This window comes from Companilactobacillus huachuanensis (assembly GCF_005404815.1).
GTDB lineage: Bacteria > Bacillota > Bacilli > Lactobacillales > Lactobacillaceae > Companilactobacillus > Companilactobacillus huachuanensis.
The window spans coordinates 57672-169199 of record NZ_BJDF01000004.1; the positions used below are offsets into that span (position 1 = coordinate 57672).

Consider the following 111528-nt stretch of genomic DNA (forward strand, 5'->3'; position numbering starts at 1 on the left):
CCGACTTCGAATACAGCACCAAACAAGTTGTGAATTACTTTGTTGGCCAAGGTATCAAGGACATTGGCCTGATTTATGGTGAAGAAACTTCAACCGACAACCTTCGAACAATTCCCGATTTGCGTTATAACAATTTCAAAAATGCCATGATGAGTCAAAATATTTTCCAACAACAACTGTGTTTCAAAGGTGATTTTACTAAAGGTGCTGGCTATAAGCAGATGAAAAAGGCCATTGAATCTTCAGAAGACTTACCACATGCATTCTTTATCACTAATGATCCAATGGCAGCTGGTGCTTTAAAAGCTCTGCAAGAAGCTAATATTGCAATTCCTGAACGTGTAAGCATTTTCAGTTTCAACAACACAACATTGGCAAGTTATGTCAATCCTGAACTCACCTCTGTTGACGTTGCCACAGTCCAAATGGGTGGCGCCGCAGTCGATTTGATGCAGGATATTTTGACCAATCCTAGACACGTTGCCAAGCGAATGGAATTAGCAACCAAAATGGTCTTTCGTCAAAGTACACTTTAATTGCGACCACTTCATGCCCCTTATATAATGTAAGCAAAAGCATTTAAGGAGATGGACATTATGATGCGATTCGGAAATTGCGGTTCTGGTTTTGGCGGTATGGGCTTCATGGGCGGTGGCTTCTGGTTATATAGCATTATTATTTTACTTATTATCATTGCTGCCGTTTATTTGATCAATAATAACCACAATCATCGTAATAAAGTTAGTGCCTTAGAAGTTTTGAATCAGGAATATGCTAAAGGTAATGTTTCTGATGATGATTATAAGAAACGTAAGGAAAACCTGAACAGTTAAAGGGTTTGCCGTCTCCAGGGCGGAGAATATTCACCTGCTATGCGGACCGATTCGAGCCTGAGAAACGGTCTCGAATCTCGGTTTGAAGCCTTGACATGGTTCGTCAAGTCTCCAAACACGCCCGGTGGTGTAACGGCTGAAGCCGTAACGCCACATCCACAGCGGGTAAATATTCTCCACCCTTCCGACTAATTTATTTTCTGTTAATCAGTATAATTTTATATGAGTTAAGATTTCTAATTAAAGTCAAATTATATAAAACTGAGTTGTATCACGCTTAATGAACCAAATAATTAGGTGTGATACAGCTCATTTTGTTAGTTTTAATATTTAACTAAAGGTTGAAAGGTGAAAAACTAATATAACCATTGTTATTACCGGCCTAGAGTTAATTTATTTAAATAATCAGGAGTTTTTGCTTTATTATTCCTGTCATTAAAAAAACAAACTAGTTGGAAGAGCTGAGAGTATTCATTTGCAGCGAAAGTGGCGTTAGGACTTTAGTCCTTACACCACCGGACGTGTTGGAGACTCGCGGTTTTTACGAGGCTTCAACCGAGGTCCGAGACCGCTCTTTGGCTCGGGCCGTTCCGCGCAGCAATTGAATACTCTCAGCTCTGGAAACGGCATACCTAACTAAACTTTCAACCTTTAGTATTTAAACAATTGACGCAAATACCTTAAAAATAAAGGGACTGAAAACAACTTTTAGTCTCTTTTTTGGTTTCCAATGTTATGATAGTCTCCATTGGAGGATTTTACTTATGGTTTGGTTATGGACACATTTGATTACTTGGCTGATTATGGCCGTTATGATTTTACTGGTATTATTTACAAATTCAAATACAAAAATTTATGAAATGATTACTCGTGTAGGATATATCGTCATTATCGCTACGGGTATCAAATTGGGATTACATGCTTGGTCGGTTGAACCAACGTTATTGATCGTAAAAGTTATCGTTGCTTTGATTTTCATTGGGTTAGTCGAAATTGCCTTTGCACGTAAAGAACAAAAGACGCTCAACAAAACTTTAGTTTGGGCTGTAATTGTTTTTTGTATCGTTACTGCCTTGATTGGTTTTGCTTTAGCTGGCTGGTATCCATTCGTTAAACATTAAAAAAAAGGTATATTCAGAGCAATCCGGAATTTGGATTACTTTGAATATACCTTTTTTTCCAATAATGAGATAATTCCTACTTTTTCCACAAAAAATTAATTAATAATTTATCAACTTGCTTATTTTCGTGCAATTTACTGTGTTGTCCCATCTTACCTTTAATTTTTTTCTCGCGATATGACTTGGCTCGTCCCGAAACTAGATATTTCAAGGATTTGGAAGATGCATTGCTAACTCGTCCATCAGAATTAGTTCCATCTTCTATATCGCCATAAATGTTCAAAACTTGTGTGTTAGTTGGATAATTTTTCCGTAATTTCAAGAGTTGTTTATATGACTTATCCATTTTGCTTGGCTTACCATTACTGGCCAATTTCATTTGATTGGCCTTATCATCCATTCCTAAAATACCGTTAAAATGACCAGCTATATCAACAACCTTGTTAACTTTAGGCATTCCCTTTTTGCCAGCATTTTCCATAATGTAATAATTGATAGCCATGTTTCCCATCGAATGACCGACTAAATTAACACTCTTAAACTTATATTCCTTCTGTAAAAGCGTGATTACACTCTTTGTCCATTTGGCAGCAGTATAATAATCGTCCATTTTATTATTATCAAAGTTAACTTCAACCAGCGGATTTTTGGCATTCTTTGGAATCGAACCAATCAACTTCGCATAACCATTTGGACTAACATTTACCCGCACGATTTTCTTAGTCACACCAGCATCTTTAATAGCTCCAGTCATCTGCGTTTCAGCGTTAAAACTACTGCCATAACCGTGGAAAAACAAAGTCGGAGTCGAACTCTGAACATATTTTTCAGTATTGACAGCCTGAGTGTGCCGACTAAATCCAAAAAAACCGCCAATCAAAATTAAAATAGCAAGTACAGTTGAAAGAATTAAACGCTTTTTCCCCATATTATTACCCTCTAAACTTTTTCTTTTCGTTCTTTAGTACATAGTATTATGTTAAATATGCCGTCTCCAGAGCCGAGAAATATTCACCGGCTGTGCGGACCGGACCGAGCCTGAGAAACGGTCTCAAGTCTCGGTTTGAAGCCTTACCAAAAACCGGTAAGTCTCCAAACACGCCCGGTGGTATAAGAGCTAAAGCTCTAACATCACTTCCACTGCCCACAAATATTTCTCAGCTCTTCCGACTAATGGTTCTTTAATAGTTCCTTAGTAGATAGATTCTATAATTTGTTGCAAAAGGATATTTAGTTATAAATTTCCTTTATCATACCTATAAAATTTACGCTATTTATTTACACCAATTTATCTTAAAACCTATTTGTTAAAAAAATCTATTAATAACTTTCATATATACACTCACGCATGGCGCTAGTTGATAATTAATTACAAATATTCGCATCAATTATATTTTCCAAATTAAAATTTAAAACAGGCTGGATATAAAACAATTGAGCTTTTTTTACTCAATTTGTGAACGATTAACTAGTCGGAAGAGCTGGAAAATATTTGTGTGCCGTGGGGTTCGAGACCGTATTTTGGCTCGAATCGTTCCGCACAGCTAGTGAATATTTTCCAGCTCTGTAGACGGCATATTTAACTAGCACCACAGGTATACACTCACATTAATTGGAATGTCAAAATAATTATTAAGTAAACATTTGTATTCCCAAAACTATAATCTAGCCTCCAAATTTCAGTGATGGAGACCACTGTGCAAGTTGAGTTAGGACTTTAGTCCTTACTCAACCGACGTATTTTGAGATTTGCGGTTCTTGCAAAGCTCAAAATCGAGGTTCGAGACCGTACTTTGGCTCGAGCCGGTCGCATAGTGGTCGGAATCACTGAAATTTGGAGGCGGCATTCCTTAATACACACCCCATTGTATAGATACAAAACACCTAATCCTAAGAAAAACCCTTACATTAGAAAAAATTAGCTTAATTCAAATTTGTCATTGACACTTCTCAATACATTAATTATGATAAATCTAATAAATTTAATTTTTCTTTAATATATTAGATTGGATTTAACAAAGGAGATCATAAGATATGGCAAAAGCAGATGCAACAAAAATTGATTGGAACAATTTAGGTTTCAATTATATGGATTTACCTTACCGTTTTACTGCTCATTGGAAAGACGGCGAATGGCAAGATGCTGGATTGACTGAGGATAGTACACTTCACATCAGTGAAGCATCACCTGTCCTACACTATGGACAAGCAGCTTTCGAAGGTATGAAAGCTTATCGAACACCTGATAATCACATCCAATTATTCCGTCCTGACCGTAATGCTAAACGTATGAAGGACTCATGTGAACGACTCTTAATGCCCGTTTTCCCAGAAGACAAATTCGTTGAAGCTGTAAAATCAGTTGTTAAAGCCAATGCTGATTTTGTTCCTCCTTATGGCAACGGAGCCACACTTTACCTTCGTCCATTGATCATTGGTACCGGTGAACAAATCGGAGTTCATGCCGCTCCAGAATACATCTTCACTGTTTTTGCCATGCCAGTTGGTAACTACTTCAAAGGTGGATTAACACCCGTTAACTTCACTACTTCACAATATGACCGTGCAGCTCATAAGGGAACTGGTCAAAGTAAGGTTGGTGGTAATTACGCTGCTAGTCTTTACCCTGGCGCACAAGCACACGAAAACGGCTTTGCGGACTGTGTTTACCTTGATCCTATCGAACACAAAAAGATTGAAGAAGTTGGTTCAGCTAACTTCTTTGGTATCACTAAAGACAACGTCTTCGTAACACCAAAATCACCTTCGATTCTACCAAGTATCACGAAATACTCTCTACTTTGGCTAGCTAAGAACCGTTTAGGTCTTGGAGCTGAGGAAGGTGACGTCTATATTGATAAACTGGACCGTTTTAAAGAAGCTGGTGCCTGTGGTACTGCGGCCGTTATCTCACCTATCGGTGGCCTAGAACATAATGGTGACCTTCATGTTTTCTATAGTGAAACTGAAGTTGGCCCAGTAACTAAGAAATTATATGAAACATTGACTGGCATCCAATTTGGAACGGTCGAAGCACCTGAAGGTTGGATTCAAGTAGTCGAATAATCTCTAACTAAAGGTTGAAAGTTTGATGCCGTTTCCAGAGCTGAAAGCATTCATATGCTGCGCGGTACAATCCGAGCCAAAAGGCGGTCTCGAATCTCGGTTGAAGCCTTACCAAAAACCGGTAAGTCTCCAACACGCCCGGTGGTGTAAGAGTAAAGTTCTAACGCCACTTTCGCGGCAAATGAATACTTTCAGCTCTTCCAACTAGTTTTTTAATAATAAAAATGTACAATTATTATCTTTTGCTATTTAAATAAATTTAATTTAGGACTATCACAGCAATTTTTATATCATTTTTTTCACTTTTTACTCTTTAGAAACATATAATAAATAAAAATAGTCTAACCCGGGGAGGTTAGACTATTTTTATTTATTATATTGTTGGGAAAATTAGTTGTACGTTGTTGCACACCTGTCGAAGGGGGATCCGGCAACAGCGCAACAACAAAATTAATGAGGTAGTAGGATCCACTGACAATGTCCTCAACACCCTAATTAACAAACTAGGATTCATTACCATTTGAACCTTACAAAAACATTATAACTGCTATGGTCACACTTTTTTTATCCCTATACGTAAAAAAAATTATCAAAAAATGGAATATTTTATCAAATAATAAATGTTATATTTCATATTCGTGTTTTTCCAATTTGATATAATATCGACCAAGTTTATATCAGCTAGGCTTTTCTTCATATTACTAAAGTTGAACAATTAATATAACCATTGTTGTTACAAGTCTAAAGCTAATTTATTTAAATATTCAGAGGTCTTCATTTTATTGTTCCCAGCATTAAAAAATAGACTAGTTGAAAGAGCTGAAGTATTCAGTTGCAGCGGAAGTGGTGTTAGTGCTTTAAATTATACCACTGAGGTTCGAGACCGCATTATGGCTCGGCCATTCCACACAGCATATGAATACTTTTAGCTCTGGAAACGGCATAATGCATCAAATTTTCAACCTTTAATTAACAACTGAAGGTTGAAAGGTGAAAAAGTGATATAAACGTTGTAGTTACAGACCTAGAGCTAATTTATTTAAAGCCCGATTTAAATAATCAAAAATCTTAATCTATTGTTCCTGCCATTAAAAGAATAAATTAGTTGGAAGAGCTGAGAGTATTCAATTGCTGCGCGGAACGGCATACTTAACTAAACTTTCAACCTTTAGTTAACAATACAAGCATGATAAACTATTACAGAATAGATAATAGAAAGAAGGATTTTTTAATGAAAATTTATTTTGCTAATGGTTTATTTGCTCTAGCAGACAGAATGTTCAATGAAGTTGTAGTTGATAAAATCAGAAAAATGGATGGTAGTATTGAAGTCTATCTTCCTCAAGAAAATGGCGATATTAACGATAAAATGAACTATGCCGATTCGATTAAAATTGCCCAAGAAGACAATAAAGAACTTCTTTCTTCCGATTTAGTCGTTGCAATTCTTGATGGTGACACAATGGATGATGGTGTGGCTTCAGAAATTGGTGTGGCTTTTGGAAAAGAAATCCCTGTAATTGGCGTTTATACTGACCTACGACAACATGGTTTCGAGAATCCTGAAAAGCTTGAGGCTGTAAAGGGAATTGGTGAAAATCCTTTTGCATATATCAATAATTACACAATCGGTTTGATCAAAATGAATGGTATTATGGTCAACAATATCGATGACATGCTAACTGCCATTAAAAATTATACTAAAAATTAATTTATATTTTTTGACTCATTTGCGTTTCAATTCCATTACGTAGTCTTTACAGTTAAGTTATAACTAATTTACAGTTGAGTTATAATCAACATTTCATGGTCTAGACGTTATATGATTACTTCCGTTGAGAAAAAAGATACAAAATCACGTTTTTTAATTCGGGGGAATCATTTTATAATGAAGATTAAAAATTTCGTAGCATCACTATTAACAGTTACATCACTTGCACTTGTAGGTGTGAGCGTTCAATCACAAACTGTCGATGCTGCAACAGTTTCAATGTCAGATACTAGTAGTGTTATTTATGTCTCAAATGCTAATGGAGCTACACTTTACACAACTCCAGATAGCCAAGGAAATATGAACTTCAATGGTGTTAGACTTCAAAACAAGTCTGCATGGCGTACAAACAAGATTGCTAACGTTAATGGTGTTACATACTACCAAGTTGCTAATAACGCTTGGGTAGCTTCTACTGACGTTTCAAACAATGCCCCTGCTGTTGCTTTGAACAAGGACATGTATGTTAAAGCTAATGGTGGCGTTAACCTTTATGATGCTCCAAACGGTAGCTTCAATGGTTACTCAGTATCAGGTGGAAATATGGTTCACGTCTACCAAAGCGAAACCGATGCTAGTGGTGCCACATGGTACGATGTTGGTATGAGTCGTTGGATCAAGGGAGAATATCTCTCAAATGACAACGTTAAACAAACACTTACAATGAACGCTACAGCCTATGACCCAGCCGTTTTAGGTTCAAGCATGGGTTACAGTGGTGTTGCCGCTAACCTATCAAAATTCCCTAAGGGTACACATCTAAGAATTACTGCCAGCAATGGTCAAACATTCGATCGTGTTGTTAATGATACTGGATTGTTTGCTTACAGCAATCCTAACCAATTAGACATCGCTATGCCTAATTCACAAGCATTACAATTTGGTCGCCAAAACGTTACTGTTCAAGTAATTGGCTAATAAAATATAATTGAATATTAAAAAGGATTGAATCTGTGAGGGATTCAATCCTTTTTTTGTTGACCGTCTCCAGGGCTGAGAACATTTACCTGCTATGCGGACCGGCTCGAGCCAAAATGCAGTCTCGAACCTCGATTTTGAGCTTCGCAAAGTACACGAATCTCAAAATTCGCCCGGTGGTGTAATGGCTAAAGCCATAACGCCACACCCACAGCAGGTAAATATTCTCAGCCCTTCCGACTAATTGATTTTATTAGTATGATTGCTTCTATAGACATATCAATACAACAAATATTTACTTCACAATATCAAACCAATCACCTGAATTTTCTATCATCTGCCAAAGCTTATCTGGCAATTTCATATCCGCTAATTTTGAGACATGCAGTTGCCGTTCAATACCGTTCGTATTCCCCTTCTTAACCATTTCCGCCCAATCTGGATTCATTATTAGTCCATGTGCAACCGCAGCAAGATCTAATCCCTCGTCTAAAGCTTTTTCTGCTTGATCTGGCGTATCTAAAGTTCCTGCTGAAATTAATGTAATACGGTGATTAATATGTTTAACTAACGTTTCCAGATAATTGGCATCTGTATCTGAGCTGCCGATTGGCTTCGAAGTTAATACATTATTCAATGTCACATGAACATAATCAACATCTCTTTTTATCAGTTCATCAATCAACGCTAATGAATCATGTAAACGTAAGCCACCGTCCAGATGTTCTTCAAGCGTAATACGATATCCTAAGATAAAAGGACCCTTTGCATAATGCTTAATGACTGATTGTATTTCATCAATTACAGCCAAGGCAAAACGCATTCGATTTTCCAGCGAACCACCCCATTGATCATGACGCTTGTTATAGTATGGTGAAAGAAAATTCTGGAACAAGAATCCAAAGGCGCCATGCAATTCTACACCATCAAATCCAGCAACGATTGCTCTTCTCGTAGTTTCACCAAATGCTTTAATAATACCCAAAATTTCCTCTTCAGTTAATGCTCTGGGACTAAAGGATTCAACGAAGGTACTTTCCTTGGTCAAAACATTACTAGCACTAACGATATCTTTTTGATCTACCAAATCCGTGTTAGTTTTATTGCCAGCGTGAAGTATTTGTAAAATTGCTTTGGATCCACCACTCTTAGCAGAATCCGCAAGTCGCGTAAGACTTGGAATAAATTTGTCATCGTAGCCGGCAAATTGATTACTGAACCCAATAGCATTTGCAGCAACTGAGGTTGAACCAGTAATTACCATCCCCATTCCTTTAACTCGACGACGATAATAATCAATTTCCTGATTAGAAACAGTCCCATCGTCATTAGCAGACCAAGTAGTCATAGGTGCCATGACCATACGATTTTCCAGAATAAGCCCATTCTTAAAACTAAAAGGAGCAAGGGTCTTGTTATATTGCTTTGTCATATATATCTTCCTTAATTATTGCGTAGTTTATTTAAAATCTATTTATTCTTGTTTAGGTATTTGAAACTTTGACATCTTCCAAAGTTCCTCAACATGGTCAACATCCATCTTAGCGGTGTGATCCTCAAAGGTGTCAATCTTATGCCGTAATAGTTTTCGAGTCCGTTTCATTTCAGCAAACTTTCTTTCCAGATCCACTAATTGTTCCTGTAAAATTGCCTTTTGAGCCGGCTCATTTTCTCCGAGTTGATTGAGCTTAGTAAACTCAATTAAAGCTTCCATAGATAATCCGGCATCCTTTAAACATTTCACCAAAAATAGCCAATCTATATCCAAGAGACGATAATATCGGTAACCATTTTTATCACGTTTGACTGGAGGAATCACGCCAATTCTTTCATAGTAACGTAACGTGTCAGCAGAAAATCCAATTAACTCTGAAACTTCTTTTCTATTCATAAAAATTTACCTGCTTTCTTAATCGATTAGCTTATAATAAACGCTGCACTTAACTCCCTTGCAAGAGAAAATTTTAAATATTTCAAAACTTTAGTCTCCGGTTTCCAGTGATTCCGGAGGCGGCATTAAAAAAGGCAATAAAAAAGAGCCCCCAAACATTGGGAGCTCCTAGTTAGATATGAGTGGTAAGATGAAATTTACTGCAGTTTCATCAACGTTAAAATGAATCTAAACTTTAAATGAATCTTACTACTGAAAAACATATCTTACTATAAATATGTAATACTTGTTCAACTAATGGATCCTAGCGCATCATGTATTGAGTTTGCGCGACTACTTTTTAGGTCGATCTTATGTTAACTTTTGGCACTAGTTCCAAAAATGTCGTTGAACTGTACAGACTCTAACTTTCCTTTGTTTCTTACTAATCCTACCATTCTCTAAAACGATAAAACTTTCTTAATCAAACTATTTTTAGGGCTACAGTTCCTGACATTTCATCTTTACCACGTCTATAATATAACATTTTCAGTAAACGTTTACAACATTTTTGTACTACTGTCATCACGTTTTAATGCGTTGGAAAGACTGTGAATATGAAGACACTAAAAAAGGACTCTACACTTGGAGAGTCCCTAGTTAGATATAAGTGGTAAGATGAAATTTTCTGCAGTTTCATCAACGTTAAAATGAATCTAAACTTTAAATGAGTCTTACTACTTAAAACATATCTTACTATATGAATTGTTCAACTAAAGGATCCTAACGAAATACGTAATGAGCTTTGTGCGACTAACATTAATTAGGTCGATCTTATATTAACTTTTATCGTTAGTTCCTAAAATGCCGTTGAACTGTACTACCTTAATTTTACTTTGTTTTCTACTAATCCTACCATCTCCTGGAAACGATAAAACTTTCTCAATCAAATTCTTTTAGGGCTACAGTTCCTGACATTCCATCCTTACCACGTCTATAATATAACATTCTATGTAAGCGATTACAATATTTAATTATTCTTTTTATAAATTCGTTCGTTCTCTTTAATTTCACTTAAGTAGAACTTGGCGTCAACACCCGCTGGATCAACGATTGTCCCATCATGATATTCAACTTCATACATTTTTTCATAATCAGAAATACTAATTTTTTGACGTTGTTCAAGCATCGTCTCTAAACTGGTTTTATCAATCACTTTTTCAAATCCTGGTTGAATTTCACCACTGTAAATTTCACCGACAGCACCTGATCCATAACTGAATAATAACAAGTTCTCATTGGCTTTAGCAGCATTTACCAAGTATGACAATAAACCTAAATAGAGTGAACCCGTGTAGAGATTCCCAACTTCACGGCTGAATTTAACACTGTCTTGATAATTTGCCATCAATTCGGCGTATTTTTCATCAGAAACTTTACCTTCTAAAGTACGCAGAGCCTTCGTTCCCATCTTCGTATAAGGAATATGGAACAGCATTGTTGAAAAATCATCGGCTGTTACGTCATACTTGGCCTGATATCTGTCCCAAAGTGTCGTGAAGAAATCAACGTAAACTTCATTTGAAAATTTTCCACGAGCAAAAGCTACTTTTGAAAAAGTAGGACGCCAGAAATCACCAACGTTACGTGTCATATAAACTGATTTGTGCTCGAGCTTCAAAACACGAGGACTTTCACTAATCAGCATAGCAACTGAGCCAGCCCCTTGAGTGACTTCACCTGGAGTTTTGATACCATAACGAGCAATATCACTGGCAATTACCAAAGCCTTTTTACCTGGATTGAGACTAACAAAATCATAAGCTGACTGCAAACCGGCCGTTGCGCCGAAACATGCTTGTTTAATTTCAAAAGAACGGATATCTTCTGGTAAATCCAACAAATCAACCAAAAAGGCTGCTGTAGACTTTGATTCATCAACACTACTTTCAGTTCCAACAATCAATAGACCAATATCTTTTTTATCATCGGCGCTCAGAATACTGTCAGCCGAACTAGCTGCTAATGTTACTGCATCTTGATAAGGCTGCGGAACAGCTTGCTTATCTTGACCAATACCAATTGTAAATTTATCAGGATCGATATCTCGAGCCTTTGCCAATTCCACAATATCAATGTAATCTTTTGGTACATAAAAGCCTATTTTATCAATACCTACATCCATTATTTTTTCCTCAACTCTAATAAAATATTCTCTGCATTCTGCAATGTATAATCTTTTGTTTGGTTCAACTTATGAGCAACTTGGTCAATTTCTGTTCCAACTGCACCAGCCGATATCGCTAGAGATTTACTCTGCAATCCCATATGTCCCGCTTGAATACCTGTCGTAACTAGCGCTCTCAAAGCTGACAAATTATTTGCTAAACCGACTGCTCCAACGACTGACTGCAGTTGCTTGCTGTTTTGAATCTTCATCATGGTCAAACTCAATTGTGCCATGGGTAAAGCTTTGATAGCTCCGCCGACACTTCCCAATTCGATTGGCATTTTTAAAGTTCCAACCAATTTATCATTAACTATTTGCCATTCGCTAAATGGTTGATACTGACCAGATTCAAAGGCAAAACTATGAGCTGCAGCTTCTTGAGCTCGAAAATCATTTCCAGTCGCTAACAATACTGCGTCAACACCATTCATAATGCCTTTATTGTGCGTAATTGCTCGTTTAACTGATTCTTTGGCAAAGGTTGATAGTTTGACCATTCGACTAGCAACTTCTTCTCCAGACAACGTTTTAGTGCTTAATTGTTCAAAATCAACAGTTGCCTCGACCGTAATAATTTGTCCCTGACCACTGTTGGATAAAATGCTGCATAAAACATCCCCCGAAATCATCGAAGTAATCTTTTGTGCCGTCTTTTCTAGAATTGTATTAACTAAATTTGCACCCATAGCATCAACGGTATCAATGCCTAACTCAATTTCTTCAAAATGTTCGTAATGATTGAATTTCAAAGATACGACCCCGCCCCCACGTTTAATTAAACTGGGGTGAGCTTGTTGAGCAAATTCAAAAATATCTGAATCATGTTGTTGTAGACTGATGATTTCAGCTGTAGTTGTGTTCTCCAAAACAATTTGTCCATAAACGATTCTTGAAGTTGGAAAAGTTCTAAAGCCGCCACTATTTTTAACTCGTTTGGCTGCATTTGAAGCTGCCGCAATGACTGAAGGTTCTTCAATCACCATCGGTACTATATATTTTGTCCCATCAACCAAAAAATCTGTTGCAAAACCATATGGCAAACTAAAACTGCCAATTTGATTTTCACTGAGACTATCAGCTAAATCAGTTGAAATAGTCTGGCGCTCGCGTAATAATTTGGCCTGTGACTCATCAATATAATTACCATCAAGTAAAAACTTAATCCGCTGCTCGTCTGTCATTTCGTAAATTTTCATCGTAATTTAATTCCCATTGCCATCGCCATACCACCACCGATACAAAGTGATGCTAAACCGCTTGTCTTACCTTCTTGTTGCAATGAATTGATTAAAGTAGCAATCATTCTCGTACCAGTTGCACCTAGTGGATGTCCTAAAGCAATCGCACCCCCATAAATGTTCAAACGGTCCTCAGGTAACTTCAGATCACGACTAACTGCAACAGCCTGCGCAGCAAATGCTTCGTTTACTTCGAACAAATCATAATCATCAACTGCTGTCTTATAACGATCAAAGTATTTATTGATGGCATAATATGGAGCATAGCCCATATAGTCAGGATCAATCCCAATTTCAGTATAACCAGTGACTTCAGCAACATATTTGAGATTGAGTTCTTTAGCACGACTTTCCCGCATCAAAATTACCGCAGCAGCGCCATCATTGATTGGTGATGAATTTCCAGCAGTAACTGTGCCCTTTTTGTCAAAAACAGTACGTAATTGACCCATTTGTTCCAAAGTAGTTGCGGGACGAACCGATTGATCCGTAATAATTTCTTCACCGTTAACTTCAATCGGAATAATCTCTTTGGCCAATTTTAATTGTGCCTTATGTGCTTTTTGATGTGAATCAAAAGCAAATTTATCTTGTTGTTCACGTGTAACATGATATTTGCGGGCAACATTTTCAGCTGTGATACCCATTGGTAAATGATTAAAAGCATCATTCAAGCCATCATTGAATAAACTGTCTGATAACTTGGGACTAACTTCCATCTTACCTGTTCTGGGTGCATAAAATGGTGCATTTGACATACTTTCAACACCACCAGCAACTACGATTTCAGCATTTCCCATCGTAATAGCCGAGATACCTTCATAGATAGCCTTCATCCCGGAACCACAGACTTGATTGACAGTCATTGCGGTTGCATCAACACGTCCATCTACATTTAACTCAATTTGACGAGCCGTATTTTGACCCATACCAGTTTGATAAACATTTCCAAAAATAAACTGATCAACAATTTTAGGGTTGACCTTATTTTGATCAAGTAGTTTTTTAACAAGTTGACTACCCAACTCAACTGCTGTCATATCAGCAAATTGTCCGCGAAATTTGCCGATAGCAGTTCTCTTTGCATCTATAATTACAATCGGATCCATAATCTTTTCCCTTCAAACTTGGTAGAATATCCTTAAGCCTTAATGATAATTTAATTAACCAATAAAAACAAATAAAAGTGATGGAAATTTCTTATGCGTACTATTGATTTAATCTTATTACTAAATGATTTCAAAAAAAATAACCGTATTTTCGTCGAGACTGACGAGAAACGATTAGCTGTAGTTAACCTTGAAGTTGTCGATGATGAAATAATCCTCAAGACTTCAACAAAAATGCATGGTTTAAAAAATTGGGAATTTCTAATTCTACTCAATAAAAAAGAATATTATGAAATGCCGGTTTTTTATAAAGATGACGCTGGGCAGAAGCAGCTGTTTGGATTTCGTGTGTCGAATGATAGTTTGTTATTGGGGTAGTATTACTGCCGCCGTATCCAGGGACAAGCGGTTTGCCCGCTAGTGAGACCGGTGCGAGCCAAGGTCTCGCACCTCGATTTTGAGCTTCGCATGGCCCGCGAATCTCAAAATACGTCTGTGCTGTAAGAACGACCTTGTCGTCCTAACACCACTGTCACTGCTGGCAAACCACTTGTCTCCGGATTCTAAATATTTCTCATGTTTTTGTTTTTTTAATATGCTCAAGTATATTAAAAAAGAAGCCATTTTACCTCAGGACCACGTTTTAGACGCAGTTCCAAGGGAAAAATAACTTCTTTTTATTTTAATTAATAATTAAACTGCAACATCCGTCAAAACATTCCGTTAATAAAGAATATTAGGCGGAAGAGCTGAGAGTACTAACCGGCTGTGGGTGTGGCGTTACGGCTTCAGCCGTTACACCACCGGGCGAGTTTGGAGACTTGACGAACCATGTCAAGGCTTCAAACCGAGGGACGAGACCTTGGCTCGGCCCGGTCCGCATAGCAGGTTAATACTCTAAGCTCTGGAGCCGGCAGCAGGCAACCTATTTAGTTGTTTTTTTATTCTTATCTTCAGCTTGAATTTGCTTAGCCAAATCAAGAATATATGGCTTCAATTCATCCTTAACTTCTGGGTGAGTCAATCCATATTCAATATTTGTCTTTACATAACCAAACTTGTTACCAACATCAAATCTTTGACCTTTGAACTCGTGGGCAAAGACGCGTTGTGTTTTATTCATACGATCGATAGCATCTGTCAATTGAATTTCGTTACCAGCACCTGGTTTTTGAGTTGCTAACAAATCAAAAATTTCTGGTGTTAACAAGTAACGACCGATAATTGCCAAATTACTTGGAGCATCCTCAACTTTTGGTTTTTCAACGAATTTCTTAACGTTGTACAAACCAGGGGCATTTTCACCTTCAGGATCAATCACACCGTATTTAGAAACGTCTTTTTCAGGAACCTTCATAACAGCAATTGTTGAAGCATGAGTCTTCTCATAATCATCAATCAATTGTTTTGTCAAAGGAACTTTATCCTTCATCAAATCATCACCAAGCATAACGATAAATGGCTCATCACCAATAAATGATCTAGCTTGGGAAACTGCATCTCCTAAACCATTTGGATGAGCTTGACGACTGTAGTACAAGTTAACACCCAAATCAGTTGTAGCTTGAACAACTTTTAGTAGCTCAGTCTTGTTCTTTGAAGCCAAATTTTGTTCCAATTCTGGTACGGAATCAAAGTGGTCTTCAATAGAACGCTTATTTTTACCGGTAATAATCAAGATATCTTCAATACCAGAAGCTTTGGCTTCCTCAACGATAAATTGAATAGTTGGCTTATCAACGATAGGCAACATTTCCTTTGCCAAAGCCTTTGTAGCTGGCAAAAATCTCGTTCCCAATCCTGCTGCTGGTATAATTGCTTTTCTGACTTTCATTAATTACTCTCCTTTTCATGCGACTGCAAATAACTAGTTAATCTACCAGTACTTATCCTTAAATATGGACCGCCAAGTGATTCGGCAAAAGCAACATTAATAGCATTTCCAAATAAAAAGATTGTCACTGACATATTCACCCAAAGCAAAAACACAATAATCGCTCCGATAGCTCCATAGTTATCCCAAGCAGCCCCAAAATATTTCAAATAATATGAAAACAATTGTGACAATCCTAAGATTCCTACACTGGCGATCACAGTTCCGGTTAAAATGTAATAAACTTTCAAATGGATATTAGGCAAAAAATAAAATAAAGCAAACATGATCAAAAACATTATAACAATTGCAAAGGGCCATTTCCAACGAGTAAATTCGTCTATCCAGCGAGAATTCACTCGTAGCAAGGGAATCAGCCAATTCAAAAAAAGTTGACCAAATGTAAACGTTATAATAGCTGCCACGGCAATGACGATTAACATCAGTGTAGTGACAAATGCTAGACCACGACGAATGATATAATTTAAAAAAGTTTTTTCTACAAATAAACTGTTTACATCCAAACCATATGCTTCATTCATCGTAGTTTGCGCAATATTTAATCCACGGGAGATTGCCCAAAGAGACACCAGAATACCAACTGACAAGATTCCTTTATTGGAACTAGATAAAACCTTAATAATTGTTGGTAACAAATAGTGATGCAGATCATCAGGCAATATAAATTCAATATAACTGATGACTGTCGGCTTATCTAAGTGTAATAGTGGAATCATATTTCCAATTACAATGACAGCTGGAAACAGTGACAACAGGATATAATATGTGATTGCTTTTGAAGCCATGGGTACATTTGATTCGCTCATTGCTTGAGTTACATACTTAACAAAACCGGCCAATTTTTCATGCTTAGATATTGGTTGTTTAAATAACGGCACCTGTTGTGTATTTTCTTCCATTATTCACACCAATTATTAAAGTAGATATTTAGCATCATATTCAGGATCTTGTGATGTTAGAATTTTAGGACCGTCTTTGGTAATTGCAATTGTATGTTCATATTGAGCGGAATCAGTACCATCAGCAGAAACAAAGTATTCCCAACCGTCAGCTTTGACAAACTTATCTTTGATTTCCCATGTACCTAAATTAACCATTGGTTCAATTGTAATCGTCATACCTTCACGTAATCTTAAACCTTGTCCAGCTTCTCCATAATGAGGCACATTTGGGGCTTCATGCATCGTTGGTTGAATACCGTGTCCAATCAAATCACGGACATCCCCCATATGATTTTCATCTTCAACGAAGTGTTGAATGGCGTAACCGATATCGCCTAAACGATTGCCGACAATGGCTTGATCAATACCCAAGTAGAGAGCTTTTTTAGTAACGTCCATTAATTTTTGATCTTCAGCTGAAAGTTCTCCAACTGCATAAGTCCAACATGAATCACTTTCATAACCGTCTAAATTGACCGTCATATCAACCTTTAGCACGTCACCATTCTTCAAAATCAAATTTTTCCGTGGAATACCATGGGCCACTTCATCGTTAACACAGACACAAGTAGCGTATTTGTAGCCTTCAAAACCCTTTTCTGATGGGCGACCGCCATGTGAGACGATATAGTCGTTGGCAAAATTTTCAATTTCCATTGATGAAATTCCTGGTTTGATAATGTCACGCAAACCGATGTGTGTGTTAGCAAGCAGTTCTCCGGACTTTCTCATTCCTTCTATTTCTCTTGCAGATTTTAATGTAATCAATTTATAACATGTCCCTTCAAAAAAATATTAATCTCATTATAACATTGTAGTAGTTTTTGAAATGCCTTGTTATAGGATATATTGAAGTATGACACCACACCTCAAGCTCGAACCAATCCCACAGCAGGATTAAATGCCTCACACCCGGAGGCGGCCATATATAAAATAATTTCAAACTTTTAACCTTTCGATTATTGATTTTTGCTATAATTATTCAAGATATGCATTTATAAATGAGGCGCTAATATAATATGACAAAAGTAAAAATTGTCTTTGCCAGCATTACTGGTAATGACGAAGATATCGCATACGTTTTAACAGAAAAATTTGAAGAACTTGGTTGCGACGTTGATATGAGTGAAGTTTCTCAGACCGATGCCGCTGATTTCGAAGATGCAGACATTTGTGTGATTGCCAGTTATACTTACGACCAAGGAATCGTACCCGATGAGGCATTAGATTTTTATGATGATATGCAAGATTTGAATCTCAGTGGGAAAATCTATGGAGTTTGTGGTTCCGGCGATACTTTCTATGAAGATTTTTGCCGAGCTGTTGACGAATTTGCCAAAGCTTTTGATAAAGTTGGAGCAACTAAAGGATCCGATGCCGTTAAAATTGAATTAGATCCCGAGCAAGATGATATCGATCACCTCGACAATTTCGCAGTTGAAATTTATAAAAAGGAACAAGAAATGGATCTGTAAAAATGGACTTTATTAAAAAATATCGTAATTTTTGGGTGTATTGTTTCTTTGGATTCTTAGCATCGCTGATAAATATCGGAATCTTTGACCTCTCACACAATTATTTCCACATCCCTTTGTGGATAGCCAATACGGTTGCTTGGTTTATTTCCAACTTCTTTTCATTCTTTGTCACCAAGCTCTATGTTTTTAAATCCGAAATGGAAGGCTTCAAAAAACTCTTCCACGAAGGTCTGGTTTTCTTAGTTTCACGAATTTTCTCTTTGATCTTTGATGATATTTTTATGATTGTGGCTGTTCTGATTTTTCCTTGGAACAATTTGATTATTAAGGCTATTGACCAATTAATTGTTGGACTATTCAATTACTTCTCTTCTAAACTGATTTTCAATTACAATAATCGTCAGTTGATTGAGAGATTTAAAAATTTAAAATCAAAAAGAAGTCGAAATGAGTATTAATTCATTTCGGCTTCTTTTTTACTGCCGTCTCCAGAGCTGAGAGTATTCATTTGCAGCGAAAGTGGCGTTATTGCTTCAGCAATTACACCACCGGGCGCGTTGAAGACTCGCTGGTTTTGCGAGGCTTCAACCGAGGTTCGAAACCGCTTCCCAGGCTCGGGTCGTTCCGCGCAGCAAATGAATACTCTCAGCTCTGGAAACGGCATACTTAACTAAACTTTCAACCTTTAGTTACAAAATTGTTTACCTATGAACCATATTGTTTCATTTTCCAGCTACCAAAAAAGGCATCACACCATAAGCTCGTGTTTTGCCTTTAATTTAGAATACTTATTCAAATTCATTTGGACGATCAGTTGTTTGTTTGAAGTAATAGCTTAATGAATCAAGAATTCTGTCTGACGCTTTTCCGTCACCATATGGATTCTTGGCATTTGCCATGCGATCATACTCAGCCTTATCTTCGATTAAACGTGTCATTTCTTTCTCAACTACTTTGGCATCTGTTCCAACTAGTTTCAAGGTTCCAGCCTTGACACCCTCTGGACGTTCAGTCGTATCACGTAATACCAACACTGGTTTACCAAGTGATGGAGCTTCTTCTTGGACACCACCGGAATCGGTCATGATGAAGTAACTTCTTGATGCAAGATTGTGAAAATCAACTACATCCAATGGTTCAATCAAATGTACGCGATCGACGTCTCCTAAAATATCTTTGGCTGTCTTTTGCACAACTGGATTCAAGTGAACTGGATAAACTAGTTCGATATCGTCATGCTTTTCCACAACTTTCTTCATAGCACGGAAGACTTGTTTCATTGGTTCGCCTTGGTTTTCACGACGGTGCATTGTGATTAAAATCATCTTCTTATCAGGATCGATGACATCCATAACGTCGTGATGATAATCTTTGTGAACAGTTCCTCTCAAAGCATCGATTGCTGTATTACCAGTTACAAAGACATGATTTTCTTTGTGATTTTCTTTCAACAAATTAGCTTTACTCTCTGAAGTTGGTGCAAAATAAACGTCAGTTAAATCATCAGTCATTTGACGGTTCATTTCTTCTGGCCATGGTGAATACTTGTCCCAAGTTCTCAAGCCGGCTTCAACGTGTCCGATAGCTGTCTGATGATAGAAAGCTGATAATGCAGCACTAAACGTTGTCGTTGTGTCACCGTGAACTAATACAATATCTGGCTTTTCCTTTTCAATAATACTGTCTAGTTCCTTAAGTACTAAACCAGTAATCCCACTGAGAGTCTGACGTTCTTTCATAATGTTCAGATCATAGTCTGGTTTAATATTGAAAATTTCCAAAACAGAATCAAGCATCTCACGATGTTGAGCAGTAACAACAGTCACAGTCTCAAAACGATCACTATTTTGCTTCAATTTCAAAACTAGCGGTGCCATTTTAATTGCTTCTGGTCTTGTACCAAAAACAGTCATAACTTTAATTTTATCCAAAATTATCACCTCAATAAATTAATTCCAGTATATCAAAGTTGCACTTATTAATATAGGTAGATACGTCCTTCCGTCTCCAGAGCAGAGAGCATTCTATAACTGAGAACTTATTTAAGGACTGTAACAGCAATATTTATATCACCTTTTCACCTTTCAACCTTTCAACCTTCAAGTTTAACTTTAATCGGCAAACCAAACTATGATACAGCACAGCAATATATTCATACCATTTGTATACTTATAAATTACGTACAAGAAATACCAAAGCAGCGAAAAATACATTAGCCTCAGGTTGTGAGGGATTGAGCCCGCAGTGGCAGTGGTGTTAGGCCGGCGAACTTCCGGTCTTACAGCACAGGACGACTTTTGAGACACGCTTTTCGGCTCAAAATCGAGGTTCGAGACCGCACTTTGGCTCGAACCGGTCCACACAGCAGGCTCAATCCCTCACAACCTGAGGCGGCACCCCCAAACATTTTCTACTATTTTATGAAAATCTATGTTTATAATAAATCATTATGATAAATCTAACTCTTTTAGTTATTCTTAGTATCCTAACAACATTGGTGGCTTTTTTCGCCGTAATGGCGATTTATAATACCCTGACAAAATCCACGTATCAAAAATATTGGTGGTATATTCTAATCGTTTTAATAATCCTGTACCTATTAGCCTTTTACATGTATTTTCATTTTAAGTAAAGCGCTTACTGAAATACTTTTGTTAAAAGATGTATTAATTTTATTCAGTTTGAGTTAAAATTACTAATGTATTCAAATAAATGAATGGAATTTTTGGAGGATTATCGATGGTTTTAACAAACGGTAACGAAATTTTCAACAACGCCCGTAAAGGCAAATATGCTGTTGGTGCTTTTAACATCAACGACTTGGAATGGACTCGTGGCATTTTAGCTGCTGCCCAAGAGACAAATACACCTATCTTGGTTCAAACATCAATGGGTGCTGCTAAGTATATGGGTGGTTACGAACTATGTCTACACCTTGTACAAGACACAATCAAAGCTATGGGTATTACAGTTCCAGTTGTAATGCACTTGGATCACGGTAACTACGAAGCTGCCAAAGAATGTATCGAAGTTGGTTACAACTCAGTTATGTTCGATGGTCATGACTTACCTTTCGACGAAAACCTTGAAAAGACAAAGGAAATCGTTAAATTAGCTCATGCTAAGGGTATTTCTGTTGAAGCTGAAGTTGGTTCAATTGGTGGTACTGAAGATGGTATTACTGGTCTTGGTGAATTAGCTGATGTTGAAGAAGCTAAAACACTTGACGCTACTGGTGTTGACTACCTTGCTGTTGGTATTGGTAACATCCATGGTGTTTACCCTGACAACTGGAAGGGTCTAAGTTTTGACCGTCTAGAAGAATTAGCTGCTGAAATCAAGACACCACTTGTTCTTCATGGTGGTTCAGGTATCCCTAAGGAACAAATCGTTAAGGCTATCTCAATGGGTATTTCAAAAGTTAACGTTAATACTGAATTACAATTGTCATTCGCTAAAGCTACACGTGAATATATCGAAGCTGGTCATGACCAAGATATCGATGCTAAGGGTTACGATCCTCGTAAGTTACTTGCACCTGGTACAAAGGCTATTACTGACACAACTAAAGAACGTATCGAATGGTTCGGTACACCTGCAATTAAATAATTTATGATATTTCAAAAGACAGAAACTTCGGTTTCTGCCTTTTTTTATACCCTTTTTATCCCAATCGAATATTACTAAAAAATTTGTTTTGATTGTGAAATATTTTTAAATAAATAAAATACAAATCTAAAAAGACATATACCCTTATGACAGCATCCATCTGGCTTTTTACACAAAAAAAATAAAAAATTTCACAATTATTTATATTGTGAAATTTACAAAAAGTTGCTATACTATGTTTGTACCAATAAAGAAAGCGCTAACATAGAGAAAGGAGGGGCTAAAATAGCAACTTTGTTAACATCTGGAATAAGTTATCAAAGCCTATCTGCCTCCCGTATAGAAAAGAATCACTTTATATAATTCTATGACTAGATGCTTATTCTAGATACTTAGTTGATTTTTGTAACTCCCAATTACAATGCGATAGAGGCAAAAACTCATTTCTTAAAGTTTGCCCAAAATACAACAGACCATAATAATCTCCCCGATTCATTGAATACCCCATCATTCAATGACGAAAAATTAATTATGCCTCTATCAAAAATCAACCATATAAAATAGATCAGTGGGTTCCCCGCCTACTGGTCTTTTTGATTGCTCTTTTTTCACTTCCGCCAGACGATTTCAGATATTTAAATCTGCTAAGCGACCAGTTCGAGCCAAAGTCTTAAGTCAGCTTGCACAGATGACTTACTCTCTGAGATCACCTGGTTCATTGTTCAAAAATATAATTAAATGTTTTATTTTAATTGCAAATTACATTTTAAAAATTACCAATACTAAATGTTATGTATCACAACATATTAACTAATAATCTAGCCGGAGGTCGACGGTGATTTTCACCAGCAGTGAATGTGGAGTTAGGACTTTAGTCCTTACTCCACAGGACGACTTTTGAGACGCGCTTTTCGGCTCAAAATCGAGGTTTGAGACCGTACCTTGGCTCGAACCGGTCCTCACGCAGGCGAAAAATCACCGTCGACCGGAGGCGGAATATTTAAACCACAAAAAAAACCACCGATTGCCCGATGGCCTTATTATTTCATTAATTTTCATCGTCTTCTTTATCAATTGCTTGTTGAGCAACTAAGTTTAGATAATTGAATGGATTATCATAATTTGGTTGGAACAACATATCAACAAAAGCTAAATCGTCGATGGTATTTTCATTTTGAATACAGATTGAAATGGCATTAGCAGACTGAGCTATTTCATGTTTACTGAATAGCTGAGCCCCAAGTACCTTTCTAGTATCCTTATCATAGATAAGATAAATCGTAAGCATGTCAGTTGTTGGCATGTATATTGGACGATAGTAATCATGAAAAATCACACAATCAGCATTCATCCCATTTGCCAAAGCTTTTTTCAATGTTAAACCAGTCTCAGCCAAGGTATAACCAAAAATTTCCATACCAGTCGTCGCTTGAGTTCCCATATATTTACGAATATCGCCAAAAACATTGATTCCGGCTAGGGTTCCTTGTCTAACGGCTTGTGTAGCTAATGGAATATATTTCAATTCACCAGTTGGATTAAATTTAACAACGCAGGAATCACCTGCACCATAAATATCAGGGTTCGATGTCTGCATGTAGTCGTTCACGATGATAGCACCATAACCGTCCATTTGAACTTGACCGCGAAGCAAATCAGTATTGGCGAAGAAACCGGTACAAACAATAACTAAATCAGCCTTATAAGTATTACCTGCCTTTGTTCTAATCGTCAATTGATCGCCATCTTCAATTTCAGAGACTCTCTCACCCAGACGAACTTTAACATCATGTTCCTTGAGCTTTTCAATAATTGTCTCTGATAAACCGTCGTCAACATAGTTATTTAGAATCTGGTCACGTGATTGAATCAAAGTAACCTCATGTACTGTATTGGCATAGCTTTCTGCTAATTCCACGCCAACATAACCAGCACCAACGATTGCAATGCTAGGATAATTTAGAGCTGATTCATAGATTCTCTTAGCCTCATCGTAGCTCTTACATAAGAGAACTCTTGGGTTGTCCATCCCGCCAATTGGTGGAATTCCAACTTCTGAACCAGTCGACATAATCAATTTATCGTAAGTATCCTCAATAATTTCTTGCGTCTCTAAATTTTGAACAATAATTTTTTTATTCTTGGAGTCTATTTTAAGAACATTATGTTTCATATGGACTTTAGCTCCATAGCCTTCAAGTGTGGTAGGGTCAGCATAGAACATGTCTTCAAGATGGTTAACGATTCTTCCTAAATACAACGCAATTCCACATGATAAAAACGCAATATTATCTTCACGTTCGTATACAGTTACATCTGTTTCAGGATGTTTCTTTAATATCTGTTCAACTGCAGCTGTTCCAGCATGTGTACATCCGACAACAATAACTTTCACCAGTCGGTTCCTCCTCTTAAGTACCTTTTTATACTAGCTTCATTCTTTACAGCATACCACAACACATACCTAAATTATATCAATGAAGGGTTTATTTCATTTCCAAGAAATCGTAAATTTTTATATCAAAAATCGAGCATTCATGGACGTATTTTTGTAATATAATTAGTGAGTATTGACTTTTTTAAATTGGAGATTGCTATGAAAGAAATTAAACACAGTCGTGGCGCTGATTCGGACGTCTATCAAGATAGTCTCAAGATTAGAAAGGCCGTCTTTGTAAAAGAACAAGGTGTACCACAAAATTTAGAAATTGATGATTCAGAAAATAAATGTACTTATTTTAATATTTATCTCAATCATCAAGCGGTTGCTACTGCCCGCTTCTCTCCTACCGAGGATAACGGTGTCCATATTCAACGAGTAGCGGTTCTAAAAGACTTTCGTCAACAACAACTTGGTTCAGAATTAATCGAAATAATTATTAAATATGCTCGTGAAAATAATTACTCTTATGCAATTTTAGGAGCACAAAATCATGCACAGGAGTTTTATAAAAAATTAGGTTTTGATGTCGTTGGTGAACAATATACCGAAGTAGGAATTCAGCATCATGACATGAAACTTAACTTGTAGTAGTATTACACGTAGTGTTTAATTAACCGCTTAGAAATATTATAGGGAATGTTACAAAGGAGGTTGAGCATGTATAGATTTTTTATTCAGCCCCAACTAGATAAAGTCAATAATTCGTTAATTGGCTATGAACTATTAATGAAGAAAAAGACTCCAGAAGGCTGGCGACCACCAGCTAATTTTTCAGATGTACCTTCACATACGATGGCTTCACTTTTGATTGCAACGACTAAATTGTTGTCATTAAAAATTGGTTCGGTCTCGGTCAATATCAACCGTAATCAATTGATGGACAAGGAAGTCCGTGATGCTATTATCGAAGCTCAAAGCATTTTGCGTCCATTGCGTTTGGTAGTTGAATTAACTGAGGATACTCCGGATAAAGACTGGCCAAATTCCGAATTAGTTCCATTAATTAAAGAATTTATCAATTACGGTATGGACTTCAGTCTTGATGATTGTGGAACCGGTGTTAATCAGTTGGATCAAATTCAAGAATTAGTACCTCTAGCTTCGGAAATTAAATTTGCCATTCAAAATTTTGGTGAAAAATTACGTGATCCTGATATCGAAAAGAAAGTAATCTTCTGGCGTGATTTCAGCCGAAAAAATAATCTACGTTTTATTTTGGAAGGTATCGAAGATGACCACGATGATGTATTGGCCGATTCTTTAAAAATCGATCTCAGACAAGGCTACTATTATGGAAAACCTCGCCTACTCAAATTAAAACCAGATGATAATAAGTTCTAAATAATTGTAGATAAAGCTATCTGCAATTTTTTTGTTTGTTCACTAAAAGGGCTTAGGTAAGTATGCCGTTTCCAGAGCTGAGAGTATTCAATTGCTGCGCGGAACGGCCCGAGCCAAAGAACGGTCTCGGAACCTCGGTTGAAGCCTCGCAAAATCCGCGAGTCTTCAACACGTCCGGTGGTGTAATTGCTGAAGCAATAACGCCACTTTCGCTGCAAATGAATACTCTCGGCTCTTCCAACTAGTTTATTTTTTATAGCGGAACAGTAAAATAAAGACTTTTACATATTTAAATAAATTTCTCACCTTTCAACCTTCAGCTGTTCATTTTTTATTAAATTAAAGTGTTTGTCGTCTCCAGATCTGTTTATTACCCTCATCTCTCCCGACTAATTTTATATAGATGAAATATCTCGGATGGCAAAGATTATGTAATAAACAATATAACTCATGGTGCTAGTTGATAATTTATTACAAATATTTGCATCATGATTTTATTTATCTTGGTACTTGGTGACAGTAAAAAAGCCATTTCACACTTAAGAAAATACCTTCTAAGTGTAAAATGACTTTTTTTAGTTTCTGAATAAATAATGATTATTTTTCAAATTCAGCTTTATTTACTCTCTTTAGCAACAGCTTGTTGAGCAACCAAGTTCAAATAATTGAAAGGATTATCATAATTTGGTTGGAATAGCATATCCATAAATGCTAGATCTTCAATCGTATTCTTGTTTTGGATGCAGACAGAAATAGTGTTAGCTGATTGAGCTACTTCATGTTTACTAAATAATTGTGCACCCAAAATTAAATGATTATCCTTATTGTATACTAATTTAATCGTCAACATTTCGGTACTTGGCATATAATTAGGACGATAATAATCATGATAAATTACAGCATCAGCATTGATTTCATTATCTAAGGCATGACGTAAAGTTAAACCAGTTGATGCTATTGTATTGCCAAACAACTCCATAGCTGATGTAGCTTGAGTTCCCATATATTTTTGAATATCTCCAAAAATATTTAGTCCGGCCAAAGCACCTTGACGAATCGCATTTGTTGCTAAAGGCATATAAGCTGGTTTTCCGGTGGGATTGAAATTAACAGTACAAGCGTCCCCAGCAGCATAAATATCTGGGTTGGATGTCTGTGTATAGTTATTGATAATAATGGCACCATGACGGTCCATATCGACTTGACCACGTAATAATTCAGTATTGGGGACAAAACCTGTACAGACAATAACTAAATCAGCATGATGATCATCTTGGTTAGTTTCAATAAGAACATTTTCATCGTCATCACGATCAAAACCAGTTACACGTTCATTCAAATAAACATGTACACCATGTTCCTTTAGAAGATCAATCACATTTTGAGACATATCTTGGTCGATATAATTGTTCAAAACTTGGTCACGTGACTGAATCAACGTTACATCGTGTTCGGTATTAGCATAACTTTCAGCCAATTCAACACCAATATAACCACCACCAACAATCGTAATATGCCTGTGCTTTTGGGCTGTTTCATAAATCGCTTGTGCTTGTGCATAACTCTTGCACATCAAAATACGAGTGTCGGAAATACCCATAATTGGTGGAACCGCGACAGTTGACCCTGTTGTCATAATTAATTTGTCATAGCTGTCATTAATAATTTCATGAGTACTCATATCTTCACACATTACAGTCTTGTTCTCAGAATCAATTTTCAAAACATCATACTTCATGTGAACCTTGGCACCCAATTTTTCTAGATCTTTAGGGGAAGCATAAAACATATCCTCAAGGTGTTTTACCTTTTTACCTAAATACAGTGCAATCCCGCATGATAAGAAAGAAATATTATCATCACGTTCATAAACTGTAATTTCAGTATCTGGATGATCTTGTAAAATCTGTTCAACTGCTGCTGTACCGGCGTGTGTGCAACCTACAACGATAACCTTCATAAAAAATACCCCATAATTAATAATTTGTTTAAACCATAATTTGATTTTTCAACAATAAATCAGAAAAATCTTTACCAACACTTTCAATTATAACCCTATATTTTTATAAATGAATAAGTGTATAGTATTTATGTGCAAGTTAAAAAATTATAATTATTTTTCACTATTTCGTTTATATAAATTTTGTTTAGATTTTATGATGCATTTTAAATATCAAGGCTGCCATCTCTCCCGACTATTTTTTTAAAGTATTTCAATAACTCTAGTATCCTGTACCAACTAATCTGTTTCTTTCGGATCTTAGTTTACAAAATCAGAATTTTAGTACCTCTAATTTAAAATAGTCCAATATAAAAGCTATTGAATATTTACACATTCAATTAATAACAATTAATTAGTCGAAAGAGCTGGGAAATTTAACTAGCACCACACGTATCTAATTTATTTAAACAGGACGTCGCTTTAACCAACTCTTTAAAAATAAAAAGCAATTGAGGTTTTAATTTGCCAGACAATACTTTAGAAAAAATTATTAATAATTATCTAAACATAAATTCAGCTATTATCACCCTAGTGACAATCGGCTTAATCACTATTATCACTATTGTCGCTTATTCACTGGAAAGACGTATCAGTAATTCTTCACCTCTATATCGAAGAGCCGCTATTCATATTGTTGAGGGTGTTATTTTAGCCTCAAGTATGATCATGCTTGAAAAAATATTCTTCATTTTGAACAAAGGTTCCATCAATAATGGTTGGCTCTATGCCAATGCTCAACTCACAATTCTACTTTATTGCATGTATCTCGTTCGTAACAAAGTCACACTCTTAATAAATTTATTCATGCCATTATTTTATTATCAATCGATGATTTTTAAACGTTTCGATGATAAAAATTTACCGCTATTCATTACTGCTTATCTATTCTTAATTGCTATTATCATCTTTATCTATATAAAAACCGAAAAATTACAGGACAACGAGTGGAAATATGTTGGTATGCAGGCACAGTTTGGATTAGCTTGGTGGGCCTTAATTTGGACCGATCACGACTTCCCAGCATATGAGATTTTCAATATGCTAGTCGTCTTCCTGATTTATATGTCAATCATTCGTTTCTGTGCTCGCAAGATGCAAGACACCATGATGAATTACAACGATTTAAAAGTTCAAGTCAATTACGATGAACTAACTGGTGTCAGAAATCGGGCTAACTTTGACAAGACATCTAAGGAACTTTTTGAAACTTATTCAAAGGAAGCTATTCCATTGACCGTTACGATGTTTGATATCGATCACTTCAAGGAATTTAATGACAAATATGGTCATTCTATTGGTGATGAAGTATTGAAACATGTCGCACATACAATGGAACGAGAAATGTTTTTGACTGATACCAAAGGACAATTATTCCGGTTCGGTGGTGAGGAATTTATCATCATTTTTCGTGGCAAAAACCCATCCGCTTGTATTCCAATCGTGTCCGATTTGCGTAACACTTTGATCAATACGCCTTTAGTTCTTAAGAATCAGAGATTAGATATAACAATTTCATTCGGTATTTCTGAATTAAAACTAACTGATAAAGACTTTGACAATCTATTCAATCGTGTTGACCAGTTCCTTTATGACTCAAAAAATTCAGGCCGTAATCATTTGACTGTTGAAGGAGTTACTTATAGCTTCGATGATCTAAACGAAAAACAATAAGACAAATAGACGCCTGTAATCCAAAATTGGATTGCAGGCGTCTATTTGTCTTAAGCTGGATGTTTGATGACGATGATAGTTTTATCTTAAACTACTTTTGTTTTTTTCCCCAAAAAAATAGTGAGAAATTAATCTCACCGTCGGGAAGGAATCAGTTGTTTTTGAATCTGGTAGTCCCTATTAGTCATAGTAAACCATACCGACTTCTATCGCAAGTGAATAAATGAATAATTTTAACTCTTTTCAGTATAAATTTATTAATATTTATGAATTTTTAACCGTTTTGTTACCAAATTTTAAAATGAGTAATGATGTTTTAACGATGGTAACACAATCTTATCAGAGAATCCGATGACGATTCCTTGGAAGAACATTGCCAATACTGTTCCGATTCCAACTGACAAAATGTGACCAGTTATGAAATAACAAATAATCATAATAATAACTGGCGGCGTGTAACTGATCAGTTGTCCCCAACCAGCTGATCCCCGCAAATATTTAAATCTTAGTAGATAAGCCAATTCATCATTAGGATGCTGAATCAAATTACAACGTTGATAAATCGAAGTTCCCACTGAGACACCAACCAATCCCAAGACGTCCACAGTCAGCCTTAAAATAAGTGGCAATGCATTTAAATGGAATGGATCAAGTATCATTGAAAAGAATCCCACCAAATAACTAAATGGCAGTGAAAACACCAAATTTGACAAGAAAATATGTCCATCAAATTTACCCAGTAAAAATTGATTAACAATCGTCACAATAACGGCATAAACAAACAAAGTTGTACCATAAGTAGAATGTAGCAAATTGGAAATATTAACCGCAGAGGCCGTCCAAACAGCGCTCCCCATGTTACTGTTGATCATTAGTGAATTGGCAAAGGCATCTAAGACAATAGCAAATGTCAGATAACCCAAACGTTTTTTAAAGTTCCCTTGTTTCACAATAAATTCTCTTTTCCCTCAAATAAAAAAGCTTATATCAGCATTATGGCATACTTTCCTATTTTTAACTCTAGTTTAATTATAGCTAAATTTGATAAAAAATGAGTTGCAACACACTTAAAGAACCAATAATTAGGTGTGATACAACTCATTTTTTTGTTTTAAATATTGATACAAAATCTTTAAAAACAATTACTAAGATACTTCTAAAATCATCGTCGTTACAGGCCCGGAACTAATTTATTTAAGTATTAGTTTTATCGTTCCCGCCATAAAAAATACATTAGTTGTAAGAGCTGAGAGTATTCATTTGCCGCGAAAGTGGCGTTATTGCTTTAGCAATTACACCACCGGACGAGTTGAAGACTCGCGGTCTTTGCGAGGCTTCAACCGAGGCTCGAGACCGTACTTTGGCTCGAGCCGTTCCGCGCAGCAATTGAATACTCTCAGCTCTGGAAACGGCATAGAAATATTACCTACAACTATTTACTAGGATGTTGCATTTCGTCCATACTGATTAAATGATATTCATGTTTCTCATTTGGATCATACGCTTCAATCTGAGCCATCATTCCAGTATCCTCGTGTTCAAGGATATGGCAATGATACATGTAAACACCAAATTTAGTAAACTGAACAGCAATTCTGACAGTCTCACCAGCATTGACACCAACGGTATCTTTCCAGCCGTGCTCATTAGGATATGGAGCTTTACCATTACGACTCAAAACTAGGAATTGGCAACCATGCATATGAAACGGATGGATCATACCAGAATCCATATCATTGGTATTAACAACGTCCCAAAGCACTGTGTCACCAATCTTTTGTTTGCGGTCGATACGTTGCATGTCGAAAAGTTTGCCATCTAGACGAACCTTATCATCCATACCAGACATAACGGTACGTGTAACAGGGAGTCCTGGGGTAACCTTTGGTGCAGCAATCGTTGTAAGATGTTCTGGCAATTCAATATCTTCACGCTTAAAATCACCAATCTTAAACTTCATAATTGGAATATTATCAGTCATCAGTGTTACTACATCACCAGGCTTTTTATCGCCAAAATCAAGAATAACTTCGGCACGCTCGGCACAAGTTAACATCAATTTAGTCATTCTAACTGGCTCTGGCAAGGTACCACCATCAGAAGCAATTTGTGTAAATTCATGTCCATCATCTAGATGCAATCTCCACTCTCGACGGTTAGCACCATTCAAAATTCTAAGACGAACTCTTTGAGTAGTAACATTGAAAACGCCATTGATCGTGCCATTAACAAGTGCATATTTCCCCAGGGCACCATCCATATCATAATCAGCTTTATAATCGAGTTGATTTTCATGATAATTTCTATCTTGTAAAATAATAGGAATATCATCAACACCGTAATTTCTTGGGAAAGGTAATTTGGCTTCCTCATCGTCAGTCACAACGACCGCTGCAGCTAAACCATTCCATACTTGACGGGCCGTATTTGGACATGGGTGTGGATGAATCCAATCTGTTTGAGCTGGTTGATCCAACGTAAAGTCAATGTCTCTAGTGCCACCAGGATAAACTGGAGCATGTGGACCGCCGTCAACAATTGGTCCAGTGACATTTAGACCATGCCAGTGAAATGTAGTAACTTCTGGTAATTCATTTACAAGGTGCACATGGTAGTGAACGCCTTTCTTTAAAACAACCGTGGTTCCAAGTATTGATTCATTGTATCCCCAAGTCTTAGTTTTAGCACCGGGCAAAATCTGAGTTTCACTTTCGTGTGCTGTAATTGTGTAATAGACATCGTTGCCATCAACCTTATCAGGCTTCAAAGCAGCAGGAATATGCAAAGGCTTTTCAGGAACTTCGGCCTTTTCTAGTGGAATATATCCGCCATCATGTAAATCAAATACTGGTTCATCAAAAAAGTAATCCGTGTAAACTTGTGATTCTGACATTTATAATCGCCACCCTATTTAGTTTTTGATCGAAACGTAAAAATACAATTTACTAAAGCCTCTCCAAACATGCCGATTCCCATCATATACATCGCTATCATGTTCTTGTCAGCGAATACAAAATACAATAAAATTGCATAAAAAATCAGCATGAAAACAGAAAATACTTTAGATCCACCTGCCATGTTATCACCACCAAATTTTATTACGACTCCATTTTAATACAGTTAAACCTATTTGTATGCGATTCCGGAAATATATTAGTATTCGTAAATAATTAATTGATTGTCAATATAATTTGCCATATATACTTCAGCAACATCCAAATTACGCTTTTTTAACTCCATTTCGAGCCAATCATTATCTTTATGAATATTGCCTAATTCATCAGCATCAATCTTGCCGTCCAAGATAATTGGATACTTAATACTATCCTCATTTTTCATAACTAGTGTTAATTGACCGTTACGTTCAAAAACTGCACGTTTAACATTTCGAACATCCATAACCCCAGCTTGACGCAGTTTAAAGGATAAATCATTTGCGGATAGACCATTACGTAACGCTAAATTGACATCAATTTTGCCATTTTTTATAATTAATTGCGGTGTTCCTTCAATCACTTTTTTGAACAAATTATTGTGATTGGTCAAAAACTTAGCGACAAATACAACCATTGTCCAAATCAATAAAACGAGGGAAAATTGCAAAATTGTAATACTGGAGTTGTAAATCATACCTCCGACGATCCCACCAAGAACATAATTTTGAAGCTGATCAATCGCACTAGTCGGCGCAATATTTCCGCGTCCAAATAGATTTATCTGCAAAACCATGAATAGGAATCCAATAATAAACTTTAACGTTAAATCTCCATACGAAAGAACCATTTTCTCACCTACTATCTACTTTAGGACAACGACCTTCAAACTTTAATTCTTAATTAACCAAAGGTTGAAAGGTGAAAAGTTAATATAACTATTGTTGTTACAGGCCTAGAGCTAATTTATTTAAATAACAGAAATCTTCATTTTACTGTTCCTGCTATAAAGATAAATTAGTTGGAAAAGCTGAGAGTATTCATTTACACCACCGGGCGTGTTGGAGACTCGCGGGTTTGCGAGGCTTCAACCGAGGCTCGAGACCGCTCTTTGGCTCGGGCCGTTCCGCGCAGCAATTGAATACTCTCAGCTCTGGAGACGGCATACTTAATTAAACTTTCAACCTTTAGTTAATTAATTTAATCTTTTGTGAACTGATAATGCTTGCCTTGGTCAGTGTATAACTACTCTGATTATTATCGAAACTGACCCGATAAATATTATCACCTGACTTAATCAACATACCTTCGTTCAAGCTAGAACTATTTGAATAAAGATTTTTCGTTGAAAGGTTCTTATCCTTAACTACAGAACGCATCAACTCCAAAGTCTGATTAGTTTTATTGTTAACATCAAGTTGTTGTTCATAATTATTGTAATTAATACCAATAAACAGAATTATTCCAAAAGCAAAAATTATCAACAGGTCCCGATACTTATTATTCGAGCGATTCTTAAAGTACAAAAGACTAGTTATGAAAATAGCAGCTGCCAAAATTATAATTCCTATAATAAATAAGAAATTAGGTTCATTATTATGATCAATCAAATATTGATAAGAATAAAAATTCATATAAGCCCCCTCATTCATTTTTATACGTCCAGTATAGCAAAGAAAGTATTCTCCATAACCTATGTTAACTTTCACATTACTTACCTTCTTTGCTTGCGCACACAACAGATAAGTTTCATAATACATAAAAGTTAATAATTTTTATAAGGGGTGATGATTTTGAATAATAATTCCAATCTTTGCACTTGGCTAAATATGAAACACTTCGAAAATGACATTCAAATTAAGTTAGAAAAATCTTTAATTAAATATGATTTATCACCTGTCGAATTCAGCTTTCTCCACTATCTATATAATCAATATGATTGCAAAGCAACTCTATTAGAAATCAAGGATTCATTAAAACTCAGTTCTGCTGCTGTCTCCCGTATGGCGGTTAGACTGGAAAAGAAAGATTGCAAACCTATCACTCGCTACCACAGTGACAATAATCAAAAAGAAATTTGTTTAAAAATCACCGATTCAGGTATTAAGCATTTCAAAGAAGCAGCTATTGTAGTTGATGCAGTTTTAAACGAATTCTTTACTAGTTCAGACTTCTTAGATTTGAGAGATATGATTTTAAGCACAAATATTCAAACTGAAAGTTAAATCAGCCGTCTCAGGAACTGGGGCTCGAGACCGCCCTTTGACTCGGGCCGTTTTGCGCATCTATTGAATGCACTCAGCTCTGGTAATGGCATACTTACCTAAATTTCAACCTTTAATTACTAACTGAGGGTTGAAAGGTGAAAAAGTGATATAAACATTGCTGTGACAGTCCTAAATTCAATTTATTTAAATGGCAAAAGAACGCAATCGGACATTCTTATTTTTAAAAAACTAGTTGGAAGAGCTGAGAGTATTCATTTGCAGCGAAAGTGGCGTTATTGCTTTAGCAATTACACCACCGGGCGTGTTGAAGACTCGCGGGTTTTGCGAGGCTTCAACCGAGGTTCGAGACCGCACTTTGGCTCGGGCCGTTCCGCGCAGCAATTGAATACTCTCAGCTCTGGAAACGGCATACTTAACTAAACTTTCAATCTTTAGTTACTAACTAAAAAAAGAGAAGTTACTTTACACTTAGAAAACTGGAATTTTCAAGTGTGAAATAACTTCTCTTTTTTTATCAATTACTGAAATAGACACCACTGTCATCTATTAATCCTGCCAAGGAAATTTCAGACTAATATTCTGATTAAATTTCTCTTGTTTCATCAACTTAGCCAATCTCTCAGCCTGTCTTTCATGATATCCGCTACAAACATACTCTGCTTCATCATTGTCTGGTAAAACTCCTGGTAAAACAACGTCTTTATCCGTTACAACGAAGGTTGAAAAACATGTTAAACCTAAAAATCTTTTACCAGTCTTCAAGTGTTCACCAATAATTTTAGTGAACACTTCGATTGAACGACTTCCCACACCTGAAACATATGATTCAGTACACATTGAATCCTGTAATCCAAATGGCAAGATGAAATTCACTTGATCAATTGACGCTGTGACTGTCTCGATTCTAGCCACACGTGACGCCGCTATGGATGAATTATCATCGATAGTCATTAATGTTCTACCACCGAAAACTGTATTATGTTCATTCAAATCAGATGAAAAAACTCGATGATTGCTTATTGAAAGTGTTTGACTACATTTAATTGTTTCCATTAGTTGACCGCCTTTATTTTAAAAAATAAGCCATAATCAATAATTGATTACGGCCTATTTTCTTATTTATCATTCGATAACTGATCCCTCCCGGAATCGAACCGGGGACCTACTGCTTAGGAGGCAGTTGCTCTATCCAACTGGGCCAAGGGACCATAAAGCACACTTATTATTCTAACTCAAAAAGTGTGCAGATACTAAACTAATCTTGTTTCTTATGGAAACTTCGTTTTCCTTTATTCTTTTGATCACGTAAACGTTTCTTAGGTTTAGCTACCTTAGCCTGTGGCTTTGTAGCGTTATGACGCTTAGTCTTATCAAAAACAGGCTTCTTTGAAAGCTTACCTTCATGATCAACGTAAGCCTTAGTAATGTCAGCTTCAACCATATCCTGCAAGTTTCTCATATCGTGACTGTTACCAAAGGTAATCACATTTCCGCTCTTACCCATTCTACCCGTACGTCCCGAACGATGAATATATTCACTGTCATCTCGAGGCATCATGTAATTGACAATCATATTAATATCATCAATATCCATACCACGGGCAGCTACGTCGGTCGTTAACATCAAATTAACTTTTTTCGTTGAAAATAATTGTAACGCCGTTTTACGTTGCTGTGAAGACATCTTACTATCAAGTGCCACAAAATTAGTCTTATTGTGATTCATGTCACTGATAGCCTTATGAAGTGAACGTGAATTGCTGAAGAAGACAATCCCCAAGAATTTCTTGTTGTGAGCCAGTTCTCTCAAAATAGCATTCTTGATGAATTCATTATTCGCATCAACAAAGTAATGTTTGATACCAGCTGTATAACTTGTATCTTGTCGCTGATCGATTACTAGAAATTCTTGTCCAAACCATTTATGCATATCTTGGAAAATATCATTCCCCGTAGCTGAGAAGAACGTCATTTGTACATCAGCAGGCATTTGTGAAATTGTACTTCGAACACTTTCAAGTTTGGATTCATTCAACATTTCATCAGCTTCATCGACTATTACTGTATTGATTTTACCCAACTTTACTTTACGCGATTCGACCAATTCGTTCAATCGTCCTAAGGTTGCAACGATAATTTCGGGTTTCTCTTTTAATTTCTTCAACTGACGTGTGGGATTGGCACCACCTGTTAATGCCTGAACCTTGCAATCAATCAACTTAGCAAGTGGTTGAATCACATCACGAACTTGCATGGCCAACTCTTGTGAAGGTTCCAAAATCAAAACTTGAAGTCCATCTTTAGGAACCAAAGTTTCTAACATTGGCATTACAAAACCTAGTGTTTTACCTGAACCAGTTGGTGCCATGGCTACTAAGTCTCTGCCTTCTTTAAAAGGCATATAGACTGCTTCTTGAATTTTCGTCAATGTTTCAAATTGATTTTCTTTAAAGTAGTCTTGATATAATTTTGGTATTTCCAATTTATTTTTCCTCATCTGCATCAAAAACAAGTCCGGCGCTTGTTCTTGCTTGTTCTAGAATTCTATTTACTGTTCTGGCGTATTTTAATAGTTTATCATAAGTTACTTGATCCTTTTGGATCATTATTCTAGCAAACTCATCTGCTTCAGAATCCATGGGGTTTTCAGCCTTCAATGCTGGCACATCAGTAATATTCTTATTGTCATCTGCCCAATCCAAGTGACTAATATCGCCACCGTTATCTAATAACAAGGTATCGCGACCAAAGTAAATTTCTGAAGACATATATGAATTCTTAGTCTTTCCGATAATAATGTTGACATCGAAGTTAGCATATTTCAAAGTCAAAGAGCCGCTACCATCAACTCCAGACGTCAAGAATTCAGCGTCATAATCAACTTTTTCAGGCTGTCCAAATAATACAACGGCGTCATAAACGGTATAAACTCCTAAGTCATACAAAGCCCCACCTGAGAACTTGGTTGTAAACACATTGGGATTCTTACCAGCTAAATAAGCGTCATAACGGCTCGAATACTTCATATAAGAGAAGCTTGCACCACTTAAATTAGTACGATTTTTGTCGACGATTTCTTCAATTTTCTTAAAAATTGGTTCATGAATATGTCTAGCCGCTTCAAACAAATACAGACCCTTTTCATGTGCTAAATTATCCAACGTACTAAACTCTTTAATAGTTGAAGTACTTGGCTTTTCAACGATAACATTTTTGCCATTCTCCAAAGCCTGCTGAGCTTGAATAAAATGTAATCCATTTGGTGAAGCAATGTAGACTGTATCGAAATCCTTCTTAAAGAAAGTATCTAAATCGGTACTAATTTCAATATCTTTCTTCTTCAAATCCTCAATAAAGCTCTCAGCTTTCGCTTCTGTACGTGAGTAAACACTTGTTAAAGCAAAGGTTTTTGTTTCATCCGCTGCCTTAACAAATTGTTCTGTGATCCAGTTTGTTCCTATTATTCCTAAACTAATCATAAAATCACCTCTATGTTTAATTTTACTGATATGTAAGCGTAATTACCAACAAAAAAATACTCGAATTTTAATAATATGGTATATAATTTTGTTTTATACCATTTGAGGGGGTACCTTTTTTCAATGAGCAATGAAAAAGATAAATTTAGTCTGAAAAGAGATCTTGGTTTCTTTCCAGCACTATCAACAGTAATGGGTCTTGTAATCGGAGGGGGAGTTTTCTTTAAAATCTCCAGCGTTACAGCCACTACTGGATCAGCCAGTTTAACTATTTTCGTATGGCTTTTAGCTGGTTTTATTACAATCAATGCCGGATTAACAGTGGCTGAATTAGCTTCTGCATTGCCTGTTGCCGGCGGAATTTACAAATATATCGAATATATTTATGGAAAAGTTCCTGCTTTCTTACTGGCTTGGGCTCAATCGGTTATTTACTATCCAGCTGGAATTTCCGCACTTTCGATTATCTTTGCCACCCAAGTGTTAAATTTATGCAATCTTCCTAAAGTTTGGCAAATACCCATTGCTATTACCTTGGCAGTCTTTTTATTTGCCGTCAATCTTTTAGGCGCTAAAGTCGGTGGACGAATTCAGTCAATTGCCTTGATTGCCAAATTAATTCCAATCATATTGATAATTATCGTAGGAATTTTCACACCAGCAACCCATCCTGTATCACTCTTCCCAGTTACATCAGGCAGTCATTCTGACTTTTGGTCATCAATGGGCGGTGGTCTTTTAGCAACAATGTTTGCTTTTGATGGCTGGATGAATGTTGGTAACCTAGCCGGAGAAATGAAGAAACCTGAGAAGGACTTGGCAAAATCAATTATTGTGGGATTATTTTTTATCACTTTGATTTATGTTCTAATCAGTTTTGTTTTCATCAAATCGTTGCCTTTTCACCTGATTCCTGGAAATCAAAATGCTGCCTCTGAGGCTGCAATTAAAATTTTTGGAGAAATTGGTGGGAAAATTGTTACGATCGGTATTTTGATTTCGGTATTTGGCTCTGTCAATGGCTATACAATGACCGGATCACGTGTAAGTTACGTCCTAGGTACTGATGATGAAATCGTCTTTTCAAAATTCTTTGGAACATTGACTAAAAAAACTCGCGTTCCTGCCAATGCTGGAATTATTCAAACTATTATTGCCATAATAATGATTTTCATGGGTAGTTTTGATTACCTCACTGACATGCTAGTTTTCGTAATGTGGATTTTTTCAATGATGATGTTCATTGGCGTATTTATCCTTCGACGCAATGAACCAGATTTAAAGCGTCCTTATAAAATTAGTTTTTATCCAATTCCACCAATTATTGCTTTATTAGGTGGTGGCTATATCATTATTTCTACCTTGATACGTCAACCTGGTTTGGCCTTTATGGGTATCGGAATTACACTACTCGGTTTACCAATTTATTATATTCATTATTTTTATAAAAAAAGGTCGCTTTGATGGCGGCTTTTTTTTTTGAAGGTTATAATTTTCTTGAATATCATTTGAAACGAATTGCAGGTGTTTTCATGAAAGTTCAATTCAACAACAAACTTGAAGAGCGTTTAGTTCGAGGGACTCTTAAAGTTCAAAAATTATTAATTTATCGAATTATTCAACGAACTTTATTATTAATCTTTCCCTTTGCTTTATTTGGAAGTTTTATAAAAATAATTCAGACGATTGTCCTGGGTAAAGAGGGCTTCCTGACTGATGTCTTTCCAACATTTAACAATGACTATATTTATCGTTTGATCGAAAATATTGCAAACGCCTTGTATAATCTTTCACTCGGCTGGGTATCTGTCATTGCTATTTTTGGAGCAGCCAAGTATACGGCCAAATATTATCATCGTGACGATCAGTTGGCTGGTATCACCGCTATAAGTTCCCTTTTAATTATGGATTATGCTTATTCTAAAGTGCAGCCTTTCTCGTTTCATCCAAATATCTTAGGCATGCGGGGACTTCTTTTTGCCATTGTATCTGGAATGATTATCGGATGGATTTTCAAAAAATTTAGTCGTCCAGCCCCAAATCTTGAAAAAGGCCAGCCAACGACAGGCATTCTAGAAAGAACTTTTATCTCTTTGAAACCAATTATTATTTCTTTAATTATCGCAATTATTTTCAGCACTTTGATTAACGTAACTTATTATTCAGAAGCGCCTGGAAACTTTATTAATGCTCTTTCTACGGAATATACTTCAAGTAATAATTGGACACAATTAGGAAAAACATTAATTTTCTCCATCTACACATTAATCATGTCATTCTTCGGTTGGTCGGGAACATACTCGGCTCTTGGTATGGAAAAAATGGACGTCTTATCAACTATTAACTTGAATTACGCCCTCCAAAAGCACACCGCTTGGAACGCTCCAAATCCATTCACCAGTTCAACACTTTATCATGCTTTTGCTACATTTGGTGGAACCGGTTCAATTCTGGGATTGATCATTGCTATTCTAATCGTTTCAAAAGATAAAGACTTTCAAACTGTTGCTCGTTGGGCAATGATACCTAGTGTTTTCAACATCAGTAGTGGCGTTATAACGGGTATACCGGTCCTCTTCAATGTTATTTTTCTGATTCCATTTCTCTTAGCGCCCTTGGCCAATATGCTGATGGCCGCTATCGCTATAACATTACACTTAATGCCACCGAGTGTTTATCCTGTTCCAGTTGGTACTCCAGGGCCCCTGATTGCCTTTATCGGTACTAATGGCAGCTGGCAAGCCCTGGGCTTCTCTATCTTGGCGATAATCATTTCGGTATACATCTATATACCTTTTGTTAAAATGGCCGCTAAGGTGAAATTATTAGACAATCCTGGTATTGAAGAAGGTGAAGTCTAATGCGGATGCAACTTCGTAATTTAAGACAAAACAAAAATTTCAAATATCTACTGAGTCTGTTTATCATCTTGATACTTCTTGGTGTCCCTTCATATATGTGGACCAAAAGTAACGTTTCGACCTTGGCTGGACGATACAATTCACCAATGTCACCCGTCATTATGATTCCCGGAAGTAGTGCTTCTGCCAACCGTTTTGATGATTTGGTTAAAACAATCAATCGTCAATACGGCGAGCATCACAGTCTTCTTAAGATGACTGTTCACACCAATGATTCGATCACATACACTGGTAGCATTCGTCCAAATGATACCCGGCCCTTTATCGTTGTTGGCTTCGAAAATAATAAGGATGGTTATGCCAATATCAAGAAACAGGCGGCTTGGTTTAATTCAGCTTTCAATAAACTCAAGTCGCGTTATCGTTTCAATAACTTCAATGCCTTTGGACACTCCAATGGTGGTCTAATTTGGACCTACTTCTTGGAACACTATTTTGACGACTCAACAATTACTGTCAATCATATGTTAACTGTTGGTACGCCTTACAATTTTGAAGAAAAGAACACTTCCAATCGGACACAGATGCTGAACGATTTAGTTAAAGATCGAAATAAGATTCCCACCAGTTTGACCTACTATTCAGTTGCCGGAACGCAGCTCTATACAGACGATGGTATCGTTCCGCTTGGTAGTGTTGACGCTGGTAAATATATTTACGAAGGTCATATCAAGCGTTATACATTGATCACTCTAACTGGTGACAAAGCACAGCATTCTGATATGATTGCCAACACTCAATTTATCGATATTTTCCATCAGTACATTGTTGGAAATGGTATAAACAATTCAGGCAATAGTCGAACAAGTAAGAAAGTCCCTGATCCTCAACCATAATTAACTTGTATTAAGTCTATTTTTTAAATACAATTAGCATATGGTATATATAGACTGGCAACTAAGCTTTGTAGCGAATTTCTTTATGCTATTTGCTATTTTACAAATGCATCGCTACTTTTTGAATTCATTTAATATAGGACATTTAATATCCGATGTAACCGTTTCTTTAATATTTGGTTATATCGGATTATTTGTTGATGATATCTTTATTTTATTATTCGTCTGCTTCATTCTGCTATGCAATTGGCTTTGGAATAAGGGTAAGAAATTAGATATGCAAAAGTCGATTTCACTAGTAATGGCGGCTAATTTCGAAACAGTCTTATTCAGTTTAGCGACATATACAGCTCGAATTATCTTCTTCGTTGCATTAAATGAATGGAAATTACAAATTTTAGAGGAGTTCCAACAAAATTTCATTCTCGTTTCCATACTGATAAATGCTATCTATATCATCTTGTTTTTATTATTGGCCAATTTTTATCGGGCCGCTACGGTAAAATTATGGATTCAAGTCGAACAATACCACCTCGGTAAAAGGGTCTTCACGATGTCTTTCAGCGTCTTTGTGGCATTCATGGTCATTCTACTGATTAGTGATCTACAATCCGTTACAGCGACATTACAGGCTATTATCCTAGTAGTTTTCACTGTAATCATCACATTGACATATCGCCAACTGATTTTTTTCGTAAAAACCATTGCCATTCAACGTCAAGCTCAAGCAAAAGTTATTTATAACAAACAACTAAACGATTATTTAACCAGTGTACGTCAACAATATACCGACTTGCGTAAGTTCAAACATGATTTTCAAAACATAATGTTATCAATGAAAACATTTGTTGACCAAAGTGACTCTAAAGAATTAAAACAATACTACCAAGATATCGTTCAGTCTCAGGCTAAGCTACTCCCAACTGACAGTGGCAATATTGCCCAAGCTCAAGTTATCGACAGCGATATGATCCGCGGAATATTAATTCAAAAATTTTTTCTTGCTCGGAATCAAGGCATTAATTTTCAACTAGAATTAACTAAAGACAATTATCATTTTACAAATGATATCTTAATTATCGTCAGAATTTTGGGAATTCTCTTAGACAATGCTTTTGAATATGTACAGACGATTGATGAAAAAAACGTCACTTGTGCCATCACTCAAGACGATAATATTACAGAGATCACTGTCGACAATCCTGTTAAAGGTAGCTTGAATTTCAAAGATTTTTTCCAAACTGGTTACACGACCAAAGAAAATCATACGGGATTTGGTCTATCAAATACTCGCCGTTTAATCTCAGAAACTGATAATCTATACTTAGAAACTAAAATTATTCATGGTCATCTGTTGATGACTTTAATTATTGTAGGGGGTGATTAAGTGTTTCCAGTTTATTTACTCGAAGACAACTCCATTCAACGCCAGAAATACGTGGAATTTATTCAGAATGGTATTTTGATAAATGATGCCAATCTCGAATTAAAGTCAACTTCTGATTCAGTTGAAAAATTCTACCAAGATTATGTACCTAAAGAACAAGGCCTATATTTCTTAGATATGGAAATTCGTGATGATAAATTTGCTGGCCTGAATATTGCCGAGAAAATTCGTAAGGATGATCCGATGGCCCAAATTGTTTTTATCACCACTCACGACGAACTGTCCTTAACCACATTGGAGCGCAAAATTGCCCCCATGGATTACATTTTGAAGAATAAAGGTCTAGATGAAATCAAGCACCGTATCACCGACGACATCGAAATGGCACAGAATAATCTTCAAAAATACAGTCACTCTTCCAAAAATCTATTGGATTATAAAATCGGCAGTCGTTATTTTTCAATCATGATGGACGATGTCATTATGTTGTACACCCAAAAGGACGTCCCCGGTCGAATATTCATTGTCACAAAAAATCAGTTAGCCGAATTCAGCGGCTCATTGAACACCTTTGAAACAGACTATCCTAGCCTATTTCGTTGTAATCGAAGTTATTTAGTTAATCTAGATAACGCAACGACATACGACAGTCACTCAAGAACATTATCATTTATTGATAATTCAACCTGTGAAGTTTCATTCCGTAAAAGTAAGGAGCTAACTCGATTACTTTCTAAAAAAAAGAATTAACTTCCACATAGAGGATCTTCAAATGCGTAAAAGCGTTTCAGGGTCCTTTTTATTTTGGACATATTTAACTATCTTCACACGTCATCTGAACTTACGAATCCCAAAAAAAGATACCCAACCACCAAAGGTCAAGTATCTATCTATTTTCGTCCAACTAATCTATCCAAACTAACTTCATAAACATCAGCAAACCGCATCATCATATAGATATCGGGAGTTCTCGTGTTGTGTTCGTATTTTGAAATCGTCGTAATATCGACATGCAACATTTTAGAAACTTCACGTTCCGATAAATTACATCTTTTTCGACAACTTCTCAAGTTATCACCTAAGAAAACTTTTTCATGATTCATGATATCCCTCAATTCTTACTTATGACAATATTATATTTCAGAAAGAATAGTAAAAGCATAGATTGTCTTTAAACGTATCGATTTTCCCGATTAACGTAAAGAAACAAGTGTTTGAACACCATAAATCAATAAAAATGCTGCAAAAGCCAAGCTTGCAATCGTCGCAATCAATGCAAAAATCAACGGACTAGATTGTTTTTTTAGATTATTAAAATATTGTTTTGAAACATAGATTTGCCAAATACCAATTAAAATAGCACCTATTCCAAAAATTAATTTCATAATAGTTATCTTTCTGCCACTTTAGGCTTATTTAATTATTAAAGGCTGAAGGTTAGATTAAGTATACCCTTCCAGAGATAAGCGTCTTACTCTCTTTTGGAAATAAATAAACTGACTTTGATAATATCACAGCAACATAGATATTAAAGTTAAAGTTTCATCATTCAGCCTTTATTAAATTCAATCTTTATCTAACATTCTTGTAATCACTATCATTGTTAACGGCATACTTTATAATACCTGAAGGTTGAAAGGTGAGAAATTAATCTAACCTTTATTATTACAGGCTTAGAGCTGATTTATTTAAATAAGCAGAAGTTTTTACTTTACTGTTCCACCATTAAAAAAAAATAAACTAGTTGGAAGAGCTGAAAGTATTCATTTGCCGCGAAAGTGGCGTTAGGACTTTAGTCCTTACACCACCGGGCGTGTTGGAGACTTACCGGTTTTTGGTAAGGCTTCAACCGAGATTCGAGACCGCCTTTTGGCTCGAATCGTACCGCGCAGCATATGAATACTTTCAGCTCTGGAAACGGCATAATGCATCAAACTTTCAACCTTCAGTTATTATTATAAAACCATAATACATTGGTCTCTGCGACGGAATTCTACTTCAATGTAAGTTTAGTAACACATTCAATATGGTTTGTCATTGGGAACATATCAACTGGAGTTACATCTCCAATTTCATATGTATCACTTAATAATTCCAAATCACGTGCCAAAGTGGCAGGGTTACAACTGATATAAACGATACGTTTTGGTTTGATATTCTTCAATGAATCAATCAATGAATTAGCCAAGCCTTTACGTGGAGGATCAACCATCAAGACATCAACTGAAACTTCATTCTTAGCCCAATCATTCAAGACATCTTCAGTCTTACCAACAATGAAATCAGTATTAGTAATATTGTTCAATTTAGCATTTTGGTCGGCATCTTTAACGGCATCTTCAATAATTTCGATACCAGTAACATGCTTAGCCTTATTTGCCAATGAAAGTCCAATTGTACCAATTCCTGAATAAGCGTCGACAACATTTTCCTTACCTGTCAATTCAGCCTTATCAATAGCTAATTTGTAAAGGTTTTGAGTTTGAACGGGATTAACTTGGTAGAAGGATTTTGGTGAAATACGATACTTGTGTCCCAAAATTTCATCATCAATATACTTCTTACCACCAAGTAATGTCATCTTTTGACCCAAAATAACGTTAGTATTCTTTGAATTGATGTTCAAGAAAACTGATTTGATTTCAGGATTGATTAAGATTTCTTTGGTGATGTCCTTATAGTGAGAAATATCAGGAGTTCTTGAAACTAGAACAACCATCATTTCACCTGTAAAGTAAGCGCGGCGAACCATAATTGTCTTGATTTGTCCCTTTTGATTTTGTTCATCAAAACCACGAACGTTATACTTACGCAAAATATCACGAACACGGATGATTTCAGCGTCAATTTTAGGATCTTGAATTAAGAAGTTTTCCATAGGTACTAAATCATGTGAACGACGACGATAGAAACCAGTTGTCAATTTACCATTGACTTGGCGAACTGGAACTTGTGCCTTATTACGATAATTGAATGGTGATTCCATTCCTAAAGTATCGTTAACAGTAATATCCTTCAAACCGATCTTATTAAAGTCTGTAACAACTTGGTTGTGTTTGAATTCTAGTTGCTTGTCATACTTCAAGTGGCTCAATGGAGCAATTCCTGTTTGAGCATAAACTGCATCGATATCATGAACTCGATCAGGTGACTCTACTAAAACTTTAAGCGTCTTGGCAAAGCCAAAGTTCTTATTCACACGTGTGATAACGGCTTTAACTTTTTCACCTGGCAATGCATTGTCGACAAAAAGTGTGAAATCATCAACTTTAGCAACACCTTTACCTTCATACGAGAGGTCTTGGATGTCTAATTCTATTTCTTGGTTCTTCTTCAAATTTGGTTTTTCCATTTTTCACCTATACATAGAAAAAAGAAGTGTCCAAAATCGATACACTTCCTAATTCTTATTTATTTATCTGTTTCTTTATCATTATCTGATTTATCTGAATCAAGGTTTTTTTCTTCTTCAATAATCTTCTCACCAGCATCTTTTTCGCTGAGAGTTGATGTATCAATTGCTTTGAGTGGTATTGAATCAACATTAGCGTAAATATTTAAATGGTTATGCAAGTTAGTAAATTCCATCGGAGCATCCCCACCATATTCACCATCAAGGTTGACCATGACCCGGTTTTCGTCGTTTGCTTTAACACTGATTTTTTTAGTCTTCGTGTAAATAACCTTGGGATTATAGACATGACGACCACCATTTAGAACTAAGGCAATCAAATGTACTAAATCACGCAAATTAGTTTCCTTCACGATAATCAATGAGAAAGTTCCATCACCAATGACTGAGTTGGGAGCAATTTGTTCCATTCCACCAATTGAATTAGTCAATCCAATTAGAAACATCGTTGCCTTCCCATCAAAAATACCGTCGTCATATTCGATGTGCATGTCAATAGGACTGATACGAGGTAACATTTCTGCACCTTTTACCAAGTAGGCCAAGTAACCCAAAATTGATTTATAAGCTGAAGGCACTTCATAAGTCAATTCGGTCATCGACCCACCGCCAGCGATATTAATAAAGTAACTCTTGCCAGCTTGTCCAATATCAACTGGTAACTTCTGACCTTTCAATATCACTTTGGCAGCCTCGACAACATCATCACGAGGAATCTTCAAAGCTCGGGCATAATCATTCGTTGTTCCGGCCGGAATAATTGCCATTTCAGGACGGTGCTCCAAATCGGCAATTCCGTTAACAACTTCATTGATTGTTCCATCACCACCAGCAGCAACTATTAAGTCAAAGCCCTCTTTAGCTACTCGTCTGGCTTCATCTTTAGCTGAGTTTTTTTTCGGTGTCGTTCGATAAGCACTAGCCTCATAACCAGCTTTTTCAATAATATTCAAAATGTCTCCAACATTACTGTTCATGGTCTCGTGACCTGAAGTTGGATTATATATAAGTCTAGCCCGCATATCTTTCCCTCACTAACGACTCTTTAACTCTGCCATCAAAATCTTATTAACAACCTTAGGATTAGCTTGACCATGAGTTTGTTTCATGATTTGACCAACCAAGAAACCAACGGCACGATCTTTACCATTCTTAAAGTCATCAATTGATTGTTGATTATTATCTAAGATTTCTAAAATAATTGGCTTCAAAACATCTGGATCAGATTCTTGGACAAGTCCTTTAGATTTAACCCATTCCTCAGGTTCTGTTCCGTTGCTAATAGTTTCTTGGAAGACCTTCTTAGCAATCTTCGAAGAAATTGTTCCATTAGAAATCAAGTTGATCATCTTAGCAAGATGTTCAGGTGTCAACTTAGTATCAAGCAAGCCAATCTTCTTATCATTCAAGTAAGCATTAACTTCACCCATCAACCAGTTAGAAACTAGTTTTGGATTAGCATCGTAGCCAACCGCTTCATCAAAGAAATCAGACATTTCCTTAGTGTCAGTCAAAACCCCGGCATCATATTCAGGAATTCCTAATTCATTGATATAGTGATTACGTCTAACACTAGCTGTTTCTGGCAAGCTAGCTTTGATTTCAGCAACCCACTCTGGAGAAATTTCATAGTCTGGTAAATCTGGTTCTGGGAAGTAACGGTAATCATCCGCACCAGATTTAACACGCATTAAGAATGTTTCGCCAGATTTTTCATCAAAACGTCTTGTTTCTTGACCAATCGTGCCACCCTGTTTAAGGATAGCAGCTTGACGCTTCTCTTCATAAGCTAGACCTAATCTAACGTGATTGAATGAGTTCAAGTTCTTCAACTCAACTTTAGTACCATATGTATCTGATCCAACTGGACGAATTGAGATATTAGTATCAACACGCATTGAACCTTCTTCCATCTTAACATCAGAAGCACCAGTAAATTGAATAATCTTACGAAGATTTTCAAGATATTGATAAGCTTCCTCAGGAGACTTCATATCAGGTTTTGAAACAATTTCGATCAATGGTGTTCCTTGACGGTTCAAATCGACGTAAGAATAACCATTATTACCGTGGGTATTTTTACCGGCATCTTCTTCAACATGAAGTTCTTCAATACCAATACGCTTCTTTTCGCCATCAACTTCAATTTCGATATAACCATCGTGACCCAATGGTTTGTCTTGTTGAGTAATTTGGAAAGCCTTAGGATTATCTGGATAGAAATAATTCTTACGGTCAAAGTGAGTGTGGTTTTCGATATCAGCGTTCAAAGCTAATCCGACCATAACACCGAGCCGGTAAGCATTTTTATTTACAGTTGGCAATGTTCCTGGAAAACCAAAGTCAATAACGTTGGTATTGATATTAGATTCAGCACCATAAGCAACTGGTGAAGGACTATACATTTTGGACTTAGTCTTTAATTCAACGTGGACTTCAAGTCCGATAGTTGTTTCAAAATTCATTAGTCTTCCCCCTTGAGTGCAGTTGGTATTTGTTCATAAAATTTATTTTCTTCTTGTAAAGCATAGGCAGCATTTAAGACATCTTGTTCAGCAAATGGCTTACCAATAATTTGTAGACCAACAGGCATCCCATCGGCCAAACCAGCAGGAACTGAAGCGGCTGGCAAACCAGCTAAGTTAGCAGGAATTGTCAAAATATCGTTCATATACATAGCCAATGGATCATCAACTTTTTCACCAATCTTGAAAGCAGGTGTAGTCGTTGAAGGTCCCATAATTAAATCGTAATCTTTTAAAACATCATTCATTTCATTGATAAAAATAGTTCTAACTTCAGCAGCCTTTTTGAAGTATGCATCATAAGCACCAGCTGATAGAGAGAAAGTACCAAGCATGATACGACGTTTTACCTCGTCACCAAAGCCCTCTGAACGAGAGTTAACGAACAAATCCTTGATGTTCTTAACATCTTTTGCACGATAACCATATCTAACACCATCATATCTTTGAAGGTTAGATGAGGCTTCACTAGATGCCAAGACATAGTAAACTTCAACAGCATGCTTCAATGTTGGAAGACTAACTTCCTCGACTGTAGCACCCATCTTCTTGTAAGCTTCAAGAGCCTTGTTAACGTTATCAAGTACATCAGGATGAGTTCCTTCATGCCAAAATTCCTTTGGAACAGCAATCTTAACACCATGCATATCCTTATTCAAGTCAGCGCGGTAGTCAGGAACATCCTTATTTGAACTTGTTGAATCTTTGTCATCATGACCAGCAATAACTGAAAGAACAGTTGCTGAATCTTCGACACGTTTTGACATAACACCAACTTGGTCAAGACTTGAAGCAAAGGCAATAACACCCCAACGAGAAACACGACCATAAGTTGGTTTGATACCAAAAATACCATTGAAAGCAGCAGGTTGTCTGATTGAACCACCAGTATCTGTACCTAGAGCGGCAACAACTTCACCAGCAGCAACTGCAGCAGCAGAACCACCTGAAGAACCACCAGGAACACGGCTGAAGTCCCAAGGATTAACTGAAGTTCCATAATATGAAGTTTCAGTTGATGAACCCATGGCAAATTCATCCAAGTTAGTCTTACCAACGTTAATAGCACCGGCAGCAGCTAATTTTTCCATAACTGTCGCACTGTAAACGGGCATGAAATTGTAAAGGATTTTACTTGCAGCAGTAGTTTTGATTCCGTTGGTCACGATGTTATCCTTGATTCCAATTGGAATACCAGCTAATAAATCATTGAAACCTTCAGCGTCAACTTTTTTAGCATCTTCGGTAGCTTTGTCATTAACAGTAATAAAAGTATTGAGCTTTTCAGCGTCGTCTTTGATATTGTCTAAAGCTTGGTTTGTAAGAGCTTCAGCAGTTATGTCTTTGTTAACTAACTTCTCGTGCAAAGAAGCAATTGTCTCTTTCTTGATATCCACTATTCAGCATCCTCCTTGTCAACAATTGTTGGAACTTTGATAAGGTTATCTTCAACTTCGGGAACATTTTCAAGCATTTGTTCTCTAGTTTGAGTATGAATACCTATATCTTCACGGAAGACAGAGTTAGTGTCAGCCATATTGTAAGTTGGTTCAACACCAGTTGTATCAACTGATGATAAGTTGCTTTCCATACCAACGATTTTATCTAGTTGGCTAACAAAACTATCAACTTCATCATCTTGGAATTTTAAATTAGCCAAAGTGGCAACGTGTAAAATTTCATCTTTTGAAATCATTTGTTTCTCCTTTTTAATCTGCATTATAAACGTGTGAGTAGAACTTACCACCCGTACGTGTGACAACCGCTTGTTGTTCATCAACAGTTTGAATAGTAATATCCAGATCTGCTCCTGATGGCAAGTACTTTTGAGCACTCGTCTGAACAAACTGCGTGAAACTTGTTATTTGAGCTAAACCATCAAATTGGGTATTGATCGTAATATCCATTGATTTTAGACTAGTTCCATCGTAATGTGCTTGAGCGGTAACTCCGGAAAGATTAGGGAAGTAATTTTGAATATGTTCCTTAAAGTTAGCAAAAGCATCAGAATCACTGCTGCTAATAGCTGTATCGCCGTTAACAGTTGGTAACATTTGATCCTTATAACCTAAATCACTCCAATTACCTAAAGCATCACTCTTGCTATATGAGTATTGGAAATACGTTCCACCCACTAAAGTATCTTCTGGGGCTACGGAATATAAGCCGACAACAATTGGAATATTACCGACTTTACTATCTTTACGCAAGCGTTGAACAACTTCCTTGGCAATACGTTCGCCTTGAGCCTTTTGATCTTCTGTAGAAATTGTTGTCTTGTATGTAGCGCCATATTGCTTCTTTTGGTAATAATCAATCTTGTTCATTGCGATACCGATCGACATCCCAGCCAATTTATATTTTCCATTTTGTTTTTGAAGATAATCTTCTTCAAGCATCTGTTGGAAATACATTGGTGTTCGTTTATTAGCATCAGTTGATCCATTGGAGGCGGGATTTAATCCTGATGCATTTTTACTGGATTTACGTCCCAACCAATCAGTGACAGTGCTAGCACTCAAAACTTGACCTTCTTGGAAAACATATGAGTTTGTTGAAAATTGTTTCTTCGACAAGGTCATAAGTCCACTTTCGAAACTTCTACTATTGAACTGATTGCTATTATCAGCAGCAGTAAGTCCAGAAATGGGACTAGTTTTATATTTTCCACCACTTAATAAAACATCGTAGTTGCTTGAATCAGACGATGTGGTTGTCTGAACTGAACTCTTTGAAGAATCACCACCACCTGATGACAAACTGGAATCTTGTAAGTTTCCACAGGCAGCCAACAACAATGAGCACATCAGCAGTAACGATGTAGTTTTTAAGAATTTTTTCAAAACTGTTCTCCTACTCTTTGGCATCATCTAAATATTCAGACAATGTTGCTTCATCAATAATCTGTGTTCCCAATTGTTGTGCCTTAGTTAATTTACTGCCGGCTTTTTCACCTGCAATCAACATGTCAGTTTTTTTAGTAACCGACCCCGTAACCTTAGCACCGAGATTTTCAAGTGTCTCGGCCAATTGTGAACGTTTATAATTTTGCAATGTTCCGGTTATAACAATTATTTTATCAGTAAAGTGACTATTTGTTTCATTAGAATTTGAACTACCGATAAAATTCATATTAATATTTACTGATTTTAGTTCATTAATAAGCTTTTTAACATCATCATTCGCAAAATAAGTTGCAATACTATCAGCAATTATCTCACCCATTGTATTTACTTCAAGGATTTCTTCTATGGAAGCGGACATCAAATTATCCAAGCTACCAAAATTCTCGGCCAGAATTCGACCAGCTTTGGCTCCAACATGTCGAATTCCAAGGCCAAAGATCAAACGTTCAACCGAATTGCTCTTCGAGTTATCAATGGCTGTTAATAAGTTGTTGATAGATTTTTCTTTGAATCCATCTAACGTTTCTAAATCTTCAGTCGTCAATTTATAAATATCAGCGACATCTTGTACTAATTTTTTCGTATAAAGTTGCTCAATGATCTTGGGACCCAAGCCATCAATATTCATAGCATTTCGAGAGGCAAAGTGCGTCAACTGTTCTTTGACCTGAGCAGGACACTTAGGATTAATGCAGCGTAGTGCCACTTCATCTTCCAAATGGATCAACTCGGAATTGCAATACGGGCAATGTGTTGGAATCTCAGCAGGTACAGAATCTTTGGGACGTTTGCTCAAGACAACTTGTGAAACTTCAGGGATGATATCGCCAGCTTTATGTAAAAGTACGGTATCACCAACTCGGATATCCTTTTGACGAATCATATCTTCGTTATGCAAGGTTGCTCGAGAAACGGTTGTTCCGGCTAATTGAACTGGATCCATTACGGCTGTAGGTGTTAAAACCCCAGTCCGGCCAATCGTCCATTCAATATCATTAACTATTGATTCAGCTTGTTCCGGTGGAAACTTATAAGCAATTTCCCACCTTGGTACTTTGACAGTATTACCAAGTTCTCTTTGAATGGCTAAATCATTTACCTTCAAAACAACCCCATCAATACCATAATCAAGGTCGTCACGGACATCACCGTATCGGTCGATAAATTCTTTAACACCCTTCAAACCTGTTGTAACTTCTGCCGTTGGATTAACGTTGAAGCCAAGCTCTTTCAATGTTTCCAAAGCTTCATGTTGCGTTGAAACATTCAAGTCATCGAAAGTTACGATTGTATACATGAATGTATCCAGTTTTCTCGAAGCAGTGACCTTAGGATCTAGCTGACGTAAACTACCAGCAGCCGCATTTCTAGGATTGGCAAAAACTTGTTGTCCTTCATTTTCACGCTCTTGATTCAAACGCAAAAATTCCTTCTTTGACATGAAACATTCACCACGCACTTCAAACGACAACGGACGACTAAGCTTCTGGGGAATATCCTGAATAGTTTTAACATTCTCCGTTACATTTTCACCAATTGTTCCGTTCCCACGAGTTGAGCCTTGTACCAAGATACCATTTTCATAAATAAGTGACAGTGATAAACCATCAATTTTTAATTCAACATTATAATCGACCTCATGTCCAACATTTTTTTCAATTCGATCGTTAAATTCTGCTAATTCAGCCTCAGAAAAAACATCTCCCATCGACAACATGGGAATATCATGAGTTACTTTGTTGAAATCAGGTAGTGTAACATCACCGACTTGCTGTGAAGGTGAATCTGACGTTACCAAATCAGGGTATTGCTGTTCTAATGCCAATAATTGATTGTAAAGTTTATCGTACACGTTATCTTCAACAACGGGTGCGTCCTTGGTGTAGTATGCATCACGCCATTCATTCAATTGAGGACGAATCTTCGCTAATTCTTGATTAGCTTGTTCTTTTGTTAAATCTGCCATGATTTCACCTCTTAATTAATCAGTAACTTTTTTAATGGGGGCATATTCAGCTAAAAGACGTTTGACACCTTCACTCTTGAAAGCTACGTCTAATTCAGCATTATTACCGGCACCATTAACTTTAACGACTGTACCCTGGCCCCATTTCTTATGTTCAACTTTATCGCCAACAGTCCAGCTTAATTTTTCAGCTCCAGAAGCACCTTTAGCCTTTAAAGTCGGTGATTGGAACGAGGCGGTTGTTGCAGCAGCACGACGACGTTTGCTAAATGGCAGGCTCCGTTCACTTGGACGACCAATATTACCAGCATTGCTGTTGACGCGGTCAATCGCATCATCTTTAATTTCTTCAACAAAACGTGAGGTAGCATTGTTTTGTAGACGACCATAAAGCATCCGGCTGACGGCGTTAGTTAAATAAAGGCGCTTTTCAGCACGAGTGATACCAACATAAGCTAGTCGACGCTCCTCTTCAAGATCATCTTCCTTAAGTAATGAGCGGCCCAGTGGGAAAATTCCTTCTTCCATACCAACTAGGAAGACAACTGGGAATTCCAAACCCTTAGCAGCATGCAATGTCATCAAAGTGATTTCTTGTTGATCTTCTTCAATTTGATCCTGATCACTGACCAATGACAATTCAGTTAAGAAAGTTGTCAAACGTGTTTCATCAATTTCTGGATCTGGCTCATAACCTTGATCAAATTGAGTCGTAACAGTCAAAAGTTCTTCAATATTTTCTACACGTGCTTGCGATTCCAAGTTATTTTGTTGTTTCAAATCTTCAATATAACCGGAATCCTCTAATAAGTGATCCATCAGAATTGTCATTGACTGATCTTTGGCCAACTCAGTTAAATCATCAATTACTTTGGCAAAACCACCGATAGTCTTACGAGGACGAGCGGCTAATGGTGAAAGCTCAATGTTTTCAGCAGCCTCTAGTAATGACCAGTTGTGTTCATCAGCGTAAGCTTGTAATTTTTCAATCGTACCAGGCCCGATACCACGCTTAGGACTATTGATAACCCGTTGGAAACTCATTGAATCTTCATGGTTAGCAATTAGACGTAGATAAGCTAAAATATCTTTAATTTCCTTACGATCGTAGAATTTGTGACCACCAATAATCTTGTAAGGCATATTGGCTTGCATCAATTTCTCTTCAAATGTACGTGATTGAGCATTTGTTCGATATAATAAGGCAAAATCACCGTAATTGAAGCCCTCAAGTAATAAATTCTTAACTTGGTCAATGACATATAAGGCTTCATCAGATTCATTTTGTCCACGATAGAATTTAATCTTGTCGCCATCTTGATTATCAGTCCACAAATCCTTAGGCTTCCGGTTACCGTTGTTGTTGATAACCTCATTAGCAGCTTTCAAAATCGTCTTAGTTGAACGATAATTTTGTTCCAATTTAATAGTGGTTGCTTCTGGATAATCTTTTTCAAAATTCATAATATTTTGAATATTAGCACCACGCCAACCATAAATGCTCTGATCAGCATCACCAACAACACAGACATTGCGGTACTTGGCACCTAATTGTTTAACAAGTTTGTATTGAGCTTCGTTGGTATCCTGATACTCATCAACGTGAATGTATTGAAATTTTTCTTGATACTTTTCCAAAACGTCAGGACATTTATCAAATAATTCACTTGTTTGCATGATCAAGTCGTCAAAATCAAGTGAATTGTTACGTTCCATTTCCTTGGCATAAACGTCATAAACACTGGCAACAGTCTGTTCGAATGGTGTAGCAGCCACCTTGGCATATTCAGCAGGTGTTTGCAATTCGTTCTTAGCATTACTGATTGTTCCTAAGATAGCACGCGGATCATAACGTTTAGGATCCAAGTTCATTCGTGTCAAAATCTGCTTCATCAAAGTTCGTTGTTCACCTGGATCTGCGATGGTGAACGTCTTAGGCTTGCCCATCTTATCAAAATCTCTTCTTAAAATTCTTACACAAAGAGAGTGGAAAGTTGAGACCCAGACATCATTTGCTGACTCATCTAGCAACTTACCAATTCTTTCCTTCATTTCCTTAGCAGCCTTGTTAGTAAAGGTGATTGCTAAGACATGCCAAGGCATGATATTTTTTTCTTCAATCAAATAAGCCACCCGGTGAGTTAAAACTCTTGTTTTACCTGAACCGGCGCCGGCCATGATCAAAAGTGGTCCTTCTGTTGCCTTAACCGCGTCTTGTTGCTCGGGGTTAAGACCTTTTAGCATCGTATCGTCCAATTTTAAAATCCCTCAAATCTCTGTGTAAAAAGTTTTAGTTGTAACTAAAATAGCTGTTTATATTGTAGCAAATTTTTCCGCTTAGAGCGAAAGACAACTCGCTAAAGTTGAACATATGTTCCATATTTTGGTGTCGTCTAAGGATACAAGAAATTCTACCCGCGGTGAGACCGGTGCGAGCCAAGGTCTCGTACTGCGGGTAGAATTTCTTGTATCCATCGACTAGTTTTTTTAGCTTTAACTTTATTTTTTTGGCTATTATTTTTTCCATATAAATTCATAATCAAATAATGCGTGGTGCCAGTTGACCATTTATCAAAAGTATTCAAATCAATAATATTTTGGAATTTAAAATAGAATGGATATAAAACCAATCGAATATTTTTACATTCAATTAACAACGATTAGCTAGTCGGAAGAGCTGGGAAATATTTGTGTGCCGTGGAAGTGTTGTTATGGCTTTAGCCATTACAACACCGGGCGTGTTTGGAGACTTGACGAACTATGTCAAGACTTCAAACCGAGGTTCGAGACCGCTTCCCAGGCTCGGACCGGTCCTCACAGCGAGTGAATATTTCCCAGCTCTGTAGACGGGATATTTAATTTACGCCTTTAATAAAAAATACGAAACAAAATCCAATTACTGCAAATATTTCAAAAAAATATCCTTCCACCTAAAAAATCTCAACCGAAAAATTTCAGCTGAGATTTTCTTATTATCATTATTTAATCAAATTCACCTAGCAACCGACTAGAATATTAGTTCAAACCAATACCTTAGCCGGAGGTTTCGAGGGAGTGAGTCAGCAGTGAGAGTGTTGTTAGGACGGTGGTTTTCCGTTCTTACAACACTAGGACGACTTTTGAGACGCGGTTTTCGGCTCAAAAGCGAGGGTCGAGACCGCTCTGTGGCTCGAGCCGGTCCTCACAGCAGACTCAACTCCCTAGAAACCGGAGGCGGCCTACTCTAAACCAACACGCTTAAATATTTCATCAACGTGACGTAAGTGCCAGTGATAATCAAACGCATCATCCAAATCTTTATCTGATAGCTTATCTGTCACTCTAGAATCGTTTTCAAGCATTGTTCTGAAGTCTTTCTTCTCATCCCAAGCTTTGGCTGTCATTGGTTGAACGATGTCATATGATTGCTCACGTGAATAGCCAGCTTCGACTAATTTCAACAAGACACGTTGTGAGAAGATCAATCCGTGTGTCAAGTTCATGTCTTCCATCATCTTGTCAGGGAATACAGTTAGATCTTTAGTAATCTTCGTAAATCTGCGTAAGATGTAATCCAACAATTCGGTTGTATCTGGGACAATGATTCTTTCAGCAGAACTGTGTGAAATATCTCTTTCATGCCACAATGGCACATCTTCCAAGGCTGTGAATGCATGTCCTCTAATTACACGTGCCAACCCAGTAACGTTTTCTGAACCGATTGGATTACGTTTGTGAGGCATTGCTGATGAGCCTTTTTGTCCAGCAGCAAAGAATTCTTCGGCCTCTCGGACTTCAGTTCTTTGTAGGTGACGAACTTCAAGGGCGAAACGTTCAATTGATGTGGCAATCAATGCCATTGTTTGAATATATTCGGCATGGAGGTCTCGGGGCAAAACTTGAGTTGAAATTTCTTGGGCACGGATGCCTAGTTTATCACAAACAAACTTTTCCACATCAGTTGGAACATTAGCGTAACTACCAACAGCACCACTGATTTTACCAGCTTCAACACCTTTAGCAGCATGGTCGAATCGTTCAATATCACGTTTGATCTCAGAATACCAGTTAGCCAAAACTAGTCCAAATGTCGTAGGTTCAGCATGAACACCATGAGTTCTACCAATCATAACAGTGTCTTTGTATTTTAAAGCTTTCTCACCGACTACCTTGAGAAATTCATTCAAATCTTCACGAATAATATCATTAGCCTGTTTCATCAAGTATCCATAGGCTGTGTCAACAACATCAGTTGATGTTAATCCGAAGTGGACCCACTTCTTCTCTGGTCCCAAATATCTGGAAACATCTCTTGTAAAAGCAACCACGTCATGTTTAGTTTCTTTTTCGATTTCGGCAATCTCTGAAACGTCAAACTTAGCGTTTTGAGCAATCAACTTGGCATCTTCAGCAGGGATTTCTCCTTCTTTGCTCCATCCTTCAACGGCAGCAATTTCTACTTCGAGCCAAGCCTGAAATCTGTTTTGGTCTGTCCAAATTGGTTTCATCTGTTCAGTTACATATCTATCAATCATGAATTATTCTACTCTCCAAATATTAGTTGTTAGGATATCATTTTTTAATTCTTCGACATCGTCTGAGAAAATTGAAATATAACCGACATCCCGGTCGGCTTGATCCTTAGCTTTAAATCCGGTGTAATAATTAAATTTCCACTGGGCCTTTTCCTGGAGTAAATCCAAACTCTGTGGCAGGTTACCTTCGATGATTTTCAAGGTAGCCGCGTTGACCATTGGAAAAATCTCGGGAATTGGCCAGTCACAAATAGCTCTGATATGTAATTCAAATTGCGAAATGCCAGTAGCCTCTTGATAAACGTTAGCTGAATAATTGATACCTGGAAAAATTCGTTTGACGTACAACACCCCGGATTGAGATAAGATAAAACCTATGCCAAAAATTCCCACGTAGTTAATATTTTCAGCCACCATCAAGGCGACTCGCTGCATTTCTGCTTCGACATCTGGATCATTCTTCTTAAAAATAAATGAACTCATCAGATGCGTACCATCATAAATTTCTTTGATCATTGGGAAGGTATGAATCTTTTGATCTTTACCTTTGCTGATCATGATTGAATACTCAGTCTTAGTATCGATCCACGCCTCAAGAATATAAGTTCCGTCTTGAAGCAACTTCTGCACACGTTCCACATCGTTATCGTTGTAAAGAATATGACGTTTCAAAATCGTTTGATTCTTTTGAATCGGCTTCAAAATACATGGGAAACCAATTTCCTCGACCGCCTTTTTGATATCATCTACCGTTACGATTGAAAAAAATGGAGGCACATTAATATTTAAATCATTCAAGAAGGTTCTTTCGATATACCGATCTTGCACGATTGTTAATAAGTCAGAACCTTGGGCTACGTTGAAGCTCTTGGCCAACTCCTTTAACAAACTGCTGTCAAAATTCTCGTCCATATACAAAAGAAGGTCACTTCTATGGCCCAATTCACTTAGATTCTCGATGTTTTCCAACTGACCGACTAAAAAACTGTCGGCAGCCTGTGTCGCAATATCCTTTTCCTCATCAGTCAAAAGCATGGTTCTAAAACCCATTCTCTTAGCCTCTAATTCAAAAATATACGTTTCACTACCGCCACCAATTATGCCTAATGTCTTACCGGGCGCAATAAAAGTCATAATTCCACCTTCTTAATTACTAGTCTTCTTCTTCATCAAAGACTACTTGTCCATTTTCAAAAGCCTTGATTTTAGCTAGTGAACAGATTGGGATACCTGATTTATCAATCATTTGTCGACCCTTTTGGAAGGATTTTTCAATTACGATTCCAATTCCGGCCAAAGTAGCGCCAGCATCCTCAATAATCGTATTCAAGCCATTAACAGCCTGGCCATTAGCTAAGAAATCATCGATGATCAAAACTTTGTCATCACTGGATAAGTATTTTTTGGCGATACTGATGTGATTAGAAGTCTTCTTTGTGAATGAGTAAACCTCTGATGTATAAAGATCATCACTCAATGTTACGGATTTGTGCTTTCTGGCAAACACAACTGGTACTTGGAACTTCAAACCAGTCATTACAGCTGGTGCAATTCCTGAAGATTCAACTGTCAAAATCTTATTGATGCCTGAATCTTTAAAGTGTTTGTAGAATTCCTCACCCATTCTCTCCATTAGCATTGGGTCAACTTGATGGTTTAAAAAACTATCGACTTTAAGCACGTCCTTGCCTAGAACTCGACCATCAGTTCTGATTCTTTCTTCTAATTCCTTCATTACGTTCTCCCTACATTTACATAGAATAATTAGAGTCTATCATACTTTGTTTTTTACTTGATACCTTCATCGTATTTTTTCAAATTATATTTCTGAATAATACGAATAATTTTGTTTGTATAACCAGGATCAGTCGCATATCCATCAGATTGTAAAGCCACCGCAGCATCAATATAATTTTTCGATTGAACAACTTGCCTGTATTGTTGCGAATTCCAAGTTGTTCCATTGACTAACAGTTTTGTGTGGTCTTTCATCGATTCACGAAAATCCGAATAAACCCGAAAGCGTCCGTTGATAGTTATCCACTGACCACCGGTATATTCTTTAGTTTGCAAAACTTTGGTATTAGATGGATCTTCTCCCTTAATACCAAAGTAATTGTTGTACTGACTGGCAAGGGAACTCGTCCCCCAGTCACTCTCTAAAATTGCCTGAGCAATCGTGATACTAGGCAAGACACCATATTGTTTACCCAAAACGACCGCATACGGAGCCACTTTTTTAACAAATGCATCGTGATCCTGTTGAACCATTTCAACCTTTGTCGCACTCTGATGCTGAACATATCCACGATAACCAAAGAAACTGATCACAAATACTGCGACGATACCTATTAAAATAATAGTCGTCCGATTGTTCTGGTTACTTTTGCGCCTAGTACTAGTCCGGCGTGATTTGTATCTCTTCTTTTGTGGCAATTGTTCTATCCTTTGTAAGTTTAATATCTCTACGGATTGTTAATTCAAAAACTAAAGGTTGAAAGGCGAAAAATTAGTATACCTGTCGTTGTCACAGGCCTAGAACTAATTTATTTTAAACAATCAGAAATCTTCATTTTATTATTTCAGCCCTTAGTTAATAGTTTCAATTATAGCCGAAATCCTTGAAGTTTTTGTGATTTGAAATGGAATTTTAACAATTGCCAATATTTTCAACTTTTACGAATCATTTGCCGCTGTTGAGTGTAATAAATCCACGTTCCCAAGGCCATCAACTCCAAGACAGCTGAAAACAAAAAGATACTCTTATAGCCAAAGCCGATTGCAATCCATGCCGCAACCATCGGCCCCAAAACATTTCCAAAAGACTGTGCCGATTGATTATAACTGAAAACTCGTCCAAATATCGATGCCGGTACATTTCGTACAGTTAAAACTTGTATAGCCGGAATCAACGCAGCATCTGAAATTCCCAGAATGAACCTTAGAATAATTAATTGCCAAATATTTTGTACCAAACTGGTTAATGCTAAACAAATAATTGCAGAAATAAGAAAAATCAGCATACTGCGTAAAGCTCCTAATCGATCAATTAAGGTGCCGATGATTCCTGCCATTAAAACTGTAGCAAATCCGGGAGTTGCTGAAACGATTCCCGTCATAATTACCACGTTTTGACCACCAGAATTCAGTTCTCCGACGAGTAAGCTCAATATCGGTGTAATTGCATTGGTTGTGGCTTGAATTGCTAAGAGCGAACCAAACAGAGCAATAAAGAATGGCCAGCCAATCTTTTTCATTAAGGGTAACGCTGGTTGCAATTCCTTTTTTGTTATAGGCACAAATTTTTCCTTAACACCCAATAACGTTGTCAAGAATACGATTGCCATCAAAAAACTGGTGACAAAAAAAGCCCCTCGATAACCGAACCAAGTTGCTAAAAGCCCTCCAATCAATGGACCTAACAATGATCCTGTAATACTTCCCGTCACTAATTTACTCATCACTCTGCCTTGAATCTTCTTTGGAGCTGAGACCGACATCAAAGCATTAGCATTGTTGATATAACCTGAAAAAGCTCCTTGAAGGATCCGAAAGAATAGTAAAAACCAGACATTAGGGGATAATCCAATCATAAAAATAGTCAGCGTCATGACTCCTGAAGCACGTAGGCACATTAACTTACGCCCCTTTAAATCAGCCAAGCGTCCCCAAAATGGTGAAACAATTGCTTTACTTAAATAAGTTAGCGAAAATGCTGCTGCCCCTAACAAATTAAGTTCAGCCTTATTAAAATTGCCCAATGTATTAATAAATAAGACAACAAAAGGCAATGTCATCGCATTGCCCATTTCAGTAATCAAACTGCCAAACCATAAAATTTTAAAATTATTGCGCCAATTTTCTTGCATACGTTACTCCTGACTAAGGGCATCGGATTTCAAAAAACACCAAGATTGGGAAAGAAGAAACCTTGAGGTCTTTACCAAAGGTTGAAAGATGAAAAATTAATATAACTATTGTTGTTACAATCGTAGAGCTAATTTATTTAAATAAGCAGAAGTCTCCATTTTATTATTCTTGCCATAAAAAAATAAATTAGTTGGAAGAGCTGAGAGTATTCATTCGCAGCGAAAGTGGCGTTATTGCTTCAGCAATTACACCACCGGACGTGTTGAAAACTCGCGGGTTTTGCGAGGCTTCAACCGAGGCTTGAGACCGATTTTTGGCTCGAGCCGTTCCGCGCAGCAATTGAATACTCTCAGCTCTGGAAATGGCATACTTAACTAAACTTTCAACCTTTAGTTATATACAATAAACGACCAAGGTAAATTTCTTGTAAAGTTAGTGTAAATTCGAAAAAAGTGCAAAAAAAAAGCTAGCTCTGCGAGTTAGCTTTTAAAACTTCGTTATAATTTATAATTAAGCTTTGTTAACGTTTGAAGCTTGTGGGCCACGATCTGAATCTTCGATATCGAATGTAACAGCTTGACCTTCTTCAAGAGTCTTGTAACCGTCACCTTGGATAGCTGAGAAATGTACGAATACATCACTACCATCTTCGCGAGTAATAAAACCATAACCTTTTTCTGCGTTGAACCATTTAACTGTTCCGTTTTCCATGAACTTTTCCTCCTGATAAGAAAATATTTTTTGTGCATTATTTCGTGGTACATCATGGAAGAAAGTCTAAAGTACGAAACATTCAAACCATTCGAACCATTCACCATTCAAAAATACAACTATTATATTAACATGTTTGACCAATAAATTCAATCTACTTAGCGTAAAGTTTCTTTTACAAATACTTAAATTTCAACATCTCTTAGATGGGGAATCGAATTCTGAGCACCTTGTGTTTGAACCGTTATTGACGATGCTTTACTAGCAAATTTCATTGCTTCTTCGATATTACTTAAATCTTGATTTAGTTTTGAAGCTAAATAACCGATAAATGTATCACCAGCAGCTGTTGTATCAATAGTGTTAACTTTGTAAGCATTAACAAAGCCATTTTTTTCATTAACTGAATAGAAAGCTCCATTAGCACCAACCGTTATTATAACATTTTTCACACCCATTGTATGCATTTTAGTTGCAGCCTCAACCATTGAAGGCTGATCAGTAACCTTAATTCCAGTAATTGCCTCAGCCTCTGTTTCATTAGGAACAATGATGTCAGTAAGCTTAAGCAGTTCATCAGGAATATAAGTTTTAGCAGGAGCAGGATTTAAAATGGTTAAAACCTTATTTTCTTTAGCAATTTTAAAAGCCTCAATCGATGCCTCAAGTGGCGTTTCAAACTCCGTGATCAAACAGTCAGCGTCAGCAATTGTATCTTTAGCATTTCTAATATCCTCAGTTGTAATCGTCTGGTTTGCTCCACCGTAAATCAAAATACTATTTTGACCATTGTCATCTAACAAAATATATGCTTGACCAGTTCCAGCCTTTTCATCTTTTGTAACATGATCAATATTCAAACCATCAAATTTGAAAGTATCCAACATGAAGTCAGCTGAACGATCTTGACCAATTTTAGCTATGAAAGAAGTTTCTGCACCAGCACGAACAGCCGCAATCGCTTGGTTAGCACCCTTACCACCACCAGCCATCGAACGATCATGCATTGCCATGGTCTCACCTGGTAAAGGTAAACGAGCAATATTTAAAATAATATCAACATTGATTGAACCTAGTACAACAATTTTTTTCATATTAAACTCCTCTAAAAGACAACTCCACTTTCAAGTAAAATATTTGAGTATGGTGTCTCCTCGCCTGTTCTAATAAATGCTTTGGTATCGCTCAAATCTTTTTTCATTTCTTCGTGGGGAATAAATTCGATTGGTGTATCGCCAACAAGTTTCTTAACTGCAGCCAATTGTTCAGGATTTTGGACTTTAATTTCTTCAGCTAGATAGACCTTTTGGACTTCTAGTTCACTCAAAACGTTATCCAAAACTTGAATAAAGCTTGGCAACCCAGCCTCAACAGCTAAATCTATCTTTTCAGTATCATCTGGAACGGGCATCCCAGCGTCGCCAATTCCGATTGTATCAAAATGTCCCATTTGGGCAATAACCCGTGATATATTTGAGTTAATAACTCTCGTTTTTTTCATGAAATTCTCACCTTTTTCGTAATCGTTTGCATCAATAATACCATCATGCATAATTATATCATTATATATTTTAGCAATTTCGCAATACTAGTAGCAAGCACATATTTTCATTGATTGCACAGCGACTTCATTATATCCTTAAACAGAGATGTTTTATTATTACTTCTGAATCTAAAAATCATATTCAGAACATTACTCAATCGGCCACTATCACCATAAAAAGCTAAAGCAGTCGGAAAAATTGAGTTTATTAACAATATTAGTCCTGCATCACAGATTAATATTCTCAACTCTGGAGAGATTCGACTTTCAATACACTTAAAGAGGAAAAAAATGACACGTACAGCAAAACTTAGTTTTTATTTCATTATATTTATTATTTTTGGTTTGATCGGCATGTGGATGCCACTATTAGGCGATGACTTGCACTGGGGAACTTACTTTGGTAGTAACTACTTTCCACAAGGAATTTTCTTGAAATACGACGGTCGTTACCTCGGAGACTTGTTAGTTATCATGATGACCAAGTTGAAGCCGGTCGCTTTTCTAGGTTATGGAACTTTCATGACTGCAATCGTTTACTTAATTCAACGCATTCGTGAACAGATCAAAGCACCCAAGTCAATTGGCCTAGTTTCGGCATCCCTTGCCACCATCTTCATTTTACTGACACCAAATTCTATTTTTAAACAAATTTTAGGTTGGCACGCTGGATTTGCTAATTATGTCCCATCATTAGTATTCCCATTATTCATGCTCTACTTAGTTTTAAAAAATTATGATAATAAAAATATCCGTTATTACCGCACCAGTACTTATTTAATTTTTTTCGCAGCTGTTTTTGCACAATTTTTTGCCGAACACGTGACGATTCTGAATGTATTTAATGTCATTCTCGTTTGGATATTCTTACGAAAACATTTTGGTGAAGATTTTAAGAAAGTCTTGAATTTCATTTTGGCTGGTAACTTTATTGGTGCCTTTCTAATGTTCATCAATGGCGCTTACATCAAGATCCTATTTGGAACTGATTCATACCGTTCTCTAAAAGGTTCAAGCAATTCTGACACTATGGTTCATTACATGCTTACACAATTTTCGACTAAGCATCTAGTTATGCTGATTGTTGCTATCTTAATTTTCACTGTAGCAGTAATCTTCTATACATTACGAGTTAGAAATACTAAACAAAAAATCGCCAACTTTGCCCTACTATTATCAGGCTTTGCTGTCGTTGCTCCATTCATAGTCGTCTCACCATTTGGTTCCAGATGTATGTTTGCAACTTATATGTTTTTTGTAACTATCTTCATTATTAACTTTGACATGTTGCTTGAATCATACGAAAAATACTTGCTACCAATCTTCATGGTTATAGCGTTAGGATTAGGTATCAAGACTGATGCGATGTCACATAATTATGGAAATACTTTCAATATGCAAGTTCAATATTCAATGTATCAAAATAATGTTCAACGTAATTCTCAATACTTCTTACAATACAAAGATACTAATCATATCTGGCTAACTGCTCAAGTTCAAAACGATGCCAATTTCTCTGAACTTTACGTTAAGAATAAGAATCGTAATATGGTACCAATCAACTATTATGACTGGACCGATGCCTTGAGAAAAATCAAGGGTAAGAAATTTAAGAACCACGATGCGTACATGAGAGCCTTTGATCAACAAATTCTCAAAAAAGTTAAATTGATTCAGGCAAAAGAGAATAAATAGAAAAATAAAAAAGTTATATCACACTTAATTATTTGGTTATGATAAAAAGAGACTGCCTCTTACTTGGAATTATTTCAAGTGAGGAGCAGTCTCTTTTTTGACAATTTTTTAAATTAAATATGTATCCGGATACTTTTATAACAATTGTTATTACAGGCCAAGAGTTAATTTATTCAAATAAGCAGAAGTTTTCATTTTACTGTTATGCTATTAAAAAACCAACTAGTCGGAAGAGCTGAGAGTATACATCTTGCACCGAGGTTCGAGGCCGCTTCCCAGGCTCGGGCCGTTCCGCGCAGCAAATGAGTACTCTCAGCTCTGGAGACGGCATACGGCATACTTACCTAAACTTTGAATCTTTTTTGTACCATACAATCACACTATCAATTTGTGATTGCGGTAAATACTTTACTTTCAGATTTCTTTCACCTATCCCTGAACGACAGCTTAGTCGTAAATGGGCAAATCTCTTTTGTGACAGCCAAATACTTTGACGTCGTTCCAGTAATTGAATACTATTTTTCGGTACATAATACGAGTTTTTTGATGTCAGGTAATTGTTTTGCAAGAAGACATATTTATCATCCATTACAGTTACGGCAGCCCTTCTAGCATTCAAATACGCTGGAGTGATCCAAAATATAGCAGAAAGAATTACCACTGAGATATTTAAAATAAATGAAATTCTAAAAATAAACAACCCTATCAATAAATCCGTTAACAAACTAAAGATGATAGCATTTCGTAAATCGTAGTAATATGTCCCAACATTTGCAGTTATTGTTTGACAATTATTAACCGGAATACTTGGGAAAAATTTTCGCATAAACGGTTGAAGTTTGGCCGTTTCAATAACTGGCATAACGATAATATCCTTTTCCGTATTTTCTTTTTGAGAATTGGAAATTATGACTAATTTAACAGATGCAATATGCAACAATCTTCTCAGAAGCGTTTGTTTTACCACTACTGCTTGAATCCGATTTTGCGAAATACTGGTTTTCTTGGTCTTAAATAATCCATACTGCATCTCAAATTGATTATTTTCCATCCGCAGATTAAAGTGATAATACCTTGCAATCAGGGCGAATACTGATATTAGATAAAAAATTAGAATTATTAACGACATCCCTACAACCACCACGATCCAACCCAAATGTGAAAATTCTTTTGCCATGGCGACGTACATTTGTTTACTAATTGAATGTTGTGCTTTTCCATAAATTGCCAGAACAACTAACAATCCCGAGAGGAATGCTGGTGATGTTACCGAAAACTTGATTAATTCTCGCCAAGTTATTGCATATGACTGACTATTTGAAACCTCCGCATCATCTTCCTCTTCACCAGTGGTTACAGTGGCCTTGAACTGTTTTCGATAATTATTTAGTTCTTCCTTCAAGGTCACCGAAACTGCTACTAAGCTGACTTCAGGGCCTTCAGAATGACCAGCTGTTTCAATCTCCAATTCTTCTAACTTAAATGGTTTCAAGAAGAACCATTGATTAACTGTCACATTTTGAATCCGATCATAGGGAATATGGTTAACTTTTTTAACGAAAATTCCTTTTCTAACCAGGATTTCGCGATTAAAAAACTGATAACTGAAGGTCATATATTTCACTAAATCGCCAACAATTACCAGAATAAATACGGCAACCAATCCTATGATAGTCCAAAATCTTGCTTGCTTAAATGTAGCAAATGCAAAGATCACTACAGGAATAAACAAATTTTTTATATCTTTATAAAAGAAAAATAGAATTGCAGCTGGACTCAATCTTCTCGGCTTACATATCATTTTTAGCCTCCTGAGCCAGTTGCATGATGGTTTCCTTCAACTGATCAGCCTGATCTGATAAAATCCCGTCAATTTCACTCCGTCCGGATGCAGTAACGATAACGACTTTTTGCAAATCCTTCCATCGCAAGATTGGTCCTTGTTTCAAGGTAACATTTTGAACTCTAGCAATTGGAATAATCACTTGCTTTCGAAAAAAGTAGCCACTGTGAAGTTGTATCTGTCGTTCGTCAATATAATATGTCCAAAAGGTCCATAAATAATTAACCAGAAACATACTTCCAATAAAGACAATCATCCCTAATCCCCAAATAATAATCATTATTAAATCAAAGTAACCTTTAAAAGTTGTTGGTAATACCAGTCTAATCAATCCAACTCCAATCATGATCAACACAAAAATGATAAATTCAATTGTGGCATGAATTCGCCAAACCGCTTTAATACTCCTAGGTAGTTCTTTAATTTTATCCATGATCCCCGCCTCAATAAACATTTTCTTGATTATAGCAAAAATTAAGCTGACATTGAAAATTTATCGAAGTATATCATTTTCAGAACTGAGAGTATTCAACCAATTTATTTTTAATATGGTAGAAATAATAAAATTAACGAAAATAATGTTTCCTCTACGAAAGTATTTTCTTGTTTGTTGACATAAGAATCGTCCTTCTTTCAGATTTCAGCACTATTTTAGGTTCAAAAAAATCATATACCAAATCAATTGTGTGTTACAATTATTGCATGGTGAATCCTTTATCATAGCCACGAGAGACTATTCACATTGTCACCATACCAATTTTCAAATAAGTATAATTTGGACTCTATTTAAAAACAAAAAAATCTATGGATTTATAACGTCCATAGATTTTATTCCACTTTTGGAAAACAGTTCTTACAAAAACTGAATCAAAATTAAACCTAAATGATAGTACACTACTGTTTGTATTAAGGAATGACCTCATATATATTAGATAAATTCTTAGAGCACATTTGGCAGTGTACACGAAGATTGATATATATACAAAAAAAGATATCAACGGTCGGCATACCGAAGATATCCTATAGATAGTAATTCACACACATTAAATTTAAATTAGATAGTAGCACTAAATGATTGTTCCACAACATCGTACATGGCAACGTACTGATCAGGGGCAACACGTAAAAATGGTACACCATTAGAGTAATTGATTTCAGTATCTGTAGCCCATTTAGTATCGGCTGCAAGTTTAACATCATTTCTCTGTACTAAATTATGATCGTAAACATTTACATCTTTATCTGCACCGTCGAGTGATTGAACTTTAATAATCATTCGACGGTTTTTGTATGCAAAACTATCCTTTGAGCTTAGATATCCATTGGATGAAACTTGGTAATAATTCGATCCATTAATGCTTTGTGTCTTGGCTACCTGCCAAGTACTGTCCTTGCCCAAAGCAACGTCTGTTTTATTACCGTTTTGATCATAAAGTTGAGCTTCTTCGCTACTTACTTGAGCATAATTCCCCTTTTGAGTAACGGACTGAGCGTTGACATTTGTAACAGAACTGGCGGCAGTGGCGACTGCACTACCAGTACTCAAAAGCGCACAGGCTAGTAGTAAAATAGTTTTCTTCATAGTTAATTACCTCGACATATATTTTTTTATTTAATCCCCGATACACTATTTTTTGGCAGAAAAATAGTGTACACAAAAATTGAGTTTGATATACAAAAAAAGATTTTTTTATAATTCACACATTTGCTTATACAAGTTCGGCATTTTTATAAGCACCCTTATAGTACAAGGAAACGGCAATTATTTCAACATATTTGTGTAAATAATGATATATTGCCTTATAAAAATTTTTATATAATTAATATACTTATATTACGAAAGCGGTATAATACCTTGACCTATCTACTTTTGTAAACATTTATTTCTAGAGCATAAAAAAAGAGTTCTCCAAAAAAAATAAAATGGATAGCCCTTTTTAAAAACTAGTATTATCTCTCAGTAAACGATTGTTGAATCACATTCCACATACCTACATATTCATCTGTAGAAACACGTACAAATGGCATTCCATCTTGAGTGGTGATCACACGATCTGAATACCAATAAGTACCTGGGGCCAAAGCTACGTTTGAGCTTTCAACAAAGCTGTGGTTATAAACAGGAACATCTTCATCGGTCTCAACTCTAATAACTTCAGGTCTATCACGATACATGTAACTATCACTGGAACTTAAATATTCATCGGTTCCAATTTGGTAATAATCTTTGCCATCAATAGTTGCGGTTCTCCCAAGATACCAACAACTATTCTCTGGTTCAGATTTTCCTAAGGCAACACCTGCAGAATTATACATTTCCGCGGAATGTGCGCTTACATCAACATAGTATCCGCTAGTTACGGACTCAGCCTTGACACTTTGGATTGGCAAAAATGAAAAACCTATTCCTAGTAGAATTGTAAAAAACACCACTATAACCTTTCTTTTCAAATTACATGCTTCCTTAGTCTCCTTAGACTAACCAAATTATAATATGTTTAAACAAGTGCAACAATGTTATAGCTTACTCATATATTTATAAAAAAAATCATCAATCTATATAGATCGATGATTTTTTTGCTTGTATTAACGCATTTTGGCGAGTAATGATTTGTTCTTATTTGCTCTAGCCAAGTACAGAGCTAAATTATAGTAATCTTGATAAGCTTGCTTTTCGTCATGGTCATCCTTAATTGCATAAGCTGCTTGATAGTTGAGTTCATCCAAAAAGTAAGAAACATGTTTTGTTTGAGCAATATTCAATCCACAACGACTGAAATCATATGACCTCTTATATAATTCCATTCGATTGTATGATTCAGCAAGTGTCTTACAAATAAAGAGAATTTCCAAATCACTGGCATTTGAGATTTGAGATACTTCATCGACTGAAGTAGTAATCATTTTGAAGTAATACTGAGCACGATCGTTATGATTTTGTCCTAAATAATTTAAACCTTTGAACAAATATGCTAACAAGGTGTAAATATCATCCTCAGCAGTTTTGGTATATTGTAAAACCTTATCCAAATCAAATAATGAAACATCATAATTTTGATTCAAATAATCCATCACACCACTAATCAATTCATATTGCTTCATGTCATTATCGTTTAATTTTCCTTCTAATGATGACATTCTTTCGTCGATATCGGAAACCTTCTCAAGTAAAACATCTCGCTCAATGGCATCCAAAACACTAACCTCTTTGACTGAAGATTCATTGGAGAAATCACTGAAGACATCATTCAGTGTTAAACCTAATTTCAGACAAATTTTGATTAGAATGTTAACCGTCGGTGCTATATTGTGCTTTTCAATCTTACTTATCGTATTTTGAGTACAAATATCGTTTGCTAACTCAATTTGCGTCAAACTCATTTCTCGTCTTTTATTATAAATAATAGATCCAAGAAACAATGGCAACACACTCCCATCTATCATTATGATATTTATCAATAATACTATACCACCCAACAAATATATATATACCGTTGTAACCAATAATTAATCCAATTAAATAAATATACCTTTCAAATAGGAGCATTTGCACAATTTTTTTTGTATTAAATAGCCTAATTTACCTTAAAACTATAAAAAAACAGATTTTAAATCGAATAAATTTTGTTCCATCAAATTCATAAATAAACCTACTTTAAAATTATTCTTCAATAGTATCTACTCTCTATTTATTCGTCCTGTCCCCCTACACTAACTGCAAAGATGTTATGCCTACTCTCTGACAACCTTCCATATTGTCTAAGATAACCATCAAAAATAATAACTCTCAAAAGTTCAAGATACGCCAAAACATTTAATAAATATTCCAATAATTTGAGTGGCACTAATTTTATGTATTTAATTAGATTGCTTTCAAGCAATTGGGAATATTTACTGAAGTATCTGAAGACAATAAAAAACAGCTGAACAAAATCGTTCAGCTGTTTTGATGATGCGGGTAAGAAGATTCGAACTTCCACGGAGAAAACTCTCCACAAGATCCTTAGTCTTGCGCGTCTGCCAGTTCCGCCATACCCGCATGCACGTTCTACTATACACATAATCAAAAATTATTTCAAGCCGAAATTTTAACATCTTTGATATATTTCAATTTTCCACGACAAATGCCGCAGACATACCTCTGTGTATTCATTTTTCTTACGCGCCGATAGATATGATGACAGTTGTTGCATTCATAAATATGATAAGTTTTCTCTTTGACACTACTCTGAATCGGTGAATATCTCAGGCCACCAACTTGTTGTAATAAGATTTTAAATGTCCGATCTCGATGTTGTGCTGGTAAACCATCGTTATACAAATGATAGTGGCACAACTCATGCTTAATGACCCCCACCAAAGTATCATATCCGAATTGCTCATAAATCTTAGGATTGATATCAATATGACGATCATTCAAATGAAATCTCCCACCGGTCGTCTTCAACCGACTATTGAAACAAGCTTGATGAATAAAAGGCTTCCCAAAATATTCTTGGGAAACCTTTTTGATTAACTCGGTTAGATCTTGATTATTCATTATGCTAAATCTGTCAACTTTTGAATCAATTTAGAGAATTTATCCATATATTCATCTTGCTTCTTTTCAGATTCATCAAAAGCGTGACGGTCAACCTGTTTGTCATCACTAATACTGGCAGTCATTTCACCGCAACCTTCAACATATTTCTTAAAAGCAGAAACTAGTGAAATATGTGTTCCCATCAATCTGGCAGGAGCCTTACCCTTTTCAAGCTTAGTTAGAGCTTCTTGATAGTTCTTAGTTCCAGTAGCAAAATCTTTTTGAATCTTACTGTATTCAACATCGTCGATCTTATCAACTTTGCTACGATCTAATGCTTCACGAATTTTTTCATATTCTGGATTCAGCTTATCTTGTTCTTCTTGAATTGCTTGAACAGTATTGTTAATTAATTGACCGTATTGCATAGCTCTTTTTTGTGCGGCATTCATAATAATTACCTCTTATTTTCTTCTTGTGTCTTTTCAGTATAAATATCTCTTTCAATCGTAAATCTTGGGCGTTGTTTAACTTCGCTAAAGATTTTTCCAACATATTCACCGATGACACTAATACTAATTAATTGTACACCACCGAGTGCCCATATGGATATCATTAATGACGACCAGCCGGGGATTACATCGCCATTGATTTTCCGAATAAAACTGTAAATCAATAATACAAAGCTAAAGAAAACGATGAAGAATCCCAACCCCATAATTAGCTTAATTGGCACGATGGAAAATGACGTCACCCCATCGATTGCAAATTTGATCATTTTACGGAGTGGGTACTTGGATTCGCCAGCAAAACGTTCTTTTCTAGCATAATATACCTTAGCTGATTTGAACCCAACTAATGGTACGATCCCTCGTAAAAACAAATTCCGCTCACGGTAGCTAAGCAACACCTGACAGGCACGCTGGCTCATCAAACGGTAATCGGCTGAATCTGGTACTAACTTGACACCCAAAAAGCCCATAAATTTATAAAACATTTCGGCCGTACTTCGTTTAAAAGCGGTATCAGTATCGCGATTATTTCTCACACCATAGACAACTTCCGCACCATTAAGATACTCATCTACCATCTTGGGAATCGCATTAACATCATCTTGCAAATCAGCATCTATCGTTATAACGGCATCGGAATCTTGGGAGGCACTAGTAACTCCGGCTAACAATGCCCCTTGGTGACCAAAGTTTCTGCTAAGTTTAACTCCTGTAACGACGTTATGATTTTTCGAAAATTCATCAATTAATTGCCAAGTCTTATCTTTACTACCATCATCAACAAAAACAATTTTACTTGTCTCAGAGATTTTCTTTTCATCTATCAATCCTTTAACGATTGCTGTCAATTCCTTGGTAGTTTCGTGCAGTACATCTTCCTCGTTATAACAAGGTACTACAATGCTCAATTTAAATACATCAGACATTCATTTTCCCCCACTTTGATTTCATCCATTCACAAATGGTAAATAGTCCTAAACCGCCTAAGATAGCGATAATAGGCAAAAATTCAAGTCGATATCTGCCTTGCACTTCAATTAACAATTGTACGACAGCGTAGGCCATCAGTGGTAGTACTAATAAGAATGTTTTTTTATTTTTATTATTCCATAGCTTTAAAGAGCCGATCCAAGACAAAATTATTAACATAACGGTACCCATATAACCTAACAACTTGGCCATATTGCTTATTTTGGGTGAATGTCTTGTCTCAAATCCCGTAAAGTCAATTGTGGTCGAACGGCTAGACCAAAGTGTCTCGTTCTTATTCCAGAACAATTTCAACCACCCATTCGTCGAGTTTAAGTTGGAAATATTTTCAGTAATTATTTGATGTTCCTGAACACTCATTTTGGCACGGCTATCCTTCAAGTTAAAGCGATTAACCATCCCTTGATCGTATGACCCATTAGAGTTAGCATCCAGTCCCACTACAAATTTCCATTCAGAATCCCGGTTAGTCAGTCCATACTCATTTAACCCGGAACTCTTAATTGCCAAACCAGCAGCAGAGAATATCACTTGATAAATGACCAAAGTAATTAGAATTTTTACCAACCCTGACCAATTTAACTGGTTGTTTTGAATAAATAGATACAAAATTGCATAGACAACAATCCCGGCGATAATAACCGGTCCAATGGGCCTCACGATACTACCAAAAGCTAGTGTTATACCAGCCAGAACATAACTCCAATACTGATTTTTCATAATTAGATAGAATGTTACTAAAAACAGTAACATCCCCAAATACTGATTATCAGTCTGACTATTCAAAGCAAACCAGTCCAAGTCGATCATTAAAATAAAGACTGTTAACCGTGCGACGCTGACGCTTTTAAACAGTTGCATTGCCAAAATATACGACATCAACAAAATCAAAACTTGATATAAAACATTCAACAGCTGAATCGCAATGATTTTGTGACCAAAAATTTTTACCACCGTCATAACGTAAGCCAAGAACCCAGTTTGATAGGCCCATTTAGCAAAGTAGTCGTTGTCATACTTATAAATAGGCTTGCCCTCTAGTGCTTTTGGAGCGGTTCTCCAGAAAGCCTTGAAATCACTAACTTGAGTCTGTGGCACTAATCGTAGCCAAATGATTGCCACAATGGCAAAAATCAATAAGAGACTGATTAAAATTAGTCGGTTCAAATTGGGATCATCATCACGAATACGATACAAGAAAAATCCGACCCCACCGACAAAAATAATTGCACAAAGAAAAACCAGTACTGTTAATACTGGTTCAACTTTTAAATAATTAACTGTCAGAAAATGTCCCATCTGAATCAATACAACGGTCGTAAAGATTGCTAGGCACACAATAATGATCTTACTAATAACGCCTTGATATTTACTTAGCATTCTATCCCTCTATGTTTGCTAATTTTTTATGGCGTACCAAGAAACTCTGTAGTTTCGTGATGCACTTGTTAATGCTATCCATGCTTGCAGCATAGCTGAAACGCAAGTGACCCTCACCACCGATACCAAAGAAACTTCCGGGAAGAATTGCTAAATGTTCTTCTTCCAATAAGTCGTTGGCAAATTTAACGTCATCTTGGTTATACTCTTCGGGAATTTTTGCAAATAAGTAAAAGGCCCCGTCTGGTGTTGGGCACTCAAATCCCATGTCATGCAAACCAGCGTACAATGCATCACGTCTTGCTTGATATTGTACTTGCATTGCTTTGGGATCATCGTAGCCATTTGTATATGCTTCCAAGGCCGCATATTGGGTGATCGATGTGATTGAAGTAGTTGCCAATTCATGGATCTTATTGATCTGTGAAATGACCTCTGCAGGTCCACAAACGACCCCGAAGCGCCAGCCTGTCATTGCATGTGACTTTGATAGTCCATTCAATAAAAGCATCTGTTCAGGCAAAATATTGCCAAATGAGACGTGTTTAAAGTTATAAGTTAATTCACTATATATTTCGTCACTAATAACGAAAATATCGTGTTCTTTTAAAATATCTGCTAAGGCACGTAATTCATCCTCAGTATAACTAACCCCCGTTGGATTACTTGGAAAGTTGAGTAAAAAGATCTTGATACGTGGATTCGTTCTCAAAACCTCTGCTAATACATCAGGAGTGACCTTAAAGTCAGTCTTTGATGTATCCAAGTAAACCGGTGAAGCCCCATTAAAATCAGCATCTGGACCATAGATGGTAAATGCTGGTGATGGTATCAAAACCTCGTCGCCATCTTGCAAGATTGCATTGAAGGCTGAAAATACACCTTCAGTTACACCTGTAGTAGCTACGATCTGTGTTTCTGGATCATAATTTAGATCATACTTATCGTGCAAATAGTTTGCAACGGCAATCAAAAGATCATGGTTACCTTCGGGGACTGTGTAATGCGTGTGGTCATCTTCAATGGCTCTAATTGCAGCCTGTTTGATGTGCTCAGGAGTATGAAAGTTGGGTTCGCCAACGGTCATATTAACAGCTCCTGGTATTTTCTTGGCCCGCGCATTGAACTTAAAAATATCCTGTTGTTTAATTGCGACAACGGATGGTTTCATTAGGGAGATTAAATCACTTTTCACTGTTATACACCTCTTTTAGAAGATTACACTCTCATTCTAACATACGTTATTTCTTAAAAAAAAAGACATTCAAAAAATCTGAATGTCCAATTATGAAATTAACTATACTAATCGTCAAAAACAGTATATGGAGAGCGTCGTTTATGGGCTGTCTTTCTATACCAATTTTCAATAATCTCGGCACTTTCGTCTGAAATGTCTCTACCTTCAAGATAATCATCAATATCTTTATAAGACACACCTAAAGCCTTTTCATCTGGCAAGCTAGGACGGTCCTCCTCCAAATCAGCTGTTGGAGTTTTCTCATAAAGATTCTTGGGAGCGTCAAGTTTGGCTAACATGGCCTTGCCTTGACGTTTATCCAAACGGAATAACGGCGTTACATCTGCAGCGCCATCACCAAATTTTGTATAAAATCCAGTTATGTTTTCGGCTGCATGGTCAGTTCCGACAACAACACCTTGATTATCACCAGCAATCGCATATTGTGCGATCATTCTAGTTCTAGCCTTGATATTGCCTTTATTAAAATCAGAAATAGTTAAATCATTACTTTCAACAGCTTTCACCATTGCATCAACACTATCCTTGATGTTGACCCGAACAACTTTATCAGCCTGCATCCATTCAATAGCTTGCATACAATCAGATTCGTCAGCTTGTTCACCATAAGGCAACCGAACAGCGATAAATTGATATGCTGCATCACCGGTTTCCACACGTAATTCAGTCATAGCAATTTCTGACAGTCTACCGGCCAAAGTCGAATCTTGTCCACCAGAGATACCTAGTACAAGTGTTTTTAAGAAACTGTGTGTTGTTAGATAATTTTTGAGAAAGTCCACTGAACGTCTAATTTCAACTTCAGGATCAATCTCTGGCTTAGTCTTTTCAAATTCAATAATTTCTTTTTGCAATGGTCTCATTTTTAGTCACCTAATCTAATGTTGTTTACATCATTTCTAATCTTCTCAATATACTTCATCTTATGACTATATAGTTTTGAAGATAAATCAACAGGATAGACTTGAGGATTCAAAATACGTTTGTATTCATCCCAAAGTGAATCGAGGTTATCAGCGCAATACTTTCGGATCTCTTTAACATTTGGCAAATCATAAACTAATTTTCCATTTGTAAAAATCTCATGCAACAATGGCTTAGCTTGGAAATCTTCCACTGTCTTATTGATGTAAGTGTATTGTGGATGGAACATATAAAGTGAACTGTGCTCTCTTGGATCTTCATTCCAGAAAGTAACATAGTCACCTTCAGATTTATCATTCTTTTCGTTATTAGTAATTCGCCAAACTTGCTTTTTACCAGGTGTGGAAATCTTAGCTGCATTACTTGAAAGTTTCAAAGTATCCATCATGTTGCCTTTGGAATCCTCAATACTTACCAATTTATAAACAGCACCTAAAGCTGGTTGATCAAAGGCTGTTATAACCTTTGTACCAATACCCCAGACGTCAATTTTAGCATCTTGCATCTTCAAGTTTAAAACGGTCTTTTCATCCAAATCATTGGAAGCGTATATCTTGGCATTTGGAAAACCGGCTTCGTCCAATTGTTTTCTAACACGCTTAGAAATATAGGCCATATCACCAGAATCAATTCTGACACCTTCAAAGTTGATTTTGTCACCCATCTCACGGGCAACCTTAATTGCACTAGGCACACCACTCTTCAAAGTATCATAAGTATCAACTAGGAAAACACAATTCTTATGAGTTGTGGCATAAGCTTTGAAAGCATCATATTCGTTACGATATGTTTGTACCAAGGCGTGAGCATGTGTTCCTGAGATTGGAATGCCAAACAATTTCCCGGCCAAAACATTACTTGTAGCATCAAATCCAGCAATATATGCGGCTCTAGTACCCCAAATAGCAGCATCGACTTCTTGAGCACGGCGTGAACCAAATTCCATAACTGGATCATCACCGCAGACAGTTTTGATTCGAGCAGCCTTAGTAGCAATCAAAGTTTGGAAGTTCACCATATTCAAAATAGCAGTTTCAATCAGTTGGCATTGTGCCAATGGACCTTCAACTTGTAAAATTGGTTCTTCATTGAAAACCAAGTCACCTTCAAAGGCTGACCGAACTGTACAACTGAATTGCATATCTTTTAGCCAACGTAAAAATTCCTCATCGAATTCCCCGTATTCACGCAAGTAATCGATATCTGAATCTGAAAAGCTTAAATTTTTAAGATAATTAACGACATGTTCTAGTCCTGCAAAAACGGCAAAACCATTGTCGAAAGGCAAACTTCTGAAGTAAACTTCAAAAACAGCCCGACGGTTGTGCAAACCCTTCTTCCAGTATGTATACATCATATTTAATTCATAATAATCTGTATGCAAAGTTAAATCTTCATTTTGAAATTGAGTCATCATAACTCCCTTATAAATTTATATTAGAGGCTAGAGATTTTTGAAATCAATCTCTATAACATCATATATTTTACATTAATCCGCATTTAAAGTCGCTTCGTATCCATCATTTACTTTATGTGCTAATTCTTCGATTGAATAGTTATCTCGAACCTCTTGATAAAGTGCCAAACCTTTTTGATCAAGGTTGCCATCACGCCACATTGAGTGTGCGTCATTCAATGCCGAGATCAACCCTTTTTCATCTCCAGAATCGACTAACCAACCAGTGTCAGAGTTGATAACTTTATCGGTAGCACCGACATTTGTAGCAATTACTGGCTTTCCATAAGCAGCCGATTCAAGATATACCGTAGGTAAACTTTCTGACTTAGAAGTTAGTACGGAAACGTCACATTCTTGATAATAATCACCCGTGTTTTCACGGAAACCAACGAATTCAACTTTGTCCTTAATACCTAACTCTTGAACTAATTTACGCAAATCATCCATCAATGGACCATCGCCAACTAGTGTCAAACGATAATTGAACTTAACTTTACTCAAAGCTTCAAGTAACAAACGATGATTTTTGACATCCACCAAACGTGCTACCTCCAACAAACTAAACGTTGATTGACGATTAAAGCGTGGATTGATACCAGTAAAATCAATGGCATTGAAAACCTCAAACGTTTTGCTAGATCTGATTTTCAATGCTTCGAAATATTCTTCCAAGTCTGGATTCATATAGAAAAGCGAATCTGCGCTTTTTAGAGCGTGTAAATTCAACTTAAGCATAACTTTACCTTTGAGACCTGAAAAATCAATACGAGGGTCAGAATGGACAGTTATGACCCATTTAGCATTGATTTTCTTTCTGATCAAAGACACGATATAGTTAGCACGTGGTCCATGTGTATGCACAATATCGAAGTGATTATTATTAATATAGTTTGTTAATGGCTTTAGAATCGATAGATCAAAACGTTGTTTCTGTTTCATTACCGATACACTTAGACCATTTTCACGCGCCATCTTCGAAACTGGACCTTCTTGAAAAGTTAATAAAGTACTCTTTTCGCCAGTTAACTTTTGACCTTTCATCAGGTTAACAATATATGTACGAGCTCCACCGTCTTCATTGCCGGCATTAATATGTAAAACCCTCATTAAGACACCTCTCAAATTAATCTTTCTCGTGTATAATAATACATTAAAGGAGAACGCCATGCACAAAAATAGAGTAAATATTTTAGGTACAGAGTTTGATAATTTCACTACAAAACAATTTCATAAATACTTAGATGATGATCTAGATATAAAAGCAAACAAGTTCATCGTAACACCTAATCCTGAAATTGTTCTTTCTGCTAGAAAAGATACCAACTTTTCAGAAATTGTCAATAATGCTGATTACGTCATTCCTGATGGCATCGGAGTAATCAAAGGAGCCAAGAGTCTTGGAACTCCTCTCCACGAACGCATTACAGGGTTCGATACTTTACAATATTTAGTTGAAGCGGCTAACCGCAAATTTTCAAAAGTTTATTTGCTTGGTGCCAAACCAGAAGTAATTCAGGCCAGTGCTGAAAAAATCAAAAAAGATTATCCGCAGGTTGATTTAGTTGGGTATCATGATGGTTATTTCAAAAATGACGCAGATATCGTTGCTGAAATTGCTGAAAAGCAACCTAACATCGTTTTCGTTGCCCTAGGTTCCCCGAAGCAAGAAATTTTCATCAATAAATATCGTAATACAGCTGATGCTATTTGGATCGGCGTCGGTGGAAGTTTCGACGTTTTCTCCGGCACTAAAAAGCGAGCTCCTAAAATTATTCAGAAATTGAATCTGGAGTGGTTCTACCGTTTGGTTAAGGAGCCTACTCGTTTTGGTCGAATGTTGGCAATTCCTCGATATATGAATTTAATTAATAAAGAAAAGAAAAATCGTCTTTAATTATGCCGTATCCAGAGATGAGACATATTCCGACTAAATGCTCTTGTTAAAATTTGTTTTTTCTCGTTGAAGTGTATTTATCAAACTAACCTAAAAATTAAAAAAGATTGTAATCCGAATTTTTCATTCGTTGGATTACAATCTTTTTTTGTATATATATGCAGTGACTCTAAAACGAGTTCCGCAGGCCAATTTCTTCCGCTTTTCATAGATAAGTAAATCACACGCAAGAACGGCGTGCAATTCACTTATCTACGAAAATGCTCGGAAATTCCCGGGCCTGCTCCACTCTCTTTTTCTAAACCGCCCTGTCTACGCTCTCTAATCTTCGACATCTATTGTCTCTGGATTTTGACCACTTCTTATAAAGATTCTCGCATTTAACATCGCATAGCCTAAAATCGAAACGAAATAAATACTTACTGAAGGTGCTTCGATAACGTGTCCTGTCATCAACGCCATTCCGAATCCCAACGCTACACTGGATACTAACATAGCCCACTTAAACGACCACATGTACTTGAACTTCATCACGAACGCACCGATAAGATATATCAAGCAATATAGCAATGGTGCTAAATAGACAATGGTTCCTAAAATACCGAATTGGAAGAAGATATCAATGTAGTCCATTTCTACCAATTTGGCTTTCTTCTCACTCTTAAAACTAGTTGCATATCCCATACCAAATACTTTTTGCGCTGGGGTTGCCTTGGCATAATTGTGAGAAGCGTTTTCGAAATAGACTGTCCGACCACTTAGTAAGTATGAAACAGTCTTATTAGTTTCCACATACTTTCTCTGGTCTTTAGTAATACCCTTTTTTGTCTTAGCTTGTTTCTTTTTATACTTAATCATATCATTGTGCAATTCAGCAGTTCTTGAAACTGCCATGGCTGGGTAAGCCGCAAATACTCCACCAAGTGTTATGACTAATAAAGCCACGATACCGGCGTTAAACTTACGATTACCTTTTTCTCGAATGAAGTGAATTACTGCAGTCAAAATCGCCATACATATACCAAAGAGAATTGCTAACAATGAACCTTTTGTCCCTATCAATAAAGCTGAATAGATTGCCAAAACGATTGTTAACCAATAGTAGACTCTCGACCATTTGTCAACTTTATTCAAGGCATACCAAACCATAATTGGAAAGGCAATTGAAACGATAGCACTCAACTCATTAGCAGCGTAGAACCAACCACTTTCACCTAATTTATAATAAGCATATGAGCTGAAACTTGTGTTTGTAAAGTGGGCCACAATCATGATAATACTGATAATATTAATGGCATAAAAAATCACTTTAGGGAAATAACGGTTGATAATTCGATCTTCCGCTAATTCTTCAAACGCATAAAAGTACCCCAGCAACATGACTGGATAATACAAACTTTTAGCTAACGTTGTTATTTCTAGTGATGGAATAAATAAAACTTTTTGTTTGTAATTAACAATTAAACTGATTATCGAAACTATTCCCAAAATCACGAAATAGCAAATGACTCGAAACCCTTGTTTATTATCCCGATTTAATATCAGGAATATTAGGATATAAAACGCCGTAACAGCCATAACAGCCATTCGAATCAATATCCCAAAGGTTATATTAATATGTGCTTGAGCCATCAGTCCGGTAACAGCATCTAATACAGGTTGAAAAACAATATATAGCATCAAGAAGATACTGTACTTTTTTATAAAGCTTTGCATAAGTGACTCCCAGTTAAAAATTTAAAAAACATATCAGGTTACATCTTACCCTAAATCGATTTTTAAAGAAATTAATTATCTCAATTAAAGTTTGAAACCTGTTTTTTATTTTGGATATTTGTTCACTGCTGGTGAATTCTCTGGCAACCTACAGCTAAATTATTCGTTACTTGATAATGAGTTGAAGTTCAAGAATAGCCTGTTTTAATCATTTGATTACTTACGGATTAAATGACCATTAGAAAACAAGTTCCTCATCAAAATTATTAGTACTATAATACCAAAAACATTCTGAAGTTTCACTTACCTCACATCATAAGACATGTACACCAGTTGCAGGCTTCCAGAGACGGCAAAATTTTTAAGTTATTATCTAAAGGTTGAAAGGTGAAAAATAAACTAGTTGGAAGAGCTGAGAGTATTCATTTGCAGCGAAAGTGGCGTTATTGCTTCAGCAATTACACCACCGGGCATGTTGAAGACTCGCGGTTTTTGCGAGGCTTCAACCGAGGTCCGAGACCGCTTCCCAGGCTCGGGCCGTTCCGCGCAGCAATTGAATACTCTCAGCTCTGGAAACGGCCTACGGCATACTTACTAAAAGGTTACTATCTTTCTAAGTAAAACTCAAAACGGTCACCGGCATATTGTGAACGTACATATTCGAATGGACGCTCATCATCCAACGTCGTTACTTGGCGAACTCGCAAAACAGCTGAACCACGTTTGACGTTTAAAAAGTTGGCGATTTTTTCTGAAGCAAGAATAGCTGACACAGTTTGCGTTGCATCACCTAATTTTAACCCAGCTTTATCTTCAAGTGCTTTATAAAGTGAAGACGTAATGTCCTTTTTATTTAAACTATTGACGATAACAATTGGAATAGTTGCTACTTCAAAACAAATTGGCTGTTTATCAGCATAACGAATTCTTTCCATCCGTAATACTTGATCACCATTTTTAAGTTTTAATTTTTCAATTTCACTGATTGACGGATCTGCTACATGGTAGGACACGGTTTTACTTGAAGGTTTCTTACCCTGACTCTCAGTAATCTCAGTAAAACTGGTTGTTCCGGACATTTTTTCCTGAACCTTGCTACTGGCAACATAAGTACCTGACCCAACTTGACGTTGTAAGATTCCCTCATCAACAAGTGTTTGAATCGCTTGCCGTAATGTCATTCGACTAACATCAAAATCTTGAGAAAGCTGTCTCTCTGATGGGATACGTTCCCCAACAGCCCACTTGCCAGATTCAATTTCTTTTCTAATTTCGTTATGAATTTGTATATATACTGGTACCTTCATCATATGGACTCCTTTACGAGCATTACTTCTGTTAATTATACCGTATTTCTTTAGAAAATTAAGAATTGGTCTAAAAACTTAGAAAAAATAAAAAGGCAAAATTCAACGTATGAATTTTGCCTTTTACAGTTTATTGGGTTAGCTGGATTCGAACCAGCGCATGACAGGATCAAAACCTGTTGCCTTACCGCTTGGCTATAACCCAATTAATGGAGGGGAGTGGATTCGAACCACCGAACCCGAAGGAGCGGATTTACAGTCCGCCGCGTTTAGCCAGACTTCGCTACCCCTCCATGTGTTTAACACATGTCTCATTCGACTTAATAATACTACCGAAAATCCAAGTTCATTTCAAGTAATTTTTTAATTTTTTTTATTTACTATACATTCTTCCACTGAATACCACGATAAGAAACTCATTTTATACCCACAGATCAGTATCTAACACCATGTGTTAATCATAAATTAGTCGGAAGGCCTGAGAATATTTACTTGTTGTGAGTTAACAATTACACCACTGAGATTCGAGACCGCTTCTCAAACTCGGATTTATTCGCATAGCAGTTAAATATTCTCAGACCTGGAGATGTTCAACTCTTACCTCAACTAAAGATTGAAAAGTGAAAAACGAATATAACCATTGTTGTCACAAGCATAGAACAAATTTATTAAAATAAGCAGCCAGTTTTCATTTTATTTATTCCTGCAATTAAAAAATAAACTAGTTGGAAGAGCTGAGAGTATTCATTTGCAGCGAAAGTGGCGTTATTGCTTCAGCAATTACACCACCGGGCGTGTTGAAGACTCGCGGTTTTTGCGAGGCTTCAACCGAGGTTCGAGACCGCTTTCTGGCTCGGGCCGTTCCGCGCAGCAAATGAATACTCTCAGCTCTGGAAACGGCATACGACATACTTACCTAAACTTTCAACCTTTAGCTACCCCCAACAAAAAAAGACCGCAGACTTAAAAAAGTCTACAATCTTTATAATTTTTTTAATTTACACCTTGCATCATCTTTTTAATCCATGGAACACAAAGAATCAACAATACGGCTGCAACTAATGTAACGATACCTGTAATTCCAAAGAACATCATTTCATTCTTAGGATCTCCAGGAACAAATAACTTAACAATTTGAGCATTAGCGGCTTGTCCAGCTGAATCAGCCAAGAACCACATACTCATCATTTGACCAGAAAAGGCCTTAGGAGCAAGTTTAGTTGTTGCTGACAAACCAACTGGCGAGATCAACATTTCACCAATTTCAATGATTCCCCAACTGAGAACTAACCAAAGTGGACTGATCTTGCCACCAACATTTAATCCTGCTAAAGGAATTAGCAAGACGAAATATGAAATGGCTGTGGCCACTAATCCCATCCAGAATTTAGATGGTGATGATGGTTGACGCTTACCTAATTTAATCCATAACCACGCAAAGAATGGTGTATAGATAATGATAAAGAATGGATTAAGCATTTGGAATTGTGGTGCTGATAAATGTAATCCAGCAAAGTTCAATTGTGTTTGTTCTGCGGCAAATAATGCCAAAACAACTGAACCTTGTTCTTCAATTGCCCAGAAGATCATAGCAGCAATGAACAATGGAATATACGCAAAAACACGTGATCTTTCAACTTTAGTAACTTTCTTGCTTGTTAGCATCATGATGAAGTAACCAACAGGCAAACCGATACCCAAGATACTGATAATCATTATAACGTTGTCAATTGTAAAGGCACGTGCAAAAATCAATGCCACAACAATAATAACAATTGCTACAACTGCAATTGAAACTCGTTTAATAAATCTGCCACGTTCTGCATCCGTAATTGGATCTGGAGCGTGTAAACTTGATTCTGGCAAGTACTTACGTCCATCCCACCAGTAAACGATCAAACCAATAAACATACCGATAGCAGCTAATGAGAAACCAGCGTGGAAATTAAAGGCATTACTCATACTGTTAACAGCTTGTGGAGCAAATAGTGAACCCAAGTTGATACCCATGACATAAATACTGAATCCGGAATCACGTCTTGGATCTCCCTCTGTATATAATCCACCAACCATTTCGGATACGTTTGGTTTCAAAAGTCCAGTACCAATAACAATTAGTCCAATAGATAGGAACAATCCTGTTTCACCAATTGGAAGCGATAAGACGATGTGACCAAACATGATCAACACACCACCCCAGAAGACTGTTCTTCTGGCTCCCAAAAGTCTATCACTGATAAATCCACCTAGAACACTTGACATATAAACAAGTGAACCATAGATTGACATAACAGAAGCAGCAGTAGTACGGTCCATCCCTAGACCACCCTTAGTTACTGCATAGTACATATAGAAAAGTAAAATGGCACGCATACCGTAGTAACTGAATCTTTCCCAAAATTCAGTTAGGAATAATGTACGCAAGCCTGTCGGTTGTCCGAAGAAACCTCGATCTTTTTTCTCGTCCATTAAAAAATTCTCCTCACATTACACAATGATGTATTAATATTAAACTTTCAAAATCTATGTGTCAAAGTATTTTTAATAAAAACACTACAAATCCTTATATACCAGCAAAAAAAAATAAGAGCCCTTTAATATAGACTCTTATTTTTATCTACGATGTTTAAATGCCATAGTTGCCTTAACAGCGTCTTTCCAACCAGCATAGAGATCTTGACGAACTGAATCATCCATATCTGCTTGATAAAGTTTACCGGTTTCGTAATTTTGTTTGATATCATCTAAATCTTTCCAAAAACCAACACCTAAGCCAGCCATAAAAGCGACCCCTAAGGAAGTCGTCTCTAATTCAGATGATCTTTGGAGTTGAATTCCTAAAATATCAGCCTGAAACTGCATCAAATAATCGTTAGCAGATGCGGCTCCATCAACCTTTAAAACTTCAATTGGAATCTTAGAATCAGAACTCATTGTTTCGATAATATCTTTAGTTTGATAGGCAATTGCCTGTAGCGTTGCTTTAACAAAATCTTTGTCAGTTGTTCCACGTGTAATCCCAAATATCGTTCCATGGGCTTCATTATCCCAATATGGCGCACCTAACCCGGCAAAAGCTGGGACAACATAGACTTCATCCTTACTTGTTGAAGATTTAGCGTCATCAGAAGTTTCAGGTGTACTGTTGATCATTCGCATATCGTCACGTAGCCACTGTAACGCTGCTCCAGCAACAAAAACACTGCCCTCTAGAGCATATTTAACTTGTCCATTGACATCGTAAGCGATCGTCGTCAACAAATTATTATCTGACATTGCAGGTTTATCGCCAGTATTCATGACCGCAAAGGCACCGGTTCCATAAGTATTCTTGACCATCCCTCTTTCAAAGGCCATCTGACCAAATAATGACGCTTGTTGTGAACCAGTCATACCAGAAATAGGAATTTCAGAACCATAGAATTGATAATTTTTCGTTACACCAAAGATTTCTGAGTTTGATTTAACTTCAGGCAACATTATCTTCGGAATATTAAAAAATTTTAATAATTCATCATCCCACTCTAAGGTATTGATGTTGTAAAGCATCGTTCGACTAGCATTGGCACAATCAGTTGCAAAACTCTCACCATCAGTTAATTTCCACAATAACCACGTATTGACTGTTCCAAAGAGCAATTCGCCATTTTCAGCACGTTCTTGGGCCCCATCAACATGATCTAAAATCCAACGTATTTTGGTGGCAGAAAAATATGGGCTGATGATCAAACCAGTTTTTTGATGAATTTCATCCTTATAGCCAGCCTTAATCACTTCATTTGTTAAATTAGCGGTTTGACGACTCTGCCAAACAATAGCGTTATAAATGGGTATCCCAGTCTTCTTATCCCAAACAATCGTTGTTTCACGCTGACTGGCAATTCCAATCGCTTTGATCTGAGCAGGCTTAATGCCTGAATCAATCAACACTGTCGCAATTGAAGTTTGGACGGCATTCCATAAGGCATTAGGATCATGTTCGACCCAACCTGGGTTAGGTAAAATTTGTTCAATTGGATGTCTGGCAACAGATACCTTTTTTCCACTGTGATCAAAAATGATTGCTCGGGCAGTCGTAGTTCCCTCATCAATTGCTAAAATATATTCTTTTTCCATAACTTACTCCTACACGCAAAAAAAGGCGAAACTCGCCTTTTAATTTCTAGCTTTATGCTTGAATGTTCTTGTTGCACTGACTGCATCTTTCCAACCAGCGTAAAGATAATCAGCACGTTTGACATCCATTTCCGGTTCAAATGTTGCACCAGTTGCATATTGTTTCTTAATATCATCTAGGTTATCCCAATACCCTACCGCTAGTCCAGCTAAAAATGCTGCACCAAGAGCAGTTGTTTCCAAATCATTAGCTCTTTGAACTGGAGTTTGTAAAATGTCAGCTTGGAATTGCATCAAATATCTATTATTTGCAGCCCCACCATCAACTTTCAAAGTTGGAATATCAATGCCAGTATCACGTTTCATTGTTTCCAAAACATCACGTGACTGATATGCCAATGACTGTAAAGTGGCTTTAATAAAATCATCCTTTGTTGTTCCTCGAGTCAATCCAAAGACCGCTCCACGAGCATCGGCATCCCAATATGGTGCGCCCAATCCGGTAAAGGCTGGAACAACATAGACTTCATCATCATCATTCGAAGCTAGAGCAGCCTCTTCTGACTCTGGAGCGGAATCAACTAAATGCATGGCGTCTCGCAACCACTGAATCGCTGAACCAGCAACGAAAATACTACCTTCCAAGGCATAGTAAACCTTGCCATTGATACCATAACCAATTGTCGTTAAAAGATTATTATCTGATAACTGCGGCACTTCACCAGTGTTCATAACCATGAAAGCACCAGTTCCATAAGTGTTCTTAACCATTCCAGGTTCAAAGGCCATTTGACCGAACAATGCTGCTTGTTGGTCACCGATCATACCAGCAATTGGAACCTCTGAGCCGTAGAAGTGATAGCCTTTTGTTGTAGCATAAACTTCTGAATTAGGACGAACTTCAGGCAGCATTACCTTGGGAATATTAAGTGCCTTTAAAATATCTTCATCCCACTTTAAATCATGGATATTAAATAACATTGTTCGACTGGCATTAGAGTAATCAGTTACATGAGCGGCTCCACCAGAGAGTTTCCAAAGTAGCCAAGTGTCAATCGTACCAAAAATTAATTCACCTTTTTCAGCACGTTCTTGAGCTCCGTCAACATGGTCCAGAATCCAACGAATCTTAGTGGCTGAGAAGTATGGATCAATCAAGAGACCCGTTTTCTCATGAATCATCTGACCATAACCATCTTTTTCCAACTTAGCTGCAATTTCAGAAGTTTGACGACTTTGCCAAACGATTGCATTGTAAATTGGCAGTCCAGTTTTCTTATCCCAGATAATCGTTGTCTCGCGTTGATTTGTTATTCCGATACCCTTAATTTGTTTCGGTTTAATGCCAGATTCAATAAAGACACTGGCGATAGTCGATTGTACCGCATTCCAAATCTCGTTAGCATCATGTTCAACCCAACCAGGTTGTGGAAAATGTTGCGTAAATTCGCGTTGGGCATCAGCTATCTTTGTGCCTTTTTGGTCAAAAATTATTGCTCGGGTACTCGTAGTACCTTCATCAATTGCCATAATATATTCACTAGACATCATTTCACCTCATTATGTAAACGTTTAATACCAAAATATTATAACATTTGTCTAATATTGCAAACAAATATCGATATTTTTTCAATATTTTGGTGTTTAGATTATTTTTTAGTCCTTATTTTTATCTTTTATTAAATAATAGAATCCAATAAACAGAATAATCGAAATAGCTGAAACAACCCAGCCTAACTTTAAACCTGGAACTTGATAATTTAAAACAACTTTATGTTGTCCCTTTTTGAGGTTGACAGCCATTAAATTATCGACAACTTTATGAATCCTTACTTTTTTGCCGTCAACATAAGCGTTCCAGCCATTGTCGTATGGAATACTTAATAACAGTGGTGAATCTTTTGGCACATTAATTGTTCCTCGAACAGTGTCATGATTCAAATCGGAGGTAATTTTCAAAGAATTGTCCCGGAATTTGTGCAATGACTGTAAAAACGCCTTTTGATCCAAAGATTGGAAATACTCCGGATTTAAATCTAGCGACTTGTCAGTCAAAATTTTTACTTGAACCTTCTCATTTTTCTTGAAGTGACCTAAACGTAAAGTGGCTGCCTTATAAACGTTAATCGGTTCCGTATCAACTCGCTTGCCATTGACATAAATTTTTGCTGTGGAATAATTCATCGGCGATACGTAAAAGTACATAGGTCCGCTAGCTCTAGTCACCAACTGATACGTATACATAGTTTTATTCTTCACATTTTTCTGTTGCATACTCGTCAGCAATGCATTTTTCAAATACTCATAACTGTTCCCGTTCAAAGCTTGCCAGAGTCGATCTTGGTTATCCAAAGCTCGCTTAGAATACATTTTAAAGCCATAGACATTTGAATTGACTAAGAAGCCTAACGTTGGAGCATTGTAATTTTCCTCAACCTGATAATGGTTGTCCCACTGATGAATCCGATAATAGACCCCAAGTAAGGCATTTGTTAAATTAGTCCCACCAAAATAACTGATACGGCGCACGTTGATACTGTAATAACCTAAGTTGTGCATCATTTCCAAAGTATTTTGGTTCAACGTAGAACTGTACAGACTGACACCATTAATATTGAAAAGGATCGGATCATTATAATTATTGTATTTTTCCGGAAAAGCCTTGTTCAGACCGGATTTTGAAACAATGATTCGGTGCCCCAGATGACTGCGATCTTTGACATTTTTCAAAATCGAATCTTCTTTAGCAAACTCCTCTCGATAAACTAACTGATTTCCAAATCCGGCTGTACTCATAACTGAAGTGAAATTGGCAATAACTTCAAACGAAACCATCAAAATAACTAGCGTCAAAAACTTTTTATTGCTGTGCAAAGCCAGAAGTATTGTGCCTGAAATAATAATAGAAACGATACTCAGCCAAAAATAGCGTCCATCATAATCATTATTCGGTGTGCCAAAACCTAATTTTTCAATAATTCGTGGTAACAGCCATTCAGTCGAATACCCAATACAGAGCAAAATCCCCGCTAAACAGGTACTCTTTATGACGGTACTAATATCATCAAAAACGCCTGCATCAAAAGCCTTATAAGCAATAAAAATACAGACAAATGTGAAAATAAAACTATTTCTAAATGGAAAACCGGCTGGATTTTGGAACATGTGCCACACAGTGTTGAATGTCGTAACAAACATGCTGATCAACAGTGTTCCCAATAATAACGTTGAGTACCACTTATCCCGATTTGAGATTCGATCACTCAAGAAAAATGCCAGTAATAAAATCAAAATCGTTGAAGTCATAAAAACTGATGGTCCATGCTCTAGTCGTTGATTAAAAGTATTGCCACCAATTCCTAATTGCGTCAATGCTTCCAATCCAAAACGAGCCGATGGCAAATAATTTAAAACACTGAAAGACGTTTTAGCAGTTTTCAGCATTCCTACTAATGTTGGTACCAGGACAACTGCTGAACTCAGCCCCGCCAAAACTGAAGTAGTCAAATAATTTCTAATAATCCGCCATTTGTTGCGTGCTTGAAAGAGTCCGTTTTCCAGACCAATGTAAATGAAGAAACAAACTGAAAAGATACATAACATATATCCTAAATAATAGTTAAAAATGATTGCTAGAAGAATCGAAAAATAGTAAAACACATACTGTTGTTTCTCGATAACACGAATGACACCAATAGCCACTAACGGCAGCATTATCAAAGCATCCAGCCACATTAAATCGTAAAAATAAGAAGCTACGAACCCGCAAAAGCTATAGGCAATGGTGAATATATAATTTGCTACCGATATTTTCTGAAAATAAGATTTCAAAAAGTAGGCCATCGAAACTCCCATAGCTGAAATTTTCAACATAATAATAATATTTGCGGCTGCAGGAATTCCCTTAGGGCTGAATAAAATTAGTAACAAATTAAACGGCGACAGCAAATAATAACTAATAACCGGGAAAAAATTATCTCCTAAGGATTGACTGAATAAATAGAGATGTGGATTTCCCGTTACCAATTGTCGTCGTAATTCAGTCAGAAAAGCCAAATATTGAGTTCCTAGATCACTACTTAAAAAATTATTGTTACCAAAAGGAACCAAGCCTACATAGGCAAAGGTAATTGAAATAATAACAAAATTAATGAAAAACGCTCCGAGATAGTAAAGAACTCGACGTTTCGACATGATATTAGATTCTCCTTTAAAGATGCCGCCTCCGGCTAAAGTATTATTATTTTTTATTCTTAATTAACAGTTAAATAATCAGAAGTCTTGGTTTTATTAATTCTATCTAAAGGTTGAAAGTTTAGGTAAGTATGCCGTGCCGTTTCCAGAGATGAGAGTATCCAATTGCTGCGCGGTACGATTCGAGCCAAAAGGCGGTCTCGAATCTCGGTTGAAGCCTCGCAAAACCCGCGAGTCTTCAACACGCCCGGTGGTGTAATTGCTGAAGCAATAACGCCACTTTCGCGGCAAATGAATACTCTCATCTCTTCCAACTAGTTTTTTAATAATAAGACTGTCCAACTGTGATCTCTTGCCATTGAACTAAATTGGTAAATGAATTGAATTTAGGACTGTAACAGCAATGTTTATATCACCTTTTCACCTTTCAACCTTCAGTAAACTAATTGGAAGTGCCGAGAAATATTTAACAAACACAATATGTTAAATACGCATGGTGCTAGTTGATAATTAATTGCAAATATTCGCATCAATTATATATTCCAAATTAAAATTTAAAACAGGCTGGATATAAAACAATTGAGCCTTTTTATACTCAATTTATGAACAATTAACTAGTCGAAAGAGCTGGAAAATATTTGTGTGCCGTGGTTCGAGACCGTATTTTGGCTCGAACCGTTCCGCACAGCTAGTGAATATTTTCCAGCTCTGTAGACGGTATATTTAACTAGCACCACAGGTGTTAAATATATTTTTTTGCTTTTTAATCGCTTACTAACTACTCAAATAATATGGGATATCACGGATAAATGCAAAAATGAGGTCACAAAAAAAGCTTGCTTGCGCAAGCCTCTGTCATATTTTTTTTCATATATTTTACCTCAGATTTATTTTTGATTGATTTTGTTTTGAATGTGAATGATTTTATTCATGTATTTTTGTATTTTTGTTTGTAGTGAATTAGTTTAAAAATTTCTTTTCGTTGTGACTTCTGATGATTTTAGTGCATGCAGCAGCTAAAACTGATACACCCGTTAGAACAATAAATGGATGTTTTTTCATATTCTTCACCTCGTTTTTTAATAGCCATATTTGACTATGTATACATAGTAACGAGAGATTATGAAGTTGGCTGGAGGAAAGTTTGAATTAAATGTGAAGACTAAACATTGTTTCGTTAAGTACTTATTAACTAAAAGTTGAAAGTTTGATACATTATTCCGTTTCCAGAGCCGAAAGTATTCATATGTTACGAGGTACTCTACTTATACTTATTCATATTAGTAACAAATTCATTTAACAAAGCTGGATCAATATCCTTATCAGCTTGTAGTCGTTTAGTTAACCATTCACCAAGTTGATAATAGCTGCCCCGCTCCAGTTCAAATTTCTGATCATACACATAGCGAACCGCATTCTCATACTTGTGATGTTCCAATAAATTATTCAAATCCTGATAAATTTTACCATCCGAACCCTGCTGTTGATAAATGGCCTCGGTTTTCTGAGAACCATGGTCATCAATCACAACATCAAAGTCCTCAGCTGATTTATTCCGATGCATAATAAAATTGCTATCATTATCCACAAGTCTATCCCCCAATTTTTCTAAGTAACAAAATTTAACTAAAGGTTGAAAGGTAAAAACTTAATACAACCGTTGTTGTTACAGGCTTATAGCCAATTAATTTAAACAAATCAAAAGTCCTCATTTTATTGTTCTTGTAATAAAAAAATTAGTTGGAAGAACTGAGAGTATTCATTTGCAGCGAACCGAGGTTCGAGACCGCACCTTGGCTCGGGCCGTTCCACGAAACAATTGAATACTCTCAGCTCTGGAAACGGCATACTTAATTAAACTTTCAACCTTTAGAAATTTAATACTTTCAATTCGATTCCTTTATTGATCATCTAACTGCCCCAACTATACTTTAAGCAAAATAAAAAAGCAGCCAAAAATGGCTACTTTTTTATTTTGTTTTATTCTACTCAGGGAGTGTTTCTATTCAGCTACTTTAGAATCTGCTTTCTCTACAGCAGCACCGGCTAGAGCACTAACATAGTTAACTGGTTTATCAAAGTTTGGTTGGAATAAAAAGTCGACCATTGATAATTCATCTATCGTAACTTTCTTTTGGATAGCTAATGACAATAAGTTTGCTGATTGTGAAACATCATACTTACTTGTCAAAGCGCCTCCTAAAACAACTCTTGTTTCTGGATCCCAAACGAGGTTCATCAAGACTGGAGTTGTGGATAACATAAATTCAGGACGATAATTATCTTCAAGTGATACAGTCTCAACATTCTTACCCAATACTTCAGCGTGATCTTTTGTTAAACCGCTAGCAGCATATGTTCTACCAAATAGTTCAACTGCTGAACTAGCTTGAGTACCCATATATACGGCAGTATCTTTTTCAATATTCTTACCCACTAAAATACCTTGGCGAACTGAATTTGTTGCCAATGGAATATATTGATTATCATTAGTTGGATTATAGTGAACTGAGGCAGCATCTCCAGCTGAGAAGACATTTTCCTTACTTGTATGCATATACTTATCCACAATTAATGCACCATTTGGTAAGGTGTCAAATTCATCGGCAAACATCTTAGTGTTGGGACGGAAACCAACACACATAACGGCAATATCAGCTTCATAGCTGTTCTTGTCAGTTTTAACAATCACACCATTACCAGTGTCCTCAAATGACTCAACTTTTTCACCCATGCCAAGCGTTACCCCATTGTCGAGATAATCTTTTTCGGCAATAGCTGACATATTAGGGTCAAAGTTCTTTGCTAAAACATGTGGTAAAGCATCGATCAAGGTCGTTTCCTTACCCAAAGTAGCATAACCTTCGGCTAATTCTGCTCCAATATAACCAGCACCAATAACAATGGCACTTTTAATATCAGCGGCCTTTTCTCTCAATTCTTTAGCATTGGTCCAGTTTTTGCAAAGCATTACGTGACTTGAATCAATTCCAGGGATTGGAGGAACGACTGGAGCTGAACCAGTTGTAATTACTAGCTTGTCATATGGTTGTTCAAAAGTTTCTCCATTAACAAGATTTTTAACAGCTAATTTCTTATTATCAAAATCAATATTTGTAACATCGTGTTGCATATGCATATGAGCACCCATATCTGTCAAAGCTTCAGGGCTTGCGTAGAACATCTTGTTAGGATCTGACACACGGTCACTGACCCACAAAGCGATTCCACAGGATAGGAAAGAAAGATTATCATTACGTTCAAAAACAGAAACTTCCCAATCAGGATGTTCCTTGAGAATGTTCATCGCGGAAAATGTTCCAGCGTGCGTACAACCTACAATACTTACCTTCATAATAAAAACCACCCTTTTTAAGTAATATTATAGTTAACATTCTACCATAATTAAAGCGCTTACATTATATTTAAAAAAATATATCAAAATTATAAATTTTAAGAATGTTAGCTATAATTTTGCTTATTTACACCTCATTTTTCCCAAATATGTGTATTATTTTGCCTAGTGTCGAAAAAATTAGGTTACCGTAATAATATAGCAGATCATCATATTTATTCTATTAAATATAAATAAATATTTTTTCCTAAAATGAATTTAATTGTCTAAACACATGTGATATATTGTACATGTGAAAGAGGTATAGATATGATTAAATGCATTCCTTCCTTTTTTAACTCTTAATAAGGTTGCGATACACATCCTCATATCGTTGACCTAAAGCTTACGTACTATTTAAGTGAGAATTGCCCCCCTCAATCAATTCCCATTTATATACGTTATCCCATTACAAATAATTTACTTTGAATGCTTTCGTTAATTAATTAACAAATCCCTCTCTATTTGACAAATATGGAAACCTCACAAGCATTCATATCTTACCCCTGACACTACTGGTAATGTCGCTACACATTCTTGTAGCAAAAAACAAGTCCATCCCCCCAAGATGAGCTTGTTTTTTTTTGGGGGGGCTGCCGTCAGATGAGTGAGAGTAGCAACCTGCTATGCGGACCGATTCGAGCCTGAGGTACGGTCTCGAATCTCGGTTTGAATCCTTGCAAAACCCGCAAGTATCCAAACTCGCCCGGTGGTGTAACGGCTGAAGCCGTAACGCCACACCCACAGCTGGTTGCTACTCTCACTCATCTGACTCATTTTTTATGCTACTGATATAGTTCGTAATATTTCAGCCATGTACCAGTTTTAAAAACTACCGTTTTATAGATCTTTAAAAACAACTTAAAACCTGAGACTGTACCTGAAGCTGGAACATGTCAAATCTGACATAAATACCCCTCAATCTTTGAATAATATATTTAAATAAAGGCTGAGAGGTGAAAAGGTGATATAAACAGTGCTCTGATAGTCCTAAATTAAATTTATTTAAATAGCAAAAGATAACGAAAAGATAACAATTAGACATTCGTATTATAAAAAAACTAGTTGGAAGAACTGAGAGTATTCATTTGCAGCGAAAGTGGCGTTATTGCTTCAGCAATTACACCACCGGGCGCGTTGAAAACTCGAGGTTTTTTGCGAGGCTCGAGACCGCACTTTGGCTCGGGCCGTTCCGCGCAGCAATTGAATACTCTCAGCTCTGGAAACGGCATACTTTCAACCCTCAGATATTTAACAAATAACTGCTTTTTTATAAAAATCGTGTCATATTTATAAAAAATATTTTTTCTATTATGAAATGACATGTTTAAACATATATGGTATATTATTACTTGTGAAAGGGGTAAAGATATAATCAAACAATTCCTTCTTTTAATTCTTAATGAAGGTTGCGATACATCCTCATATCGTTACCAATAAAGTTTACTTGCATTCGGAAATAAAATTGCCCCCTCAATCAATTTTACTTCCCACCCTCAAATGCATATCCCTTAAAATAATTTACTTTGAATGCTTTCATTAATTAGCGAATCCCTCTCTCTATTTGATAAATATGGAAACCTCACAAGCGTTCATATCTTACCCCTGACACTACTGGTAATGCCGTTACATATATGGTAAAAAACAAGCCTGTCCTCCTCAGACAAGCTTGTTTTTTTTGTTCGAATAAATTTGTATATACCATTTCAAGTTGGACGTCTCCGAGCTAGTTTAGTTTTATTAGTTACTAAAGGCTGAAAAGCAAGAAATTAATATAGCTATTGTTCTTCCAAGCTTAGAGCTAATTCTTCTAGATAAGCGGAAGTCTTCATTTTATTCCCATCATTAAAAAAAATTGAGCTGAATCACGCTAAAAAAGTAAAGATACTTAGGTGTGATACAGCTCATTTTATTTTAATATCTAAAGATTGAAAGATGAGAAAAATGTAACCAGTGTTGTTAAAGGCGTGGAGTCAATTTATAGATAATCAGAAATATTCGTTTTATTGTTCCTGTTATTAAAGAAATAAATTAGTTGGAAGAGCTGAGAGTATTCATTTGCCGCGAAAGTGGCGCTATTGCTTCAGCAATTACACCACCGGGCGTGTTGAAGACTCGCGGGTTTTGCGAGGCTTCAAACAACCGAGGCTCGAGACCGCTTTCTGGCTCGAGCCGTTCCGCGCAGCAATTGAATACTCTCAGCTCTGGAAACGGCATACTTTCAACCTTTAGTTAATATTTAATGATCGACACAAACGCTTTAAAATTAATTTTAGTGTTTTGAAGCACTTGATGTTGTATCTATTTTTACTTCTGGCTTAGCAATTTTTTGTAATGTATCTGATGCACCAGTTGTAGTGTCAACTTCGGGGTTCTCTGAAGCACCTGTAATTGCATCTACTCTGGCATTAGGATCATTAACTAATTTTTGACCAGTTTCTCTGAGATACTCATCAACAATTGGTTTAATATCAACCGCCCATTCGTTGACCCCTTTATAATTCCCAGCTTCATCGTGCATAGCCTTGTAATAGTGCACGACGTGAGTTTTTTCATCATTACCGGGAACTGGCATTGAAACTAAATCTGTCTTGCCCGTTCTCAAAGTATTTATAACTTGCTTGACGTGTTTGAGGACGCTTGAAATTTGTGGGTGAACTTTATCTAGAGCATCACCAACTTGAGCAGGTGTGCGTTTGGCCAGCATCTTCTCAGTTGGCAGGAAATCGTTGTAATAAATAAATTGATTATTCTCATCAACGTATGTCAATTCAATTGGAATAGTTTTTAGGAAATAATTCAGTTGATCAACTGTCAGCAATCCGCTATCTAGCTTGACATAACTGTCACCCTCAACAGCATTAACTTTCTTAGCAGCTTGATCCAACCAATCGTCAGCATTCATATCAACGCCCTGAACAGTTGTATCAGTACCATTCTTGGCACTCAAGTCTTCTTCTTCATAATCTGTTGTTTGGCCGATCATATTAATGACTTTGGCGAAACGGATGAAATTTTGAAGAGTTGATTGTAGAAAATCAACAGTTCTTTGATCCTTAAGGTCACCATTTTCGTCAAAGGCATTCTTTACGTCACCCAATAAAAATTCATTTCCAGGAAGGACAATGGCATTAACACCTGGTGCTTCGAGAATTTGTCTCAAATGTAATTGAGCTCTGGATGAGCCTTGAGTGTGATACGAAGCACCAACAATCATGACTGGTTTGGCATCAAATGGATGAACTTCATACGAAAGCCATTCAATCACATTCTTCAATGCCGCTGGTACCGTGTGATTATGTTCTGGAGTGGCGATGATCACACCGTCAGCACCTTCGATTTTTTTACATAAGTTTTGAATAGCAGCACAATTTGTTTGGTCGTCGTCTTGGTTAAATACTGGCACATCATTAATATCCAGCACCTCAATATCAACTAGACCTTCAAAACGTTTAGCAATAAATTTTAGTAATGTTCGGTTGTATGATTGATCAGCAATTGATCCTGCAATACCAACTAATTTCATGTTAATCCTCCTAATCCTTATCCCATGAAAATTGCTCTGCCTTATGCTTATTAACAACATTGGCATTGTTCAATTGTTTGGAAATATTAACAAATTGGACGAAATCTTTAAAGAGGCCATCCAATTGTTTAACCTCGTTAGGATCCTTTAAGTTTTCATCTTCATCAAACGCTTGTAATGAATGTCCCAACAAGAATTCTGAACTTGGCATAATACGAGCTTTCAATTCTGGTGAATCCAAAATTTGTCTTAATTGTGACTGAGCACGTGAGGATCCAAGTGATCCATAAGAAGCACCGGTAATCATCACTGGCTTGTCAACAAATGGATGGATTCCGTACGACAACCATGCCAAGGCACTTGTTAAAGCAGCGGTGATCGAGTGGTCATATTCAGGTGTAGCAATAATAACACCATCGGCTGCTTCGATCTTTGTAGCGATATCCTTAGCCTCTTGAGGTACGAATCTGTCGGCACTCTTCTTGAAAATAGGCAAACCCTTAATTTCAACTAATTCAATTTCAGCTTGATTTTGAAAATGTTTTTGCATGTATTGCAATAATTCGCGATTAGTTGATTTGTTAGAATTGGATCCAACAATAGCAACAAATTTATTCATATAATTAATCATCCCATTTACGTTTGGTACTAGTTAAATATCCATCCTATTTTAAATTCTAAACTGAAGGTTGAAAGGCGAGAATTTAATCTAACCATTATTACAGGCTTAGAACTAATTTATTTAAATAAGCAGAAGTCTTTATTTTACTGTCCCGCTATAAAAAATAAATTAGTTGGAAGAGCTGAGAGTATTCATTTGCAGCGAAAGTGGCGTTATTGCTTCAGCAATTACACCACCGGGCGCGTTGAAGACTCGCGGGTTTTGCGAGTCTTCAACCGAGGCTCAAGACCGCTTTCTGGCTCGGTCCGTCCCGCGCAGCAATTGAATACTCTCAGCTCTGGAAACGGCACGGCATACTTACTTATACTTTCAACCTTTAGATTCTAAAATAAAATTGCTGCGAATATTTGTGATAATTGTTAACTGGCACCATACGTATCCATTTATATTTTGTGTCTCGGTAATTGTAAATTTTTTCACGATAGAAATCAATTACATCAAAGTGAATTTCTCTTGTAGGCCACTTGTTTCAACAGCTTGTAAATCTTTAGTAATGAAAACTGCTTCAATACCTGGCTGAGCTTCAATCAAGGCCTTTCCTTGCTTGATTCCTTGATAGAAACCAATGGTAGACCAAATTTCACCATCAATTGATTTATCACTGATTATCGTTACGCTGGCCAAATTATTTTTGATTGGATAGCCCGTTTTAGAGTCGAACATATGATGATATTCGTGACCATCAATAATTAACTTACGCTCATAAATACCTGAGGTTCCAATAGATTTAGCAACGGTTTTTACAGCACCTAGTGAAACATCTCTTGGCTTAATTGGATTTTGGACTCCAACTGTCCACAGTTTATCAGCATGTTGACTTGGTCCTACTAATAACACGTTGCCACCAAGATCAATAATGCCTGTTTTAACGCCACGCCCCAACCATAATTGCTTAATTTGGTCAGCAATATACCCTTTGGCAATGCCGCCTAAATCAATTTCCATACCTTTGTCCAGTAAGAAAACAGTCTTTTTCTCATCATCCAGTTGAATATGTTCAGGATCAATAATCTTCAGTCTTTCTTTGATGTCGGCATCACTGGGTCTATTAGCACCTTTGAACCCAATTTTCCAAAGTTTCACTAAGGGTCCGATGGCAACATTGAATCCCAAGTGTTTACGACTGACCAAAACGGCACGTTTAATCAAGCCATAAGTATCTTCCGGTACCGCTACAGCTTTAATTCCAGCATTATGATTTATCGACATTACTTCTGATTTTTCTCGATTAACGGTTAGCTTATCTTCAAAACGTTGAATCATTTCATAACCAGCATCCAAATCTTTTTCATCAGCAGGTTCAGCAACTGACAAATTGATCACTGTTCCTAAGGCGTAATAATTCTTATTGATTAAACTCATAAATATTCCTCAATTCATTTTAAAAATATTTTATTATCGTGAATATTCCCTATCATAGTCTTTTATGTCGTTTTCGACAAAAGGAACTTGTTCACAAGTTTTATAATTAGAGTTATATTTATCGTATCATTAAGAGGAAATGGAGTGAATGATATGTTTGATAATTCAAATTTAAAATGGGACGCAACATATGATGTCGTCGTTCTTGGTTTCGGTGGCGCTGGTGCTTCTGCTGCCAGATTTGCGGCTGATAATGGTGCCAAAGTTTTAATTACAGATTCAGCTCCCGAAGGTCATGAAGGTGGCAATACTCGTTACGCTGGGCAAGTTATTTCTACTGGTGCTAACCTAGATGACTTGCGCAAGTATTACCAGGACCTGGCTTTTCCTTTGTCATACGATAAGGATTTAATGGAAACTTACATCCAAGGTTTATATCGTATTCCTGATTATTTGGAAAATTATCTAGGTGTTAAACCATTTATTATGAGAGATCATCCCGAATCCCCTGTTTCAAAGGCCTTACACTTTATGGCTCATGAATATCCCGAATTCCGTGGCCAAGCAACTCATGATTTGGTCGCCATGCATGAAGGTGTCGCTGATTCTGCTCTCTGGAAAAACTTGCGTCAACAAGTCTTAGATCGTGCCGATAAAATTGATGTTTTATACAGCACACCAGCTGAACACTTGATTCAAAGTCCTACTACTAAGGCAATTGTTGGTGTTCAAATTAAGCGTGATGGCAAGGACTTGAATGTCAGAGCCAAAAACGGTGTCGTTATGGCAACTGGTGGTTTTGAAAACAATCCTCAAATGGTCGAAACCTACCTTGGAGAAACAAGCTTGAACCCAATCGGCTCACTTTATAACAAGGGTATCGGTGTCAAAATGGCCAGTGAAGTCGGTGCTAAACTTTATAATATGGACAATTACGAAGCCTACGGTATTTTCCATGGTTTGACCCCTAAGCCTGCTAAAGGTCAACGCTCACAATTCCTACCATTCGACTGGCCTGCTTTCCACCAAGGTAGCTTAATTGTTGTCGGTGATGATGGCACACGTTACTTCGATGAAAATGAAATTCACAGACATGGTCACATCAATAATCATGGTAACTGGAGAATTCTATTAGCTCCACGTCATCCATACGTTGTCTTTGACCAAAAGAAGTATGACGAATTGACAAGTGATAAAAACGCTCCATATCCAGAATTCATGGACTCCGTTGTTAAAGCTGATGATATTGAAAGTCTTGCAGAAGTTATGAACGTTGATGTTGCTAAGCTAACCGGCACGATCAAAGACTTCAATCACTTCGCTGACGTCCAACGTGATTACGCATACAACCGTGACCCTGAAACCTTGACAGCCTTCGATAATGGCCCATATTATGCACTTGCCATGGTACAAGGTCTCTTGAATACCCAAGGTGGTCCCGTTCACACTTCAAAAGCTGAAGTAGTTGATGGTGACGACGTTGTTATTCCTCATCTCTACGCTATTGGTGAACTAGGAAGTTTGATGGGACGCCAATATAACGGTGGTAGTAACTTGGCCGAAAACTTAATTTTTGGTAAGATTGCTGGTGAAAACGCCGCCAAAGCTAAAGATGAAATCAAAGTTGACGAACCAAAGCTTGACGCTGAATCATCTGCTAGCGTTCACGAATCAGGCCTAGGATCTGACGTTGTTGACGAACACTACGAAACAAAAGACAATCAATATATCGGAAAATCAACCGCTGGTATGGGTAACGAAATCGTTGTCCGCGTCACAGCCGACAGTAAAGACGATATTCAAAACATCGAAGTTTTGAAACAAAGCGAGTCCGACGATTACGGTCTCAAAGCTGTTAAAGAATTACCTAAAGAAATTGTTGCTAAGAATTCAGTCAATGTTGATACCGTTTCAGGCGCATCTGCTTCAAGCAAAGCTATTAAAGAAGCCGTTGCCAACGCATTGAATCAAGTTAAATAGTATTTATAATTGGTAACTGCCATTTCCAGAACTACAATGCCAATAGCTATATTAATTTTTGCCTTTTAATCTTCAATTATTAAAAAGGAAGCCACTTTTCATTTAGAAAAATGGCTTCCTTTTGCTTTCTCTATTATTTTATATTCTCTTAAGATTGAAAAAAAGTGATATAAATATTACTGTGACAGGCCTAGAGCTAATTTACTTAAATAATTTGAAGCCTTAGTTTTATTGTTCCTGCCAAAAAATAAACTAGTTGGAAGAGCTGAGAGTATTCATTTGCAGCGAAAGTGGCGTTATTGCTTCAACAATTACACCACCGGGCGAGTTGAAGACTCGCGGGTTTTGCGAGGCTTCAACCGAGGTTCGAGACCGCTCCTTGGCTCGGGCCGTTCCGCGCAGCAATTGAATACTCTCAGATCTGGAAACGGCATACTTAACTAAACCTTCAACCTTTTAATATTCTCTAAAAACTAATAACAACTTTTCCCTTTGGGTGTCCAGTAGCAACATAATTTAGAGCTTCGTTAATATCGGCTAATTTAAATTCCGTTGGATCAACCGCCGGTTTGATTTGATTAGTTTCAACAATTTGGGTGATCTTTTTTAATTGTTCCCCATCACTCCTGACAAAAATAAAGCGATAATCAACATCTGATTTTCTAGCTTGCTTATCAATGGGGCTACCAGCAATCGAGAATAAAGTCGTCTTCAAGAATGATAAATGACGATTCTTCGCAAATTGACGATTGGGACCCATTATCAATGACAGTACTCTTCCTCGTGGTTTCAAAATTTGTAACTCATGGTCAAATTCCTTTTTACCGATCGTATCAATAACATAATCGATATCTTTCAAATGTTCCCAATAATTCTCTTTACGATAATCGAAATATTGATCAACACCCATCTCTAATGAGGATTGTTTGGAACGGGCGTTACCACTGACCATGACTTTCAAACCAAGTTGTTTAGCAATTGGAATTGCCATTTGACCAAACGAACCAGAGCCACCAGGAATCATGACACTTTGTCCAGACTGTGCTTGCAACTCTTCAGTCACCCCTTGGTAGGCCGTTAATCCAGTCAAAGGAACAGCAGCACTGTGAACAAAATCCAAATTTTTAGGTTTCAAAGCTATGGCTCGATAATCAACTGCAACATATTCCGCAAAGGCACCAATTTTGGTTAATGGTAATCGAGAATATACTTCGTCACCGATATTAAAGTTATCCACATTTTTACCAACAGACTCAATAACACCTGATAATTCATTGCCCATTGTTAAAGGCATTTTGTAATCTTGAATCAGTTTGACACTCCCGGTACCAATCAACATTTCTAAAGGATTGACCGCTGCCACTTTAACTTTAACCAAAACTTCATTTTTATTAGGCGTTGGAATAGCAATATCTTTAACAACTAACTTAAAATTCTTATCATATTTCATTAATTGAGCCGCTTGCATTTAAAATTCTCCTCTTAAACTCATTAAGTAACTTTTCTATCATTTTGTAACCAAAGAAATTTTAACTTTTTTAGTTACAAAAATCAAATAAAGTTACTTGTGATACTTTTATGTTAGAATAAAATCAAAGATTAAGAGAGTATAATTTGATGCAACTTCTACTGTGATAATCCTAGAATTAATTTATCTAATGACCGAAAGGATTATCCATTCATAAGAAATATATTAGTTGGAAGAGCTGAGCGTATTCATTTGCGGCGAAAGTGGCGTTATTGCTTCAGCAATTACACCACCGGGCGCGTTGAAGACTCGCGGTTTTTGCGAGGCTTCAACCGAGGTTCGAGACCGCTTTCTGGCTCGGGCCGTTCCGCGCAGCATATGAATACGCTCGGCTCTGGAAACGGCATACTTTAATAAACCTTCAGATTAAAAAATCTACAAAGGAGTCTCTGTTAAATATGGCTCATAATACTCGGGATAAAATTCTCACAACTGCTGAAAACCTAATCATGCAGACAGGCAATACCGATGTAACTTTGGATCAAATAGCCTCGACACTTGGGCTTTCCCACGCAGCATTGTATAAACATTTTCGCAATAAACAAGCACTCTGGGAAGCCGTAGCTTCAGCTTGGTTTAATCGTGAAATCATTCAACAAATTAATATTTCAAATGATGGCTCTTCAGAAGGACAACTGCACGATTGGTTATGGGCTTTCGTCAATGCCAAAAAAAATACTTTCAATAATAATCCTCGGATGTTCGCTTTGAATACTGAATACATCGACAACAACCCCATAGCTCTGCATAATGTACTTATCAGTGCATATCAACAGATGAATTCTATTATGAATTATCCAGTTGATGATTTTGAAAAGTCAGAGATTATCCTAGCTGCTTTTTCAATTCTCACATTGCCCAATTTTAAAGAAACCTGGAATGATCCCAATTACAACAAGCGTTTTGAAATGCTATGGGATTTAATTAAAAATGGTCTGTAACGGAAAGGACATATCAAAATGGATAGTAATGTTCGAATTTCAAATACACTTTTCAAAATGATCTGTGGCGGGAAAATAGATACAAGGGAAAATGCGACGTTATATAGTTGTGACTCACGTTCCATTCGACGTGATATGACAACAATTCATCGTATCATTAAAACAACTGACCACTTAAAATTTCATCACGATACAAAATCAGATATTTATTATCTAACTCATAACGATTTTTTGCCTTTCGAAGAAATTCTCGCAATTATGAAAGTGTTAATCGGTAGCCGAGCTTTTGGAAAAACTGAATTAAACAAAATATCAGGCAGTCTTGCCGAATTCGTCTCATCTGAACATCAAGAAGAAATCAACAATATGATGACGTCATTGAAAACTGGTGGTTATTTGCCTGTCAACCAAGATAATGACCTTATAGATCGTGTCAAAAAGTTCCAAGATATTATTCAAAACAAAAAAGCAATTTCTTTTAACTATCGTGACAGTAATCCGGCTGGTCATTCACATAAAACGAGAATTGGTTTACCGCTAAGTTTATATTTTTCCGGCAACTATTTTTACGTGATTATGTATCGTTTGAACTCTGAAAAAATGGAGAACTTCGATGACGGCATAACTTATGTATATCGGTTGGACCGATTCCAATCAATTACAGTGAAACGAAAATCATTTGAAGTTCCGCGAGAAAAATTTGAAGATGAGGAATCAATTCGAAATAAATCCTATCGTTTAAATAGTGGTAGCGCCATCTCTTATGAATTTAATTATCGAGGCTATTATCCTGCTGCTTTGGATCAGTTGCCTAATTCAAAAATCAAACGAACCGAATCAGGAAAAATTTTCAAGAATCCTGACGGCAGTGTCGTTATTTCTGGAAATATGTTTTTCAATGGTGCCAAGATGTGGGTCTTGAGCCAAGGAAATCTTGTTACAGTGAAATCTCCACAGACTTTAATCGCAGCAGTTAAGAAAGAACTTCAGGAAACTTTGGATGGTTATTAAATTTTGAATAGCTTTTCATCATAAAATTCCTAAAGAATGAAGGGCGAAAAATTAATATAACCATTATTGTTACAGGCCCAGTGCTACTCTATTTAAATAATCAGAAACCTTTATTTTATTGTTCCTGCCATAAAAAAAACTAGTTGGAAGAGCTGAGAGTATTCATTTGCAGCGAAAGTGGCGTTATTGCTTCAGCAATTACACCACCGGGCGTGTGGAAGACTCGCGGGTTTTGCGAGGCTTCAACCGAGGTTCGAGACCGCACTTTGGCTCGGGCCGTTCCGCGCAGCAAATGAATACTCTCAGCTCTGGAAACGGCATACTTGTCTAAAACTTCCAACCTTTAGATATTAAAAATAGGGTGATCAATTAAATTGACCATCCTATTTGCGTGCTATTCTTTTTTACGTTTAAAACCAAACCAACCAACGATTCCTAACATAATCATACCTACCAATGATAAATTATTAGTTCTATCACTTGTTTGAGGTAGTTTTGCACCATTTGAAATCGTTCCCCGATTAATTGCATTGCTTTGGTTTAGCAGTGCTCGTGATACCGAGTTCTGCGAATTAAATATTTGAGTATGATCATATTTTACACTTGGCTGTGCATAACTCTTATTTTGCGAAGCAGTCTTCGTTGGACTCTGTCCATTGTTGATAACTCCTGAGTTATTGGAACCGATGTCACTATTTGCCGATGAATTATCTTTAGAATTTCCAGACTCATCAGGGTTCTTGGATGGGTCGCTTGGTGTCTCAGGCTCGATTGGTATTGTTGGATCAACTGGACTTGTCGGTTCAGTTGGCTCTGTTTGACCACCGTCATCAGGATCAGTACCTGGATTGTTTGGTTCGTCTGGTGTTCCAGAATTATCTGGATTATCCGGCTTGCTTGGATTTGTTGGTTTGCCTTGATCAGGATTCCCCGAGTCTCCACCAGTACTTGGAGTTTTTTTAGTGTACGTCACATAGTCGGTAGTCGTAATCGTATCGTCGTTTACCGTCGCATTCACTTGAGTTGGCTTAAATGAATCATAACCGTCAACTGATGGAACATCGACAGTCACATTCGTCCCAACTTGACCGGTAACTCCCTTTACAACTGGGTCAGTGGTCAAATTACTAGGAATTGTGACGTCAGCTGTGACCATTTTCTTGATAAGTTGAAGTTCAAGTTTATTAATTCCATACCAACCAGTATCCTGTCCACCAGAATTCATAGTGACTTCAATTGTGACATTTTGCCCCTGATATTTGGTTGGGAGAGTTAATGCATCGTAATACTCGTTGTAAGTTAGTTGAGTCCCATCAAGCGAAAACTTTAATCCTGCTAAATCTTTATCAACTAAGTTTAGTTTCTTCTCGATTGCCGCTTTAATCCCCAAGGCTTGTGTATAAGTAGCATATGCATCCACTTGTAACCCACCTTGATCAGAGAAAGCACCATCGCCAATAGTACTGATATTTTGGCTATTATTGATAATTTGTAAATCATTACCTTTAAAAGCATTATTACCTAAGTTATCGAGGTGACCATCGAAGTCTACCCTAGTTAAACTATTTCCTTCAAATGCACTCTCACCAACGTTAGTCACACTCGCAGGGATAACTAATGTATTGGCCAATTCATTATCTTTAAATGAAGATGTACCAATTGTTATAGCCTTAGAATTTATTACCAAACCAGTAAGTTTATTATTAGCAAATGAATTATCACCAATATAATTTATATTATCTGGCAACGTCAAAGTACCTTGTAAATCATTATTTTCGAAAACACCAGTGTTCAATCTGGTTAACGTATTGTTTAACTTTACATTAGTAATTTTATTGTTAGCAAATGCTTGGTCACCCATTTGTGCTATTTGGTCCGGTAACATCAATTCACCAGTAATTTCATTATTTTCAAAAACACCAGTATTGAGTACTGTTATTTTATTATTTAATTTCAGACCAGTAATTTTATTGTTGGCAAACGCATGGTCACCCATTTGTGCTATCTGCTCAGGCAATGTCAATTCACCGGTAATTTCGTTATTCTCGAAAACACCGGTATTAAGTACGGTCAACTTATCATTAAAATTAACACCTGTAATTTTGTTATTAGTAAACGCATGGTCACCTAAGCCCGTTAAACTCTCAGGTAATGTTATAGCACCACCAATTTGATTATTTTCAAACGCTGATGTATTAATATTTACCAGATTTTTACCTAAAGTTAAATCTGTTATCTTATTATTTTCAAACGCATCTGCAGCAATATCAGTTGTTTTATCAGGAATAACTAATTTATCAATATCATTATCCTTAAAAGCAGAGTCATTAATTTGAGCAACCTGATTCAAATCAACATTTGTCAAATCGTTGTCTTCAAAAGCTCCCGCACCAATCGACCAAATACCATTCGTAAAACTAACCGAAGTCAGCTTGTTTCCTTTGAAAGCATTGGCGGAAATCCATTGTAAATTATTCCCCATAGTAACTGAAGTCAAACCTTCAACAATCGACAAATTATCATTACTACTACCATCATTGTTAAAAGCATTCTCACCAATTGCAATAACAGGCTTTCCATTATAAGTGTCAGGAATAGTGATATCAGTCGAATATTGAGGATCAACTCCACCATTAGCCGCCTTTTGGGCTGCACCAGTATACCCAGTTACTGTGTAATTACCATTGGCATCTTCGCTAAAGCTGAAATCAGATGTTTCATCAGTATCTGCTTGAAGTTGGTCAACTGCGACATCAGTTAATTCATTCGGATCCTCAATATCAGATTCTGAATCTCCATTATTCTGAATATCCGAACCACTGCCAGCTGCAGTCTTCCCTGTTTGAGAACTAGCCGTGTTTTCATCTTCAGTCTTTTGCTCCACAGAATCATCGCCAACTTGTTCACCAACACTAGATGAGTCATCAGAACTGCTGGAAGTACCATCATCATCCTCAGAATCATCTTCGACTACTTCTTTATCTGGATCATCTGCAACAACAGTGGTTGGTTTTTCTGAGTCGGATGTTGAATCAGCTTTAACATTGGTTTCTACCATCATACCAGCACTCAGACCGACTAGCGTGGCGCTTGCTAACAATAAATCATGTTCAATTTTATGTGCATTTGCCAATTAAAAACACCAATCACCCGTATATCACAGATGTCCTTTCTTAATATGAATTAATTTATACAAGACAATATTAATTTTAGCACAGTTTGTTATAATCACTTTACAGAAAAGTAGTTTTATAAATATGACTAAATTGTGTTAATTGGGGATCATAATTCATAAAGAGAATTGTTTTTAATTTGATTTTTGATTAATCCTATTCTTCTAATCTTTACTTTACAAAAAATTAACAACATAAATTCAAATGTATTTTACTTGCTGAAGTATATATAAAACTACCTTGATCCTCAGCTTTCTTCAAAAAGGCACAAAAAAAAGAGAAACGCGTAGCGTTTCCCTTGGGAGTTTTATCATATTTCATTATCAAAATGTATCTATGATCATTAGCAAGTACATTATAACAGCATTCCTAAACTATTGCATGTATTCGAACTACTTTTTCTAAAAATCAACTAAATTTAGATAATCCATTATTTGATTAATGCAACAATAAATTATAAGTTATTGTAACACCGATATTTTTAAGGAATTAAGGCGATTTTGAATCAATGTTTTGCTTATAAAAAAATTTTAATATCATATCTAGGACAAATGGCAACCAATCGTAAAACTCGTAGTTTTTATTTGAAAAGGAGAAATATATAATGGCAATGATTACTATTAGAGTTTCTGAACATGAAAAAGAATGGTTACAATATATGGCTGAGTTCTACGGAATAAGCATTTCTGATTTGTTAAAAAACTATTCAATGACACGGCTAGAAGATGAATACCGATCAACAAACTGCTGACTTAGCCCATAAGCGTTGGATTAAAGACAATAAAAAAACTGTTTCCATGGAAGATATAATGGATGAATTTGGTGCTCTTTCATGAGTTATAAACTTCAATTCACGCATGATGCGCAAAAATCTCTTCGCAAGATGGATATGCATCAAGCTGAATTAATAGTTCGTTGGCTATATCAAAGTATAGATGGTATAGATGGTATAGATGGTATTGATGATTCTAGAACAATCGACAAAGGTTTAACCGCTAATCGTTCAGGACACTGGCGTTATAGAATTGGTAACTATCGTATTATTGTCGAAATATCTATGCCAATTATCTGTTCACTCGTGGGTAGTTTTTTTCGATTATTGGGGTTAGTAAACGTAAACCTGAGGTAGAAGCTGATAAATTTGTTATGGCAGTGGTAACTAACCTATACGTCGAAGAAAATAGTCATTTACCCAACACCTATCAAGATTTAAAATATAGTTATGGTTCACCTGACATTGGAGATTAAATATTTTTCGCAAATTGCAAGAACAAGTTAGCCACTTTTTAAAATACTGATTCCAAGGGATTTTCAGTTACTGGAGTTAGGCAGATTGTGTTTATTTCATTACATTG

Annotated in this window: 89 protein-coding genes, 4 tRNA genes and 1 pseudogene (1 of these 94 cut by a window edge); 26 read left to right on the forward strand and 68 right to left on the reverse strand. The window is 36.6% G+C overall.

Going from position 1 to position 111528, the window contains the following annotated elements; genetic code table 11:
• From FFM71_RS03335 to FFM71_RS03345, 3 genes are all read left to right on the forward strand, one after another.
• Window positions 1-536 carry the 3' portion of a LacI family DNA-binding transcriptional regulator gene (locus tag FFM71_RS03335; protein WP_171000462.1) on the forward strand. Its footprint begins 457 nt before the window's first position, so the window shows 536 of its 993 coding nt (coding positions 458-993); its start codon lies beyond the left edge, outside the window; its stop codon occupies window positions 534-536.
• A 60-nt stretch (window positions 537-596) separates the two neighbouring features.
• The gene (locus FFM71_RS03340) at window positions 597-833 is read left to right on the forward strand and encodes an SHOCT domain-containing protein (protein WP_223876469.1); all 237 of its coding nucleotides are present in this window, start codon (window positions 597-599) and stop codon (window positions 831-833) included.
• A 764-nt stretch (window positions 834-1597) separates the two neighbouring features.
• Entirely contained in the window at window positions 1598-1954 is a 357-nt protein-coding gene (locus FFM71_RS03345) for a DUF1516 family protein (RefSeq protein WP_137610782.1), read from the forward strand.
• A gap of 76 nt (window positions 1955-2030) precedes the next feature.
• On the opposite strand, the gene FFM71_RS03350 is transcribed toward FFM71_RS03345, so the two are convergent.
• Window positions 2031-2882, reverse strand: coding sequence for an alpha/beta hydrolase (locus tag FFM71_RS03350; RefSeq protein ID WP_137610783.1), 852 nt, complete (start codon window positions 2880-2882; stop codon window positions 2031-2033).
• A 1106-nt stretch (window positions 2883-3988) separates the two neighbouring features.
• Between FFM71_RS03350 and FFM71_RS03355 the strand changes: the two genes are divergently transcribed.
• The 3 genes from FFM71_RS03355 (at window position 3989) to FFM71_RS03365 (ending at window position 7709) form a co-directional block, all read left to right on the forward strand.
• A complete protein-coding gene (locus FFM71_RS03355; protein ID WP_137610784.1) occupies window positions 3989-5020 on the forward strand; it encodes a branched-chain amino acid aminotransferase in 1032 nt (343 codons plus the stop codon).
• Window positions 5021-6251: 1231 nt separating this feature from the next.
• On the forward strand, window positions 6252-6731 hold the full coding sequence (locus FFM71_RS03360) for a nucleoside 2-deoxyribosyltransferase (protein ID WP_137610785.1): 480 nt from the start codon (window positions 6252-6254) through the stop codon (window positions 6729-6731).
• A gap of 177 nt (window positions 6732-6908) precedes the next feature.
• Window positions 6909-7709 carry an RlpA-like double-psi beta-barrel domain-containing protein gene (locus FFM71_RS03365; RefSeq protein ID WP_137610786.1) on the forward strand — a complete coding sequence of 267 codons (801 nt, stop codon included), beginning with the start codon at window positions 6909-6911 and terminating at the stop codon, window positions 7707-7709.
• Window positions 7710-8004: 295 nt separating this feature from the next.
• Here the strand turns inward: FFM71_RS03365 and FFM71_RS03370 are convergent, their stop codons facing one another.
• From FFM71_RS03370 to FFM71_RS03390, 5 genes are all read right to left on the reverse strand, one after another.
• Entirely contained in the window at window positions 8005-9141 is a 1137-nt protein-coding gene (locus FFM71_RS03370) for an NADH-dependent flavin oxidoreductase (protein ID WP_137610787.1), read from the reverse strand.
• 42 nt (window positions 9142-9183) lie between these two features.
• Entirely contained in the window at window positions 9184-9600 is a 417-nt protein-coding gene (locus FFM71_RS03375) for a MerR family transcriptional regulator (RefSeq protein WP_137610788.1), read from the reverse strand.
• Between the two features lie 1009 nt (window positions 9601-10609).
• Window positions 10610-11764: a hydroxymethylglutaryl-CoA synthase gene (locus FFM71_RS03380; RefSeq protein ID WP_137610789.1), complete on the reverse strand. Its 1155-nt coding sequence runs from the start codon at window positions 11762-11764 to the stop codon at window positions 10610-10612.
• Window positions 11764-13005, reverse strand: a complete 1242-nt coding sequence (locus FFM71_RS03385) for a hydroxymethylglutaryl-CoA reductase, degradative (protein ID WP_137610790.1) — start codon at window positions 13003-13005, stop codon at window positions 11764-11766. Before FFM71_RS03385 ends, FFM71_RS03380 begins: the two co-directional genes overlap by 1 nt.
• Window positions 13002-14156: a thiolase family protein gene (locus FFM71_RS03390; protein WP_137610791.1), complete on the reverse strand. Its 1155-nt coding sequence runs from the start codon at window positions 14154-14156 to the stop codon at window positions 13002-13004. Before FFM71_RS03390 ends, FFM71_RS03385 begins: the two co-directional genes overlap by 4 nt.
• 93 nt (window positions 14157-14249) lie before the next feature.
• On the opposite strand from FFM71_RS03390, the gene FFM71_RS03395 reads away from it, so the two are divergent.
• Window positions 14250-14534 (forward strand): hypothetical protein, encoded by a 285-nt coding sequence (locus FFM71_RS03395; RefSeq protein ID WP_137610792.1) that lies wholly within the window; start codon window positions 14250-14252, stop codon window positions 14532-14534.
• A gap of 547 nt (window positions 14535-15081) precedes the next feature.
• Here FFM71_RS03395 and galU read toward each other — a convergent pair.
• From galU to map, 3 genes are read right to left on the reverse strand one after another with little or no spacing between them, the layout of a single operon-like run.
• Complete coding sequence (gene galU / locus FFM71_RS03400) at window positions 15082-15990, reverse strand: UTP--glucose-1-phosphate uridylyltransferase GalU (protein ID WP_137610793.1); 909 nt, start codon at window positions 15988-15990, stop codon at window positions 15082-15084.
• A complete protein-coding gene (locus tag FFM71_RS03405; RefSeq protein WP_137610794.1) occupies window positions 15990-16949 on the reverse strand; it encodes a YihY/virulence factor BrkB family protein in 960 nt (319 codons plus the stop codon). Before FFM71_RS03405 ends, galU begins: the two co-directional genes overlap by 1 nt.
• A 15-nt stretch (window positions 16950-16964) precedes the next feature.
• Complete coding sequence (gene map, locus FFM71_RS03410) at window positions 16965-17759, reverse strand: type I methionyl aminopeptidase (RefSeq protein ID WP_137610795.1); 795 nt, start codon at window positions 17757-17759, stop codon at window positions 16965-16967.
• Window positions 17760-18010: 251 nt separating this feature from the next.
• On the opposite strand from map, the gene FFM71_RS03415 reads away from it, so the two are divergent.
• Complete coding sequence (locus FFM71_RS03415) at window positions 18011-18466, forward strand: flavodoxin (protein ID WP_137610796.1); 456 nt, start codon at window positions 18011-18013, stop codon at window positions 18464-18466.
• A 2-nt stretch (window positions 18467-18468) separates the two neighbouring features.
• Window positions 18469-18927 (forward strand): GtrA family protein, encoded by a 459-nt coding sequence (locus FFM71_RS03420; protein ID WP_137610797.1) that lies wholly within the window; start codon window positions 18469-18471, stop codon window positions 18925-18927.
• Window positions 18928-19257: 330 nt separating this feature from the next.
• On the opposite strand, the gene wecB is transcribed toward FFM71_RS03420, so the two are convergent.
• A complete protein-coding gene (gene wecB, locus FFM71_RS03425; protein ID WP_137610798.1) occupies window positions 19258-20400 on the reverse strand; it encodes a non-hydrolyzing UDP-N-acetylglucosamine 2-epimerase in 1143 nt (380 codons plus the stop codon).
• An 808-nt stretch (window positions 20401-21208) separates the two neighbouring features.
• Here wecB and fba point away from each other — a divergent pair.
• On the forward strand, window positions 21209-22078 hold the full coding sequence (gene fba / locus FFM71_RS03430) for a class II fructose-1,6-bisphosphate aldolase (RefSeq protein ID WP_137610799.1): 870 nt from the start codon (window positions 21209-21211) through the stop codon (window positions 22076-22078).
• A gap of 1048 nt (window positions 22079-23126) precedes the next feature.
• Here the strand turns inward: fba and FFM71_RS03435 are convergent.
• Entirely contained in the window at window positions 23127-24473 is a 1347-nt protein-coding gene (locus tag FFM71_RS03435) for an FAD-dependent oxidoreductase (RefSeq protein WP_137610800.1), read from the reverse strand.
• A 201-nt stretch (window positions 24474-24674) separates the two neighbouring features.
• Here FFM71_RS03435 and FFM71_RS03440 point away from each other — a divergent pair, with 201 nt between their 5' ends.
• Entirely contained in the window at window positions 24675-25109 is a 435-nt protein-coding gene (locus tag FFM71_RS03440) for a GNAT family N-acetyltransferase (protein WP_137610801.1), read from the forward strand.
• A gap of 69 nt (window positions 25110-25178) precedes the next feature.
• Window positions 25179-25862 carry an EAL domain-containing protein gene (locus tag FFM71_RS03445; RefSeq protein ID WP_137610802.1) on the forward strand — a complete coding sequence of 228 codons (684 nt, stop codon included), beginning with the start codon at window positions 25179-25181 and terminating at the stop codon, window positions 25860-25862.
• Between the two features lie 616 nt (window positions 25863-26478).
• Here FFM71_RS03445 and FFM71_RS03450 read toward each other — a convergent pair.
• Window positions 26479-27822 carry an FAD-dependent oxidoreductase gene (locus FFM71_RS03450; protein WP_137610803.1) on the reverse strand — a complete coding sequence of 448 codons (1344 nt, stop codon included), beginning with the start codon at window positions 27820-27822 and terminating at the stop codon, window positions 26479-26481.
• A 504-nt stretch (window positions 27823-28326) separates the two neighbouring features.
• On the opposite strand from FFM71_RS03450, the gene FFM71_RS03455 reads away from it, so the two are divergent.
• Entirely contained in the window at window positions 28327-29535 is a 1209-nt protein-coding gene (locus FFM71_RS03455; protein ID WP_137610804.1) for a GGDEF domain-containing protein, read from the forward strand.
• Window positions 29536-29831: 296 nt separating this feature from the next.
• Here FFM71_RS03455 and FFM71_RS03460 read toward each other — a convergent pair whose 3' ends face one another.
• The 5 genes from FFM71_RS03460 to FFM71_RS03475 form a co-directional block, all read right to left on the reverse strand.
• Entirely contained in the window at window positions 29832-30488 is a 657-nt protein-coding gene (locus tag FFM71_RS03460) for a YczE/YyaS/YitT family protein (RefSeq protein WP_137610805.1), read from the reverse strand.
• A gap of 479 nt (window positions 30489-30967) precedes the next feature.
• The gene (locus tag FFM71_RS03465; RefSeq protein WP_137610806.1) at window positions 30968-32428 is read right to left on the reverse strand and encodes a multicopper oxidase family protein; all 1461 of its coding nucleotides are present in this window, start codon (window positions 32426-32428) and stop codon (window positions 30968-30970) included.
• 14 nt (window positions 32429-32442) lie between these two features.
• Complete coding sequence (locus FFM71_RS13360; RefSeq protein WP_171000458.1) at window positions 32443-32613, reverse strand: hypothetical protein; 171 nt, start codon at window positions 32611-32613, stop codon at window positions 32443-32445.
• A 75-nt stretch (window positions 32614-32688) separates the two neighbouring features.
• A complete protein-coding gene (locus tag FFM71_RS03470) occupies window positions 32689-33318 on the reverse strand; it encodes a DUF421 domain-containing protein (RefSeq protein ID WP_137610807.1) in 630 nt (209 codons plus the stop codon).
• Window positions 33319-33655: 337 nt separating this feature from the next.
• Complete coding sequence (locus tag FFM71_RS03475; protein ID WP_137610808.1) at window positions 33656-34102, reverse strand: DUF3290 family protein; 447 nt, start codon at window positions 34100-34102, stop codon at window positions 33656-33658.
• A 159-nt stretch (window positions 34103-34261) separates the two neighbouring features.
• Between FFM71_RS03475 and FFM71_RS03480 the strand changes: the two genes are divergently transcribed.
• Window positions 34262-34693 carry a MarR family transcriptional regulator gene (locus FFM71_RS03480; RefSeq protein ID WP_171000459.1) on the forward strand — a complete coding sequence of 144 codons (432 nt, stop codon included), beginning with the start codon at window positions 34262-34264 and terminating at the stop codon, window positions 34691-34693.
• Between the two features lie 549 nt (window positions 34694-35242).
• Here FFM71_RS03480 and FFM71_RS03485 read toward each other — a convergent pair.
• The 4 genes from FFM71_RS03485 to FFM71_RS03500 all read right to left on the reverse strand — a co-directional run bounded on the left by FFM71_RS03485 (window position 35243) and on the right by FFM71_RS03500 (window position 38175).
• Window positions 35243-35749, reverse strand: coding sequence for an acyl-CoA thioesterase (locus FFM71_RS03485; protein ID WP_137610810.1), 507 nt, complete (start codon window positions 35747-35749; stop codon window positions 35243-35245).
• Window positions 35750-35830: 81 nt separating this feature from the next.
• Window positions 35831-35904, reverse strand: a tRNA-Arg gene (locus FFM71_RS03490).
• 47 nt (window positions 35905-35951) lie between these two features.
• Window positions 35952-37178: a DEAD/DEAH box helicase gene (locus FFM71_RS03495; protein ID WP_137610811.1), complete on the reverse strand. Its 1227-nt coding sequence runs from the start codon at window positions 37176-37178 to the stop codon at window positions 35952-35954.
• Window position 37179: 1 nt separating this feature from the next.
• On the reverse strand, window positions 37180-38175 hold the full coding sequence (locus tag FFM71_RS03500; RefSeq protein WP_137610812.1) for a Gfo/Idh/MocA family protein: 996 nt from the start codon (window positions 38173-38175) through the stop codon (window positions 37180-37182).
• Window positions 38176-38298: 123 nt separating this feature from the next.
• On the opposite strand from FFM71_RS03500, the gene FFM71_RS03505 reads away from it, so the two are divergent.
• The 5 genes from FFM71_RS03505 to FFM71_RS03525 all read left to right on the forward strand — a co-directional run bounded on the left by FFM71_RS03505 (window position 38299) and on the right by FFM71_RS03525 (window position 44069).
• The gene (locus FFM71_RS03505) at window positions 38299-39639 is read left to right on the forward strand and encodes an APC family permease (RefSeq protein WP_137610813.1); all 1341 of its coding nucleotides are present in this window, start codon (window positions 38299-38301) and stop codon (window positions 39637-39639) included.
• Window positions 39639-41036, forward strand: coding sequence for a PTS transporter subunit EIIC (locus FFM71_RS03510; RefSeq protein WP_223876470.1), 1398 nt, complete (start codon window positions 39639-39641; stop codon window positions 41034-41036). Before FFM71_RS03505 ends, FFM71_RS03510 begins: the two co-directional genes overlap by 1 nt.
• Window positions 41036-41932: an alpha/beta hydrolase gene (locus FFM71_RS03515; protein ID WP_137610814.1), complete on the forward strand. Its 897-nt coding sequence runs from the start codon at window positions 41036-41038 to the stop codon at window positions 41930-41932. The genes FFM71_RS03510 and FFM71_RS03515 overlap by 1 nt, the downstream gene beginning before the upstream one ends.
• Before the next feature lie 85 nt (window positions 41933-42017).
• Window positions 42018-43319 carry a sensor histidine kinase gene (locus FFM71_RS03520; RefSeq protein ID WP_171000460.1) on the forward strand — a complete coding sequence of 434 codons (1302 nt, stop codon included), beginning with the start codon at window positions 42018-42020 and terminating at the stop codon, window positions 43317-43319.
• Window positions 43320-44069: a response regulator transcription factor gene (locus tag FFM71_RS03525; RefSeq protein ID WP_137610816.1), complete on the forward strand. Its 750-nt coding sequence runs from the start codon at window positions 43320-43322 to the stop codon at window positions 44067-44069.
• Between the two features lie 140 nt (window positions 44070-44209).
• Here the strand turns inward: FFM71_RS03525 and FFM71_RS03530 are convergent, their stop codons facing one another.
• The 18 genes from FFM71_RS03530 to rbsD all read right to left on the reverse strand — a co-directional run bounded on the left by FFM71_RS03530 (window position 44210) and on the right by rbsD (window position 64724).
• Entirely contained in the window at window positions 44210-44422 is a 213-nt protein-coding gene (locus tag FFM71_RS03530; protein WP_137610817.1) for a helix-turn-helix domain-containing protein, read from the reverse strand.
• Window positions 44423-44512: 90 nt separating this feature from the next.
• A complete protein-coding gene (locus FFM71_RS03535; protein WP_137610818.1) occupies window positions 44513-44704 on the reverse strand; it encodes a hypothetical protein in 192 nt (63 codons plus the stop codon).
• 608 nt (window positions 44705-45312) lie between these two features.
• A complete protein-coding gene (gene rlmD / locus FFM71_RS03540) occupies window positions 45313-46671 on the reverse strand; it encodes a 23S rRNA (uracil(1939)-C(5))-methyltransferase RlmD (protein ID WP_137610819.1) in 1359 nt (452 codons plus the stop codon).
• Window positions 46672-46730: 59 nt separating this feature from the next.
• Window positions 46731-47753 (reverse strand): diacylglycerol kinase, encoded by a 1023-nt coding sequence (locus FFM71_RS03545; RefSeq protein WP_137610820.1) that lies wholly within the window; start codon window positions 47751-47753, stop codon window positions 46731-46733.
• 12 nt (window positions 47754-47765) lie between these two features.
• A complete protein-coding gene (gatB, locus tag FFM71_RS03550; RefSeq protein ID WP_137610821.1) occupies window positions 47766-49196 on the reverse strand; it encodes an Asp-tRNA(Asn)/Glu-tRNA(Gln) amidotransferase subunit GatB in 1431 nt (476 codons plus the stop codon).
• On the reverse strand, window positions 49196-50653 hold the full coding sequence (gene gatA, locus FFM71_RS03555; RefSeq protein ID WP_137610822.1) for an Asp-tRNA(Asn)/Glu-tRNA(Gln) amidotransferase subunit GatA: 1458 nt from the start codon (window positions 50651-50653) through the stop codon (window positions 49196-49198). Before gatA ends, gatB begins: the two co-directional genes overlap by 1 nt.
• The gene (gatC, locus tag FFM71_RS03560) at window positions 50653-50952 is read right to left on the reverse strand and encodes an Asp-tRNA(Asn)/Glu-tRNA(Gln) amidotransferase subunit GatC (RefSeq protein WP_137610823.1); all 300 of its coding nucleotides are present in this window, start codon (window positions 50950-50952) and stop codon (window positions 50653-50655) included. Before gatC ends, gatA begins: the two co-directional genes overlap by 1 nt.
• A gap of 13 nt (window positions 50953-50965) precedes the next feature.
• Window positions 50966-52099, reverse strand: a complete 1134-nt coding sequence (locus FFM71_RS03565; protein WP_137610824.1) for a CamS family sex pheromone protein — start codon at window positions 52097-52099, stop codon at window positions 50966-50968.
• A 10-nt stretch (window positions 52100-52109) separates the two neighbouring features.
• The gene (gene ligA / locus FFM71_RS03570) at window positions 52110-54128 is read right to left on the reverse strand and encodes an NAD-dependent DNA ligase LigA (protein ID WP_137610825.1); all 2019 of its coding nucleotides are present in this window, start codon (window positions 54126-54128) and stop codon (window positions 52110-52112) included.
• 15 nt (window positions 54129-54143) lie between these two features.
• Window positions 54144-56372, reverse strand: a complete 2229-nt coding sequence (gene pcrA / locus FFM71_RS03575) for a DNA helicase PcrA (protein WP_137610860.1) — start codon at window positions 56370-56372, stop codon at window positions 54144-54146.
• 974 nt (window positions 56373-57346) lie between these two features.
• On the reverse strand, window positions 57347-58642 hold the full coding sequence (purB, locus tag FFM71_RS03580; protein ID WP_137610826.1) for an adenylosuccinate lyase: 1296 nt from the start codon (window positions 58640-58642) through the stop codon (window positions 57347-57349).
• A 3-nt stretch (window positions 58643-58645) separates the two neighbouring features.
• On the reverse strand, window positions 58646-59776 hold the full coding sequence (locus tag FFM71_RS03585) for an ATP-grasp domain-containing protein (RefSeq protein WP_137610827.1): 1131 nt from the start codon (window positions 59774-59776) through the stop codon (window positions 58646-58648).
• Between the two features lie 19 nt (window positions 59777-59795).
• Window positions 59796-60377, reverse strand: a complete 582-nt coding sequence (locus FFM71_RS03590; RefSeq protein ID WP_137610828.1) for a xanthine phosphoribosyltransferase — start codon at window positions 60375-60377, stop codon at window positions 59796-59798.
• A 53-nt stretch (window positions 60378-60430) separates the two neighbouring features.
• Window positions 60431-61078 carry a glycoside hydrolase family 73 protein gene (locus FFM71_RS03595; protein ID WP_223876471.1) on the reverse strand — a complete coding sequence of 216 codons (648 nt, stop codon included), beginning with the start codon at window positions 61076-61078 and terminating at the stop codon, window positions 60431-60433.
• 233 nt (window positions 61079-61311) lie between these two features.
• On the reverse strand, window positions 61312-62511 hold the full coding sequence (locus FFM71_RS03600) for an MFS transporter (protein ID WP_137610829.1): 1200 nt from the start codon (window positions 62509-62511) through the stop codon (window positions 61312-61314).
• 511 nt (window positions 62512-63022) lie between these two features.
• Window positions 63023-63223, reverse strand: coding sequence for a cold-shock protein (locus FFM71_RS03605; RefSeq protein WP_041500642.1), 201 nt, complete (start codon window positions 63221-63223; stop codon window positions 63023-63025).
• A gap of 185 nt (window positions 63224-63408) precedes the next feature.
• A complete protein-coding gene (rbsK, locus tag FFM71_RS03610; RefSeq protein ID WP_137610830.1) occupies window positions 63409-64317 on the reverse strand; it encodes a ribokinase in 909 nt (302 codons plus the stop codon).
• A gap of 11 nt (window positions 64318-64328) precedes the next feature.
• Window positions 64329-64724: a D-ribose pyranase gene (gene rbsD, locus FFM71_RS03615; RefSeq protein ID WP_041500645.1), complete on the reverse strand. Its 396-nt coding sequence runs from the start codon at window positions 64722-64724 to the stop codon at window positions 64329-64331.
• 333 nt (window positions 64725-65057) lie between these two features.
• Between rbsD and FFM71_RS03620 the strand changes: the two genes are divergently transcribed.
• Window positions 65058-66461, forward strand: a complete 1404-nt coding sequence (locus tag FFM71_RS03620) for a hypothetical protein (RefSeq protein ID WP_137610831.1) — start codon at window positions 65058-65060, stop codon at window positions 66459-66461.
• 340 nt (window positions 66462-66801) lie between these two features.
• Here the strand turns inward: FFM71_RS03620 and FFM71_RS03625 are convergent, their stop codons facing one another.
• The 14 genes from FFM71_RS03625 to FFM71_RS03690 form a co-directional block, all read right to left on the reverse strand.
• Window positions 66802-68262 carry a PH domain-containing protein gene (locus FFM71_RS03625; RefSeq protein ID WP_137610832.1) on the reverse strand — a complete coding sequence of 487 codons (1461 nt, stop codon included), beginning with the start codon at window positions 68260-68262 and terminating at the stop codon, window positions 66802-66804.
• The gene (locus tag FFM71_RS03630) at window positions 68252-68737 is read right to left on the reverse strand and encodes a PH domain-containing protein (RefSeq protein ID WP_137610833.1); all 486 of its coding nucleotides are present in this window, start codon (window positions 68735-68737) and stop codon (window positions 68252-68254) included. Before FFM71_RS03630 ends, FFM71_RS03625 begins: the two co-directional genes overlap by 11 nt.
• Window positions 68738-69358: 621 nt before the next feature.
• Window positions 69359-69886 (reverse strand): SLAP domain-containing protein, encoded by a 528-nt coding sequence (locus FFM71_RS03635; protein ID WP_137610834.1) that lies wholly within the window; start codon window positions 69884-69886, stop codon window positions 69359-69361.
• Between the two features lie 368 nt (window positions 69887-70254).
• Entirely contained in the window at window positions 70255-70755 is a 501-nt protein-coding gene (locus tag FFM71_RS03640) for an SLAP domain-containing protein (RefSeq protein WP_137610835.1), read from the reverse strand.
• A gap of 135 nt (window positions 70756-70890) precedes the next feature.
• Window positions 70891-71724 (reverse strand): helix-turn-helix domain-containing protein, encoded by an 834-nt coding sequence (locus FFM71_RS03645; protein ID WP_223876472.1) that lies wholly within the window; start codon window positions 71722-71724, stop codon window positions 70891-70893.
• A 533-nt stretch (window positions 71725-72257) separates the two neighbouring features.
• Window positions 72258-72343, reverse strand: a tRNA-Leu gene (locus FFM71_RS03650).
• A gap of 36 nt (window positions 72344-72379) precedes the next feature.
• Window positions 72380-72844 carry a SprT family protein gene (locus FFM71_RS03655; protein WP_137610837.1) on the reverse strand — a complete coding sequence of 155 codons (465 nt, stop codon included), beginning with the start codon at window positions 72842-72844 and terminating at the stop codon, window positions 72380-72382.
• Window positions 72844-73278, reverse strand: a complete 435-nt coding sequence (locus FFM71_RS03660) for a hypothetical protein (protein WP_137610838.1) — start codon at window positions 73276-73278, stop codon at window positions 72844-72846. Before FFM71_RS03660 ends, FFM71_RS03655 begins: the two co-directional genes overlap by 1 nt.
• A gap of 5 nt (window positions 73279-73283) precedes the next feature.
• Window positions 73284-74264 (reverse strand): glycosyltransferase family 2 protein, encoded by a 981-nt coding sequence (locus tag FFM71_RS03665; protein WP_137610839.1) that lies wholly within the window; start codon window positions 74262-74264, stop codon window positions 73284-73286.
• Complete coding sequence (locus FFM71_RS03670; protein WP_137610840.1) at window positions 74257-75708, reverse strand: glycosyltransferase family protein; 1452 nt, start codon at window positions 75706-75708, stop codon at window positions 74257-74259. The genes FFM71_RS03665 and FFM71_RS03670 overlap by 8 nt, the downstream gene beginning before the upstream one ends.
• A 1-nt stretch (window position 75709) precedes the next feature.
• On the reverse strand, window positions 75710-76903 hold the full coding sequence (locus FFM71_RS03675) for an aminotransferase class I/II-fold pyridoxal phosphate-dependent enzyme (protein WP_223876473.1): 1194 nt from the start codon (window positions 76901-76903) through the stop codon (window positions 75710-75712).
• Window positions 76904-77010: 107 nt separating this feature from the next.
• A complete protein-coding gene (gene nadE / locus FFM71_RS03680) occupies window positions 77011-77829 on the reverse strand; it encodes an NAD(+) synthase (RefSeq protein WP_137610841.1) in 819 nt (272 codons plus the stop codon).
• Between the two features lie 2 nt (window positions 77830-77831).
• Window positions 77832-79307 carry a nicotinate phosphoribosyltransferase gene (locus FFM71_RS03685; RefSeq protein ID WP_137610842.1) on the reverse strand — a complete coding sequence of 492 codons (1476 nt, stop codon included), beginning with the start codon at window positions 79305-79307 and terminating at the stop codon, window positions 77832-77834.
• Window positions 79308-79379: 72 nt separating this feature from the next.
• A complete protein-coding gene (locus FFM71_RS03690; protein WP_137610843.1) occupies window positions 79380-80456 on the reverse strand; it encodes a glycosyltransferase in 1077 nt (358 codons plus the stop codon).
• Window positions 80457-80514: 58 nt separating this feature from the next.
• On the opposite strand from FFM71_RS03690, the gene FFM71_RS03695 reads away from it, so the two are divergent.
• Window positions 80515-81243, forward strand: a complete 729-nt coding sequence (locus tag FFM71_RS03695; RefSeq protein WP_137610844.1) for a WecB/TagA/CpsF family glycosyltransferase — start codon at window positions 80515-80517, stop codon at window positions 81241-81243.
• 321 nt (window positions 81244-81564) lie between these two features.
• Here FFM71_RS03695 and FFM71_RS03700 read toward each other — a convergent pair whose 3' ends face one another.
• The 13 genes from FFM71_RS03700 to FFM71_RS03760 all read right to left on the reverse strand — a co-directional run bounded on the left by FFM71_RS03700 (window position 81565) and on the right by FFM71_RS03760 (window position 101540).
• Window positions 81565-82959, reverse strand: a complete 1395-nt coding sequence (locus FFM71_RS03700; protein ID WP_137610845.1) for an O-antigen ligase family protein — start codon at window positions 82957-82959, stop codon at window positions 81565-81567.
• 605 nt (window positions 82960-83564) lie between these two features.
• Entirely contained in the window at window positions 83565-84266 is a 702-nt protein-coding gene (locus tag FFM71_RS03705) for a GntR family transcriptional regulator (protein WP_137610863.1), read from the reverse strand.
• Between the two features lie 133 nt (window positions 84267-84399).
• Window positions 84400-84471, reverse strand: a tRNA-Gln gene (locus FFM71_RS03710).
• 5 nt (window positions 84472-84476) lie between these two features.
• A tRNA-Tyr gene (locus tag FFM71_RS03715) sits at window positions 84477-84559 on the reverse strand.
• A gap of 700 nt (window positions 84560-85259) precedes the next feature.
• Window positions 85260-86735, reverse strand: a complete 1476-nt coding sequence (locus tag FFM71_RS03720; protein WP_137610846.1) for a peptide MFS transporter — start codon at window positions 86733-86735, stop codon at window positions 85260-85262.
• A 144-nt stretch (window positions 86736-86879) separates the two neighbouring features.
• Window positions 86880-88382: a glycerol kinase GlpK gene (gene glpK / locus FFM71_RS03725; RefSeq protein ID WP_137610847.1), complete on the reverse strand. Its 1503-nt coding sequence runs from the start codon at window positions 88380-88382 to the stop codon at window positions 86880-86882.
• A 39-nt stretch (window positions 88383-88421) separates the two neighbouring features.
• Window positions 88422-89930: a glycerol kinase GlpK gene (glpK, locus tag FFM71_RS03730; RefSeq protein ID WP_137610864.1), complete on the reverse strand. Its 1509-nt coding sequence runs from the start codon at window positions 89928-89930 to the stop codon at window positions 88422-88424.
• A 108-nt stretch (window positions 89931-90038) separates the two neighbouring features.
• Window positions 90039-92576, reverse strand: coding sequence for a YfhO family protein (locus FFM71_RS03735; RefSeq protein ID WP_137610848.1), 2538 nt, complete (start codon window positions 92574-92576; stop codon window positions 90039-90041).
• Window positions 92577-93837: 1261 nt separating this feature from the next.
• Window positions 93838-94164: a hypothetical protein gene (locus tag FFM71_RS03740; RefSeq protein WP_137610849.1), complete on the reverse strand. Its 327-nt coding sequence runs from the start codon at window positions 94162-94164 to the stop codon at window positions 93838-93840.
• A 414-nt stretch (window positions 94165-94578) separates the two neighbouring features.
• On the reverse strand, window positions 94579-95931 hold the full coding sequence (locus FFM71_RS03745) for an FAD-dependent oxidoreductase (RefSeq protein WP_137610850.1): 1353 nt from the start codon (window positions 95929-95931) through the stop codon (window positions 94579-94581).
• Between the two features lie 2311 nt (window positions 95932-98242).
• A complete protein-coding gene (locus FFM71_RS03750) occupies window positions 98243-99496 on the reverse strand; it encodes an NAD(P)H-dependent oxidoreductase (RefSeq protein WP_137610851.1) in 1254 nt (417 codons plus the stop codon).
• A 10-nt stretch (window positions 99497-99506) separates the two neighbouring features.
• Window positions 99507-100115, reverse strand: coding sequence for an NADPH-dependent FMN reductase (locus FFM71_RS03755; RefSeq protein WP_137610852.1), 609 nt, complete (start codon window positions 100113-100115; stop codon window positions 99507-99509).
• Window positions 100116-100610: 495 nt separating this feature from the next.
• Window positions 100611-101540, reverse strand: a complete 930-nt coding sequence (locus FFM71_RS03760; protein ID WP_137610853.1) for an FAD:protein FMN transferase — start codon at window positions 101538-101540, stop codon at window positions 100611-100613.
• Between the two features lie 153 nt (window positions 101541-101693).
• Between FFM71_RS03760 and FFM71_RS03765 the strand changes: the two genes are divergently transcribed.
• Window positions 101694-103520: an FAD-binding protein gene (locus FFM71_RS03765; RefSeq protein WP_137610854.1), complete on the forward strand. Its 1827-nt coding sequence runs from the start codon at window positions 101694-101696 to the stop codon at window positions 103518-103520.
• Window positions 103521-103986: 466 nt separating this feature from the next.
• Here the strand turns inward: FFM71_RS03765 and FFM71_RS03770 are convergent, their stop codons facing one another.
• Entirely contained in the window at window positions 103987-104988 is a 1002-nt protein-coding gene (locus FFM71_RS03770; RefSeq protein ID WP_137610855.1) for an NADP-dependent oxidoreductase, read from the reverse strand.
• 458 nt (window positions 104989-105446) lie between these two features.
• Here FFM71_RS03770 and FFM71_RS03775 point away from each other — a divergent pair, with 458 nt between their 5' ends.
• Together FFM71_RS03775 and FFM71_RS03780 are read left to right on the forward strand one after the other, a co-directional pair.
• Complete coding sequence (locus tag FFM71_RS03775) at window positions 105447-105989, forward strand: TetR/AcrR family transcriptional regulator (protein WP_137610856.1); 543 nt, start codon at window positions 105447-105449, stop codon at window positions 105987-105989.
• 18 nt (window positions 105990-106007) lie between these two features.
• Window positions 106008-107000, forward strand: a complete 993-nt coding sequence (locus tag FFM71_RS03780) for a helix-turn-helix transcriptional regulator (RefSeq protein ID WP_137610857.1) — start codon at window positions 106008-106010, stop codon at window positions 106998-107000.
• 394 nt (window positions 107001-107394) lie between these two features.
• Here FFM71_RS03780 and FFM71_RS03785 read toward each other — a convergent pair whose 3' ends face one another.
• Window positions 107395-110133, reverse strand: a complete 2739-nt coding sequence (locus FFM71_RS03785) for a leucine-rich repeat protein (RefSeq protein ID WP_137610858.1) — start codon at window positions 110131-110133, stop codon at window positions 107395-107397.
• Between the two features lie 644 nt (window positions 110134-110777).
• Between FFM71_RS03785 and relB the strand changes: the two are divergent.
• Window positions 110778-111009, forward strand: a pseudogene (relB, locus tag FFM71_RS03790) (type II toxin-antitoxin system RelB family antitoxin).
• A complete protein-coding gene (locus FFM71_RS03795) occupies window positions 111006-111302 on the forward strand; it encodes a type II toxin-antitoxin system RelE family toxin (protein WP_223876474.1) in 297 nt (98 codons plus the stop codon). Before relB ends, FFM71_RS03795 begins: the two are co-directional and overlap by 4 nt.
• Window positions 111303-111528: the final 226 nt, after the last annotated feature.

Coding starts and splice junctions, on each gene's coding strand:
- FFM71_RS03340 (WP_223876469.1), top strand. CDS start 597: ATGATGCGATTCGGAAATTGCGGTTCTGGTTTTGGCGGTATGGGCTTC.
- FFM71_RS03345 (WP_137610782.1), top strand. CDS start 1,598: ATGGTTTGGTTATGGACACATTTGATTACTTGGCTGATTATGGCCGTT.
- FFM71_RS03350 (WP_137610783.1), bottom strand. CDS start 2,882: ATGGGGAAAAAGCGTTTAATTCTTTCAACTGTACTTGCTATTTTAATT.
- FFM71_RS03355 (WP_137610784.1), top strand. CDS start 3,989: ATGGCAAAAGCAGATGCAACAAAAATTGATTGGAACAATTTAGGTTTC.
- FFM71_RS03360 (WP_137610785.1), top strand. CDS start 6,252: ATGAAAATTTATTTTGCTAATGGTTTATTTGCTCTAGCAGACAGAATG.
- FFM71_RS03365 (WP_137610786.1), top strand. CDS start 6,909: ATGAAGATTAAAAATTTCGTAGCATCACTATTAACAGTTACATCACTT.
- FFM71_RS03370 (WP_137610787.1), bottom strand. CDS start 9,141: ATGACAAAGCAATATAACAAGACCCTTGCTCCTTTTAGTTTTAAGAAT.
- FFM71_RS03375 (WP_137610788.1), bottom strand. CDS start 9,600: ATGAATAGAAAAGAAGTTTCAGAGTTAATTGGATTTTCTGCTGACACG.
- FFM71_RS03380 (WP_137610789.1), bottom strand. CDS start 11,764: ATGGATGTAGGTATTGATAAAATAGGCTTTTATGTACCAAAAGATTAC.
- FFM71_RS03385 (WP_137610790.1), bottom strand. CDS start 13,005: ATGAAAATTTACGAAATGACAGACGAGCAGCGGATTAAGTTTTTACTT.
- FFM71_RS03390 (WP_137610791.1), bottom strand. CDS start 14,156: ATGGATCCGATTGTAATTATAGATGCAAAGAGAACTGCTATCGGCAAA.
- FFM71_RS03395 (WP_137610792.1), top strand. CDS start 14,250: ATGCGTACTATTGATTTAATCTTATTACTAAATGATTTCAAAAAAAAT.
- galU (WP_137610793.1), bottom strand. CDS start 15,990: ATGAAAGTCAGAAAAGCAATTATACCAGCAGCAGGATTGGGAACGAGA.
- FFM71_RS03405 (WP_137610794.1), bottom strand. CDS start 16,949: ATGGAAGAAAATACACAACAGGTGCCGTTATTTAAACAACCAATATCT.
- FFM71_RS03415 (WP_137610796.1), top strand. CDS start 18,011: ATGACAAAAGTAAAAATTGTCTTTGCCAGCATTACTGGTAATGACGAA.
- FFM71_RS03420 (WP_137610797.1), top strand. CDS start 18,469: ATGGACTTTATTAAAAAATATCGTAATTTTTGGGTGTATTGTTTCTTT.
- fba (WP_137610799.1), top strand. CDS start 21,209: ATGGTTTTAACAAACGGTAACGAAATTTTCAACAACGCCCGTAAAGGC.
- FFM71_RS03440 (WP_137610801.1), top strand. CDS start 24,675: ATGAAAGAAATTAAACACAGTCGTGGCGCTGATTCGGACGTCTATCAA.
- FFM71_RS03445 (WP_137610802.1), top strand. CDS start 25,179: ATGTATAGATTTTTTATTCAGCCCCAACTAGATAAAGTCAATAATTCG.
- FFM71_RS03450 (WP_137610803.1), bottom strand. CDS start 27,822: ATGAAGGTTATCGTTGTAGGTTGCACACACGCCGGTACAGCAGCAGTT.
- FFM71_RS03465 (WP_137610806.1), bottom strand. CDS start 32,428: ATGTCAGAATCACAAGTTTACACGGATTACTTTTTTGATGAACCAGTA.
- FFM71_RS13360 (WP_171000458.1), bottom strand. CDS start 32,613: ATGGCAGGTGGATCTAAAGTATTTTCTGTTTTCATGCTGATTTTTTAT.
- FFM71_RS03470 (WP_137610807.1), bottom strand. CDS start 33,318: ATGGTTCTTTCGTATGGAGATTTAACGTTAAAGTTTATTATTGGATTC.
- FFM71_RS03475 (WP_137610808.1), bottom strand. CDS start 34,102: ATGAATTTTTATTCTTATCAATATTTGATTGATCATAATAATGAACCT.
- FFM71_RS03485 (WP_137610810.1), bottom strand. CDS start 35,749: ATGGAAACAATTAAATGTAGTCAAACACTTTCAATAAGCAATCATCGA.
- FFM71_RS03500 (WP_137610812.1), bottom strand. CDS start 38,175: ATGATTAGTTTAGGAATAATAGGAACAAACTGGATCACAGAACAATTT.
- FFM71_RS03505 (WP_137610813.1), top strand. CDS start 38,299: ATGAGCAATGAAAAAGATAAATTTAGTCTGAAAAGAGATCTTGGTTTC.
- FFM71_RS03510 (WP_223876470.1), top strand. CDS start 39,639: ATGGCGGCTTTTTTTTTTGAAGGTTATAATTTTCTTGAATATCATTTG.
- FFM71_RS03515 (WP_137610814.1), top strand. CDS start 41,036: ATGCGGATGCAACTTCGTAATTTAAGACAAAACAAAAATTTCAAATAT.
- FFM71_RS03520 (WP_171000460.1), top strand. CDS start 42,018: ATGCTATTTGCTATTTTACAAATGCATCGCTACTTTTTGAATTCATTT.
- FFM71_RS03530 (WP_137610817.1), bottom strand. CDS start 44,422: ATGAATCATGAAAAAGTTTTCTTAGGTGATAACTTGAGAAGTTGTCGA.
- FFM71_RS03535 (WP_137610818.1), bottom strand. CDS start 44,704: ATGAAATTAATTTTTGGAATAGGTGCTATTTTAATTGGTATTTGGCAA.
- rlmD (WP_137610819.1), bottom strand. CDS start 46,671: ATGGAAAAACCAAATTTGAAGAAGAACCAAGAAATAGAATTAGACATC.
- FFM71_RS03545 (WP_137610820.1), bottom strand. CDS start 47,753: ATGCGGGCTAGACTTATATATAATCCAACTTCAGGTCACGAGACCATG.
- gatB (WP_137610821.1), bottom strand. CDS start 49,196: ATGAATTTTGAAACAACTATCGGACTTGAAGTCCACGTTGAATTAAAG.
- gatC (WP_137610823.1), bottom strand. CDS start 50,952: ATGATTTCAAAAGATGAAATTTTACACGTTGCCACTTTGGCTAATTTA.
- ligA (WP_137610825.1), bottom strand. CDS start 54,128: ATGGCAGATTTAACAAAAGAACAAGCTAATCAAGAATTAGCGAAGATT.
- pcrA (WP_137610860.1), bottom strand. CDS start 56,372: ATGCTAAAAGGTCTTAACCCCGAGCAACAAGACGCGGTTAAGGCAACA.
- purB (WP_137610826.1), bottom strand. CDS start 58,642: ATGATTGATAGATATGTAACTGAACAGATGAAACCAATTTGGACAGAC.
- FFM71_RS03585 (WP_137610827.1), bottom strand. CDS start 59,776: ATGACTTTTATTGCGCCCGGTAAGACATTAGGCATAATTGGTGGCGGT.
- FFM71_RS03590 (WP_137610828.1), bottom strand. CDS start 60,377: ATGAAGGAATTAGAAGAAAGAATCAGAACTGATGGTCGAGTTCTAGGC.
- FFM71_RS03600 (WP_137610829.1), bottom strand. CDS start 62,511: ATGCAAGAAAATTGGCGCAATAATTTTAAAATTTTATGGTTTGGCAGT.
- FFM71_RS03605 (WP_041500642.1), bottom strand. CDS start 63,223: ATGGAAAACGGAACAGTTAAATGGTTCAACGCAGAAAAAGGTTATGGT.
- rbsK (WP_137610830.1), bottom strand. CDS start 64,317: ATGAAAAAAATTGTTGTACTAGGTTCAATCAATGTTGATATTATTTTA.
- rbsD (WP_041500645.1), bottom strand. CDS start 64,724: ATGAAAAAAACGAGAGTTATTAACTCAAATATATCACGGGTTATTGCC.
- FFM71_RS03620 (WP_137610831.1), top strand. CDS start 65,058: ATGACACGTACAGCAAAACTTAGTTTTTATTTCATTATATTTATTATT.
- FFM71_RS03625 (WP_137610832.1), bottom strand. CDS start 68,262: ATGATATGTAAGCCGAGAAGATTGAGTCCAGCTGCAATTCTATTTTTC.
- FFM71_RS03630 (WP_137610833.1), bottom strand. CDS start 68,737: ATGGATAAAATTAAAGAACTACCTAGGAGTATTAAAGCGGTTTGGCGA.
- FFM71_RS03635 (WP_137610834.1), bottom strand. CDS start 69,886: ATGAAGAAAACTATTTTACTACTAGCCTGTGCGCTTTTGAGTACTGGT.
- FFM71_RS03655 (WP_137610837.1), bottom strand. CDS start 72,844: ATGAATAATCAAGATCTAACCGAGTTAATCAAAAAGGTTTCCCAAGAA.
- FFM71_RS03660 (WP_137610838.1), bottom strand. CDS start 73,278: ATGAATGCCGCACAAAAAAGAGCTATGCAATACGGTCAATTAATTAAC.
- FFM71_RS03665 (WP_137610839.1), bottom strand. CDS start 74,264: ATGTCTGATGTATTTAAATTGAGCATTGTAGTACCTTGTTATAACGAG.
- FFM71_RS03670 (WP_137610840.1), bottom strand. CDS start 75,708: ATGCTAAGTAAATATCAAGGCGTTATTAGTAAGATCATTATTGTGTGC.
- nadE (WP_137610841.1), bottom strand. CDS start 77,829: ATGAGACCATTGCAAAAAGAAATTATTGAATTTGAAAAGACTAAGCCA.
- FFM71_RS03685 (WP_137610842.1), bottom strand. CDS start 79,307: ATGATGACTCAATTTCAAAATGAAGATTTAACTTTGCATACAGATTAT.
- FFM71_RS03690 (WP_137610843.1), bottom strand. CDS start 80,456: ATGAGGGTTTTACATATTAATGCCGGCAATGAAGACGGTGGAGCTCGT.
- FFM71_RS03695 (WP_137610844.1), top strand. CDS start 80,515: ATGCACAAAAATAGAGTAAATATTTTAGGTACAGAGTTTGATAATTTC.
- FFM71_RS03700 (WP_137610845.1), bottom strand. CDS start 82,959: ATGCAAAGCTTTATAAAAAAGTACAGTATCTTCTTGATGCTATATATT.
- FFM71_RS03705 (WP_137610863.1), bottom strand. CDS start 84,266: ATGAAGGTACCAGTATATATACAAATTCATAACGAAATTAGAAAAGAA.
- FFM71_RS03720 (WP_137610846.1), bottom strand. CDS start 86,735: ATGGACGAGAAAAAAGATCGAGGTTTCTTCGGACAACCGACAGGCTTG.
- glpK (WP_137610847.1), bottom strand. CDS start 88,382: ATGGAAAAAGAATATATTTTAGCAATTGATGAGGGAACTACGACTGCC.
- glpK (WP_137610864.1), bottom strand. CDS start 89,930: ATGTCTAGTGAATATATTATGGCAATTGATGAAGGTACTACGAGTACC.
- FFM71_RS03735 (WP_137610848.1), bottom strand. CDS start 92,576: ATGTCGAAACGTCGAGTTCTTTACTATCTCGGAGCGTTTTTCATTAAT.
- FFM71_RS03745 (WP_137610850.1), bottom strand. CDS start 95,931: ATGAAGGTAAGTATTGTAGGTTGTACGCACGCTGGAACATTTTCCGCG.
- FFM71_RS03750 (WP_137610851.1), bottom strand. CDS start 99,496: ATGAAATTAGTTGGTATTGCAGGATCAATTGCTGATCAATCATACAAC.
- FFM71_RS03755 (WP_137610852.1), bottom strand. CDS start 100,115: ATGAATAAATTTGTTGCTATTGTTGGATCCAATTCTAACAAATCAACT.
- FFM71_RS03760 (WP_137610853.1), bottom strand. CDS start 101,540: ATGAGTTTAATCAATAAGAATTATTACGCCTTAGGAACAGTGATCAAT.
- FFM71_RS03765 (WP_137610854.1), top strand. CDS start 101,694: ATGTTTGATAATTCAAATTTAAAATGGGACGCAACATATGATGTCGTC.
- FFM71_RS03770 (WP_137610855.1), bottom strand. CDS start 104,988: ATGCAAGCGGCTCAATTAATGAAATATGATAAGAATTTTAAGTTAGTT.
- FFM71_RS03775 (WP_137610856.1), top strand. CDS start 105,447: ATGGCTCATAATACTCGGGATAAAATTCTCACAACTGCTGAAAACCTA.
- FFM71_RS03780 (WP_137610857.1), top strand. CDS start 106,008: ATGGATAGTAATGTTCGAATTTCAAATACACTTTTCAAAATGATCTGT.
- FFM71_RS03795 (WP_223876474.1), top strand. CDS start 111,006: ATGAGTTATAAACTTCAATTCACGCATGATGCGCAAAAATCTCTTCGC.